Origin of the sequence: Pseudoalteromonas sp. SWXJ133 (genome assembly GCF_015864365.1) — a bacterium.
In the GTDB taxonomy this organism is placed as follows: Bacteria; Pseudomonadota; Gammaproteobacteria; order Enterobacterales; family Alteromonadaceae; genus Pseudoalteromonas; species Pseudoalteromonas arctica.
The window spans coordinates 136980-252322 of the sequence record NZ_JADYXJ010000003.1; the positions used below are offsets into that span (position 1 = coordinate 136980).

Annotated in this window: 104 protein-coding genes, 2 tRNA genes, 2 pseudogenes and 1 riboswitch (1 of these 109 only partly in view); of the genes and pseudogenes, 29 read left to right on the forward strand and 79 right to left on the reverse strand. The window is 39.0% G+C overall.

Annotation, left to right across the window (positions count from 1 at the left end; translation table 11 throughout):
- Positions 1-163: 163 nt before the first annotated feature.
- Positions 164-239 (reverse strand) — tRNA-Gly (locus tag I6F40_RS03550).
- Between the two features lie 182 nt (positions 240-421).
- Positions 422-967 (reverse strand): oligoribonuclease, encoded by a 546-nt coding sequence (gene orn / locus I6F40_RS03555; RefSeq protein WP_166377062.1) that lies wholly within the window; start codon positions 965-967, stop codon positions 422-424.
- A gap of 121 nt (positions 968-1088) precedes the next feature.
- Between orn and rsgA the strand changes: the two genes are divergently transcribed.
- Positions 1089-2147, forward strand: a complete 1059-nt coding sequence (gene rsgA / locus I6F40_RS03560; RefSeq protein WP_010554253.1) for a small ribosomal subunit biogenesis GTPase RsgA — start codon at positions 1089-1091, stop codon at positions 2145-2147.
- Positions 2148-2162: 15 nt separating this feature from the next.
- Positions 2163-3029, forward strand: a complete 867-nt coding sequence (gene asd / locus I6F40_RS03565; RefSeq protein ID WP_197192482.1) for an archaetidylserine decarboxylase — start codon at positions 2163-2165, stop codon at positions 3027-3029.
- Positions 3030-3373: 344 nt separating this feature from the next.
- Here asd and I6F40_RS03570 read toward each other — a convergent pair whose 3' ends face one another.
- The 8 genes from I6F40_RS03570 to I6F40_RS03605 form a co-directional block, all read right to left on the reverse strand.
- Positions 3374-4123, reverse strand: coding sequence for a HesA/MoeB/ThiF family protein (locus tag I6F40_RS03570; protein ID WP_197192483.1), 750 nt, complete (start codon positions 4121-4123; stop codon positions 3374-3376).
- Positions 4124-4158: 35 nt separating this feature from the next.
- Positions 4159-5694 (reverse strand): thiamine phosphate synthase, encoded by a 1536-nt coding sequence (thiE, locus tag I6F40_RS03575; protein WP_197192484.1) that lies wholly within the window; start codon positions 5692-5694, stop codon positions 4159-4161.
- A 10-nt stretch (positions 5695-5704) separates the two neighbouring features.
- Positions 5705-6496 carry a thiazole synthase gene (locus tag I6F40_RS03580; RefSeq protein WP_166377065.1) on the reverse strand — a complete coding sequence of 264 codons (792 nt, stop codon included), beginning with the start codon at positions 6494-6496 and terminating at the stop codon, positions 5705-5707.
- Between the two features lie 5 nt (positions 6497-6501).
- The gene (gene thiS / locus I6F40_RS03585) at positions 6502-6696 is read right to left on the reverse strand and encodes a sulfur carrier protein ThiS (protein ID WP_166377066.1); all 195 of its coding nucleotides are present in this window, start codon (positions 6694-6696) and stop codon (positions 6502-6504) included.
- 6 nt (positions 6697-6702) lie between these two features.
- Positions 6703-7713, reverse strand: a complete 1011-nt coding sequence (locus I6F40_RS03590) for an FAD-dependent oxidoreductase (protein ID WP_166377067.1) — start codon at positions 7711-7713, stop codon at positions 6703-6705.
- Between the two features lie 117 nt (positions 7714-7830).
- Positions 7831-9783 (reverse strand): phosphomethylpyrimidine synthase ThiC, encoded by a 1953-nt coding sequence (thiC, locus tag I6F40_RS03595; protein WP_166377068.1) that lies wholly within the window; start codon positions 9781-9783, stop codon positions 7831-7833.
- A gap of 140 nt (positions 9784-9923) precedes the next feature.
- Positions 9924-10038: riboswitch (TPP riboswitch) on the reverse strand.
- A 107-nt stretch (positions 10039-10145) separates the two neighbouring features.
- Positions 10146-10544, reverse strand: coding sequence for an META domain-containing protein (locus tag I6F40_RS03600; RefSeq protein ID WP_282569959.1), 399 nt, complete (start codon positions 10542-10544; stop codon positions 10146-10148).
- A gap of 126 nt (positions 10545-10670) precedes the next feature.
- On the reverse strand, positions 10671-11069 hold the full coding sequence (locus I6F40_RS03605) for an acyl-CoA thioesterase (RefSeq protein WP_166377069.1): 399 nt from the start codon (positions 11067-11069) through the stop codon (positions 10671-10673).
- Between the two features lie 84 nt (positions 11070-11153).
- Between I6F40_RS03605 and I6F40_RS03610 the strand changes: the two genes are divergently transcribed.
- Positions 11154-13271 (forward strand): TonB-dependent receptor, encoded by a 2118-nt coding sequence (locus I6F40_RS03610; RefSeq protein ID WP_197192485.1) that lies wholly within the window; start codon positions 11154-11156, stop codon positions 13269-13271.
- Between the two features lie 514 nt (positions 13272-13785).
- On the opposite strand, the gene epmA is transcribed toward I6F40_RS03610, so the two are convergent.
- Complete coding sequence (epmA, locus tag I6F40_RS03615; RefSeq protein WP_166377070.1) at positions 13786-14760, reverse strand: elongation factor P--(R)-beta-lysine ligase; 975 nt, start codon at positions 14758-14760, stop codon at positions 13786-13788.
- Between the two features lie 56 nt (positions 14761-14816).
- Positions 14817-15383: an elongation factor P gene (efp, locus tag I6F40_RS03620; RefSeq protein ID WP_010555265.1), complete on the reverse strand. Its 567-nt coding sequence runs from the start codon at positions 15381-15383 to the stop codon at positions 14817-14819.
- Positions 15384-15424: 41 nt separating this feature from the next.
- Here efp and epmB point away from each other — a divergent pair, with 41 nt between their 5' ends.
- Entirely contained in the window at positions 15425-16438 is a 1014-nt protein-coding gene (epmB, locus tag I6F40_RS03625) for an EF-P beta-lysylation protein EpmB (protein WP_033026995.1), read from the forward strand.
- An 8-nt stretch (positions 16439-16446) separates the two neighbouring features.
- Here the strand turns inward: epmB and I6F40_RS03630 are convergent, their stop codons facing one another.
- Positions 16447-16656: a hypothetical protein gene (locus tag I6F40_RS03630; protein WP_002960797.1), complete on the reverse strand. Its 210-nt coding sequence runs from the start codon at positions 16654-16656 to the stop codon at positions 16447-16449.
- Between the two features lie 71 nt (positions 16657-16727).
- On the opposite strand from I6F40_RS03630, the gene I6F40_RS03635 reads away from it, so the two are divergent.
- Positions 16728-17018 (forward strand): prephenate dehydrogenase, encoded by a 291-nt coding sequence (locus I6F40_RS03635; RefSeq protein WP_166377071.1) that lies wholly within the window; start codon positions 16728-16730, stop codon positions 17016-17018.
- 47 nt (positions 17019-17065) lie between these two features.
- On the opposite strand, the gene I6F40_RS03640 is transcribed toward I6F40_RS03635, so the two are convergent.
- Positions 17066-17557, reverse strand: coding sequence for a DUF3016 domain-containing protein (locus I6F40_RS03640; protein ID WP_166377072.1), 492 nt, complete (start codon positions 17555-17557; stop codon positions 17066-17068).
- A gap of 279 nt (positions 17558-17836) precedes the next feature.
- Here I6F40_RS03640 and galE point away from each other — a divergent pair, with 279 nt between their 5' ends.
- Positions 17837-18853: a UDP-glucose 4-epimerase GalE gene (gene galE, locus I6F40_RS03645; protein ID WP_007585049.1), complete on the forward strand. Its 1017-nt coding sequence runs from the start codon at positions 17837-17839 to the stop codon at positions 18851-18853.
- 450 nt (positions 18854-19303) lie between these two features.
- Here the strand turns inward: galE and I6F40_RS03650 are convergent, their stop codons facing one another.
- Together I6F40_RS03650 and I6F40_RS03655 are read right to left on the reverse strand one after the other, a co-directional pair.
- Entirely contained in the window at positions 19304-19984 is a 681-nt protein-coding gene (locus I6F40_RS03650; protein ID WP_165729231.1) for a Fe2+-dependent dioxygenase, read from the reverse strand.
- A gap of 77 nt (positions 19985-20061) precedes the next feature.
- A complete protein-coding gene (locus I6F40_RS03655; protein ID WP_197151773.1) occupies positions 20062-22242 on the reverse strand; it encodes a TonB-dependent receptor in 2181 nt (726 codons plus the stop codon).
- Positions 22243-22459: 217 nt separating this feature from the next.
- Here I6F40_RS03655 and I6F40_RS03660 point away from each other — a divergent pair, with 217 nt between their 5' ends.
- From I6F40_RS03660 to I6F40_RS03685, 6 genes are read left to right on the forward strand one after another with little or no spacing between them, the layout of a single operon-like run.
- A complete protein-coding gene (locus tag I6F40_RS03660; RefSeq protein WP_197192486.1) occupies positions 22460-23233 on the forward strand; it encodes a DUF3450 family protein in 774 nt (257 codons plus the stop codon).
- A complete protein-coding gene (locus I6F40_RS03665; RefSeq protein WP_197192487.1) occupies positions 23233-24558 on the forward strand; it encodes a MotA/TolQ/ExbB proton channel family protein in 1326 nt (441 codons plus the stop codon). The genes I6F40_RS03660 and I6F40_RS03665 overlap by 1 nt, the downstream gene beginning before the upstream one ends.
- A complete protein-coding gene (locus tag I6F40_RS03670; protein WP_197151769.1) occupies positions 24551-24931 on the forward strand; it encodes a MotA/TolQ/ExbB proton channel family protein in 381 nt (126 codons plus the stop codon). The genes I6F40_RS03665 and I6F40_RS03670 overlap by 8 nt, the downstream gene beginning before the upstream one ends.
- A gap of 4 nt (positions 24932-24935) precedes the next feature.
- Positions 24936-25340 carry an ExbD/TolR family protein gene (locus I6F40_RS03675; RefSeq protein WP_010555259.1) on the forward strand — a complete coding sequence of 135 codons (405 nt, stop codon included), beginning with the start codon at positions 24936-24938 and terminating at the stop codon, positions 25338-25340.
- A 1-nt stretch (position 25341) separates the two neighbouring features.
- Positions 25342-25998 (forward strand): energy transducer TonB, encoded by a 657-nt coding sequence (locus I6F40_RS03680; protein WP_197192488.1) that lies wholly within the window; start codon positions 25342-25344, stop codon positions 25996-25998.
- A 19-nt stretch (positions 25999-26017) separates the two neighbouring features.
- Positions 26018-27445 carry a tetratricopeptide repeat protein gene (locus tag I6F40_RS03685; protein WP_197192489.1) on the forward strand — a complete coding sequence of 476 codons (1428 nt, stop codon included), beginning with the start codon at positions 26018-26020 and terminating at the stop codon, positions 27443-27445.
- 208 nt (positions 27446-27653) lie between these two features.
- Here I6F40_RS03685 and zapE read toward each other — a convergent pair whose 3' ends face one another.
- Positions 27654-28763: a cell division protein ZapE gene (zapE, locus tag I6F40_RS03690; protein ID WP_197192490.1), complete on the reverse strand. Its 1110-nt coding sequence runs from the start codon at positions 28761-28763 to the stop codon at positions 27654-27656.
- 59 nt (positions 28764-28822) lie between these two features.
- Between zapE and rsuA the strand changes: the two genes are divergently transcribed.
- The 3 genes from rsuA to I6F40_RS03705 all read left to right on the forward strand — a co-directional run bounded on the left by rsuA (position 28823) and on the right by I6F40_RS03705 (position 31326).
- Positions 28823-29521, forward strand: coding sequence for a 16S rRNA pseudouridine(516) synthase RsuA (gene rsuA, locus I6F40_RS03695; RefSeq protein ID WP_197120183.1), 699 nt, complete (start codon positions 28823-28825; stop codon positions 29519-29521).
- Positions 29522-29641: 120 nt separating this feature from the next.
- Positions 29642-30295: a bifunctional tRNA pseudouridine(32) synthase/23S rRNA pseudouridine(746) synthase RluA gene (gene rluA / locus I6F40_RS03700; RefSeq protein WP_166377081.1), complete on the forward strand. Its 654-nt coding sequence runs from the start codon at positions 29642-29644 to the stop codon at positions 30293-30295.
- 77 nt (positions 30296-30372) lie between these two features.
- Positions 30373-31326, forward strand: coding sequence for a DUF3530 family protein (locus I6F40_RS03705; RefSeq protein WP_197192491.1), 954 nt, complete (start codon positions 30373-30375; stop codon positions 31324-31326).
- Here the strand turns inward: I6F40_RS03705 and djlA are convergent.
- Genes djlA through I6F40_RS03720 form a run of 3 tightly spaced genes read right to left on the reverse strand, consistent with a single transcriptional unit; the run spans position 31309 to position 33858 of the window.
- Complete coding sequence (gene djlA / locus I6F40_RS03710; protein ID WP_197192492.1) at positions 31309-32172, reverse strand: co-chaperone DjlA; 864 nt, start codon at positions 32170-32172, stop codon at positions 31309-31311. The two genes, I6F40_RS03705 and djlA, sit on opposite strands and share 18 nt — an antisense overlap.
- Before the next feature lie 31 nt (positions 32173-32203).
- Positions 32204-32860 (reverse strand): N-acetylmuramate alpha-1-phosphate uridylyltransferase MurU, encoded by a 657-nt coding sequence (gene murU, locus I6F40_RS03715; RefSeq protein WP_197192493.1) that lies wholly within the window; start codon positions 32858-32860, stop codon positions 32204-32206.
- Positions 32857-33858, reverse strand: a complete 1002-nt coding sequence (locus tag I6F40_RS03720; protein ID WP_197192494.1) for an aminoglycoside phosphotransferase family protein — start codon at positions 33856-33858, stop codon at positions 32857-32859. Before I6F40_RS03720 ends, murU begins: the two co-directional genes overlap by 4 nt.
- Before the next feature lie 101 nt (positions 33859-33959).
- Here I6F40_RS03720 and lptD point away from each other — a divergent pair, with 101 nt between their 5' ends.
- The 8 genes from lptD (at position 33960) to I6F40_RS03760 (ending at position 44434) form a co-directional block, all read left to right on the forward strand.
- Positions 33960-36212 (forward strand): LPS assembly protein LptD, encoded by a 2253-nt coding sequence (lptD, locus tag I6F40_RS03725; RefSeq protein ID WP_197192495.1) that lies wholly within the window; start codon positions 33960-33962, stop codon positions 36210-36212.
- A gap of 30 nt (positions 36213-36242) precedes the next feature.
- Positions 36243-37538, forward strand: coding sequence for a peptidylprolyl isomerase SurA (gene surA / locus I6F40_RS03730; protein ID WP_197192496.1), 1296 nt, complete (start codon positions 36243-36245; stop codon positions 37536-37538).
- Between the two features lie 2 nt (positions 37539-37540).
- Positions 37541-38533 carry a 4-hydroxythreonine-4-phosphate dehydrogenase PdxA gene (pdxA, locus tag I6F40_RS03735; protein WP_197192497.1) on the forward strand — a complete coding sequence of 331 codons (993 nt, stop codon included), beginning with the start codon at positions 37541-37543 and terminating at the stop codon, positions 38531-38533.
- A complete protein-coding gene (gene rsmA / locus I6F40_RS03740; RefSeq protein WP_007585090.1) occupies positions 38530-39336 on the forward strand; it encodes a 16S rRNA (adenine(1518)-N(6)/adenine(1519)-N(6))-dimethyltransferase RsmA in 807 nt (268 codons plus the stop codon). Before pdxA ends, rsmA begins: the two co-directional genes overlap by 4 nt.
- Positions 39320-39709, forward strand: a complete 390-nt coding sequence (apaG, locus tag I6F40_RS03745; RefSeq protein ID WP_007585091.1) for a Co2+/Mg2+ efflux protein ApaG — start codon at positions 39320-39322, stop codon at positions 39707-39709. The genes rsmA and apaG overlap by 17 nt, the downstream gene beginning before the upstream one ends.
- Positions 39710-39717: 8 nt before the next feature.
- Positions 39718-40536, forward strand: a complete 819-nt coding sequence (locus tag I6F40_RS03750) for a symmetrical bis(5'-nucleosyl)-tetraphosphatase (RefSeq protein ID WP_197192498.1) — start codon at positions 39718-39720, stop codon at positions 40534-40536.
- A gap of 136 nt (positions 40537-40672) precedes the next feature.
- Positions 40673-42688 carry a methyl-accepting chemotaxis protein gene (locus tag I6F40_RS03755; RefSeq protein WP_197192499.1) on the forward strand — a complete coding sequence of 672 codons (2016 nt, stop codon included), beginning with the start codon at positions 40673-40675 and terminating at the stop codon, positions 42686-42688.
- A 366-nt stretch (positions 42689-43054) separates the two neighbouring features.
- Entirely contained in the window at positions 43055-44434 is a 1380-nt protein-coding gene (locus I6F40_RS03760; protein WP_197192500.1) for an MBL fold metallo-hydrolase RNA specificity domain-containing protein, read from the forward strand.
- Positions 44435-44595: 161 nt separating this feature from the next.
- Here I6F40_RS03760 and I6F40_RS19875 read toward each other — a convergent pair.
- Together I6F40_RS19875 and I6F40_RS03765 are read right to left on the reverse strand one after the other, a co-directional pair.
- Positions 44596-44738, reverse strand: a pseudogene (locus I6F40_RS19875) (protein CapI); the annotation flags it as partial.
- Positions 44721-45164 (reverse strand): annotated as a pseudogene (locus tag I6F40_RS03765) (UDP-glucose 6-dehydrogenase); the annotation flags it as partial. The pseudogenes I6F40_RS19875 and I6F40_RS03765, both read right to left, overlap by 18 nt.
- Before the next feature lie 298 nt (positions 45165-45462).
- Between I6F40_RS03765 and I6F40_RS03770 the strand changes: the two are divergent.
- On the forward strand, positions 45463-46431 hold the full coding sequence (locus tag I6F40_RS03770) for an IS30 family transposase (protein WP_197192501.1): 969 nt from the start codon (positions 45463-45465) through the stop codon (positions 46429-46431).
- A 55-nt stretch (positions 46432-46486) separates the two neighbouring features.
- On the opposite strand, the gene I6F40_RS03775 is transcribed toward I6F40_RS03770, so the two are convergent.
- The 18 genes from I6F40_RS03775 to I6F40_RS03860 form a co-directional block, all read right to left on the reverse strand.
- Positions 46487-47308: a glycosyltransferase gene (locus I6F40_RS03775; protein WP_197192502.1), complete on the reverse strand. Its 822-nt coding sequence runs from the start codon at positions 47306-47308 to the stop codon at positions 46487-46489.
- A 13-nt stretch (positions 47309-47321) separates the two neighbouring features.
- On the reverse strand, positions 47322-48434 hold the full coding sequence (locus tag I6F40_RS03780) for a glycosyltransferase family 4 protein (RefSeq protein WP_197192503.1): 1113 nt from the start codon (positions 48432-48434) through the stop codon (positions 47322-47324).
- A gap of 8 nt (positions 48435-48442) precedes the next feature.
- Entirely contained in the window at positions 48443-49534 is a 1092-nt protein-coding gene (locus I6F40_RS03785; RefSeq protein WP_197192504.1) for an EpsG family protein, read from the reverse strand.
- A gap of 105 nt (positions 49535-49639) precedes the next feature.
- Positions 49640-51094 carry an asparagine synthase-related protein gene (locus I6F40_RS03790; RefSeq protein WP_197192505.1) on the reverse strand — a complete coding sequence of 485 codons (1455 nt, stop codon included), beginning with the start codon at positions 51092-51094 and terminating at the stop codon, positions 49640-49642.
- Complete coding sequence (locus tag I6F40_RS03795; RefSeq protein ID WP_197192506.1) at positions 51084-52238, reverse strand: CapA family protein; 1155 nt, start codon at positions 52236-52238, stop codon at positions 51084-51086. The genes I6F40_RS03790 and I6F40_RS03795 overlap by 11 nt, the downstream gene beginning before the upstream one ends.
- On the reverse strand, positions 52235-53308 hold the full coding sequence (locus I6F40_RS03800) for a hypothetical protein (protein WP_197192507.1): 1074 nt from the start codon (positions 53306-53308) through the stop codon (positions 52235-52237). The genes I6F40_RS03795 and I6F40_RS03800 overlap by 4 nt, the downstream gene beginning before the upstream one ends.
- Positions 53305-54303, reverse strand: coding sequence for a glycosyltransferase family 2 protein (locus tag I6F40_RS03805; protein WP_197192508.1), 999 nt, complete (start codon positions 54301-54303; stop codon positions 53305-53307). The genes I6F40_RS03800 and I6F40_RS03805 overlap by 4 nt, the downstream gene beginning before the upstream one ends.
- 154 nt (positions 54304-54457) lie before the next feature.
- A complete protein-coding gene (locus I6F40_RS03810; protein ID WP_197192509.1) occupies positions 54458-55696 on the reverse strand; it encodes an oligosaccharide flippase family protein in 1239 nt (412 codons plus the stop codon).
- Positions 55697-56803: a DegT/DnrJ/EryC1/StrS family aminotransferase gene (locus I6F40_RS03815; RefSeq protein WP_197192510.1), complete on the reverse strand. Its 1107-nt coding sequence runs from the start codon at positions 56801-56803 to the stop codon at positions 55697-55699.
- 9 nt (positions 56804-56812) lie between these two features.
- A complete protein-coding gene (locus I6F40_RS03820; protein WP_197192511.1) occupies positions 56813-57268 on the reverse strand; it encodes an acyltransferase in 456 nt (151 codons plus the stop codon).
- The gene (locus tag I6F40_RS03825) at positions 57268-57669 is read right to left on the reverse strand and encodes a sugar 3,4-ketoisomerase (protein ID WP_197192512.1); all 402 of its coding nucleotides are present in this window, start codon (positions 57667-57669) and stop codon (positions 57268-57270) included. The genes I6F40_RS03820 and I6F40_RS03825 overlap by 1 nt, the downstream gene beginning before the upstream one ends.
- A gap of 1 nt (position 57670) precedes the next feature.
- Positions 57671-58546 (reverse strand): glucose-1-phosphate thymidylyltransferase RfbA, encoded by an 876-nt coding sequence (gene rfbA, locus I6F40_RS03830; protein ID WP_197192513.1) that lies wholly within the window; start codon positions 58544-58546, stop codon positions 57671-57673.
- A 1-nt stretch (position 58547) separates the two neighbouring features.
- Positions 58548-59648, reverse strand: coding sequence for a dTDP-glucose 4,6-dehydratase (gene rfbB / locus I6F40_RS03835; protein WP_197192514.1), 1101 nt, complete (start codon positions 59646-59648; stop codon positions 58548-58550).
- 26 nt (positions 59649-59674) lie between these two features.
- Positions 59675-60610, reverse strand: a complete 936-nt coding sequence (locus tag I6F40_RS03840) for a sugar transferase (RefSeq protein WP_197192515.1) — start codon at positions 60608-60610, stop codon at positions 59675-59677.
- A gap of 92 nt (positions 60611-60702) precedes the next feature.
- The gene (locus tag I6F40_RS03845) at positions 60703-61665 is read right to left on the reverse strand and encodes a Wzz/FepE/Etk N-terminal domain-containing protein (RefSeq protein ID WP_197192516.1); all 963 of its coding nucleotides are present in this window, start codon (positions 61663-61665) and stop codon (positions 60703-60705) included.
- A gap of 488 nt (positions 61666-62153) precedes the next feature.
- The gene (locus I6F40_RS03850; protein ID WP_197192517.1) at positions 62154-64832 is read right to left on the reverse strand and encodes an SLBB domain-containing protein; all 2679 of its coding nucleotides are present in this window, start codon (positions 64830-64832) and stop codon (positions 62154-62156) included.
- Between the two features lie 123 nt (positions 64833-64955).
- On the reverse strand, positions 64956-65741 hold the full coding sequence (locus I6F40_RS03855) for a DUF481 domain-containing protein (RefSeq protein WP_197192518.1): 786 nt from the start codon (positions 65739-65741) through the stop codon (positions 64956-64958).
- Positions 65742-65769: 28 nt separating this feature from the next.
- The gene (locus I6F40_RS03860; protein ID WP_166378398.1) at positions 65770-66588 is read right to left on the reverse strand and encodes a mechanosensitive ion channel family protein; all 819 of its coding nucleotides are present in this window, start codon (positions 66586-66588) and stop codon (positions 65770-65772) included.
- A 263-nt stretch (positions 66589-66851) separates the two neighbouring features.
- Between I6F40_RS03860 and I6F40_RS03865 the strand changes: the two genes are divergently transcribed.
- A tRNA-His gene (locus I6F40_RS03865) sits at positions 66852-66927 on the forward strand.
- Between the two features lie 729 nt (positions 66928-67656).
- Here I6F40_RS03865 and I6F40_RS03870 read toward each other — a convergent pair.
- The 14 genes from I6F40_RS03870 to I6F40_RS03935 form a co-directional block, all read right to left on the reverse strand.
- Positions 67657-68109 carry an REP-associated tyrosine transposase gene (locus tag I6F40_RS03870; RefSeq protein WP_197192519.1) on the reverse strand — a complete coding sequence of 151 codons (453 nt, stop codon included), beginning with the start codon at positions 68107-68109 and terminating at the stop codon, positions 67657-67659.
- 682 nt (positions 68110-68791) lie between these two features.
- A complete protein-coding gene (locus I6F40_RS03875; protein ID WP_197192520.1) occupies positions 68792-70219 on the reverse strand; it encodes an NAD-dependent succinate-semialdehyde dehydrogenase in 1428 nt (475 codons plus the stop codon).
- A gap of 247 nt (positions 70220-70466) precedes the next feature.
- On the reverse strand, positions 70467-70805 hold the full coding sequence (fdx, locus tag I6F40_RS03880; protein ID WP_165735300.1) for an ISC system 2Fe-2S type ferredoxin: 339 nt from the start codon (positions 70803-70805) through the stop codon (positions 70467-70469).
- A gap of 11 nt (positions 70806-70816) precedes the next feature.
- Positions 70817-72679, reverse strand: coding sequence for a Fe-S protein assembly chaperone HscA (gene hscA, locus I6F40_RS03885; protein ID WP_197192521.1), 1863 nt, complete (start codon positions 72677-72679; stop codon positions 70817-70819).
- Between the two features lie 41 nt (positions 72680-72720).
- The gene (gene hscB / locus I6F40_RS03890) at positions 72721-73248 is read right to left on the reverse strand and encodes a co-chaperone HscB (protein WP_197192522.1); all 528 of its coding nucleotides are present in this window, start codon (positions 73246-73248) and stop codon (positions 72721-72723) included.
- Positions 73249-73343: 95 nt separating this feature from the next.
- The gene (gene iscA / locus I6F40_RS03895) at positions 73344-73667 is read right to left on the reverse strand and encodes an iron-sulfur cluster assembly protein IscA (RefSeq protein WP_007377674.1); all 324 of its coding nucleotides are present in this window, start codon (positions 73665-73667) and stop codon (positions 73344-73346) included.
- 12 nt (positions 73668-73679) lie between these two features.
- Positions 73680-74063: a Fe-S cluster assembly scaffold IscU gene (gene iscU / locus I6F40_RS03900; RefSeq protein ID WP_007377675.1), complete on the reverse strand. Its 384-nt coding sequence runs from the start codon at positions 74061-74063 to the stop codon at positions 73680-73682.
- Between the two features lie 41 nt (positions 74064-74104).
- Entirely contained in the window at positions 74105-75322 is a 1218-nt protein-coding gene (locus I6F40_RS03905) for an IscS subfamily cysteine desulfurase (RefSeq protein WP_002958425.1), read from the reverse strand.
- A gap of 24 nt (positions 75323-75346) precedes the next feature.
- Complete coding sequence (gene iscR / locus I6F40_RS03910) at positions 75347-75838, reverse strand: Fe-S cluster assembly transcriptional regulator IscR (protein ID WP_007586371.1); 492 nt, start codon at positions 75836-75838, stop codon at positions 75347-75349.
- 236 nt (positions 75839-76074) lie between these two features.
- Positions 76075-76800 carry a tRNA (cytosine(32)/uridine(32)-2'-O)-methyltransferase TrmJ gene (gene trmJ / locus I6F40_RS03915; RefSeq protein ID WP_024589846.1) on the reverse strand — a complete coding sequence of 242 codons (726 nt, stop codon included), beginning with the start codon at positions 76798-76800 and terminating at the stop codon, positions 76075-76077.
- A 176-nt stretch (positions 76801-76976) separates the two neighbouring features.
- On the reverse strand, positions 76977-77732 hold the full coding sequence (locus I6F40_RS03920; RefSeq protein WP_024589847.1) for a class I SAM-dependent methyltransferase: 756 nt from the start codon (positions 77730-77732) through the stop codon (positions 76977-76979).
- 57 nt (positions 77733-77789) lie between these two features.
- A complete protein-coding gene (locus I6F40_RS03925; protein WP_197192523.1) occupies positions 77790-78968 on the reverse strand; it encodes a response regulator in 1179 nt (392 codons plus the stop codon).
- 140 nt (positions 78969-79108) lie between these two features.
- A complete protein-coding gene (gene prlC / locus I6F40_RS03930; protein ID WP_197192524.1) occupies positions 79109-81148 on the reverse strand; it encodes an oligopeptidase A in 2040 nt (679 codons plus the stop codon).
- Positions 81149-81233: 85 nt separating this feature from the next.
- Positions 81234-81908 carry a DUF2461 domain-containing protein gene (locus tag I6F40_RS03935; protein ID WP_197192525.1) on the reverse strand — a complete coding sequence of 225 codons (675 nt, stop codon included), beginning with the start codon at positions 81906-81908 and terminating at the stop codon, positions 81234-81236.
- A 78-nt stretch (positions 81909-81986) separates the two neighbouring features.
- Here I6F40_RS03935 and gorA point away from each other — a divergent pair, with 78 nt between their 5' ends.
- The 3 genes from gorA (at position 81987) to I6F40_RS03950 (ending at position 85179) form a co-directional block, all read left to right on the forward strand.
- Positions 81987-83348 carry a glutathione-disulfide reductase gene (gene gorA / locus I6F40_RS03940; protein ID WP_024589851.1) on the forward strand — a complete coding sequence of 454 codons (1362 nt, stop codon included), beginning with the start codon at positions 81987-81989 and terminating at the stop codon, positions 83346-83348.
- Positions 83349-83602: 254 nt separating this feature from the next.
- On the forward strand, positions 83603-84235 hold the full coding sequence (locus tag I6F40_RS03945) for a hypothetical protein (protein ID WP_197192526.1): 633 nt from the start codon (positions 83603-83605) through the stop codon (positions 84233-84235).
- Positions 84236-84342: 107 nt separating this feature from the next.
- The gene (locus I6F40_RS03950) at positions 84343-85179 is read left to right on the forward strand and encodes a mechanosensitive ion channel family protein (protein ID WP_166378414.1); all 837 of its coding nucleotides are present in this window, start codon (positions 84343-84345) and stop codon (positions 85177-85179) included.
- A gap of 52 nt (positions 85180-85231) precedes the next feature.
- Here I6F40_RS03950 and tldD read toward each other — a convergent pair whose 3' ends face one another.
- From tldD to I6F40_RS04075, 25 genes are all read right to left on the reverse strand, one after another.
- Complete coding sequence (gene tldD, locus I6F40_RS03955) at positions 85232-86671, reverse strand: metalloprotease TldD (protein ID WP_165739311.1); 1440 nt, start codon at positions 86669-86671, stop codon at positions 85232-85234.
- Entirely contained in the window at positions 86668-87507 is an 840-nt protein-coding gene (locus tag I6F40_RS03960; RefSeq protein ID WP_166378416.1) for a carbon-nitrogen hydrolase family protein, read from the reverse strand. The genes tldD and I6F40_RS03960 overlap by 4 nt, the downstream gene beginning before the upstream one ends.
- Complete coding sequence (locus I6F40_RS03965; RefSeq protein WP_166378418.1) at positions 87504-91361, reverse strand: YhdP family protein; 3858 nt, start codon at positions 91359-91361, stop codon at positions 87504-87506. The genes I6F40_RS03960 and I6F40_RS03965 overlap by 4 nt, the downstream gene beginning before the upstream one ends.
- A complete protein-coding gene (gene rng / locus I6F40_RS03970) occupies positions 91361-92833 on the reverse strand; it encodes a ribonuclease G (RefSeq protein WP_166378420.1) in 1473 nt (490 codons plus the stop codon). Before rng ends, I6F40_RS03965 begins: the two co-directional genes overlap by 1 nt.
- Position 92834: 1 nt before the next feature.
- Positions 92835-93404 carry a Maf family protein gene (locus tag I6F40_RS03975; protein ID WP_166378422.1) on the reverse strand — a complete coding sequence of 190 codons (570 nt, stop codon included), beginning with the start codon at positions 93402-93404 and terminating at the stop codon, positions 92835-92837.
- A complete protein-coding gene (gene mreD / locus I6F40_RS03980) occupies positions 93404-93883 on the reverse strand; it encodes a rod shape-determining protein MreD (RefSeq protein WP_166378424.1) in 480 nt (159 codons plus the stop codon). Before mreD ends, I6F40_RS03975 begins: the two co-directional genes overlap by 1 nt.
- A complete protein-coding gene (gene mreC, locus I6F40_RS03985; protein ID WP_197192527.1) occupies positions 93876-94718 on the reverse strand; it encodes a rod shape-determining protein MreC in 843 nt (280 codons plus the stop codon). The genes mreD and mreC overlap by 8 nt, the downstream gene beginning before the upstream one ends.
- Positions 94718-95761, reverse strand: coding sequence for a rod shape-determining protein (locus I6F40_RS03990; protein WP_007586338.1), 1044 nt, complete (start codon positions 95759-95761; stop codon positions 94718-94720). Before I6F40_RS03990 ends, mreC begins: the two co-directional genes overlap by 1 nt.
- A 133-nt stretch (positions 95762-95894) precedes the next feature.
- A complete protein-coding gene (locus tag I6F40_RS03995; RefSeq protein WP_166378426.1) occupies positions 95895-97940 on the reverse strand; it encodes an SUMF1/EgtB/PvdO family nonheme iron enzyme in 2046 nt (681 codons plus the stop codon).
- A gap of 120 nt (positions 97941-98060) precedes the next feature.
- Positions 98061-101801, reverse strand: coding sequence for an H-type lectin domain-containing protein (locus I6F40_RS04000; RefSeq protein ID WP_166378428.1), 3741 nt, complete (start codon positions 101799-101801; stop codon positions 98061-98063).
- On the reverse strand, positions 101798-102289 hold the full coding sequence (locus tag I6F40_RS04005; RefSeq protein ID WP_166378430.1) for an agglutinin biogenesis protein MshP: 492 nt from the start codon (positions 102287-102289) through the stop codon (positions 101798-101800). Before I6F40_RS04005 ends, I6F40_RS04000 begins: the two co-directional genes overlap by 4 nt.
- Positions 102279-103118: a type II secretion system protein gene (locus I6F40_RS04010; protein WP_166378432.1), complete on the reverse strand. Its 840-nt coding sequence runs from the start codon at positions 103116-103118 to the stop codon at positions 102279-102281. Before I6F40_RS04010 ends, I6F40_RS04005 begins: the two co-directional genes overlap by 11 nt.
- Positions 103118-103669, reverse strand: a complete 552-nt coding sequence (locus I6F40_RS04015) for a prepilin-type N-terminal cleavage/methylation domain-containing protein (RefSeq protein ID WP_166378434.1) — start codon at positions 103667-103669, stop codon at positions 103118-103120. The genes I6F40_RS04010 and I6F40_RS04015 overlap by 1 nt, the downstream gene beginning before the upstream one ends.
- Positions 103656-104147 (reverse strand): type II secretion system protein, encoded by a 492-nt coding sequence (locus I6F40_RS04020; protein WP_166378436.1) that lies wholly within the window; start codon positions 104145-104147, stop codon positions 103656-103658. The genes I6F40_RS04015 and I6F40_RS04020 overlap by 14 nt, the downstream gene beginning before the upstream one ends.
- A gap of 8 nt (positions 104148-104155) precedes the next feature.
- Positions 104156-104716 carry a prepilin-type N-terminal cleavage/methylation domain-containing protein gene (locus I6F40_RS04025; protein WP_166378438.1) on the reverse strand — a complete coding sequence of 187 codons (561 nt, stop codon included), beginning with the start codon at positions 104714-104716 and terminating at the stop codon, positions 104156-104158.
- Between the two features lie 22 nt (positions 104717-104738).
- A complete protein-coding gene (locus I6F40_RS04030) occupies positions 104739-105323 on the reverse strand; it encodes a pilus assembly FimT family protein (RefSeq protein WP_166378440.1) in 585 nt (194 codons plus the stop codon).
- 4 nt (positions 105324-105327) lie between these two features.
- A complete protein-coding gene (locus I6F40_RS04035) occupies positions 105328-106548 on the reverse strand; it encodes a type II secretion system F family protein (protein WP_166378442.1) in 1221 nt (406 codons plus the stop codon).
- Positions 106535-108262 (reverse strand): GspE/PulE family protein, encoded by a 1728-nt coding sequence (locus I6F40_RS04040; protein ID WP_166378444.1) that lies wholly within the window; start codon positions 108260-108262, stop codon positions 106535-106537. The genes I6F40_RS04035 and I6F40_RS04040 overlap by 14 nt, the downstream gene beginning before the upstream one ends.
- The gene (locus tag I6F40_RS04045; protein WP_166378446.1) at positions 108259-109401 is read right to left on the reverse strand and encodes a tetratricopeptide repeat protein; all 1143 of its coding nucleotides are present in this window, start codon (positions 109399-109401) and stop codon (positions 108259-108261) included. The genes I6F40_RS04040 and I6F40_RS04045 overlap by 4 nt, the downstream gene beginning before the upstream one ends.
- Positions 109398-110300, reverse strand: coding sequence for an ExeA family protein (locus I6F40_RS04050; RefSeq protein ID WP_007586321.1), 903 nt, complete (start codon positions 110298-110300; stop codon positions 109398-109400). Before I6F40_RS04050 ends, I6F40_RS04045 begins: the two co-directional genes overlap by 4 nt.
- Before the next feature lie 2 nt (positions 110301-110302).
- A complete protein-coding gene (gene mshL / locus I6F40_RS04055) occupies positions 110303-111961 on the reverse strand; it encodes a pilus (MSHA type) biogenesis protein MshL (RefSeq protein ID WP_166378462.1) in 1659 nt (552 codons plus the stop codon).
- The gene (locus I6F40_RS04060; RefSeq protein WP_166378448.1) at positions 111945-112268 is read right to left on the reverse strand and encodes a DUF2867 domain-containing protein; all 324 of its coding nucleotides are present in this window, start codon (positions 112266-112268) and stop codon (positions 111945-111947) included. The genes mshL and I6F40_RS04060 overlap by 17 nt, the downstream gene beginning before the upstream one ends.
- Positions 112246-112941 carry an agglutinin biogenesis protein MshJ gene (locus I6F40_RS04065; RefSeq protein WP_166378450.1) on the reverse strand — a complete coding sequence of 232 codons (696 nt, stop codon included), beginning with the start codon at positions 112939-112941 and terminating at the stop codon, positions 112246-112248. Before I6F40_RS04065 ends, I6F40_RS04060 begins: the two co-directional genes overlap by 23 nt.
- The gene (locus I6F40_RS04070; RefSeq protein ID WP_225305713.1) at positions 112938-113537 is read right to left on the reverse strand and encodes a PilN domain-containing protein; all 600 of its coding nucleotides are present in this window, start codon (positions 113535-113537) and stop codon (positions 112938-112940) included. Before I6F40_RS04070 ends, I6F40_RS04065 begins: the two co-directional genes overlap by 4 nt.
- The gene (locus I6F40_RS04075; protein WP_166378452.1) at positions 113534-114457 is read right to left on the reverse strand and encodes an MSHA biogenesis protein MshI; all 924 of its coding nucleotides are present in this window, start codon (positions 114455-114457) and stop codon (positions 113534-113536) included. The genes I6F40_RS04070 and I6F40_RS04075 overlap by 4 nt, the downstream gene beginning before the upstream one ends.
- A gap of 78 nt (positions 114458-114535) precedes the next feature.
- Between I6F40_RS04075 and I6F40_RS04080 the strand changes: the two genes are divergently transcribed.
- Positions 114536-115343 carry the 5' portion of a 1-aminocyclopropane-1-carboxylate deaminase/D-cysteine desulfhydrase gene (locus I6F40_RS04080; RefSeq protein ID WP_166378454.1) on the forward strand. It continues 101 nt past the right edge of the window, so only the first 808 of its 909 coding nucleotides appear in the window; its start codon is at positions 114536-114538; its stop codon lies beyond the right edge, outside the window.

Genomic DNA, 115343 nt, shown 5'->3' on the forward strand with positions numbered 1-115343 from the left:
CGACGGGTCGCGTTCAACATTCTAGCAACTGAGCTAGTACCGCATTTTCACTTCTTCAGTTATTTTACGCTGGTGCGCGACAGGTCGCGTTCAACATTCTAGCAACTGAGCTAGTACCGCATTATACTTTCATTCAACACTACAATTTCTTTTGGTTAGAAATTGGAGCGGTACACGAGGCTCGAACTCGTGACCTCGACCTTGGCAAGGTCGCGCTCTACCAACTGAGCTAGTACCGCATTTTCACTTCTTCAGTTATTTTACGTTGGTGCGCGACAGATCGCGTTCAACATTCTAGCAACTGAGCTAGTACCGCATTTATTGATGGTAATTCAATCACTCAAACACACTAACCCCGCGTGGGTTATCGTCTTGAGCGGGGCAGGATTCTACAATAATACAGTCTGTTTGCAAGTGTTTTTTACAAATTAAAGAAATTTTCTCTATAGACTTTTAATTCCATAATCGAATCTTTAATGTCATCCAAAGCAAGGTGTGAGCCTTTTTTGTTCACTTTTGCAAGCACTTCTGGTTTCCAGCGACGTGCTAATTCTTTAATAGTACTCACATCAAGATTTCTGTAATGAAAGAAGTCTTCAAGCTCGCGCATATATTTATTCATAAAGCGGCGGTCTTGACCAATTGAATTACCACACATTGGCGAAGTGCCTGCTGGTACCCACTGCTTTAAAAACGCTAAAGTTTGCTCTACAGCATAGGCCTCATCAAAGGTACTTGCTTTGCAGCGTGCTGTTAAACCCGACTTACCATGTTGAGTAGTACACCACTCGTCCATGCCATTTAGTAATTTATCACTTTGATGAATAGCTATAGTTGGCCCTTCGGCTAATATATTCAGGTCTGCGTCAGTGACAACCGTCGCAATTTCGAGTATTTTATCGGTCTCTGGTTCGAGCCCTGTCATTTCAAGATCGAGCCAAATTAAATTTGATTTATTAATAGTCATAATTACCTAAGCGGTGCTTTCCTTTAGATCCAACGCATTTCGATATATCATATTAGCATCAACCGTCGAGCTAAAGCTTTTTTTAGGAAAAGCGACATTTAACTAAGGTTATAGGCCTCCAGTGGCAAAACAAAAAAAATTAAGTAAAGGCCAATCGCGTCAGATCAAGGCCAATCACCAAAAGCGCATTAATAGCGCAGACTCAAGACCGGCTAAGAAAGGGGCGCAAGAATGGCAAACCGATAACTTAGGTCAGGTCGAGAGCGCAATTGTGATCAGTCGTTTTGGCCAACACGCCGATGTCGAAACTGAAAATGGCGATGTACTTCGCTGTAATATACGCCGTACTGTGTCTAATTTAGTATGTGGTGATGAAGTATTGTTTCGCCGTGCCAAAGTAAGTGAAGGTGATTTAGCCGGTGTAATTGAAGCCACGCAAGAGCGTCGTTCGCAACTTACCCGCCCTGACTTTTACGACGGTGTTAAAGTTATTGCAGCCAACATTGACCAAATACTCATGGTATCGGCTGTATTACCCGAGTTTACCCCTAGTATTATCGACCGTTATTTAATAGCCTGTGAAGATATGGGCATTGAGCCAATTTTAGTGCTCAATAAAACCGATTTAATTGACGAAGCAGGCCTTAACGAAATACAAAAAGTTCTCGATATCTATCGTAAACTTGATTACCAAGTACTCCTTGTTAGTAATATATCAGGCGATGGTATTGATAAATTAAAAGAAGTACTTGTTGATAAAAATAATATTTTTGTTGGCCAAAGTGGTGTGGGCAAATCAACCCTCGTTAATACTGTATTGCCTAACGCTGAAATATTAACTAAAGAAGTATCTGAAAACAGCGGCTTAGGCCAGCACACAACAACTGTTTCACGCCTTCACCATTTGCCAAGTGGCGGTAACCTAATTGACTCGCCAGGTATTCGTGAGTTTGGTTTGTGGCATTTAGATGTTGAGCGTGTAACGTGGTGTTTTAAAGAATTTAGAGAATTTATAGGCGGGTGCCGCTTTAGAGACTGTAAACATTTAAACGATCCGGGTTGCATCGTTAAAGAAGCAGTAGCCGATGGAAGAATTTCTCAATTGCGCTTTGACAGCTACCACCGAATTTTAGAAACAATGGCCGATGGCCGTGCAGGCGCCCGTGCGCCTCGCGTATAATTTAGGAAAAATACTGTGAGTTTAGACAAATTTAAAATCGCAATGCAGTACGCAATGCCAAAACATTTTATTTCACGCGTAGTCGGCAAATTAGCTGCTGCAAAAGCGGGTGCTTTAACAACCACATTAATTAAACTATTTATTAAGCAATACAAAGTAGATATGAGCGAAGCCCAATACCCAGATCCGGCTCATTATAAAAGCTTTAATGAATTTTTTACTCGCCCTCTAAAAGAAGGCATGCGCCCAATGGTAGATGGTAGCGATATCATCATTCATCCAGTGGATGGCGCAATCAGCCAGCTAGGTGATATTGTTGACGGACAGCTAATACAAGCTAAAGGTCACGATTACAGCTTACAAGCGCTACTAGGCGGCTCACAAGATGATACAACACCATTTTTAGGCGGTAAGTTTGCCACTATTTATTTAGCGCCTAAAGATTACCACCGTATTCATATGCCTATAGATGGCACACTAAGCAAAATGATTTACGTGCCAGGTGATTTATTTTCAGTAAACCCACTTACAGCGCAAAACGTGCCTAACTTGTTTGCACGTAACGAACGGGTAGTAGCAATTTTTGAAACTGAGATTGGTCCGCTTGCTATGGTACTTGTTGGTGCAACAATTGTAGCCAGTATAGAAACTATTTGGGCAGGTACTGTCACGCCACCAGCAGGTAGCGATGTATTTAGTTGGAATTACCCAACCACTGGCGATAACGCTATCACGCTTAAAAAGGGTGAAGAGATGGGTCGCTTTAAATTAGGCTCTACTGTGGTACTAGCATGGGGTGCTGATAAAGCTGAAATACTGGAAGATCAACTACCAGAAGTGGTTACTCGCTTAGGTACTGCGTTTGCAAAAATTAACGATTAAAATAAATCGTTAATTAGAAATAAAAAAACCGCGTCATTTAAACGCGGTTTTTTATTTTTGTAGGCGCAAAGCCTGCTTACGCGAAAAGGGCAGCGCCCTCTTAACCTCTTTGTGAATAAATCACTTAAGATCTTATTGCACAAAGAGAAGCAAAGGAGATGTAAATGAGAAGACACCAAAACATAATAATTACGAGTTTTGCTCGTCACGCCAGCAAGCTGTGCGTATACAAGCTTGGTGTAAGAGTTTTGATGTACTGTAGGCGTGAAGCTTGCTCACGCGAAAAGCGCAGCTTTTAGTTTGTTAACGCCATATGTAATAATAGGAACAGGCTCCTTTCAAACCTATTTTCCACACTCTTTACACTCTGAATCTTTAATCACTTTAAAGTGCTGCTGCTTTAAAGTAAGCGCATCAAACGTTATAAATACACTGCCACTTAAATGACCTAGTAATAAGTTGAGCGTAAGTTGCGCCTGCATAGAGCCTATTACACCAAGTAGCGGGCTAATCACTCCTGCGTTACTGCAATTGATAACGGGTGTAGCTTCGCTTTGTGGAAAAACACAGCCATAACATGGGCTATCACTTTGCCTAAAATCAAAGCCCATTAACTGCCCTTTGGTTGCCAATGCAGCACCCGAAATTAACGGTGTTTTATTAGCAATACAATAACGATTAACGCTATAGCGAGTGCTAAAGTTATCAGAGCAATCAAGTACGATGTCAGCACCTTTTAGCATGTTAACTGCATTATTCTCATCTAACTTTTGGCAATGCGTTACTATGTCTATTTGATTATTAAGACTCGCTAATACTTTACCCGCTGCAACGACCTTGTTTTGCCCTAAGTGGTTTATTTTATAAAGCACTTGGCGCTGTAAATTTGAAAGCTCAACTTCGTCATCGTCAATTAAAATAAGCGTTCCAATGCCCGCCGCAGCTAAATACAAAAGTGCTGGGCTACCCAACCCGCCAGCACCCACAACTGCAACCGTTGAGGATTTAAGCGTTAACTGCCCTTCAAGCCCAACTTTTTCAAGCAATAAATGGCGGCTATAACGAAGGGTTTCTTTTTCGCTTAGCTCATTCACGTTTATCAGCCTTGTTAGTATTACCCTTGTTAGTATTAATTGGCACTGCTTATGGCTACTAGCAGAGCACTTATAGCCTCTACGTAATTATCAGCTTCGGTAATAGCACGCACTACAGCAACACTGCCCACGCCAGTTTTCGCTACCTGCTCAGCACAGCTTAAATCAATACCACCTATTGCTACCGTTGGGTAGCTTTGCATAAGTGGTACAAATTTAATGAGCTTTTCAAGGCCTTGTATTTGACCTGTCATGTCTTTTGTTGTGGTTGGGTAAATAGCACCAAATGCCATGTAACTAGGGCGATAATTATGCGCACGCAGCATTTCATAAAAACCATGAGTAGAAAGCCCAAGCCTTAACCCAGCGTCTTTAATTGCTGCCAAATTAGCAATCTCTAAATCCTCTTGTCCTAAATGCACGCCATATGCACCGTGCTTAATAGCTAACTGCCAGTAGTCGTTTATAAATACCTGTGCGTTGTATTGCTTGCCCAGCTCAACAGCTTGCTTAATGAGCGCATCAAGCTCGTCTTGCGTTTTATTTTTAACGCGTAACTGCGCTGTTTTAATGCCTTGTTGTAAGCACTTTTCTAACCAATCGGTGCTATCAACAACCGCATATAAGCCCAGCGATTTACTTTCACAAGCCGCAAAATCTGCCGCCATATTAAAATCAAGCGGCACATCAAAATCTAGTTCATCACCCAGCCAGCTGCCTGGCTCAATTACTTGTGGGTAGTCAGCTAAATTAGTGGGAAACGAGGTCTGAGCAACCGGTCCAATCCCCTCGCCGTATCGAATAGACTGTTTTAGCCCTTGGTTTATATATGCCTTAGCTAAAATAAAGGCATCTTTTAATGGGTAGTCTTTAGCTAAACACGCAGCAATTACCGAAGCCATGCTACACCCGGTGCCGTGGTTATGTGGTGTTTGTATTTTTTGATTTCCTAACCAGTATTCTTCACCATTTTGCGTATTACTATCAATACAATAATCAATGCAGTAGCCACTTGGGTAATCCCAATGTCCGCCTTTAATAACAACGGCTTTTGCACCCCAACTTAATAGCTTATTAGCCGCTTCTTTTATTGCAGCTGGGCCAATTAAATACACACCGGTTAATAACTGTGTTTCGTGGGTGTTTGGGGTTATTACATCCACCAGCGGCAGTAAACATTCTTTTATTGCGCTGACGGTGTCCTCTTCTGTTAGTAAGTCACCGCTTGAGGCAATAGCGACAGGGTCATATACAATAACGGGAGGCACAGGCCACTTAGCTTTATAGTGACTTATATGTTCGCTGATCAACTGAATTTGCTGCACATTGGCTAACATGCCAATTTTTATCACTTTGGCTTTCATGTCTTTTTCAAGCGCTAGTAACTGCGATTCAATAATATCGGTAGACACTGCATTAATAGCCTCTACACCTAAACTATTTTGTGCAGTAAGCGCCGTAATTGCCGTGCAGCCATGTACATCAAAACTTTGCATTGCTTTTATATCAGCTTGAATACCGGCACCGCCGCCAGAATCAGATCCGGCAATTGTCCACACTACGTTATTCATATTCTTTCCTTCACTGCTGATGCCAAAATGGCATACCCATTGTTGGGGTTGATGGGGCTGCAACGTCTTTTTCCGGCATCGCTTTTGCTTTGTATGCAAAGCGCCCTGCTTCTACTGAAGCTTTAAATGCACGGCTCATAGTAATTGGGCAACCCGCCCCTGCAATGGCTGAATTTAATAATACCGCATCATACCCCATTTCGAGTGCTTGGCATGCATGCGATGGCAAACCTAAACCGGCATCTACTATTAATGTGGTATCGGGTAAGCGCTCTCGAATAGTTTTTAAATTATAGCTATTTAACAATCCCTTACCGGTGCCTATTGGTGCCCCCCATGGCATAAGCACCTCACACCCTAGCTCATTTAAACGCTGGCAAAGTACTAAGTCATCGGTGCAATAAGGCAATACTTTAAAGCCATCATCAATCAATATTTTTGTCGCTTCAAGTAGCGCAAAAGGGTCTGGTTGTAAATTGTAATCATCGCCAATCAGTTCTAACTTTATCCAATCGGTAGAAAATACCTCTCGGCACATTTTTGCAAGCGTTATCGCTTCTTTAACACTGTGGCACCCTGCGGTATTAGGGAGTATTTTTAAACCGGTATTTTTTATTAACTGCCAAAAGCCATCACCGGCTGCTGCACTTTGTTGGCGCCTAAGCGAGACGGTTACAATTTCAGCCCCAGAGGCGACTATCGATTGGGTCATAATGTCGGGCGACGGATAAAGCGCAGAGCCTATTAATAAACGACTCTTTATTTGCTCTCCATAAATAGTTAAACAGTCTTTAGTTTGCATGAGCTTTATCCGCCTTGAATGGGTGACAGCAACTCAACACTGTCGCCTTCATTAAGTACATAGTTACCGTGCTGACTTTGCGCAATAAATTCGCCATTAACAGCCACAGCAAAAGGCGCGACTGCACCAAAATGCTGAAGTACCTCAACGAGTGCTTTGCTATTAACATTAAGTAGCTCGCCATTAATTGTAATGTTCATTTTTTCTCATTCTATTCGTGAAACTGCTTGCGCCACTAATGCCGGCGCCAACATATAACCATGGCGATACAAGCCGTTAATACTAATTACATTGCCAACTTGTGATACTTCTGGGCGATTATCGCTAAATGCGGGGCGTAATCCGGTTTGAATACTAAGTAGCCGTGCTTCGGCAAACCCGCTGTGTACGGTATAAGCTGCTGAAAGTAACTCAAGAGTTGAGCGCACTGTTGCCGCGCCGCTGTCTTGCGATTCGATTTCAGTCGCACCAATTACATATTCACTGTTAGGTTTAGGCGCTATATAAATTGGATAACGCGGGTGCATTAAACGCACGGGCCTGATTAAACTTACCTCTGGTGCGTATAACCTTGCTACTTCGCCGCGCACACCTCTAAGCGGTTTATCATCTTGAGTATTTTTAGCACCAAGCCCACGGCAATCAATAATATAATCGAATGGTCGATTGTTTATTTTGTTGTCGCCAATGGTTACGCGCTGATTAAATACAAACTTTACTTTGCGTTTGTTGAGCTGTGCAAAGCTGGCTTTATAAAATGCTTGGTTATCTATTTGCCCCTCGCAGGGTAAAAATAGACCTTGGTTAAAACGCCCTGCAAGTTCAGGTTCAAGCATTGCAATTTGTTGAGCATTTATATGCTCGGCAGTGTGATCAGCTAGCGGTTTTATACGCTGTGCAAAGCTTTGTAAATCGCCTTTGTCCTGCTGGTGCGCAATGATCAAAGTGCCTTGCTGCTGAAAGAAAACTTCACTTTCAAGCTCCGCAATAATGCCCGGCCAACGCTTCATTGAATCAAGACCCATTAAAGCTAAATCAGCCTCGCACAATACTGACTCTGCAAGCGGGGCAAGCATTGCTGCTGCCACTTTACCTGCGCTATTTTGAGTATGCTCGTCATCTGCTTCAAAAACAGTGACATGGTGCTGTTTACTCAGCGTAAGGGCAGCTAACCTGCCCGCTAAACCAAACCCAACCACCGCAATGTTATAAGACATAAAAACCTCCAAAGCAGTTATTAGTAGGTGCGAATTCACTCGCACTTCTTCAATTTTTAAAGAAGCGAGGTATAAAACCTCACCTACGTCTGCATCTAACTTTTAGCGATAATTACTTTATACCGCTTTGTGGTAAATCTCTGAGCCTGTTTGCTTAAACTCAGCTGACTTAGCTTTCATTTCGGCTTCTACATCAATCATTTTTATTTCAATAGCGTCGCCAGCGTTGTTTGGATCAATACCGCGTGATTCTAGATCTTTAGCGTAATCGCGTACCTCTTGGCTAATTTTCATCGAACAAAATTTAGGACCACACATAGAGCAAAAGTGAGCAACTTTGCCTGATTCTTGCGGAAGGGTTTCGTCGTGGTATTCGCGAGCTCGGTCTGGATCTAAACCAATATTAAATTGGTCGTACCATCTAAACTCAAAGCGCGCTTTAGACAAGGCGTTGTCACGCTCTTGCGCGCCTGGGTGCCCTTTTGCTAGATCGGCGGCATGTGCAGCTATTTTATAGGTAATTAAGCCTTCTTTAACATCTTCTTTATTTGGCAGACCTAAATGCTCTTTAGGTGTTACATAGCAAAGCATTGCACAGCCGTACCATGCTATTTGAGCGGCACCAATACCAGAAGTAATATGGTCATACCCTGGTGCAATATCGGTCGTTAACGGGCCTAAAGTATAAAATGGCGCTTCGTCGCAATGTTTTAATTGCTCGTCCATATTGGCTTTAATCATGTGCATTGGCACATGTCCAGGGCCTTCAATAAATACTTGAACGTCGTGCTTCCACGCAATTTTAGTCAGTTCACCTAATGTGCGAAGCTCACTAAACTGTGCTTCATCGTTGGCATCAGCAATAGAGCCTGGGCGAAGTCCATCACCGAGTGAAAAACACACATCGTATTGTTTTAAAATTTCGCAAATGTCTTCAAAGTGTGTGTATAAAAAGTTTTCTTTATGATGCGCTAAACACCATTTAGCCATAATTGAGCCACCACGCGACACAATACCGGTTACACGTTTAGCGGTCATTGGTACGTAACGAAGCAGTACACCGGCATGAATAGTAAAGTAATCAACACCCTGCTCGGCTTGTTCAATAAGCGTATCGCGGAAAATTTCCCACGTTAAATCCTCAGCCACACCATTTACTTTTTCAAGTGCTTGATAAATCGGTACTGTGCCAATAGGTACAGGCGAGTTACGTACAACCCATTCACGCGTTTCGTGAATGTAACGTCCCGTTGATAAGTCCATCACGGTGTCTGCGCCCCAGCGGGTAGACCACACCATTTTTTCTACTTCTTCTTCAATCGATGAGCTAACCGATGAGTTACCAATATTGGCGTTAACTTTTACTAAAAAGTTACGCCCTACAATCATAGGTTCTGTTTCTGGATGATTTATATTATTTGGTAAAATAGCGCGACCACGGGCTATTTCATCGCGTACAAATTCTGGGGTAATAAATTCAGGAATACTCGCGCCAAACGACTCGCCTTTATGCTGCGCGGCTAGTAATTCTTTACGAATTTCTGCACGTCCCATATTTTCGCGAACGGCTACGTATTCCATTTCAGGAGTAATAATCCCTTGGCGTGCGTAGTGCATTTGCGTTACGTTTTTACCTGTTTTACCACGGCGAATTTTTGGTAGGTGATCAAAGCGAATATGATCCAACCCTTCGTCTGCCATGCGTTGCTGCGAAAACTGCGACGTAACAGATTCAAGAACTTCGGTGTCACCACGACTTTCAATCCACTGCTCACGAAATTTTGGTAAACCTTTGCGTACATCTAGTTCAAAATTAGGATCGGTATACGGACCCGACGTATCGTAAACACGTAGCGGATCGTTTGACTCATAAACAGGGTTTTCATCTGTGCCACCAATAAACGTATCACTTAATGTGATTTCACGCATACCAACACGCACACCAGGTTGAGTACCTTCAACGTATACTTTATGAGAGTTTGGGAACGGTTGACCCGTTAAGTTATAAATATATTCAGACGCGGCAGCACGAGTTTCTCGGCGTGACGCTTTATTTGTAGTATTTGACATGACTTGCCTCATTGCTTAAGGGTTGTCTTGTCAGATATTCCGAGGAATAGAGAAAGATCGTAAAGTAGCGTACATGCTACTTTGCAGCCTAAAAAATAAATCACTTTATTGTGCGCATAAAAAAAGACGCACAAGCGTCCCATTTTAGGCAGCTTGTTCCCTACGCAGGTATTAACCTGATCAGGTTCACGGATCCCGCTTTCGCGATCTCAGCCAAAAACTAATTACTTAGCTTTGGCACTCCGACAAGTATTGATATATAAATTCTGTTCGTTAATTTGAAGGTGTTATCCATCAAATCTCCGCTGAGTGTACGTCAGTTAAAAACTGCCCGCAAGGGGCTGTTTTTCAAAAACTTAAAATTATTTAGGGATAAACACAAATGTTTGCTCGCCTTGCATGACTAATTGCTGGTCTTGCATTTTAAGCTCGGCACCTTGCTTTAAGGCTTGTAATAACTGCTGCTCAAACTCATCAAGGTCTTCGCCGCACGACTTGCGCGTCATTCCTAATTTACTGATGGTAAGGTTACTTTCTTCAAGCGAGCCTTCACCAAAAAATTTGTTACAGCCAGCAAAGCCGTTTACTTGCAGCGCTTCAATAAAGCTCATTGATGCGTTAAACGAAGGTGGAATTGCTAAACCATCAACACGTGATAATTGCCATTGGGTGTATTTAAGCTGCTCACTGGTAACCGTCCCTGTTGATGCGCAACCAACACATAAACCGACTATAAGCATCGGTATTGCTGCTAATTTCATACTACTACTAACTAATTGTCTAATTAATGTAATTGTAACAATATTTATGCCCTTTATCCGTTAAAAATGCATGTTTTAAATGTAAATTTTTGTTCTATGATAGTTCAAAAGTTATGCGATTAAGTACTAAGTTGTAGTTTTGAATACGTTATCTATTTGCTCTGGTAAAAACGGCCTACCTTTTTCATTAATAGACGTTCCTATAACCAGTGCATTGAGCATTACTTTTTCATCCCTTTTACGTATAACCGTTTGCTTAAACGCAAATTTTAAACGACTAATACGCTGCGGCTCCACAGCCACATAAAATTCATCACCTGGTAATAGTGAATGTTTATAGTCCATTTCGCTGCGCATCACGACTAGGTTAATTTTATCTTTCGCTAATTGAGCAAAATCAATACCGTGTGCGTACAAAAATTCATGGCGAGCATGCTCTAAATAATTAAAATAAACACTGTTATTTACGATACCTTGTAAGTCACATTCGTAATCACGTACTTTGAAGTCAACTTTAAAGGTCATATTAGTAATCCTGATTATTTAACGTATAATTGCCGCGTTTATAGCACATGTGTTTAAATAATTGCTACCATACGAGTCCCTAAAATGGAGTTAAGTAACCCAATGAACTTACGTTTGTCTTTAATTACTGCCGCACTTTTACCGCTGCTTGGTGCACCAATTGCAGCTAACGCTGATGATAGCGACCTAGAAAGAATTGTTGTAACAGGCGATTTTCAGCGCGAAAGCATTCAAACTTTAAGCGCGAGTGCGAGCTTATTCAGCGAAGATGAAATTAATCAACGTGGTGCAAGTTACTTAAACGAAATGTTAGGCAGTGCCGCCAATGTAAATTTTGCATCTGGTGCGTCGCGTGGTCGTTACATCCAAATTCGTGGCGTGGGACTTCGCTCACAATTTGTAGACCCTATTAATCCATCTGTAGGCTTAGTTATTGATGGTATTAACTATTCTGGTCTTGGTGGCAGCTCATTATTATTTGATATAGACCAAGTAGAAATTTATCGTGGCCCACAAGGTACACGCTTTGGCGCAGACGGTATGGCCGGTATGATCCAAATGGGTTCAGCTAAAGCCACAAGCGATCCAAGTTTAAAATTACAAGTAGGTGCTGGCACGTACAACACCCGCGAAGCAGGTATTGCAGCAAGCACTGGTTTAACAGATGACACTAGCGCACGCGTTAGCTACTTTCGCAGAAAGTCAGACGGTTACGTAGATAACTTGTACTTAAATGACGAAACACAAAATCAAGACGAACAAGTAGCCCGCTTTAAAATAAACAGTCAGCTTACAAAGCATTTAAATACTGAGTTAAACCTTCACTATATTGACATAAACAATGGTTACGATGCGTTCACACTCGATAACAGCCGCAATAGTGTTGCCGATGAACCAGGCCAAGATAATCAAGAAAGCTACGCAATTGGTCTCGCTAATACCTACACCGGTTTTGACGCTTTTGATTTAAATCTAAACCTATCGGCTATTGATACCGAATTACTTTACAGCTTTGACGAAGACTGGGTATGTAACGATACAAGTGAGCCAAAGTTATGTGCTGCTGGCTTACATCCTGATGGATACAGCTCAACCGATCTTTACAGCCGCGATCGCGATGACCAATCTGTAGATTTACAATTTAATTCTAAAACAGGTAACTGGGTTGCGGGTATTTATTACCAAAACCGTGACGTTGATTTAGAGCGCCAATACACATGGTTAGCAAGCCCGTTTTCTTCAACTTACGAAACGAGTAACGTTGCAGTATATGGTCAAGTAGCGACTCCAATTGGCCCTAAAACAACATTAATTACAGGTTTACGTGTAGAGCAATACCAAGGCGACTACACCGATAGCAATGGCTTTATACAAGACACCGACGACGTAATGGTTGGCGGTAAAATAGCACTTGAATATCAAGTGATTGATCGCACTATGATCTACACCAGCATTACGCGTGGCTACAAAGCTGGCGGTATTAACTCCGAAGCGCTTGCTAAAGCCAAAGATGAAGGCTTAAACCTAAGCGCTGATTTTTTCCAGCAACACACCAGTTTCGACCCTGAATATTTATGGAGTGGCGAGTTTGGTGTTAAAGGCTCATCGCTTGATGACAAATTTACGCTTCGCTTAGCTGCATTTTACATGCACCGCGACGATATTCAGTTAAAAGCATGGCAAGTAGAAGGTCAGCAATTTACCGGTTATGTTGATAACGCAAGTTCTGGTAGCAACTACGGATTAGAAGTTGAAGGTAGTTACCAACTAACTGATAATCTATTTTTAACGGGTAGTGCTGGTTACTTAAACACTGAAATAGATGACTTTGTAACGCAGTCTGGCTTAAACCAAGACGGTCGTGAGCAAGCACAGTCACCTAAATACCAGTATGCGTTTACTGCTCGCTATAACTTTACAAGTGAGCTTTACGGTATGATTGGTGTTGAAGGTAAGGACGACTACTACTTCTCAGATAGTCATAACTCACAGGCACCAAGCAGCAACTTAGTTAACTTAAGCTTTGGCTACGAAGCAGACATGTGGGCAGTTCGCGCATGGGCTCGTAACGTGTTTGACGAGACAGTCCCTACACGTGGTTTTGAGTTTGGTAACGATCCACAAGATGGTTACGCAACGCATACCTACACACAATTAGGTGAGCCTCGTGTTGCAGGTGTTACGTTTACACTTAATCTGTAAAGCACAGCCGTTGGCTTTCAAATGAAAGCTTTCTGCAAGCAAATAAAAACACCGCGTTTAAATTAAACGCGGTGTTTTTATTTGTAAGTGAGGTTTTATACCTCACTTTTTATAAAGTTAAATTACATGAGCGCGAAATAAATTCGCACCTACAGGTATTCCAGCTACGCCTACAAGCCAAGCATTACGCTCTTTGCATATCAGACATAAATAATAATAAAATGTGTTGTGGACGTAGAGCTTGCTCACGTGAGAAGCGAAGCTTCTAATTACTTTAAACTAACCAAATAAAAAGAGCTTAAAGCTTCGCTTTAACGCGTCAGCAAGCTGCACGCCTACAGGTCAAGCATCACGCTCTTTGCATATCAATGAGAGATACAAGACGTCGAGCTTGCTCACGTGAGAAGCGCTGCTTCTAATTACTTTAAACTAAGCATAACCGGCATATAATCGAACAACTTTTTTAAAGCTTCGCTTTAACGCGCCAGCAAGCTGTGCGCCTACAGGCCAAGCATCACGCTCTTTGCACATCAAACGCTATTACGTCTTTAATTTTTTCTTTATTTGTTGCGAGCATTACCAGCCTATCAATCCCCAAAGCAACCCCTGCGCATTGTGGTAATCCATGCTCCAGCGCTTTAATTAAACGCGTATCCATTGGTACTTGCTTTAAACCGTTGTTAGCGCGGTATGTGTTATCTTCATTAAAACGTTTAGCTTGCTCACTAGCATTTGTGAGTTCGTTAAAGCCGTTAGCCAATTCCATATTTTTGTAATAAAGCTCAAAGCGCCCAGCTACGCGTGCATCATGTTCACAAATTTGTGCAAGTGCCGCTTGAGAAGCTGGAAAATGATAAACAAAACACGGTTTATCTTGTCCTATTGTAGGCTCCACTTTCATACAAAATAATAATTGTAGTAAGGTATCTTTATGCGTTTCATTTTGGGCTATATCAGCAAACCCCTGCTCACAAGCAAGCTGCTTTAATTGCTCTATATTTGCTGTTAATGGGTCAAGGCCGAGTGCTTTTTCAAATGCTTGCTGATAGGTAAGTCTAGTTGCAGGCTCGACGCCTAAAACAAGCTGCATTAGCTCATCCATTTCATCCATAAGTGCAAATTCATCAAAGCCTGGGCGATACCATTCCAGCATAGTAAATTCAGGATTATGATGGCTACCCGCTTCTTCATTTCTAAATGCTTTACAAAGCTGAAAAATAGCGCCTGAGCCTGCTGCTAACAAGCGTTTCATGGCAAACTCTGGAGATGTTTGTAAAAATAGAGGAAGCCCACCAGCATGCCCTGGGCCTACAAATGTGGTATTAAAACTGGCTAAGTGCACATCAGTTACACTGGCAGCACTTAAGCTTGGCGTTTCTACTTCTAAAACGTTACGTACATAAAAAAACTCACGGATGCTACGTAATATCGCTGCGCGTTGTTTTAGTGTTTCAATGCTTGCGCTTGGGGCCCAAAGATCTGCTGACATATTTTCTCCAAAAAAAATCCCAGCGTAAGCTGGGATTTTATAAACAATGTTAAAGCTTACTTAACACGGCTTACGTATTCACCGTTACGAGTGTCTACTTTAATTACTTCGCCAATTTGTACGAATAATGGAACTCGTACCACAGCGCCTGTGCTAAGCGTTGCTGGTTTACCACCAGTACCCGCTGTATCGCCTTTAAGGCCAGGATCTGTTTCAGTGATCTCAAGCTCAACAAAGTTAGGTGGTGTAACAGCAATAGGGCTGCCGTTCCATAATGTAATTGTGCATAAATCATTTTCAACTAACCATTTTACTGAATCGCCTAGTGCTTTTTCGTCAGCAGCAATTTGCTCAAATGTTTCGTTGTTCATGAAATGCCAAAATTCGCCGTCTGTGTATAGATACGCTAAATCAGTATCCATTACATCAGCACCTTCAACTGATTCACCCGATTTAAAGGTTTTTTCAAGCACCTTACCAGAGATAAGTTTACGGATACGAACACGGTTAAACGCCTGGCCTTTACCAGGTTTTACCATTTCATTTTCTAAGATACTGCAAGGCTCGCCGTCCATCATAATTTTTAGGCCGCCCTTGAACTCGTTGGTGCTATAATTCGCCATCGTTTCCTCTATTTATATTTTTTCGAGTAATCTACATGCCAATGATACAAAGAAATGAAGCAAATTTGCATAAAAACTGGCAAAAAGAATTAGCAAATGTAGTTACCTGCCCAAAAACCTTGCTTGAAATGGTCGGTTTATCGAGCCAAGTCCATGAAAACGACCTAAAAGCCCGTAGTTTATTTCCGGTACGTGTGCCTATCCCTTTTATAAAAAAAATACGCAAAGGCGATCCAAACGATCCTCTTTTGCTACAAGTTATGCCACGCCATCAAGAATTTTTGACTAAATCGGGTTTTAATAAAGATCCCCTACTTGAGCAAGATAACGACCAACCAGGCCTTTTACATAAGTACAAATCGCGTGTTTTAGTGATGTTTAAAACCGGCTGTGCTGTAAATTGTCGTTACTGCTTTAGAAGGCATTTTCCGTATCAAGAAAACCAACTCAATAAAAAAAGTCTGCTAGAAACACTGAGCTATATAAAATCAGATAGCAATATAAACGAAGTGATTTTAAGTGGTGGCGATCCACTGATGGCCAAAGACGATGCAATAAGCTGGTTTTTGGATGAGCTTGAGCAATTACCACAAATAAAACGAATGCGAATTCATAGCCGTTTGCCAGTAGTTATACCGGCGCGAGTTACCGATGAGTTATGTGAGAGATTAGCAAAATCGCCATTAAAAATTATTTTTATTAATCACATAAACCACGCCAACGAAATAGACGCTGATTTTAAAGCAGCTATGCAAAAGCTTAAACAAGCAAACGTAACGCTTTTAAACCAAGCTGTAATTTTAAAAGATGTGAACGATACGCTCGATGCGCAAATAAATTTAAGCGAAGCGTTATTTGACGCAGACGTATTACCGTATTATTTGTATTTGCTCGATAAAGTTGAAGGGGCCAGCCACTTTGATATTAACGAAGAAGACGCTATAAAAATAATGGCAGAGCTATTAAAAGCTCTGCCTGGATTTTTAGTGCCTAAATTAGTAAGAGAAATCGGTGGTCAAAAAAGCAAAACACCTATCGATCTTAAGCTAATTTAAAACAGTATTTAAACGTATATATTTACGTTGTTACCCAATGATGCTGTTACCGATTTAGCCGGTGTTTGCGCACTTGACGATTGTGCAGCACCTTCAATAAGTGCAAGAGCCGCCGCGCCATCTGCTAACTGCTGCTTTTTAGATAAAGCAGCGCTGTAAAGCTCACTGCCTTGGCCTGAGCCAGAAACAGCGGGTAAACTTGTGCCTGATATATTCATATAACAAACCTGACTTTTAAATGTAATCCAAGTATTATGTCGGCAATGCAGTGCAAAGCTTTAGGAAAACCATGGATTCTATTATTGAACAACTCAATGCCAACTTAAAAATTGTTTACCGTCAGGCACTTGATGCTGACAAAAAACTCGACGAGCTTCAACAGCAAGGTCACGGTAAGTTTAAAGCCTTATTTACTGCCGATTCTGGCTTTAGCTTTGAAGCTAAACGTTTTAAGCCTTACGTACTTGACGTAGCCGCTGATGTTGAAAGCTTATCTAACGATGGTTTTGAAGAAGAAAAACTGAAAACAACCGTTATTAAGTTACAACAAATGCTCACGTTGTTAGCTACTTTTAAGTAAAGCTTAAAAATAAAAATGCCGCTATTTAGCGGCATTTTTATTTTCAGTTAATCTAAACTTGGTAATATTTGTTCACCAAACCACTCTGTTAATAAGCGCTTTTCGTAATAAAATGATTCGTCGCGGCCCATTTTAATTTTATCCATAAAGCCCATATCTTTAAGCTCCACATCAGTATCTTTACTTAGCACTGTACCGTCGTTATCGGTTAACGAATAATTTAACTTAATGCGTGGAAAATAAATTGGTTTTACTACACGAATTTCGTCCATACCACCATAACGCACATCACCTGCTAAATCTAAATCTGTAAACTCTACGTTTAATTTATAGTCTTTTGGCAATTGCTCGGCTAGTTTAGCCATATGCTTTTCGAAACTTGCTGCCACACTTTTGTGATATGAGCTCTTTGTTTGGTTTGACGCTCGCACATCACGATAATCATTAAAGTCATGCCATTTAACAACAGACTCACCAGCATGGGCAAGCGCAGGTAATGCGATATACATTGTTGTTGCTATTTTTTTAACTAAATTCATATCTTTCTCCAAAGAGGTAGACCAATCACAAAAGTGTAGATTGGAGTAAACCTAGCATTAGCTATTACTAGACTCATTTTAGCACTTGTTTATTAACTATAACTTAATCTTACGTATAAAGTGTTACTTGTACTGAGTAAAATGTAATCAAAAGTACTTAATTTACCGTTATTAAAAAAAGATGTTATTTAAACTATAGAAATTACAGATAAAGCATGTAAATCACCTCTATTTATGGTGAAATTAACTCAATTGATAAAAGGTACCCACGGAGCTTTCATGACTATTTTAGTAACCGGTGGCGCTGGCTATATTGGCTCGCACACTGTTTTAGAACTTTTACAGCAAGGTAACGATGTTGTTGTTATTGATAATTTAAGTAACTCATCACAAGAATCACTTGCGCGCGTAAAGAATATTACAGGCAAAGAGGCCACTTTTTACCAAGGCGATATTCTCGATAAATTCTTTTTAGATTCAGTATTTGCAAAACACACAGTTGATAGTGTTATACATTTTGCGGGCTTAAAATCAGTGGGCGAGTCGGTTGCAAAGCCCATTGAGTACTATCAAAACAATGTACAAGGTACGCTTACGCTTGTTGATGCAATGCGCGACGCTGGTGTATTTAAATTAGTATTTAGCTCGTCAGCCACGGTATACGGCGACCCTGCAAGCTTACCAATTAAAGAAGACTTCCCTGTAGGCGGTACTACCAACCCTTACGGCACATCTAAGCTTATGGTTGAGATGATGCTGCAAGATATCGCTAAATCAGATGAGCGCTTTGCGTTTGCTATTTTGCGTTACTTTAACCCAGTGGGTGCACATGAGTCGGGCTTAATTGGTGAAGATCCTAATGGTATTCCAAACAACCTTTTACCATTTATCGCACAAGTAGCGGTAGGGAAATTAAAACAACTCGCTGTATTTGGTGATGACTACGACACAGTTGATGGCACAGGTGTACGCGACTATATACACGTTGTAGATTTAGCTATTGGTCATTTAAAAGCGCTTGATAAAATTGCCAGCAGCACGGGTGCATTAGTTTATAACCTAGGTACTGGTAACGGTTACTCTGTACTACAAATGGTTAATGCATTTATTAAAGCAAGCGATCAGGCTGTGCCTTATCAGGTTTCACCTCGCCGCCCTGGTGATATCGCAGCGTGTTATGCAGCGCCAGAAAAAGCACTTAATGAACTTGGCTGGGAAGCAGTGCGCGGTATTGATGAAATGATGCAAGATACATGGCGTTGGCAGTCAAATAACCCTAACGGTTATAAGGGTTAAGTAAAAAGGGCAAGTCAGAAAACATAGAAATTACGAGCTTCGCTCGTCACGCCAGCAAGCTGCGCGTCTACAAGTAATTTAACCACAGCGTTAAGTTTTGGCTGTAGGCGTAGCGCTTGCTCACGCGAAAAGCGCAGCTTTTAATATTTAAAACTGATTGTTACTTAATTTTGGTTTCTCTAAAGCGCAGCGTCCTCCTGGCCTCGTTGTGAATAAATCACTTAAAATCTTATTGCACAAAGAGAAGAAAAAGAGGAGTAAATGAGAAGAGACCAAAACCTAGAAATTACGAGCTTCGCGCGTCACGCCAGCAAGCTGGGCGTCTACAAGTAATTTAACCACAGCGTTAAGTTTTGACTGTAGGCGTAGAGCTTGCTCACGCGAAGAGCGCAGCTTTTAATTACTTATATCTAATATCCAATATTTAATATTTAATAACGAGTATCTTCGTTATGTCTGCGCCCACTGTCTTAGCAAGTTATGATAAACCCCCGTCAATTGAATAATCTCTGGGCTATCTTCTACCTTGCTGCGCAAACTTTGAATCGACATATCTAAATCAAAGAGTAAACCACGTTTTTCGTCGCTGTTAATCATGCTCTGTAACCAAAAAAATGAGGCTAATCTACGCCCACTCGTTACTGGCATTACACGATGTAAACTCGTTGAAGGGTACAACACCATACTGCCTGCTGGCAGCTTTACGCTATGTGAGCCATAAGTGTCTTCAATAACAAGTTCACCGCCCTCATAGTCTTCGGGGTCATTAATAAATAACGTCATTGATACATCTGTACGAATTTTTACTGGCGTACCCGGCACCTGTCTAATCGCATTATCTACATGCACACCAAACGATTGACCACCTTGATAACAGTTAAAAAGCGGAGGAAAAATTTTTGCAGGAAGTGCAGCCGACATAAACAAATTACTACGCGCAAGAGCTGCCATAATAATGTCGCCGAGCTCTTGGCATTCAGGGCTATTTTCAGGTAGCTGTAAGTTATTTTTTGCTTTGGTTGATTGATGCCCTGCGGTAATACTGCCATCGGCCCACTGCGCTTTAAGCAAAACCTCATGACAATAAGCCACTTCTTCTTTCGTTAGTAGCTCTGGAATTTTAACTAGCATGTGCGCCCTCTCACATTTTCATCAAATAATTAAGGGCAGAGTTAACTCTGCCCTTTTATGCCGTACTTATTTTACTCTTAGAAAGAGTAGCTCGCTGTTAAGCTAAACTTACGACCATCACCTGGTACAAAGTGTCCACCACCTAACTGATCAACGTAATCTTTATCACCTAAGTTTTCACCATTAAACTGCAGGCTCAAATCTTTTGATATGTCATACGCAACCATCAGGTCAAAAATAGTATAACCTGGCGCACGAGAGCGTGTTGACGTAGTCCCGTTGTAACGCTCACCTACATATTGCGCACCTAAACCAAACGATAATTTATCCGACATATCGTACGTAGTCCAAACACTCGCGCTATTTTTAGGCGTACGTGCAAGCTCGTTACCAATTTGAGTTGCGTCGTCGCCTAATGCTTTAGTTACTTCGCTATCTTGGTAAGTGTATGAAGCAATTACAGTCCACTCTTTAGTAATTAGTCCAGTTGCTGAAAGCTCTAAACCTTGTACACGCTGTTCACCACCGAGTATTTCGTCACTTGAGCTATCTGCAAATGGGTCATCAGTACGGGCATTGGTTTTTTCAGTACGGAAAAGTGCAGCATTAGTTTGCAGGCGACCATCCATTAGGCTCCATTTAGTTCCTAATTCATAACTGCGGCTTTCTTCTGCGTCTAAATCAGCTGCATTTGAACGCGTAGATACCGTTAGGCTTTCCGCTGATGGATTGAATGAATTACCTGCGCCTAAATATACACTGCCGTTTTCTGTAGGTTTATAAACTACAGCTGCATTCCAGCTAAATAAGTCGTCACTTGTAGAAATTAAAGCGCTTGGGTCATTGTAATCGTTGTGATAATCCGTAGTGAAGCTATCAAAGCGAATTCCGCCTGTAACTTCCCATTGCTTGTTAAGTGTCACTGTATCAAATGCATAAATAGCTTGGTTTTTAGCTTTAGCTTCAATGCTTGTACCGTCACGGCCGTACACACCCGTAAATGCAATTGTTGCATCAGGATTGTATAAGTCGTTGCGTATTCCATCTTCAATTAGGTTATCAGGCGTAGTTGCAACAAAGTTATGGCGTGTAAACGTTTCATTTGCAAGTTCAACACCCACTACAACATCGTGAGTAAAGCCAGCAAATTCATAGTTACCAATTAAATCAACTTGAAGTGCAGCAAGTGAATTTTCTGTATCACGTGTTTTTTCATCTGCAAAGGTAATGTCAGTGTCTGTTGTAACAGAAAAGTAACGCGGTGCAGTTGTTACTGATTCACGTTTTACTTTACCTAAACGACCTTGAACACGTAACGTAGTATTTTGAGAAAAATCATACTCATAACGAGCTGTTGTTGAGTAGGCTTCAATATCTTCGTAATCACGATAAATATTACCGTAAAAGTTATCAAAATCGACAGGAGAAGGTGAGCGCGCGCTATCTGCAAGTTCAGCTACTGGCGTATCACTGTAAACCCACGGAATGCCGTAATCTGGTAAATTGTCTTGGCGTTGATACTCTAGGTTTAAATCAAAACGGCTGTTTGTACCAAGCCCTGTTGCAAATGCAAACGCAACAGCATTTGTTTCGTTTTCAACATGGTCACGACCTGCAACATCACCTTTATCAGTAAGAAGGTTTATACGTAGTGCGCTTGTGTCGTTTACTTGAATGTTAGTATCAAAACGACCACGGTAATCGTTTTCTGTGCCTAAACGTAGCGAAACGTCGTTAAAGTTGTCTAACTTCGCCTTTTTACTTTCTAAATTAACACTACCACCTGTTGCGCCACGACCAGAAACTGCTGAACCTGGGCCTTTTGCAACTTCAACGGCTTCAATGTTGTAAATATCACGTGTGTAACCTGCAACATCACGAATACCATCTACAAAAATATCATTTGTAGCACTAAAACCACGAATCGACATGCTATCACCAGTAGGTGAACCACCCTCACCTGCTGCTAAAGAAATACCAGACACATTACGCAAAGCATCACGTAAACTATCTACGTTTCTATCTTTCATTACCGCTTGGTTAATTACCGTTACAGTTTTAGCTGTATCGAGTAGCGGTTGAGTGTATTTATGCGACGTTGATTTTTCAACAACATAGCTAGACTCAGTTACCGTTTGTGCTTTTACTACAGCCAGCTCTTGAACATCTTGTGCACTTGCCCAAGTTGAAAGCGTTGCTGTAACAACCGCTGCAATTGGCTTCACGTAGGTATTTACTTTATTCGATGGCTTACTCATGGTTACTCCGTAGTTTTTATTAAGCACTTAACTATTGTTAATTTAAGGTACATATTTAATTTCGGCGAAATCCTACCACTCAAACAACGCAATGTAAACGATAACTGTTATCAATTGCATTGTTATGTGAATTCCTATATTGTATACACACTCAAAAATTAACAGTAATTACGTCCCTGTAATTGCTTGTCGTAACTTTCAGGATTGTTGTTAAGTAATGCGAAGCTTAATTAAACCAATTAGCGTAGTTATCGCGCTTTGTAGCACCATGGCAGTAAAAGCCGACACTGTTAATGAGCTAGAACAACTCGTTAATAAATGGCTACAAATAGAAAATCAAAACACAGAATTAAATACTCATTGGCTTGAACAAAAAAGCAGTATGGAGCAAACCTTAACGCTTCTTAATGCCGAGCAGCAGCAACTTAGCGAGCTTAATCAGCGTAGAAAAAAAAGCACCAGTGAGCTTGCCCAAAAACGCGAACAGCTTGTAACTCAGCAATCAGAACTTGAAAATGATCAACAGCAATTAAATGATCAACTAGCACGTATTTCTGGGCAATTACTTTCATTACAAGTGCAGCTACCTCCGCCACTATTAAACAGTTGGAAAAATGCAGGTGATTTAAGCGATTCAAAACTCAGTACAACTGACAGATTACAAACAGCGCTAAAAATGCTGACTCTACTTAATGATTTTCAACAACGTATTTCTATTCACGAAATGGCTATTAAGCATCCTGACGGGCAAGAAGTGTGGGTAAAGCAGCTTTATTTAGGTGCAGCACAAGCATGGTTTGTAAGCGAAGATTTAAGTTACGTAGGTATTGGTTTTCCAAGTGACTTAGGTTGGCAGTGGGAATTTGACCCAAGCATTAATGCTGAGCAAGTTGCACTGGGTATTGCGGTACAGCAAAAAAAGCGCGCTGCTGATTGGGTAACACTCCCAATATTAAGTTATGTAAATAAAAACCAGCAAGGGGCTAAATAATGGCTACTAACAGCATAATTAAAGTATTTAGCGCCACAGTTTTACTTTTAAGTGCAAATGTTTCTTTTGCAGCTAGCAGTGATGATGCTAAACAAAGTATTTTAAGTGATATTAAAACAGCGCAACGTACTCTAAATAAAACTCAAAATAGTATTTCAAAAGAGCAAGCTACCCTTGCAAAGCAAATTTTTACCAAGCAGCAATCGCTCAGTAAATTACGCGAACAAGCAGCCGTTAATCGCCGCCTAGCTGACGAAAACACATTAAGCCTCGATCAGTTACAAACCCGATTAGACACTTGGCAACAGCAACAGCAATACCAATTAAACTTACTTAGCCGTTTTGTACGCCAAAATACCAGCAATAGTGCGAGCAGTAACGAGTCGACTAATAACCAAAACGAGTTATTAAGCCGCGTTATATCGCAAATTAATAATCAAGAGCAGGCACTTTATCCACAGTTTAAAAAGCAATCAGTTGTGCTAAGTAATGGCGAATTAAGCCAAGCTAATACCCTTCAAGTCGGGCCTGTTGCATGGCTTAGTACGCAAACACCTAAACTTATGGGTTTATTAAATTTGGATGATGAATCTAATGCATTAAAAGTAGCGTTAGTACAATCTACAAGTGACGATAACCCACTCGATAATACTTTAAAGCAAAACGGTGTAGGCTCAACATTACTTACTTTTGATCCTAGTTTAACGCACTTAGTGACTAGCCAAGCCCAACAAGAAAGTCCGCTTGAACACCTAGAAAAAGGCGGTTTATGGGCTATCCCTATTATTTTATTTGCCTGCTTTGCACTAACCATTGCGCTATTAAAAGCCGCGCAACTACTGCGTTTAAGTAAAATTAAAATGCACTCTCAAATGCAATTACAGCAATTTTTTAAAGCTGAAAATAGCAGTGAATTTGCAGGGATGCAGCAGCAGTTATTTAACCTAACGCTGCAAAGCGAAAAAGGGCAAGTGAGAGACGATCAATTATTTAATCAGTTAATTCACGATAAGCATAAACTCGATAACTTTATTGGCGCTATTGCCGTTACGGCTGCAGTAGCCCCACTACTTGGGTTATTAGGCACTGTTAGCGGCATGATCGAAACATTTAAAATGATGACCTTGTTTGGCTCAGGCGACCCAGAAGTTGTATCGGGCGGTATTGCACAAGCACTTATAACAACTGAATTAGGTTTAGTCGTTGCCATACCCGCTCTGGTATTAAATGCATTGCTATCACGTAAAGCAAAAGCGTACTACAGCCAACTAGAAGGCTTTGCATTACAGCTTAGTCAACTAGAAAAAGGAGAAAACAATGTTTGAAAAAATCGTTAGTAACCCAATTTGCTGGTGTATTCTTTTACTCGCTTTATTTGTATACCAGTTAATTTTTCATGACTTACTGCACCTTAAACAATACCAAGCGCAGCGCAAAGGCTACTGGCAAGAGGTTAGCTCTATTTTAACTGCCGCTCTTCCGCTACTTGGTTTATTAGGCACTATTGTTGGGTTGCTCGATACATTTAAAGTAATGGCGCTGGGGCAAAACGAGTTAATGAGTGCAGCCATTGGTGATGCATTACTAACAACTCAATTGGGCCTCGTGTGCGCTATTCCTGCATGGTTAATGCAAGCTTACTTAGCGTATTCGCAGCGTAACCCTAAATTACATACGTTAAGTAAGCAGTTAGGGTAACACTATGCAATCACGATTAAAGCACAAGCTAGAGCAAGAAGCGGGGCAACATATTGATATGTCGCCGCTACTTGATGTGGTATTTATATTGCTAATATTTTTTATTGTTACAACCGTATTTGTACGCGAAAGCGGCGTTGAAGTTGATAAACCACAAGCCGTATCGGCCAGTCGCCTTGAGCAGCAAGTTATATTTTTAGCAATAACCGACTCTCAACAAGTATTTTTTGATGGCAGCCAAATTGGTGTTGCTGGCGTGCGTAGTAGTGTCGAGCAAATGTTAAAACAGCAACAACGCCCTGTGGTAATTCAAGCTGATAAAACAGTACCTACAGAGTTACTTGTTCAAGTAATTGACGAAGCAAAGCTGGCAGGCGCGGCGCAAGTTAACTTAGCTACGAAGCAATAATATGCACACGATTAACTCGCTTCAAAAAACAAAAAACAATCGCCATCCACTGTTTGCATTTGGCCTTAGCCTCATTGTACTTAGTGCTGCATTACTGCTTTTATGGCTTGGACAACTTGCAGAGCATCATATACAAGACAAAGTGGTTGTACGTGAGATTGCCATGGTGGCACTGCCACCTCCTCCTCCGCCATCAATATCGCAACAGCAAACAATTGAGCCAATGCAAAGCTTAGCGGTAGAAGGTGCAGGCGCGTCAATTCAAGCAGTAAAAATTAAGATCAACAGCAATTTAAGTATTGTAAAACCCGATACACCTAACGTAAAAGTAAGCGCGCCACAATGGCAATCAATGAGTGTAAATTGGGATGCATTTAGCCTAAGCGAGCTTGATAGCCCGCCCGTACCACTCACACCTGTAAAAGCGGTAATACCAAAAAGTTTAACTCGCCAAGGTGTCGATGTATTTATTGTAAAGCTCGATGTTTTTATAGATGAAAACGGTAAAGTTACTTTAATCGAAGTATTACAAAACCCATACCCTGAAATTAAACCCGTTGTCGACAGCATCATAAAAAAAATCCGCTTTAGTGCACCTAAAAAAGAAGGTAAAGCGGTTCGTACTCGCTTCACTTTACCAATCGAATTTAAACCTTAAGCCTATTAAAATGAAAAACATGAACGTAATTAAAACGCTAAAACCATTAACTCGCGCAGTTATCACTACTTTAATGTGCTCATTCCCTTTATTAGGTGTAACTAGCGTGCATGCTAGTGCCATGAGTACGCCACTAAAAAGTGCGCCACTAAAAGTAACGTTATCGCCTAGCGATCCAACATGGCAGTTAACTATAAATAATAAATTACTGGGCCCTACAGAAGTTCTGATTGAGCCTAACGAGCGCGGTTTTGCTCGCCAAGTACAACCACTATTGCAAGCTGGTAATTACAGTGAAGTCGCTGCGCTATTTAAAGGCCGTGATATAAGCGAAGATAGCACTGCTTTAAACTTATTACGTGCACAAGTACTGCTTTCAACAAAAGACTTTAATAACGCTGAACTAGCTTACTTAGCGTGTTTAAAAACCTCACCTGATTTAGTAAAAGCACACCAAGGTTTGAGCCTTTTATACATGCAACAAGCAAAGTATGACAAAGCACAAACACACCTAGTTCACAGTATTGAACTTGGCCAAGCTGACGCACAAAGTTATGCGCAACTTGCTTATATACACGTACAGCACAACCAACCTTGGAGCGCAGTAGCGGCCTACCGCCAAGCGCTGATGCTTGCGCCAGAAACAAGCCAATATCAACAAGGGCTATTGTTTGCGTTAATTGAATCGGGTGATTTAAGTCAGGCAAATGCATTATTAAAAGAATTACTCAATAAAACCCCTGATAATGCTGAACTTTGGTTGCAACGTGCACAAATAGCATTACAACTTGATCACAAAAAGCAAGCGCTTGCTGCTATTGAAGTAGCCTTAAAACTCAACCCTAAAGATACCAATAACCAGCTTTTAGCAGCCCAGCTGCATTTAAGTGAAGGCAGCAGTGAACGCGCTGTTAGTTTATTAAAGCAAGGTTTAAAACACGCCACTAAACAGCAGCAAGTTGAGGTTATTAATACCACGATGCAAACTTTAGGCTGGCTTGTATCTCAACAAAAATGGGATTTAGCTAAAGATCTAATAGGCAGCGCAAAAAGATTAACTAAGCAACTACCCCGTGATGAACAAGCCCAGTTTTCTGTATACAGCGCACAAATTGCTATGCAACAAGGTAATACTAAACGTGCTCTTAAAAGCTTAAATAACGCACTTAAAATAAACCCGAATTTAGGTGATGCGCTACTTAGTTTAGCGAGTATATATCGCAGTAAAAGCCAACTTACCCAAGCAAAACTTATGTACGTTCGTGCACAAGCCCTACCTGATTACCAACTATCGGCGTGGCTTGGATTATCGCAAATAGCGATTGATTCTAAAGACTACCCGAGCGCGCTAAAGCATCTTAGAAAAGCATTACAAGCTAACCCACAACGCCAAGACTTAATTACTAATATTCGCGCCCTTGAGAATATAGTGCGCCAAGAGGGGTAAGTTTAACACCGTGGTTAAACTTTCTTGTAGACACAGCTTGCTGGCGTGACGAGCAAAGCTCGTAATTTCTATGTTTTAATGTTTTCTCATTTACTCCTCTTTTGCTTCTATTTGTGCAATAAGATCTTAAGTGATTTATTCACAAAGAAGTTTAGAGGGAGCTGCGCTTCTCACGTGAGCAAGCTCGTTTACAATATATATTAAAGCGTTACCAATTTTGCATTTCGACTATCCGTGATTGCGTGCGTACATATTCAAAGCTTAACTTTTTACCTTTATACAAATGTTCAATATCGGTTTGCGCATTTATCACTAGCAATTTATGGCAATCGTAAAACTCATCTACTAAGGCAATAAAGCGCCGTGCTTCGTCGTCAAAGGTATGCTCATCAAGTGTTTGTTTTTCGCGTTGGTAACTATCTTCTATACCATGAACAATAACTTTACCCGTTGCTTTAACACCCATTTGCGGTACGTTCGATACATATAACACATCAAATTGCGTTGCTAAAAACATATAGTCGTTAGCACTACGTGGGCCTGAACATACCGCCATAAAATCAATCATCAAGGCGTTATCTGCTTTTAATAAATAAGGTAAATCGCGCCCATGCACACTAACTGTATTGCTGCATGTTACAGCTGGATACGAAGCTAAAAACTTATTTTCAAAATCGTGATTTGATAAATTAATAAAATAGTGACGACTGTTTTTACCATATCTAAAACGGTGATCGTCCTCCCCTGCCACGTTAATTATATGGCAATGGTTATTAATTAAATCGATAGTAGGTAAAAATCGCGCCCGTTGCAGGCCGTTGTAATAAAGCTGCTCTGGCTTTGCGTTCGATGTGGCCACCAGCACAACACCTTGTTCAAACAACGCATTAAACAATCTGGCCATAATCATAGCATCGCCAATGTCGCTCACGAAAAACTCGTCAAAACACAATACACGAATATTTTTAGCCCACTGTTTTGCAATTAAGATTAGTGGATTTTTTTGACCTTGTAGCTGCGAAAGCTGGGCATGCACTTGTGCTATAAAATGATGAAAATGCAGCCGCTGCTTTTGTTCAATAGGTAGGTTTTTATAAAATAAATCCATTAACATCGATTTACCACGCCCTACGGGTCCGTATAAATAAACACCTTTTATTAAAGTCGCTTTTTGCCACCATGATGTGTGAGCTTGAAGTTGCTCGCTTAGCGTATTTAAAGCTTCCACTGCATTTTGCTGCGCAGCATCAAAACACAGTTCACCTGTGTCTATTTTTGCTTGGTAAAGGCTTAAAATTTGTGTGCTGTGCACTGTCATGGTATTTCACTATCGGCTATAATCGCGCCCATTGTAGCCCACTAAAAATGTGAACCAAAATGAAATTCCCTTGCCGCTTAGATAAATTTATTAGCCACTTAGCTGAAATACCGCGTACCCAAGCTCGCGCGAGTATTAAGCGAAAAGAAGTAAGCGTTAATGGCGAAGTAATCACATCACATAATTTTCAGCTAGCCCAGCAAGATGAAGTACTGTACCAAGGTACACCTTTGGTATTTTTAGGTAAGCGTTATTACATGCTAAACAAACCTGTTGGCTATGTATGTGCTAACAGTGACGAGCTACATAAAACTGTTTTTGACTTACTTGATGAGCCAAATATGAGTGACTTTCATGTAGCAGGTCGCCTTGATATAGATACCACAGGGTTAGTTATTATTACTAATGATGGCGATTGGTCACATAAAATTACGTCGCCTAAAAGCAATAAATTTAAAACCTACCTCGTCGAAACCCAAGAGCCGATTACCGATGAAGCGCTTGAGCAATTACGTACAGGCGTCATGCTGCATAACGAAAAAGATTTAACCCGCCCAGCTATAGCAGAAAGACTTGCTAATTACGGCCTGCGTTTATCGATAAGTGAAGGTAAGTATCATCAAGTTAAGCGTATGCTTTACGCGGTAGATAACAAAGTGGTTGAGCTGCATCGTGAGCAAATTGCGGGAATTACCCTAGATGAAAACTTGGCCAGTGGTGAATATCGATTATTAACAGCGCAAGAAATTAAGTTATAAAAGCGCTCTAAAGGAGCCTTAGGTTTGGATTATTAGTTAAAACAACATAGCCAAACTTTTACTTGAGCCTGTTGGCTTGCTCTACTAAAATAGTGCCCTTCAAAATTACTAAGGTCGGCCGTGTTAGTTAACTACAATCCCCCTATGAGTCCGTATTTAACAATACTTTTTCAGGATGACGACTTACTTATAGTTAATAAGCCAAGTGAGTTATTAACTGTTCCAGGTAAAGATCCTAAACATGCCGACAGCTTAATTAATCGCGTTAATCGTGTTTTTCCAACAGCAAGAATAGTGCACCGCTTAGATATGGCGACTTCTGGCATACTGTGCCTTGCCATGAATAAAGCAGCGCACAGACATTTAAGTATGCAGTTTCAAGAGCGCGAAACAGCCAAACGTTACATAGCACGTATATACGGACAGCTTGAAGCTGAAACAGGATCAGTAGATTTACCCCTTATTTGTGATTGGCCTAATCGCCCTAAACAAATGGTTGATCACGACAGAGGTAAACCTTCGCTTACGCATTTCAAAATACTTGAGCGTGAAGAAAATGCAACCCGTGTAGAGCTAACGCCCATCACTGGTCGCTCGCATCAACTACGTGTACATATGCTAAGCCTTGGTCATCCTATTTTAGGTGATAGACTTTACGCCCATAAAGAGGCACTTGCTGCTGCTCCTCGCTTACAATTACATGCTCAAATGCTGCAATTAAAGCACCCCGTAACTGAGCAAGTACTTACTTTTGAAGCTGAATTGGAGTTTTAATCAGCTCTAATTAATTCGTCCTAAACTTTTAGCTAACGTTGCCGATACCTAATTAATAGTCATTAGTTAGGTTTATTATGGTGTTTACACGGTTTTTAAAAGGCGCTTTTTTTTACATACAACTTTGTAGCCTGTTAATTTTAGCTAACTCTGTCAGTGCAGCTGAACATATTGCTCCACCTACTTTATCAATTATTGAAAATAGCGACATTGAGCACCTACTCCCAAGCGACGAAATAAAAACAATATTAGCGGGTGAAACAGAATTTTTAAGCCTTTATAGTGAATATATGAGTAGCGACTTCAGAGGGATCGTTTTACTTATACCGGACTGGAATTCTACACCTACTAACAACTCTGGTATGAGCTTTCTGCGTAAAGAGCTTAATAACTTAGGTTATACAACTTACGCGATGACGGTACCCGACATTGATTGGCAAGCAAGTAAAATAAACGAAGTAATCCCTAGCGAAAGTGAAGTAACTCCTAGTAGCACTGAAAAACCAGCATCATCCAGCACCACAACAGACGCGCAACCGCAGCCTGAAAAAATAAAAGATGAGCCTCATTACGTTAATGCAATAGAAAAAGTGTCTGATGACGTACTTGATAACTACAAAATAAATCTAACCTCTCGCTTTAATGCGCTGTATCAAATCGCAATCAAAGACTCTAGTAATATAGTTGTTATTGCACAAGGAACTAGCGCTGGAGTGTTGTTAGAGCACTATGCAGATTTTCCTGTTCAGAGAGTAAATGCGTTTATCAGTTTAAGTAGTTACTTACCTAACACCAAGCGTAACAAGGGGTTAAACCAAACAACGTCACTTGTTGCACCTGCCCTGCTTGATATTTACTATGCTAATGACAGCACAGACATTTTAATGAACCTTAAAAACCGTCAGCGCTGGGTTAACCGAAATGCAAAGTTTGATTACCGTCAACGCCAATTGTTTGGCCTGCGCAATCAACCAGATCAACACGCACGCCTAACAAAAGAAATAGACGGCTTTTTACGCCGACTTTTTTAAGTACTCATAAGCAGCTTGAATATCTTGGCTCTTTTTAACAGCCAATTCCATCATGTGCTTTGGTAAACCTTGCGACACTAATTTATCTGGGTGGTGTTGCGACATAAGTTTACGGTACGCTACTTTTATATCACGCTGCGACGCATCGCTATTTAAACCTAATAATGCCAATGCTTGCGCCCTATCCATATTGTTATTTGGCGGCACATGATGGCCTGAGCCCTCACGGTAACTGCTACTTTGGCCTTGGCTTTGCTGCTGATTAAAACGCTGTTGTTGTTTTCTAAAGTTAAACTCTGCCTGGTAACGTTTTAATACAAATGCAAAGTGTGCTTTAGAAATACCTAGTTGTTTACTTACTTCTGCTAATAATTGCTTTTCTTGCTCGGCTAGCACTCCGTCAGAAAATGCCATTTGGATTTGTATTTCTAAAAACAACTGCATTAAGTCATTTCGTTTTGCAAAGCGCTCTTTAAAGTCATGTACGGTTTCTTTAAGTGAAAAATCGCTCTCTTTCCCCGACTGAAATGCATGCTGAGCTTCTCGGCGTTCTTCACCTTTTAAACCCATTTCGTCCATAAACAAATTAGCTGCTTTTATATGTATTTCGCTAATTCGACCGTTCGATTTAGCAATATGCCCCATTACAGCAAAGCAACTTGAAAAGAACAAAGCTTGGCGCTCATTCACGTCGTCACCACTAAATAAGCTAGAAAAGCCGCCCGCTTTATCAAAGTTATTTTTTAAGCTTTTATCAAACAAATGACCTAGGTATAAACCTAAAATAGCACCAAAAAATTTGCCAAACATAAAGCCAAAACAAAAACCGAGAATTTTTCCCCACATTTATAATACTGCCTTCTTAAAAATTTAGTTATTACGCCTCAAGACGCTTGTTTAATTGATTTAAACGCTCTGGTGTACCAATGTCATCCCACTGACCAATGTAGAGCTCAGTAGAGACTAAATGTTCACTTAGCTTTTCACGTAAAATAGGCCCAAGAGGGCGAATACCTTGCGTTAATCCTTTAAAAAAATCAGCCTGATACCGGCTAATCCCCGAAAATGTGTATTTTTGACTATCAGGCGATAAGTGGCTCAATGCAAAGTCGCCGTTCGGATTATGTGGCGGGTTTTCTATAAGCACTATGTGCGCCTCACCAGGTTGTAAGTGTAACTGCATAAGCGCACTTACATCATAGTCGGTGTATACATCGCCATTAACTACAATAAACGTGTCGCCCAACAGGGGTAACGCTTGAATAATACCACCGGCCGTTTCAAGGCCACCTTCAACTTCTTGGCTATAAAGTATATTTACACCAAATTGGCTGCCATCGTTAAAGTAGTCTTTTATTTTATCACCTTGCCACGCAAGGTTTATTACAATATCGGTAACCCCGGCAGCTTTAAGGCTATTTATATGATGCTCAATAAGTGGTTTTTCTGCCACTTTTAACATAGGCTTTGGCATATTCTGCGTGAGCGGCATCATCCTCTGTCCGCGCCCTGCAGCTAAAATCATCGCTTTCATGAGCGCTCCTTTGCTAACTTTTCAGTCACTTTTGGCACTATGGTATTTTTTGTCCACTCACTCAATGCTCTAAGCTCTGGATAATTCGCTGCTACTTCAGCAATGTAATCAAGAGTCGGTAAAATATTATCTAAATAACCTGTTTTACCATCGCGTAAATATAATCGACAAAATATACCTGCAGCCTTCAAGTGGCGCTGTAATCCTGTTAAATCAAACCAATATTTAAACTCATCAAACGAAGTATTCACCAGTAAATTTTGATCTGTAAATTCTTGATAAGCAAAATCAAGCAAGCTTGTTAACTCTTCTTGGGGCAATTTAAAATAGCAATCGCGCAGTAGCGATACTAAATCGTAACAAAGCGGCCCACGTACCGCATCTTGATAATCTATAATTGCCCACTGGCCGTTACTATTCATAATGTTACGGCTATGGTAATCGCGATGAACGGTAACGGTTGGTTGCTCAAGCATGGTCTGTATTAATAGCTCTGAACTTGTTTGCCACATTACTTTTTGCTCCGCGCTGAGTGGCTCATTAATAAAATCGCTTACTAACCACTGGCTAAATATATCAAGTTCAACTTTTATAAAATCTTCATTATACGCTTGCATAGCAGAAGCTGCCGGCGTTTTAGCCCACTGAGCACTTAAACTAATTAATGCTTGATAGTGTTCGGTGCGGTTTGCATCATCAAGCATGTCAGCTAAGTGCGTACTGCCTAAATCACTAAGAACAAAAAAGCCTTGTTTCTCATCACTTGCAATAATAGTAGGAAGTAAAAAGCCTTGCTCAACAAACACCTGGTTTAGCGAAATATAAGGCTCGTTATTCACTTTTTTTGGATCTGAGTCCATCACTATTAAATGCTTATTATCGTGACTTAAACGGTAATAACGGCGAAAGCTAGCATCACCCGTGATCGCATTTAAAGTATGCGACTTGGCATTAAGGTGTGTGTTTATAAATTGTTGTAAATTATCAAAGCGTGTCATTTTATAATGATATCTATTTTTATAGGTCAATTACTGTAATTGCCATTATTTTCCTTTATTATGTGTATATTATATTAAACACACAGTATTAAGGTCGATAAATGAGCAAAACCTGGGGCATATTGATGCTAAGCGTAGTTAGCGCACCATCGCTTGCCGAAACTGAACTGGCACACAACCTTTGTGGCATTTCAATGCAAACCAGAGCTTGGCAACCACTTGAAGGCCTTAACCTTGGTGAAGTTGATATCCGAGCTGATGATGTTGAGCTGCTTGGCACTCAAAGCGCTGAATTTACCGGCAATGTTGATATTAACACCCTTAAGATGAGTTTGTCCGCACAAACTGCGTTGATAGACAAACAGCGTGGTTTATTAAATGCAACAGGGCCAATTACTTATCAAGATTACGTGAGTAAAGTAAATAGCACCGGACTAAATGCCGATTTAAATAATTCAGAAGTTAGTTTGTTAGGCGCCGACTACAGCCTAACCGAGCAACAAGGCAAAGGCGGCGCTGAAAAACTCACTATTAATCAGTCTGGCCTATTACTCATGAATGCAAGCTTTACTACTTGCCCAAGTGACACCCCAGTATGGGAAATTGAAGCCGACAAAATAAACCTTTCACGCGAAGAAGGCTGGGGCGAAACATACAACGCGGTATTACGTATTCTCGATACACCTGTTTTATATTTACCTTATTTTACATTTCCGCTGGATGAACGCCGTAAATCGGGATTACTAACTCCGACTATTTCAAGCTCTGACAAGTACGGCCTTGAAACGATTACGCCGTACTATTTAAATATTGCACCTAATTTTGATGCCACGATTACTCCTCGTTATATGTCTAACAAAGGACTGCAGTTACAAACAGAATTTAGATACCTAACAGAGCAACACGAAGGCTTAGTGGGGATTGAATATTTAGATAGTGATGATTCTGAGCCAGATTTAAATGAACGCTACATGTTTCATTGGCAACAGCAGAGCTACCTGGGTGAAAATTGGCGTGCAAACGTTGATGTAACGAATGTGAGCGATGATAACTATATCACTGATTTAACTTCAAACTACGCGAGTAAAACAGATACTCAGCTGTATCGAACTGGTTCACTGACTCATTTGGGTGAAACATGGCGCACCGATATTAAAGTGCAAAATTTTGAAGTACTGGGCGATCACTTAGAGTCATATACTGCAATACCACAAGTTAATTTTACGCAAACCGCACCGTGGCGTTTTGATAATTTTGACTTTAGTGTGTCTGGCGAGATGAGTCATTTTACTAATGACTCATCAGAAGTAGCCATAGATAGCGCAACTCGTGTACACGTAGAGCCAAAAGCACGATACAACTATGCCACTCATGCATGGTCTTTTTTATCTGAAGTGAGCTTATTGCAAACTAATTATAAACAAAGCGGAAACTTAACCGGCACGCAATACAGCGATACCGTATCGCGTACTATTCCTAAAGTACGCTTGTACTCTCAGCTTAATTTTGAGCGTGACACGTCTTATTTTATTGAAGATGGTATACAAACTTTAGAGCCGCAAATTCAATATTTATATACACCTAATAAAGACCAGTCAGACATTGGCTTGTTTGATACAACTAAGCTACAAGACGATTATTATGGTTTATTTAGAGACGTGCGCTTTTCGGGTGTTGACCGAATAGCAGCCGCGAATCAGTTTACTATAGGTGCTACAACGCGCTTATTTGATAAAAAGCAAGAAGAAGTATTTAACTTTAGCGCGGGACAAATCTTTTATTTAAGTGATGATGCAAAGCCAACAGAGCAAGACTTAGACTCAGACACTAATTATAATGCACTATTTGCAGCTCAAACCATGTTACATTGGCATCGCCGTTGGTACCTCGCTGGAGGTATTCAATACGATACAGATGGCAAGCAAATGGTACAGTCAAATGTAACGCTAGATTATAAAGGTGATAATAATCAGCTAGTACAATTGAACCATCGCTATGCAGATGATGTCTCAGGAAATACAATCGAACAAGTAGGTGTATTTACAAGTATTCCTATTAGCGACGAATGGCAATTTATTGCGAGTTATCATCGAGATCTTGAAAACAACAGAAGTACCGAAATATTGAGCGGATTACAGTATGAATCATGCTGTTGGGCTATCCAAATTACTGGCCACCGCCAAATTGAGACTGATTTAAATCAGTCAATAGGCCAAGAACAAGCAACTTTTGATTCAGGTATTAGTTTGAATTTTGTATTAAAAGGACTTGGCAGTAAAAGCCGTTATGATGCACAAAAATTATTACAACAAGGTATTTTTGGCTATCGTAGACCGTATTTTCTTAGTAACTAGAGTACTATCAGCAAGAGTAGTAAAAAGAATATGAATTTAAAAAAATTATTAACATCAGCAGTTTTAAGTGTCAGCCTTTGTCAAAGTGCAATAGCTGCCCCAGTAGAAATAGATAAAGTGATTGGTATTGTAAATGAAGGCGTAATTTTAAAAAGCGAAGTAGACACCATTATTAATCGTGTTAAAAAGCAAGCGCAAGAACAAAGCCAAGAGCTACCAAAAGATGAAACACTTCGTGTGCAAGCTATAGAGCGTTTAGTAAGTCAAACGCTTATGATGCAAATGGCTGAGCGTATGGGATTGCAAATCTCAGACAGCCAACTAGATCAAACTCTTGCAAGCATGGCAAAAGATCAAGGCGGAACAATTGCCGATTTACGCCGTACTATTGAAGGCTCAGGTGAAAGCTTTCAAGCCTACCGTGAAGAAATTCGTAAAGAAATTACTACGCAGCAAGTAACACGTGCCAATGTTGATCGTCGTATTTATATTAGCGAGCAAGAAGTTGATAACCTTTTAAAAATTATGGAAACTCAAGGTCAAAGTGCTGAAGAGTATGATATTGGCCACGTTTTAATAGACATTCCTAATGATGCAACGGCCGAAGAAATAGCAAGTGCAAAAACACGTGCAGACAAAGTAATTGAGCTATTAAACGATGGCCAAGAATTTAAGCGTATTGCTATTTCTTCATCAAGTGGCTCTAAAGCACTTGAAGGCGGTCAACTTGGTTGGATGGGTATTAACGAAATGCCATCGCTTTTTGCCGAGGCTGTTAAAAGTAAAAAGAAAGGCGCAATAGTCGGCCCTCTTCGCTCTGGTGCTGGTTTTCATATCATTAAAGTACAAGATGTTCGTGGTCTGCAAATTGTAGAAACGACTGAAGTGCGTTCACGCCATATACTTATTAAACCTTCAATTATTTTAAGTGAAGAAAAAGCACGCTCTATGCTTGCTGGCTTTGCTAAAGACTTACGCGCAGGAACAGCTGACTTTGGGAAACTAGCTAAAGAATACTCAGAAGATCCAGGCTCTGCACTTAAAGGTGGTGAGTACGATTGGACAGACCCAACTACCTACGTACCTGCGTTTAAAGATACATTGCTTTCTCTTAAGCAAGATGAAATAAGCGAGCCGTTTAGAACACAGTTTGGTTGGCATATTGTTCAGCTACTTGGTAAACGTGTAGCTGACAAAACTGAGCTAGCTAAGCGTAACCGTGCTCACGGTATGTTGTTTAACCGTAAATTTAAGGAAGAAAGTTTTAACTGGCAGCAAGAAATGCGCGAGCAAGCTCACGTTGAAATTTTCCCTACAGACCAATAAATATGATCCTAAGAATTGCTATTACACCGGGTGAACCTGCCGGTATTGGCCCAGATTTGCTACTCACGCTTGCCCAGCAAGCGTGGGATGCTCAACTTGTAGCAATTGCCGATGGCAAACTATTAAAAGAGCGCGCAAAACATTTAGGCTTAACAATAAACTTAATTGAATTTGATGATAATGCCCCAGCTGTCGCAGCACCTGCTGGCAGCTTGTACATTCATCAGGTTGATTTAGCGGTTGATGTAGAACTTGGCGTACTAAACGACGGTAACGGACAATATGTGTTAGATACCTTGCGTATAGCAAGTGAAAAAAACATGAACGGTACGTTCGATGCGATTGTTACGGGCCCTGTTCACAAAGGCATAATTAACAAAGCAGGCATTTCATTTAGTGGGCACACTGAGTATTTTGCGCAGCAATCAAATACTGCTGATGTAGTTATGCTGCTTGCAACAGAGGGCTTACGAGTTGCACTTGTAACCACTCATATTCCACTTGCGTATGTATCGCGCGCCATTACTCCTGAGCGTTTAACTAAAGTAGCTGGTATTTTAAATCACGACTTACAAACTAAGTTTGGTATAGAAAAGCCACGTATTTTAGTGTGTGGCTTAAATCCACATGCCGGTGAAGATGGCCATTTAGGCCGTGAAGAAATTGAAACAATCACACCAACGCTTGAAATACTCAGAAGCGAAGGTATGAATTTAATTGGCCCACTACCGGCCGATACCTTATTTCAAGATAAATACCTATCTGAAGCAGATGCAGTACTTGCTATGTATCACGATCAGGGATTACCTGTGCTAAAATACAAGGGATTTGGTAAATCGGTAAATATTACCCTTGGCTTACCATTTATCCGCACATCAGTTGACCACGGTACTGCACTCGATTTAGCAGGGACTGGTACAGCTGACGTTGGCAGTTTTGAATTAGCGATCCGCGAAGCAATTAAGCTCGCCCAAGAAAAAGCACAAAATCAATGACCGATAAAGTACATTTAGGACACCGCGCTCGTAAGCGTTTTGGGCAAAACTTTTTATTTGATGAATCTATCATCGATAAAATAGTCTCTGCGATCGATCCTAAACCAGAAGACAACTTAGTAGAAATTGGCCCCGGCCTTGGCGCAATTACTGAGCCAGTAGCCGAATTAAGCGGCCACTTAACGGTTGTTGAATTAGATAAAGATTTAGCCCAACGATTAATCGAACACCCATTTTTAGGTCCTAAATTGACCGTTAACCAAGGCGATGCAATGACGTTTGACTTTGCAAGCTTGGTTCGCGATGACAAAAAATTAAAAGTGTTTGGTAACTTACCTTACAACATTTCGACACCGTTATTGTTTCATCTTTTTGAATTTTCAGATCATATTGAGCACATGCACTTTATGCTTCAAAAAGAAGTAGTAAAACGCATGGTCGCAGGCCCAGGTAGTAAAACATTTGGCCGCTTAAGCGTAATGACTCAATACTACTGTAATGCAATGCCGGTTGTTGAAGTACCACCTGAGTGCTTTAAACCAGCGCCAAAAGTTGACTCTGCGGTTATACGTTTAATACCTAAGAAGCCAGAGCAACGTACAGCAAAAAGCGTTAAAATATTAAACACTGTGTGTTTAGAAGCCTTTAATCAACGCCGTAAAACACTGCGTAACAGTTTAGGTAATTTACTAACTGCAGAAGAGCTTACTAGCATTGGCATTGATATAACGCTGCGTGCTGAGCGCTTATCTTTACAACAATTTATTGATATAGCTAACTGGATTTATGACAACAAGCAGTAATATTGGATCGCCTGTAAAGGTGTCTGTAGAAACATTTTACGTAGAAGGTCAATCTCAACCTGAGCTTGAAAAATACGTATTTGCTTACTCAGTAACGATTAAAAACCATAGTTTATGTAGTGCAAAATTACTGAGCCGCTACTGGTTAATTACCGATGCAAATGGTAAAGAAGTAGTAGTAGAAGGTGAAGGCGTTGTTGGCGAAATGCCTGACATTGGCCCAGGCGAAAGCTATAAATACACCAGCGGTGCAATTTTAGATACACCTGTAGGCACAATGCAAGGCCACTACACGTTACGCAACGAATTTGGCTCTGAGTTTCAGGCGCCTATTAATGTGTTTCGTTTGGCTTGCCCTAACATTTTGCATTAAGCACTTAAATGGCAGATTATGCGATAGGTGATTTACAAGGGTGTTTTAGTGAATTTAACACCCTTTTGCAACGAGTTGATTTTAACCCAAGCAAAGATCACCTTTATTTAGTTGGCGACATAGTTGCCCGCGGGCCAGACTCCCTAGCCTGCATAGACTATATTTACCAACATCAAAATAGCATGACCATCACTTTAGGCAATCACGACCTTCACATGGTTGCCTGCTACTTCCTTAACAAACCCACCAACCCAAAAGATAAACTAAACCCAATATTTGAAAGCCCAAAATTAGCGCGTTACATCGCTTTTTTACAAACCCAACCATTGGCTTTAGAGCTTATAAAACATAACTGTTTTATATCTCATGCAGGATTAAATCCCGATTGGTCAATTGACTATGCGCTAAAACAAGCACAATTTGCACAAAGCTGTTATCAGTCACACAATGCTAAAGCGTTTTTTGAACACATGTATCAGCCTCACCCAGCAACATGGTCAAGCACTCTTGATGATTTTGCAAAGTTTAGATATATAGTTAACTACTTTACCCGTATGCGTTTTTTAACAACTAATAATAAACTTGAACTTAATGCAAAGGGCGCAATAAAGGATAACCAAACATTAACACCATGGTTTAACCACCCTAATATAGCTAAAACTAAACACGATATTATTTTTGGCCACTGGGCTGCTCTTGAAGGGAAAACAGGCCACCCACAAGTTCACGCCCTAGATACCGGTTGCGTGTGGGGTAATAGCATGACGTTAATGGAACTTCGTAGTAAAAAAATAATTACAGAAAAATCCCACCTTTCGTCTAAATAAACTGAAAAAAGCTAATACTTCTGTTAGATTTATAAATTAATAGTTAAAATTAATTAAAGTAATTGATTTTAATTACTTAACTTATTAGTGAAGGCGCCGATAAGTTTTAACTGAAGTATCTTTGAGTGGAAATTTTATGAACCTGACAGTAAGCCAACGTATTTGGGGTGGTTTTATATTTATTACGTTATTATTACTAATAATTGGTAGTAATTCCTTAATAAAAATAGCAAACATTGATCGCTCAACTCAAAAAGTGAACCAACTATCACTTCCTGCATTAAATAAAAGCTCTGAATTACAAGCCGAATTTATTTTAATGAGTAAAGCGGCTCAAGCTAGTTTTTACACTTCATCAGCAAGTGAACTAGCACCAATTAAAAAACAAGTTATCGAACAAAAACAATTATTTAACACTCTTCATCGTGAACTTCAAGACGTAGTAAAAAACGATACTATACTTAATCAAAGTAGCAAAGATGTAGAAAAAACCTATTTAAGCTTCTTAAGTACCGTAGAAAGTTTGTTAGACGATAAAAGTAAACAACTTGCACTAAATAAAACATTAACTGCACAATTAGAAAATATAGAACTAACTGCAGAAGATGCTAACTCAATCGTACTAGATATTATCGACATTGCTGGGTTTGAGGAAAATCATCCAGAAGCCTATCAAGCAGCAAATAACCTAGAAAATAACTTTATGTCGGTTGTAAGTAACAGTACCGACATGTTAACTGTTAAAACATATAATACACTCGATATTATTAAAAACGAGCAAACGTATTATTTAGAACAAGTGGTACGTACGGTTGCACTTATTAAACCCGCTATAGAGAAAACACATAGCACTTTGTTCTCAAATCTAAAAGAATACGTTGATACTTTAGAAAGCAATATAAAAGGTAATAACAGCTTAGCTGCAAACAAAAAACAACTGATAGATTCAATCACGCTCACACAATCTGAGCTTGCACAGTCAGAGCAAGCCACCAAAATGGCACTTAACCAAATTGATGAGTTAGTTACTCAAGCAAGTAACGTTGCATTCAAATTACAACAAGGCGTGCGCAGCGATGTAGATTCAGCTAATTTATGGACTTGGGTTGGTATGATCATAGCCACTCTTTTAGCCATAGCGATTGCTATTATTACAGTTAGCCGTATAACAAAACCACTTGCTGAAGTTAACCGCATACTAGATATTGTTGCCAGCGGCGACATGACTCAACGTTTAGACGACAGCGCTAAAGACGAATTTGGTGAACTATCTAAAAGTTGTAATACGTTAATTGATAGCCTACGCAGCTTAATTAAGGGCATTATTTCACGTTCTACTCAGCTTGCAGCAGCGTCGGAGCAAACATCGGCAATTACAGCAGAATCTAGCCAAGCAATTCGTAATCAGCAAGCACAAGTTGAACAAGCAGCTACGGCTACTACCGAAATGAGCAGTACATCGCAAACGGTTAGCAACAGTGCGCAACAAGCGCTTAGCGAAATCAAAAATGCCGATAAAGAAGCTGAACGTGTTAAAGGTATTTCGAATAACAACAAAGCAACTATTGAACAGCTAGCGCGTGAAGTAGACGATGCATCACAGGTGATTAATAAGCTACACCAAGATAGTGCATCAATTGGTAGTATTTTAGATGTAATACGCGGCATTGCAGACCAAACTAACTTACTTGCACTAAATGCGGCGATTGAAGCTGCGCGTGCAGGTGAATATGGCCGAGGCTTTGCGGTTGTAGCCGATGAAGTACGCTCTCTAGCGAGTAAAACTCAAGAGTCTACGCAAGAGATTCGTTCAATGATTGAATCTCTTCAAACAGGCGCTGAGGCTGCTGTAACAGCAATGAGTAAAGGTAAACAGCGTGCGGTTTCGTGTGTTGAACAAACTGACCTAGCAAGTAGCGCTCTTGATTCAATTACATTTGCCGTTTCGCAAGCTCACGATGTAAGTGAAGAGATTTCGAACGCTGCACTGGAACAACAACAAGTAGCACAAGAAATTAGCGAACGCCTTGAGTCAATTGTTGCAATAGCCGAGCAAACCGCCGAAGGTGCAAACCAAACTAATATCTCAAGTTCAGAAGTCGCAAAACTAGCTGAAGAACTTCGTTTATCGGTAGACGCTTTTAAAGTTTAGCTCCCTTAAACGATTAAAAGCCCCGGTGATACTATGTACCATCGGGGTATTTTTTTGTCTGTATTTTAGAACTAAGATATAAAACCCAATCCAGACGGGAGTTTACCTCGCGCAGCTCTACAAATACCACCCACCCCGTAGGCAGGAGTTTACCTCGCGCAGCTCTACAAATATCACCCAACCCGTAGGCGGGAGTTTACCTCGCGCATCTCTCATTGCATTCCTCACGCATTTATAAAAAACTCAACAAGCGCGACATAAAGCCCCGCCTACAAATATAAACCCAGCCCCCACCCGTTCTTGAATCTTCAACGGTTTGCTTCTACCTTAAACTTACAGGGTAAATTAATAATATAAGGCAATGAAATGCGCATACTTCATCACGGAGCTGTTAATGGTGTGACCGGCTCCTGCCACGAGCTGGCAATTAATAAGCACACAAGCATACTAATTGATTGCGGATTATTTCAAGGTGAAGACTCTAAAGCTGATTTATCAATCGAGTTTAATGTTACTAACATCACAGCGCTTATTGTTACTCATTGCCATATTGATCACGTTGGGCGAATTCCTTACTTATTAGCAGCTGGCTTTAAAGGGCCAATTTTTACCACTCTAGCGTCAGCTAGTTTATTACCATTAGTGATTGAAGACGCGTTAAAAGTAGGCGTTACTCGCGACCCTAAAATTATAAAAGCGTGTTTAAGCTTATTAAAAAAACGTATTATTGCTGTGGATTATAAAAGCTGGTTTGAATTACCATGTAAAGGTGAACAAACAGCCAAAGCGAGGTTTCAACGTGCGGGGCATATATTAGGCTCAGCCTATGTCGAAATTGATATTATAAATAAACCAAGCTCGAGCAAAAATACACACCGAGTCGTTTTTTCAGGCGATTTAGGCGCACCTTATACTCCCCTTTTACCTGCACCAAAGCCACCTTACAAAGCAGACACTCTAGTTATAGAATCGACCTATGGCGACAAAAACCATCAAGGCCGCAAAGAACGCACGCAAACTTTAAAATCGGTCATAGAGCATGCAGTTGCCGACAATGGGGTTGTGTTGGTTCCTGCTTTTAGTATTGGCCGCACACAAGAATTACTTTACGAACTTGAGCAACTAATTTATAAGGCACCTGAAAACTCTAAGTGGCGAGACATTCACGTAATACTAGACTCCCCCATGGCAGCTAACTTTACCGAGCAATACAAAAAATTTAAACACCTATGGGATAGTGAGGCTAAACGCAAGGTTACTAAAGGCCGCCACCCACTCGACTTTAAAAACCTAACAACAATTGATACGCATCACGAGCACAAAGCTATTATTAATTACTTAGCCACGCACCAAACCCCCGCCATTATTTTAGCAGCTAGCGGTATGTGTAGCGGCGGCCGAATAGTTAATTATCTTGAGCAATTCTTGGGAGATAAAACAACAGACGTGTTATTTGTAGGTTATCAAGGCAGAGGTACATTAGGGCGAAACATACAAAAATACGGCCCAAGTGGTGGCTATGTGGTTATTAACAATACACGTATTACCATAAACGCAAAAATACACATTATAAGCAGTTACAGTGCACATGCGGATCAAAACGGATTAATTAAATTTGTAACCGGCATGCGTAAAAAACCAAACCATATAAAAATTGTGCATGGCGATGAGAATGCGAAGCGCGCACTAGCAATTAAGTATAAAGAGTTATTAGGGGGAGACATAAAAGTTGAGGTTGGTAAGTAAAAAATGGGTATGCAGCTTATGCATTAAAACATGTAAATACGCCAAATAATAAAATTTATGTAGTCGTAAGGTTTGCTCACCTACGAAATTCAAAGCGCATGTAAGCGAAACGCCCAAGGTTAGGCAAGCTTGATAATAGGCGCAGCCTTTGAGGTGATACTTTACGAGTAGAAAGTTTTATACCATTTGACTAATTCGCTTACGCCTTTTTTAACATCTACTATTGCTTGTAGTCAGTGGTAGCAAACAAGTCTTGTGTATCTGCAAAGGTTTTATAAACATCGCCCGCTTGCATTTCACGTAAAAACTCAGGTGAAAAAATAATATTTTCAGCCTTAAACTTTTCTTTTATTGATTGTGTAAAACCAACTGGCACTGTTTATTTTATAACCACAACTGCATTCGGGTTATGATCCATAGTGTCTTTAATTACAGCTTCAACAGAACTAGTATTAAAATAATTATTATCTACATCGTAGTCAGTTGGTGCTGCAATTATCACGAAATCAGCATTTTTATATGCAATTTCTTTATTTGTCGTTGCTGTGAAGTTTAAATCGTCACGAATTAAAAACTCACTAATTTCGGTATCAACAATAGGCGATTTTTTATTATTTAGAAGAGCTATTTTTTGTTGATCGATATCAAGCGCTACAACTTCATTATGTTGGGCTAATAGCATAGCATTAGACAAGCCAACGTAACCTGTACCTACTATAGCTATTTTCATGGTGCATCCTTTAAAACTGATATGCGATTTAATGCAGCAAGAGTCTTACTTAACATCCAATTGATCTGAGCTATCAGACCTTAAAAATTATTGAAATGACTATCTATACAAAAAGTCACTAGTATAAATCACAACTTAAATAGAACAACCTGATAAGTTTTTAATTTGTTGATAAATAGTTATCACAACTTTATTTTATAACCTAGATTCAAATTGTAAGTGCATAACTTGCTTTGGCTAGATTAAGTGGTCAGTTGCTCATAAGCTAACTGCTTTTTCTCCGGTAAGAGATTTTACAATGAGACATTACAAACAACTGACCTATGCGCAAAGATGCCAGATCGCCGTTCTAAAGAAAAGTGGTTTTACGCAACAAAGTATTGCTGAGCTAACTAATTTATCGCAATCTACGATTTCAAGAGAGCTTTCTAGAAATACAGGTAAGCGAGGTTACAGATACAAACAAGCTCATGAGCGGGCTTTGTTTCGCCGAAGAAGTGTAAGAAAACCGCTTAAGATGACACCTGAAATGATGGCTTTAATTACCCAGAAGCTTAATGAGAAGTGGAGTCCTGAACAAATAACGGGATGGTTGCGCAAAGAAAGTGAACGGTCTGTCAGCCATGAATGCATTTATCTGTATATCTGGGAAGATAAAAAAGCAGGTGGTGAGTTATACCTACATCTGCGCCGACACGGTAAGAAATATCACAAGCGCAGTCATGGTAAAACAAACCGAGGGCAAATAAAAAATCGCGTTAGCATTGAAGAACGTCCACAAATAGTTGATGAGAAAGGTCGTATCGGAGATTGGGAAATAGATACCGTCATAGGTAAAGGTCATCGAGGTGCCCTTGTTACCATTGTAGAGCGGGTCACCCAATTCACTGTATCAACTCAGGTGGCAGGCAAAACAGCACAAGCCGTCACTGCGGCGACGATAGAACTATTAAGGCCATATAGGTCAGCGCTTAATAGCATCACGGCTGACAATGGAAAAGAGTTCGCTTATCACGAGCAAATCACAGAGGCTTTAAGTGTTCCTGTTTATTTTGCTCACCCTTATCACTCATGGGAGCGCGGATTGAATGAAAACACGAATGGATTACTACGCCAGTATTGGCCGAAGAGCAAAGATTTCAAGGCGGTAACACCAGCGCAAGTTATACCAGTACCTGAGCAACTTAATAATCGTCCGAGGAAGACACTTGGATTTGAAACGCCTGCAAAATTGATGCAGGATCACTTGGCGGCTAAAGCCGCCTAAACGTTATGCACTTAAGATTTGAATCCGCGTAAAAATAATATCAGCATTACATAAGTTATAGCTTTCTATTGCGAATCAATTTATAAGCTAACTTAACAACTGCTTTCGGAGCCAGCCTTACACAAAATCTCACACAAACGTTACGACAATATTCTCTATAACTAATAATACCTAGAGACAGTAGTGATTTTTGTAATTTAATTTCACTCAATGCGTATTGTAATCCCCGGCGTCTTTCTAACTGTTCATAACCAGCTCGCATGTTAACCAATGGTTCTTGAATATTATAAAACAATGCACTTTTATGTTTCATTCTTGCCCAAAGGGAATAATCTTCAAACCATAACATTTTTTGATAATTTCCAGCTTTTATTACCGAGCTTTTTTTATACATGACAGATGGGTGATTAAATGGATTATTACTCTTTAGAAATAATTCTATTTCATTTCTTTCTTCAGGAACTTTACGATACGATATTATATTTTGCTCAACGTCTATAAATTCACTGACCCAAGACCCACAAACGTCTATGTTTTTATTTTCAAAAACAGCAAGCTGCTTTTCAAATCGACTTGGTAGCGCAATATCATCTGTATCCATTCTGGCTATGAGCTCATTTTTACAATGAGACAAACCTATGTTTAAAGCATTTCCTAAACCCAAGTTATGTTCAAGCGGTACAACACAAAAAACATCACCTAACTTCTCGCGCCACATGTCTATTGATTGGTATAACTCATCATAAAGCGGCCCATCTATTACTAGTGTAATTTCAGCGGGTTTAGTGGTTTGTTCATCCCAAATACTTTCCATACATCTAATAAAAAAATCAACTTTTTCATTTTTATATATGGACATTAAAACAGAGAATTTCATTCCTTTAGCTCCATTATTCTAGTTCTGTATTATTAAAAAGAGCTATGTATCTTGTCTGGTAAGATTGAGACATGCTTTTAGCATTTAAATACTCTTCAATGATTTGTCGTGAAGATACACTCATAAGTTCATAATCATGCTTAATTATGGTATTCATTTTTTCTGATAAATCATCTATATCTTGCGTTTTAAAAATAAGAGGTGGAATAGCCCCTAACTCTACAATTTCCAGATGCGGAGGAATGTCTGACAATATACAGGGTAATCTAGCGGCCATAGCTTCAAGTACTGTATTCGGTAGGCCTTCAGCTAATGAAGCAGATACAAAGTAATCACTAGCCATAAGATAATCTGTCACATTACTAACTTTCCCAACTAAAATAATTTGTTGATCCTTTATTATATTTTTACAATCATCAACCAAATCACCATCACCTAAAAATATTAATATACTATTATCTATATTGGCTCGCTGAAAAGCCTTAATTACGGCTAATGGATCTTTTCTACTACTTAGATTCCCAACAGAAATAAATACCTGAGCATTAATAGCAATATTTAATTTTTCTCTCAAGCCAACTTTATCTGAATTTGGAAACCTCTCCAAATCAACTCCATTTTGCACATAATCAATCTGATAATTTTTCATATTGAGTAGCATGTTAGAAACTGATTTAGATACTACAACTGGAGTGTTTATTTTTTTAAGGTAACTTAAGTGCATTTGGGCCATTAGCAAACCACGTACTTTTCCATAAGTCATAGGGTAATCAAAATACGGATAATTCCTTAATGTTGCTACTTTTTTAATTTTCACTTTACTCGCCAAAGCATCGGCTCTTATACCTTGAGAATGAATCAAATCAATCCCATGCAATTTAACAACCTTCTTCAAAGCAGATTTTGCAAAAAACAGACCTTTAACCCTAGATAAACCTAATGTACAAACCTCAACCCCTAATTCGTCCTCAAAATAACTTTTCATGCTATCTGTATTCGGCTCTGGAGATAAAGTTAATACCATTGTGGAGAACTTAGTTTTATCTAAATATTTAATAATATAAGACAATTGATTAGTTGGCCCACACCTTTTTAGTGTACTCACTACATATAAAACTTTAATCATCATTGTCCTTAAAAAATTGATAATGCATAGGGGTTACGCCCCTCTTTTATAAATAAATTTAAACATAAAATCAAAAATGCATATAAAATAATTAATAAGGTAACAAATACCTTATTTCTGAATATAAAAATAAAATATGGAATAAGTATAACTTCCACAATTGCAAAGAAAGTCGAAGTTCTTGCGGCTAATACACCTAAGTCCCAAAATGCGATCCGAATACCAACAGCCAATAAGTAAAAAATGACGATCGTTGTAAAGTAAGGAACAACCTTTTCAAGCCGCTTCCAAAATAACATTACAGTAAAAAGAACCACTGTGTTTTTAATGTTGGTAATATCAAACAAAGATACTGCGTTTACGTAATCACTATTATCAGTGTAATTTTGCAATTTTTTTGCTAAAACTCCACCTCCGGGTAAATTTTGAAAAATAACTTGAGAGGCTCCAACAAAGCCAAAAAACAAAAATAAAAAATATGCAGCTATAACTCTCTTTTTTGTAACTTTAAAAAAACTAAAAATATAGGCAAAAATCAAAATAAATGATGCCATATGAAACAAACTAGCTAAGCATAATGTAAACCATACTTTGATATTCTGCCGGTTATGTATTTGAGCGATTAAGAACAACCCAATAGCAGCAGCAACTCCAGAGCGAATTTGATTAATGTCACGATAAAGGTAGGTATGAACAAAAAATAGCAGTAAAGTTAGAAATATATAATGAGAATATCGGTAGTAATTTTGAACGGCCAGGCTCACTGACAAGAAAGCTACGCCGGTAAATAAGAAAACGTAATCGTCAGTAAAAAGTCGAATGAAAGCACCATATATAAGATAAAGAGGCTCCATAAAAACAGACTTATATGAATAGCTATAACTACCAGACAACCAATAACTAATATCTGGAATTTCTAAAAATTTACTAGCATAAACAAAGTCGTCTGCACCAACCCCAGCTTCCCTTAAGCCAGCAAATAAAAACAACATTAAATAACTAAACATTAAAAATGGTATTTTTAATTCTTTCCCATGTTTTGTATAAGCAGATAAAGCAAAACAAGATAATGTAAAAAAGATAATTAAATAAGGGGCCATATTAGAATATGGCCTTATTTAAAAATCGATTTAATAAATTATTGAACGTGGTAGTTAATATTATTTCTAATACTCTATAGCATAAAATTAAATTAGTCCGTTGCATTACTTCTTCAACTTAGTTGCAGTGTAATATAAAGATTCATGTACTCGTGCTTTAAGAAGTCGGGCGCTATCCAAAATTGAGTTGTCAGTTTTAACAGCTAAGCCTTTAATATCGTACTTACCAACAAATATTGATAAAGAAGCAAGCCAAGCCATCTTTTCATCTAACCTATCTGCTCTTGCCCTATTGTCATCTCTCCAGTTTTTACACCAAAACTTGAGAGCTTTTTCATTAAATATATTTAAACTGGCTAAATTGCCATTAGTAATTTGCTCTACTACAAACTCTCTATTGTCGTTTCTTAGCCAGTCGCCATAACGGTGATAAGACTTATTAAGGGTATCCAATGCTGATGAATTTGCTTTGTTATATATTTTTCCATCTCTAGCCCATGGAATATCGAGCATATTACTTGATAACTTTTTAAGCATTAATTCATAAATACCATCAGTACGGCACTTTGGTGATAATGACCAAATAAAACCAAAAACGTCAGGCGCTGTAAACATTTGGTATAAAGGTATGTTTTCATCAATTATTGACATACAAGAATTTAATTGTCTTCTCATATAGTGCATTTGCATTTCAATTTCTCTGTATGCAGTCTCACTTCTGCCAGGAAAACGATTACGAGAGTCTAAAATATCCTTATGCAAAACGTTGATATATTTATTTTCTACCGACTTTAGTAAAAAAGAATGTTCATTAAGGTGCTTACTTAATAACGACGGCAACTGCCCAACTTTACGGCCTGAATATTCGCCACGGCCAATACTATCGCCGTAACTCCCCGCCAAAACACCATCGAGCCCAGCAAAGTTTGCAATGCTAGGCATTGCATGTAAGTGAACTGGAGAGTATTCAGCACCTCTAACACCTGCAATTTTAATGTTTTCTAATAACGTTTCTGGAGTAATTATAAAGTGATTAAAGTCCCAATTGTAAGTATCAGCAATTCTTTTTGCGTATACAACATCACGACAATTATCAATCCCCCATGTTAGTGCAGTGACAGTCCCAGTATATAACCCCTCATCTTGTAATTTCTTTATAACAGCTGCAATGATTCGACTATCCATTCCCCCACTGAGGAGAATACCAACCGATGTTTTGTTAGCTAGGAAATTTAATGCCTCCAACTTCATTAATTCAATCAGTTTATCTGACACATCATCTTCAGACAAATTAACTTCACCATGAGTTGGCAGTGACGCATTTACAATCGAGCCATATTCAACTTTACTCATCCAAGGAAGCTTATTTATTCCTGACACTAAAGTTCTATCGCCGATAGAATAATTTTTCATCAAAACACTAAGCACTGCTGCCGGATCGATTTTATTTGATACCTTAGACTTTAAAGCGTGCTTTATATCTAAAAATGGAGAAAGAGGGGCGTTTTTAATTATATATTGATCAATGCCTGTTAAGTTTTCCCAATAATTATTTGTCATTAAGTTGCCCTTTTAACTCCAAAGAATCTTTTAGTAATTCATGATGTGATTGGCACCTAATACCATTAATCTTGGCAAACATATTAGTTTTATTAAAAAAGAATTTATGCAGAGGTAACTTCCTAGCTAACAAACCAATGCCTTTAAATAAAACTGGCGAATACTGCCTTGCAATAGCTACATCTGCATGCTCTTTTACGTAATTCGCCCATTCTTTTTTATATGCATTGTCGTTTTCCATAGTTTTTTTGTACGATTCAATTTTCTCTAAAAAAATTTCTTTTTCTTCATGCTCTAAAAGCTTCAAACCTCCACTTTCAACACTTTGTTTATATGGAAATAATTCTAAATTATCGATTTCACGCTTATTTTTATCTACACTGAAATTTACTAAAAAGCCAAATTCCCAATCTTTTTGATTCATAATGTTATCAAATATAATATTCCCTATAGAATAAAATATAGGTTTACCATTATGATATTCATATGCTCCAGGAACATGCGGATGATGACAAACAACAGCCTCAACACCTAAATCTATGTAATATTTACATATTTTACGTAGGTTTGGGCGAGGGTAAGGCAAGTATTCATTTCCAGCATGTAGAGTAACGATAACCATATCGGCTTCTTTCTTTGCTTGTTCAATTTGATGGTAGTTATCAATTGGATCAATAGGGGCAGAGCCCGCTTTATTATTGTCCGCTTGATTAAATTCATACTCAGCAAGTGCTATTACAGCAACTTTAAATCCATCACACTCTATAATTTGAATTTTTTGTGCTTCTTTTAAATTAATGCCGGCACCAACTGTTTTCACATCTATTGACGCGCATGCTTCAAGTGTATCTTTCAAGCCTAGTTCATTAAAATCCATTATATGGTTATTTGCGAGGCCTATTAGACTAAAGTCTTTGAGAGATTCAATGCATTTAGGATCAGACTTTAATGGAGGCCCTGATTTACTTATAGTGTTTACAGCGCTTGTTAATGGACACTCTAAATTAATAAAAGCAATATCAGATGATTTTATTAATGGTAATGCATTTCCAAAAACTGCTTCTTTTTTTTCTAAGACAATCGCTTCAAAACCTGAGCAAGGCGCGAAATCCCCCGCAAAAAGGATATTAATATTATTACTCATCCTTCACTCCAAATATCAACATATTGCTTAGCTACATTTTTATAGTCATGTAGTCTTTCAACGTAATCTCTAGACTTTTTACCTATATTTATAATTTCTGTTTTATTTTGTATTATATTCTCCAATTGAGATTCTATATCTAATACATTGTCTTGTATTGTTATTAGTGGAGAAGATTCAATATTAAATTCATGTAAAGATTCCACTTCGCCGCCGCCAACAACGACCTTGCCCATAGCCAAACTGTAAATTGCATTTACACCATTAGAACATGAGTAAACTTGGTCAATAACCACATTCGATTTAGCAAGAATTTTAAGGTATTCATTTAAAGGAATTTGCCCCTCTATAATGACTTCAATTTCTTTTGGATATTTTTTCTTCAAATTATTTAATGCTTCAACAATTAACGGGGTCCCTTTCACACCTTCCCGGTTTAAACCATGAAAAAAAATAACCTTATCTACAACAACGTTATCTCGATATTCTATTTCATCGACATTCATGGCAATTGGGATTGTAGGTAATAGCTTTTCGTAACCTATATCTCTAAACCCTTGAGCATACTCATACATTATTGGGATGACCCCATTTACGTTTTTAAGAAGCCATTGGTTATAATTACGTCCAGCTTTTGATTGACACCAAATAAAGCCGTTTAAACTATTCTTTATCTCTTTATAAAACTGAGGATATTTATAACTATTTTCAAAGAAGTCAGCTGTTGCAAAATCGTTACAGCCTGCTGTAACTAAAAAGGTTTTTGTATTATTTTTCATTATTAGCTTTATTAGAGCTTTATTAATACCAAATTTGATTGGAAAAACTACAGGAGAAACCAGTTGCACAACGTCATAACCTTTTAATTTTTTAGGTAAAATTAAAAGTTTCCATATTTTATCTGCTATTGCTAAAAGACCTCTTTTATTTGAACCTAAATTTATATCAGACTCAATTTTTTTCCATCCATCTCCGGTTGATACAATAGTCACATCATGACCTAAGCTAACTAACCCTTCTTTAATATTCTTATGCAGCGCACTAAACTCACCAACTAATAGAATTTTCACAGGCCTAACCTTCTAGCAAAAATAATGAGTTTTATAAAATCAAAGTTATAACTAAATATTTTGTATATTAATTTTTTCAATATGCTTTCTTTAGGGCTACTTAAATATTTATAATTTTTTTTCACTATCTCTTTGTATAGTGCTTTATGATCAGATTTAACTTGCGCTATTTCTTGAGCTGTAAAATATTTCGCATTTAAGCAAAAATTTAGATAAGAATTAAAAATTTTTCTCAACGAATCTGATTTAACAATAGTTAAGAATTGAGGATCATTAAGCTCGGTTAATTTTATCAATTTTTTTTCAGTTAATAAAAACCCTAACATTCTGACCGAGGGTATTTTAGTTAACGAGTCTAAGTTTGCAGTATGAAAATACTTCCCATCTGATATTACTATTTTTTGCGAATTTAAAAACACCACTCTTGTAATATATTCATCAGCATTATAGTTTGTATAATTAGCATTATCACCAATAGCAAATTGCTTCATTAACTCAGTTTTGTAACAGGCAAATCCATGTATACTCCAAGGAAATGTTAAACGAAAGGCTTGTTTACCTGTAAATGACATCCCTTTAACTAACTTATTTACTTTATTAAATGAATAGAACTCGCTGTCTTTAGTTTGACTCATAAGCTCTGGAATAATTACATCAGGATAATCACTAGTAAGCTCAATGATTTTTTCTAAATATTCTGACTCTATGTAGTCATCTGAGTCTAAAAAAACAATATAATCACCAGTAGCAACAGTAATTGCTGTTTCTCTTGCAACAGCGGGACCTGAATTCTTCTGTTTCAAGAGTTTTATTTTTAAACTGTGTTCTTTAAACAATTCAACTTTCTTTACTGTATCGTCATGACTACCATCGTCAACACAAATCAATTCCCAGCTTTGGTAACTTTGAGAAAGAACTGATTTAATAGATTTATCCATCCATTTTTCCGAATTAAACAACGGCATCACTAAAGAAAACTTAATATTATTTTGCATATATGAACCTATATATTCCTCAACTTTTATTAAAGCAATTATTAAAGCCTGTAAAAAACTCTATCCACAAAGTATTTTATATTAATTACCACTACAGTCTCTACAGCTAAATTCACTTGAAAACGCCTTAGCTATCAAGCAAAAGAGGGATAACCTAAAATCTACCATTGAACCTCTTCTTATAATAAAAAGCAAAATATACAATTAAAGCTGTAGCTATAATGATTCTATTTAAGTAAATAAACTCTAACGGAAAATAAAACAAACATAAAAGTGCAACGATAACTGAAAACAAGCTTATTAAGATATCCATAGCAAATATTTTTTTCTGTTCTTCAAATAAAGATATGATGTGGGATTCTATTTTATAATTCAAATACAGTACTGGAGTCCAAGAAGCTATTATTAAGTACGAATCTAAATATTTATAGTGTTCCAATCCTAAAACTTTAATTATATCCCCAACAAAGTAATCAAAAATCAAAACAAAAAATATAATAAAAGCTAAAAAAATATATTTTATCAAATATATTTTATTTTTATACTGAACTGATTTAGTTCTATCACTTTTATAAAAAATAAGTTTTTGTAGAGAGGCCTCAAAAAAACTTGAAATAACAGTTCTACCAATATCTTCAACTTTTTTAGCTAAATTATATACTGCGAGTATTTCCGCTGATAAAAAAATAGATACTAGTAATTGATCTATCGAAACCTTAAAATAGTTCAAGTATCCAGAGAAAATAAAATATTTATATCGTTTAAATTTCCAAAAATACTTATAACTTATATGTTTAAACGAGAAAAACTCTTTAATGAAATATACTGAGATAATAAATGTTAAAAAGGGAACAATAATCAAAGTAAGTATGAACCCATCAAACCCAAAGTGTAAAAATACAACAATAGCAATTAGTCGCCCTAGCAAAGATGAAATAGTAATAATTGAAAAGGACAATACAAACCTATTAAACGCTTTTAATATTAGTCCATTGGCATTTGAAAGTGCGCTAAAAATACCAGCTAAATTAAAGGAACAAAGAAGCATAAAGTATTCATTATTGAACTTTGTCGCAGATAGGTAAAATAGGTAAATAAATATAGGTATTTGCAAGAGTAAGCTAGTGACTATCCTCGATACAATTGCATTACTTACTAAGTTTTTTATTTTGTTAATTTGCCCATGTTTTTTCCAATGTAAAACATTCCTTATTAATACATTCTCATAGCCTAAAAAAGTAAACGTAGTAAACAAAGCTAACACTATGCTATATATCGAGAATACAGCGAATGTCTCCATGTCGACATTTCGTGCTATAAATAAAGCAACGAACAAACCAACAAATACATTGAAGAGCTGTAAAATTAAATAAAAATAACTTTGTTTAAGCAATTAACTAGCCTTAAAACTATTGATTACTTTAATTATTTTTATAGTATCTTCTTGAGTTTGCACTCCGCTTATAGGCAAACTAACAACTTCTGTATGAATTTTTTCACTAAGAGGTAAACTGATATTTTGCCACTCAGAGTAAGCACTTTGCTTATGAGGAGGTATAGGATAATGAACCAATGTTTGTATTCCGTTAGCAGTTAAATAATCGACAAACTCTTTTCGATTTTCAACTCGAATAACAAACAAATGCCATACATGAGCTTTAAAATCATTAATTGTCGGAAGTGTAATTAGCGCGTTATTAATTTGCGTCATATATTTACGAGCAACAACATCTCTCGCAACTATTTGCACGTCTAAGTGACTCAACTTCACTCTCAACATTGCCGCTTGAATTTCATCTAAGCGACTATTTACTCCTTGATACTTATTTTTATACTTCTCATGCGAACCATAATTACGTAATGCTCTCAATGTAGAAGCAAGCTCATCATCACTTGTTGTGATTGCTCCCGCATCGCCTAACGCACCTAAGTTTTTACCTGGATAAAAACTAAATCCAGCAGCATGTCCCCAAGAACCACATTTTTTATCGCCAATTTTTGCACCATGTGATTGTGCGCAATCTTCTAATACTAATAACTTATATTCATCTGCAATTGCCATTAGTTCAGGCATTGGTGAAATTAAGCCATACAAATGGACTGGTAAAATAGCTTTAGTTTTAGATGTTATAGCGGCTCTTGTTTTTACAGGACATAAATTATAAGTATTTTCATCTGGCTCAACTAATACTGGAGTTAAATTATTTTCAGTAATAGCTAAAATACTGGCTATGTAGGTATTAGCAGGTACGATAACTTCATCGCCCTCTTTCAATTTACCAAGTTCCTTCCAGGCTCTTAATGTAAGAGTAAGTGCGTCTAATCCATTTGCAACACCTATTGCATATTTTGTCCCGCAATAATTTGCAAATTCAACCTCAAAATTTTCCAGCTCTTTACCCATAATATACCAGCCAGAATCAATCACTCTTGAGCAAGCATCTTTTAATTGTTGTTGATATTGTGCATTAATTTTTTTTAGATCTAAAAATGGGATCATGCTAATTCTCTATATATATTTTATAATTTTTGCTGGATTACCAACTACGACAGCGTTATCTGGAACATTTTTTGTAACTACCGCCCCAGCACCCACCATACAATTTTCACCGAGTATAATTCCTGGCAAAATAGTGGCGTTAGCACCTATTGATGCACCCGTTTTTATTAATGTATTTGAAAAACTTTCAGGATATTGCTGTGAACGAGGTGTTTTATCATTTGTAAATGCGGCACAGGGGCCAATAAACACATTGTCTTCAATTGTTATTCCATCCCAAATATAAACACCTGATTTAACAGTTACATTTGATCCAATAACAACATCATTTTCGATTAAAGTATGAGCACAAATATTACAATTTTTTCCAATTATAGCATTAGCTAAAATAACAGAAAATTGCCACACTCGAGTGCCATCACCAATTTGTTCACTTTGAACATCGCTTAATGGGTGTATGAACATTATTTATTAGCCTGCACTATAAACTCTTGATAATGTCGAATGTAATCAGCTTCATCATACAGTTCACTTGCCAATACAAGTAAAACACAATCGTCACTAAAGTCATGCATTTCATGCCACACCATATCTTCGATCAAAACAGCTTTCGTCGCAGAGTCCAGCCATACTTCTGCTTTTTCAGTACCATTATCGAGTGTCATACGGCACTTTCCTGTAATACATACAGCTACTTGTTTTAACTGTTTATGTGCGTGAAATCCACGAGATACACCTTTTTCAGTTCCAAAAATATAGTAAACACGCTTAATATCAAAAGGAACTAGTTTATTACCTTCAAGTGCAACTAACGCACCTCGCTCGTCCCCTAAAGACGGCAAGTTAATTAACTTAATCAGGCTCATTTTAATCCTTAATTATTTCTAACAAATATTGCCCATAACTATTTTTTATAAAAGGCTGAGCTAAAGTTATAATTTGTTGTCTTGTTAGCCAGCCATTGTTAAATGCAATTTCTTCTAGGCACGCTATTTTGTAACCTTGGCGTTTTTCAATTGTTTCAACAAATTGAGCTGCTTCAAGCAAACTTTCATGAGTACCGGTATCAAGCCATGCAAAACCTCGCCCCAGCATTTCTACATTAAGCTTGCGCTGTTTTAAGTACATTTCGTTAAGGCATGTTATCTCTAACTCACCTCGACATGATGGCTCAACTTGTTTAGCAAGTTCAACAACAGAGTTGTCATAAAAGTATAAGCCTGTTACAGCAAAATGTGATTTTGGCTTTACTGGTTTTTCTTCGATTGAAATTGCTTTTTGATTTTCATCAAACTCTACAACACCAAATCTCTCAGGATCTTTTACTTGATAACCAAATACCGTAGCGCCTTGGCCATTTTTAGCATTTTCTACTGCATGCTTTAGTTTAGGCGTAAATCCTTGACCATAAAAAATATTATCACCAAGTACTAAACATACATCATCATTACCAATAAACTCTTCACCCAAAATAAAAGCCTGCGCTAGGCCGTCAGGCCTTGGCTGTGATGTATAATTGAGTTCAATACCAAATCGAGAACCATCCCCTAACAAGCGTTTAAATGAATCACTATCTTCAGGGGTCGTTATAATAAGTACTTCGCGAATACCCGCTAGCATTAACACTGAAAGCGGATAATAAACCATTGGCTTATCATAAATCGGTAATAACTGCTTTGATACACCCATTGTAATAGGGTAAAGACGAGTACCGGAGCCGCCTGCAAGGATAATTCCTTTCATATTACTCTCCTTCAGCTTGCGTATTTATTTCACCTAGGCGTTCGCGCTGGTATGATCCATCTTGCACGTTTTTACACCATTTTTGGTTATCTAAATACCATTGAATTGTTTTTTGAAGCCCTGTTTCAAAGGTTTCAAGTGGTTTCCAGTTAAGATCATCACTCATTTTTGATGCATCAATTGCATAACGGCGGTCATGCCCTGGACGATCTGCTACATAGGTAATTTGCTCAGCATATTTTATTTTTTTAGGGACTAATGTATCTAAAATACTGCAAATAGTTTGTACTACCTCAATATTTTCTTTTTCATTATGGCCGCCAATATTGTACGTTTCGCCTACAACACCTTCACTAACTACTTTGTATAACGCACGAGCATGATCTTCTACATAAAGCCAGTCACGAATTTGATCACCTTTACCATAAATTGGTAGGTCTTTACCTTCAAGGGCATTAAGTATTACCAATGGAATTAATTTTTCAGGAAAATGGTACGGACCATAATTATTAGAGCAATTGGTAATAATAGTCGGAAAGCCATAAGTTCGTAACCAAGCACGTACTAAATGGTCGCTCGATGCTTTACTGGCAGAATATGGGCTACTGGGTGCATACGCTGTTTGCTCTGTAAATAAAGGCAATTTATCCTGCGCATTATTTTTTTGCTCATCTGGGTGTGGTAAATCACCATACACTTCATCGGTAGATATATGGTGAAACCGAAATACTTTTTTAGCGGTATCGGCTAAGGTATTCCAATATTCACGAGCGGCTTCTAATAAATTATAGGTGCCTACAATATTTGTTTGAATAAATTCCGCAGGCCCTGTTATAGAACGGTCAACATGGCTTTCTGCTGCCAAATGCATTACAGCATCTGGCTTATGCGTTGCAAGCACTCGATCAAGATCAACACGGTTACATATATCAACTTGCTCAAAAGTATAACGCTTGTTATTACTGACTAAGTTAAGTGATTCTAAATTACCTGCATATGTAAGTTTATCAAGGTTAATAACTTCATCTTGGGTGTTATTTATAATATGGCGAATAACAGCAGAGCCAATGAACCCTGCACCACCAGTAACTAAAATTTTCATACAACCTGCTTTCAATACTTTAAAATTTAACGACCCATTCCAAATATTACCGTTTTAACTGTTAATAATAATATTCTAATATCTAACATAGTTGAATGATGCTTTATATAATAAACGTCATACTTATGCTTCCAAATTGCGTCTTCAACCGATGCACCATAAGGGTAGCTCACTTGTGCTAAACCAGTTACACCCGGTTTAACCGCATGCCTAAAACGGTAATACGGTATTTCCTTTTCTAAATCTTTTATAAATACTTCGCGCTCAGGTCTTGGTCCAACGATAGACATAGTTCCCTGTAACACGTTAATTAATTGCGGTATTTCATCTATGCGTGTTTTACGCATAAATTTACCGACTTTTGTTACTCGTGCATCGTTTTTTGAAGCCCATTGCGCACCGTCTTTTTCTGCATCACTACACATAGATCTAAACTTATACACTTTAAATTCTTTATTATATTGCCCGGTTCGCTTTTGCTTATATAAAATAGGTCCACGACTTTCTAATTTTATAAATAAAGCAGCTATTAGTGATAGCGGTAAGGTTGCAACTAAAAGAAAAATAGCGCTAGCTACATCCGTAACTCTCTTGACTGCTTGAGTGCGTTTATTTGACAAAATAGAAAATGCTTTTTGATGTAAAAAGTAACTACTATGCAATAATCGTATTTCGGTATATTTCAACCTGTCGTCTAAATAACTTACTAATGGCTCTACCCATGCACCACTTTCAGTGGCACTCACTAAAAAATTTCGTTGCTTTTTTGTTAGGTGCGCACTTTTATAATGGCATATTACTTTTTTTGTAAAATCCGTTATTGAGTAATCATTGATTACTAAATTAAATGAATGCCCATCAATTATTTCTGTAATATTAGTAACACATTCGTCAGGGCAAAACACATAGATTATACCTTGCTTCAATGCTTCTTTTTTCGATTTAAAATTTTCTATTAACAATGGAATTTCCAACTAATCTTTATTAATAAATTCATTTCTGAATGAAGTTATTTTAGCGAGCATTATTTATATAACTACCAACAATGCTTTATTTAATAATTATCTTTTCGAATAAAATGTTTTATCAATATAATCATAACTGACAATACCACACCTAATAAAACACCCAATATACAAATTAGAGTTCGTTTTGGCTTGAATTTTTGTTCAGGAACAATTGCTGGATCTATTATTTTAAATGCGTATTCGTCGCGTACATTAGCAAACATAATAGTTTTTGTTTGTTCTTCTACCAATTTGTATAGCACAGTACGAATATCGGCTATGTTAGTTTGCTCTAATTGCTTGGTTAAAAATTCGGTACTTTTATTGGCCTCTGCTACATCACGGGTTTTCATTACTTGATTTATGTCTTCTACTAACCAAGTAACCCATTGCTGCGCAATAGCAGGGGATTCATGTTCAACTGACAACCTTATCATTCCGCTCTCTTTATCAGTGTCAGTATCTACTAAGATTAGTTTATTAAACTCTTTAAAGGCTTCTTGCATTGAAGGTTTAGACTTTTTAGGTGGTTCAATTTTACGTACCCAAGCATTTGTTTTTTCATTATATATTTCAGGATCATACTTTACTGTATTTGTTGTTAAATCCCACGACTCAACAGCCATTAAATCAGGTAATATATTGTATTTTTGTATAAAATCATTGGTAAATTGACGTGACTTTAATACCTCTAACGCTAACTGTGTTTTGTTGGTTGCCCCCCCCCCCAAATCGACGCCAGCAAAACCAGCAAGCCCACCAAACTGGCCTGCTAATGCACCCAAGCCACCATTTTGCTGCTCTTCAGCTGGGGCTAGTAAAGCCTCCGATTTATAAATATTAGGCTCATTAATGGCGTAAAAAACTGAGGCGACAGCAAATAAAGTAGTGACCGCGATAACAATCCATCTACCTTGCCAAATAGCAGTAAATAATTCTCGTAAATCAATTTCTTCGTCAGCGACTGTTCGTTCACTTGTTTGTTTTGGGTTGTTTAAATTATTTTCCATGTAAATCTCAGTTCATTCTGCGCGGTGTAAAGCCGTGCTTACTTAATTTTTTAATGCAAGCGCGATGTAAAATCCCGCCTACGAACAAGCGCGATATGAAATCCCGCATACGAATAAGCGCGGCGTAAAGCCCCGCCTACCTTAAATATGTGCGCGATGTAAAATCCCGCCTACGAACAAGCGCAGCGTAAAGCCCCGCCTACCTTAAATATGTGCGCGATGTGAAATCCCGCCTGCGAATAAGCGCGGCGTAAAGCCCCGCCTACCTTAAATATGCACGCGATGTAAAATCCCGCCTACGAATAAGCGCGGCGTAAAGCCCCGCCTACCTTAAATATGTGCGCGATGTAAAATCCCGCCTACGAACAAGCGCGATGTAGAGCCCCGCCTACCTTAAGTACGTGCGCGATGTAAAATCCCGCCTACGAACAAGCGCGGCGTAAAGCCCCGCCTACAAATAAATGCCCGGGAAAAAACGCGCATAGTTATTAAATACCGCTTATTGCTGCTACTGCCACACCTAGTTGATAGAGTATCTGTGTAGCTGTGCTCCAAAGCGTTAACTTGTCCATATGGCCAGCGTCCATTGGTATAACTATTGTATCGCCTGGTTCTAACTGCTCAGAACTATTAGCTGCAAACCAGCCACCGGTATTTGGTATTTTTACCGAGCCATTTGCTTTTATAATGTAAATACGATCTTCGTCAGCGCGCTCTTTTAAGCCACCACTTAAGTTAATGTATTCGTCAACGCTTACACCTTGCCTATACAAATGTGAGGTAGAGTAGTTAACCTCACCTATTACGCTCACCGAATCGCGTTTACTTGGCACGTAAAGTGTATCGCCATCTTGCAGTACTAAGTTTTGTTGGTTGTTTACAATTAAAGGCAAATCAATTACTAAGCGCCCTACTGCCTCTACGCTGGCTAAGTCATTAAGTAATTTGTTCATTTCTTCATACGAGAGTGTATTACTACTTACTGAACTTTGAAAACTTTTTGAAGCTATATCACGGCGTAATTCAGTAGATAATCGCGCTAGTTGTTTTTGCTCTTGTTCTTTTATTGACGTGCGAGTAAATACGGCCGCTTTTTGCTCTGCAAAGGTTGAAAAACCACCTGCTCGCTCTAGCAACTCAGTAAGCGTTTCGCCACGGCGTATTGTGTAAATACCCGGGAATTTTAGCTCGCCTTTTAATTCTACTTTTACGTTTTCTTGCCAGTTTGGAATAGCAAATACGTTAATGCTATCTTTACTTTGCAATGTAATATTACTTTGCAGGTCGCCTTGCATTGCACTTTCAAGGTCGAGCCTTAAGTGCTCTATTTTAGAGGCATCACTTGCTACAATGCGCGTTATTTCAGCTTGCTTAACATAAGCAGACTCAAGTAATCCACCTGCCGCTGTTATTAAATCTCGTACTTCGCCACCAATCATTAATGGATAAACACCTGGAAAGGTTACATTGCCATTAATTTCTACTAGTTGCATAGCTTGCTGTACTGACGCTTGCTGCTTAAACTTAGCTATTATTGGTGCCAATAAGTTGTGGCGACTAAATAATGCATAGTCTTCAAGCTCAAGCTCTTGGTCTTCTTCTTCTTTAGCTTTGCGTTTAGAAATTTCAGCAATGGTTAGTATTTTATTGTCTTCAAGAACAAGCTCTTCGTCTTCTTGATTTATCCCGATATATTTTTCGAATTCTTTTTGCTCAAATTTGTGCCATTGCTCTGCTTTTTGCTGTTGCTCTTGCTGCTCTTGGCTCAGTGCCATATTAGCTAAAGCCGATTGCTCTGCTTCTTTTTCTTCAAATCGGCTAAATACAACGATTTTGTCATTTGCTTTAAGCTGTAAATTATTTTCAGGATTTTTAATAATAGCTTGAGCCACATCAAATTGATGCGCTTCTATATCGCCATTTATATTAATTTCGCGAATAACGAGCCCGTAGCTTAAATCTGCTTGAGGTAGTAAATCGCCACGTACTGATTTAAGTACGTCTGAAATACGCTTTCCTTGATGCCACTGATAGTTACCAGGGCGGGCTACCGCACCAATTAAACTAATCGTATTTTGATATTGAGAGCTAACTGAATTAAAACGAATACGATCGCCATCTTGCGGGATATAGTTAATTTGTGATTTTGAGAAATCTACCGACAGCACTTCTTTACGATCGAAATTAAAACGCTCTACAACTACATTTTTTGCATATGCATTAGGTTTAAGGCCACCTGCCATCATTAATAATTGTTTAGCCGACTCACCTTTTTTAAGTTCGAATATAGCAGGGCGCTTTACAGCGCCCTCAACAGTTACTTGTGCACCAACAGATGGCACAAACACCACATCGCCCGGTTTTAAAACTATGTCGTTACTGCTATCGCCTTTAATTAGTAAGTCATACAAATCAAAGTTAGCAACCACATTGCCGGCGCGTTTAACTTGAATATTACGTAACGATGCAATATCCGACACACCACCACTTACAAATAATGCATGCGATACCGTTGTTAACGAAGAAACACTATAGCTACCTGGTTTATAAGCTTCACCTAGTACTAAAATACGCATACTACGAAGCTGACCAAGCGACACAAAGGCTTTTACACCTATCACTTCTTGTTCTACTTTTACTTTTATTAATTCTTTAATTTCGGCAAAGGTTAGCCCTGCAACTTCTACTGGGCTCAAGTCTGGAATATTTAAGCGCCCTTCGCGGTCAACAATCACCTCAAAACTATCGCTTTCTTTTCCGTAGAGATTAATTTTTAATTGGTCCCCCGATCCTACTATATATGTGTCGGGCACTGCGGCATTTTCACTGGGCATAAATGAGGTTGGTTCACCTGCAAACAGCTCGTAACCATATGGTTTTAGTTCATCTGTTTTAGGTTTAAATCGCTCTTCGTCGGTTAGCTTTTTTTCTTCTTTTTCAGAGCGTTCACCAATAGTTGGTTGCTGCTGGGCACCATCTTGAGTATTAGGTTGGTTGGTACCAGTAATTGTAGATACATCTACACCGTACTGCTTTGCTAGGGCTTCTTGTTGAGCTTTTGGCAGTTTTTTAAATTGCTCAATTTGAGAGGCGGTTGGCGTAAAAGCCAAAGTGCTTAAACTACAAAGCAATACAAAAGCACTAAAAAAATATGTTAAAACTTTCACAAGTAGGTATATCCCTAGATCTACAACCAAAATCGGTCGTCATAATACATTAGTTTTGCACAAATAAAAAAGGGACTTTCGCCCCTTTTTTCATTTTAATGTCATTTAAATTCGTTAGTGTAGTTAAAAACTATAAACTAGCGTTAATGACGTTTCTGTATCTGTGCTTTCTTCATCATCTGCAACATCTGAGTTGTTAATAATATTAAAAGCAACTTTCATTTGTAACGAGCCATTTATTTTAGCAAGTAATGCAGTTTCTGAGCGCGTTTTAGTGTTTGATTCACCATATTCAACAGCAACTAATTGGGTAAAACGTGCACTTTCTGAAATTTGCCAATTGTAGTCAAGTTTACCTAAAGCAATTACTTCACTTTCTCTTTCGCCAGCAAGTAAATTACCATTGTCGTCTTCTTGAGTACTCTCGTCTGAGTATTCAAAAAACTTGTAACCAGGACCAACTTCAGCATTTAACCACATAGTTTTTTCGCTTAGTAAACGCAAACCATAACCAGCTGATATTACAGATTCAGTTCTATATGCACCAAAATAATCTGATACGTGTGAACCATAAATAAATAAATGAGAATGCTTTTCATTTAGCTTGTAGTTGCCTTGCGCAGAAGCTGAGTACTTTTCATTGGTGCGCTGCTTGTTTTTGTCGCCATCAGCATCTTCAACTTCATCTTCTTTGTAAATACCATCAATTTTATACTCGTTATTCCAGCTATCTAAGTTGTGTAATACCTTAAGACCACCTTTTAAAGTAGTTGTTTCGGTATTACCACTAGTTACAATTGCACCTAGCTCACTGGTAACTTCCCACGTTTTTTGCTCTGCATTTTCTTCAGCGAATGCGTTAGTTGCAGCAGAAGCCGCAACTAAAATTGATAAAAGCTTTAATTTCATTAAAAATAACCTATCTAAATGCTAATAATTAGTCTTGCTTGTGTAAATGAACGTCCATTTGTGGAAATGGGATTGTAATATTTGCATCATCTAATGCAATTTTAATATTTTCCATTAATGACCAGTATGTAGGCCAGTAATCAGCAGAGTTAACCCAAGGGCGAACAATAAAGTTAACACTTGAATCGCCTAACTCATTTACAGCCACTGTATACGCGGGATCTTTAAGTAAACGAGTTTCTGCATCTAACACCGATTTTAATACTTCTTTTGCTTGACGTAAATCAGCATCGTAGCCAACACCAATAACTAAATCGATACGACGAGTAGATTCTCGAGAAAAATTAGTAATAGCACCCGACATTATTTGAGAGTTTGGCACAATAATTACTTTGTTGTCTGGAGTGCGTAGTTCAGTTGAAAATATTTCGATTTTCTTAACAGTACCCATTTTATTACCAGCTTCAACAAAATCGCCAGATTTAAATGGACGAAGTAAAATAATAAGTACGCCAGATGCAAAGTTAGATAACGATCCCTGCAACGCTAAACCAACAGCTAAGCCTGCAGCACCTAAAATAGCAATAAATGACGTTGTTTCAATACCAATTTGTGAAAGTGCCATTAAAATAGTGACTGCAAATACAAGAGTAAATACAATGCTTGCGACAAAAGATCCTACTGCTTTATCTACTTTCTTTTTAGCAAAACCTTTTTCGGTTAAGTTAGAACAAAACTTAGCAACACGACTACCAATTAAAAAGATAACAAGCGCAACAACAGCTTGAATACCGTAGTGTAAAATTAGGCCTGAGTTATCATTAAGCCAATTAAGTACTGAATCCATATTTACTCCAAATGTTTTTTATTAAGCGTTTTCCGATCATTATTATACATTAATTTACAATTTATTCTCATCGAATAATGAATTAATACTACAAACAGAAGATAAATTTAGTTTTTTAGGTGTATTTATGCAATTAAATAAACTGATAAAATTTAGCTGCTTGATGTTTATTTAATTAATTTAAATTTTTTTCACTTTTGGGCTTCACAAAATTTATTATTTTATGTATTATGCGCGCCACACCAAACAAGGTGTGTGTAGTGGCGGTTGTAGCTCAGTTGGTAGAGCCCCGGATTGTGATTCCGGTTGTCGCGGGTTCAAGCCCCGTCAATCGCCCCACTTTTTCTCTTCTTGATTTTATTACCTTCTAAAAAAATTAAAACCCCTTAAATATGTTCGAAATTTTTAATACACTATTTAATCAATATTAAACAATTATTTAATATTCTTACTCTCTATTTAAGCACTCATTTTAATTACCCAGCTCACCTATCTAAACAATTAAAATACCTAAGACTATTTAAGTTTAATACATTACATTGCTAGTGTACTTTTTAAGTTAAAGCACTAAATACATTTACTATATACACCCGCCAAAAACACTCTAAACTTGAGTGCCCACAAGATAAATCCTTTATAAACATAAATACTCAATATAAGAGAGGGATTTTATACCTGCTGTTAGCTTGTGTAACTAATAAATTAAAAACACAACACAATTAAAAGCCCAATCATGGGTACCCACAAGATTAAATCTATATAATAAAATTAGAAATCACCTCCATGATAAGAGCTGCGCGAGGCAAACTCCCGCCTACAAGGCGGTGTTATAGTTGTAGGCGGGGCTTTATGCCGCGCTTTTATGTTTGAGCTTATGTTTGAGCTTATGTTTGAGCTTATGTTTGAGCTTATGTTTTATTTGCGCGAGGAAATGCGATAAGAGCTGCGCGAGGTAAACTCCCGCCTACAGGGGCGGTGTTATATTTGTAGGCGGGGCTTTATGCCGCGCTTTTATGTTTGAGATGTTTTATTTGCACGAGGTGAACTCCCGCCTATGCACCGCGCTTATTATTTAATATAAATACAATCCCAATGAGGGTATGAGCCAACGTTTTTAACTAATCCAGCTCTTAGAGGATTAGCAACTATATAACGGGCACAATTAACAAGGTCACTTTCATCTCGTATCATATGATCGTAATAATCAGGTTGCCAAAGTTTATTAATTTGGGAATGCGCCCTTGCTAATTTTGAACACCTTCCTTTAAAAGCCCTTATTACGCTACTTAGTGTTGAATGTGTTTTTAATTGAAAAAGCCAATGAATATGATCTGGCATAAAAATAAATACGATACTTTTACACGCCTCCTCTTCTTCTAACCTTCTCATTTCGTTAATTAACAAACGATTTAAACTTAAGTCATTAAAAAGGCTTCGCCTTGAATTAGCGACTAAAGTAATGCAGTAATAGTGGTTAGCGATAGAAACGCGCCCTTTTCTTAGGAAATGTGATTTTTTCATTGTATATAAGCCTTAGTTTATAAATAAACATAGCAGCTAAATAACAGTTTTCACGAGTAGATTAAATTTTCGCGAGGTAAACTCAACTATAATAACTGCGCGAGATAAACTCCACGATAAGAGCTGCGCGAGGTGGACTCCCGCCTACAAGGCGGTGTTATAGCTGTAGGCGGGGCTTTATGCCGCGCTTTTATGTTTGAGATTATGTTTTATCTGCGCGAGGTGGACTCAACGATAAAACCTGCGCGAGGTAAACTCCCGCCTACGAGGCGGAGTTATATTTGTAGGCGGGGCTTTATGCCGCGCTTTTATGTTTGAGCTGTTTTATTTGCGCGAGGTAAACTCCCGCCTACAAGGCGGTGTTAAATTTGTAGGCGGGGCTTTATGCCGCGCTTTTGTGTTTGAGATGTTTTATTTGCACGAGGTGAACTCTTGCATGTAATTTATTATAAAAAATGCCACCTTAAATAAGGTGGCATTTACACACGGGGTTATTTCTACTTATAGAAATCCTTTTACTTTTTATTTGTTTTTTTATGTTGTTTTATTAACAAAAAATATGTTCCCAAAGGTAGCATTTAGCGCTTTGGGTAGCAACAGTAAAAGGTAAAGTTCATATATCTGCCATATTAATGTCATAAAAAAGCGCGAAGTAAATTCGCGCTCATATACTTAACTGCCGTTATATTTTAATACACACGTATTTTTCTTCTAGGTACTCATCAAGTCCTTGATGCCCGCCTTCGCGGCCCAAACCAGATTGTTTAACGCCACCAAAAGGTGCTACTGGGTTTGATATAACACCTTCGTTTACACCTACCATACCAAATTCAAGCCCTTCACTAATTCGGTAAATTTGCTTAATATTTTGGCTGTAAAAGTAGGCTGCTAGACCAAATGGTACATCGTTAGCAAGTGCAAGCACTTCACTTTCTTCATCAAAAGGAATAACCGTTAATACTGGACCAAATACTTCTTCGTGGTAAATATCCATCTCTGTCGTTACGTTGTTTACTATTAATGGGTTTTGAAAGCTGCCACCTAAGTCACTATTATCGCCAATCAACGTAGCACCTTTATCGAGTGCGTCTTGTACTAACTGTTGTACTTTCTCTTTGGCTTTTGGGTAAATAAGCGGACCAATATCAACATCGTCTTCAAAACCATTTGCCACTTTTAACGCTGCAACCTTAGGCGTGATTTTTGACAGTACTTTGTCGAGAATATTACGCTGTATAAAGATACGGTTTGCAGCAACACATGCCTGCCCACTATTTCTAAATTTAGCCGCCATTAGCCCTTCAACAGCTTCATCTAAATCTGCATTATCAAAAATGATAAAAGGCGCATTGCCGCCAAGCTCCATCGAGGTACGTTTAATTGTGCCTGCACATTGCGATAGTAACTGCTTACCTACACCGGTAGAGCCGGTAAATGTAAACTTACGCACGATTTCTGAGTCAGTCAGCATTTTACCTACTGTTTTGGCATCTTGTGAAACCAGTACATTAAATGCACCTTTAACAAAACCAGCTTGATCGGCCAAATAAGCAAGTGCGATAGCACATAGTGGCGTATGTTCAGAAGGTTTAAGTATAAAGCTACAGCCCGCAGCGTAAGCTGGAGCTACTTTACGAGTAACCATAGCAACAGGGAAGTTCCACGGCGTAATACCAGCTACAACACCTACAGGCTGCTTAAAGCTAGTTAAACGATGCGAGTTGTCTGTTGGTGGAATTACATCGCCGTAACTACGTTTGGCTTCTTCTGCAAACCATTTGATAAAACCTGCACCGTAGTTAATTTCGCCAAGCGATTCTTTGAGCGGCTTGCCTTGCTCTTTGGTCATTAACTCTGCAAGTGTTTGTTTGTGTTTTATAACTAGCTCATACCAGCGCATCAACGTTTCGCTTCGCTCGGTGGCATTCGTTGATTTTAACTTAGTAAAAGCCCCTTGAGCTGCGCTTATTGCGCTATTTACACCCTGCTCGTCAATATCGCTTACTTCAACAATACTTTTTTCGGTAGCGGGATCGTTAACGCTAAAGCGCGTATCCGTTTTATAAAATTCGCCGTTAATAAATGAGTCAGAAAAAATAAGATTACTCAAAATAAACCTCCAAAATAGATTTTAGGGATTGGGTTGAACTCGTAGCAGCGGGTTTACCCCGCGTTTATATAATCTGAAAAATACGTGATCATTTTGATGTTCAAGTTTGAGATTAGAAAAAATTAACTTAAAACGTTTGAGATTTAAAAACGCGACATAAAGTCGCTGCTACGTGTTTATAAATGCTTTTTTGAAACAAAAAAGCCGCTGTATTAAACAGCGGCTTTTAAAAATACATCGTTAAAAACTAGTGCTCTTCATTAACGATATTGAGATTGTACTTAGGTATTTCAACCACTAGGTCTTCATCTCTTATAATTGCTTGGCAACCAAGGCGTGACTCTGGCTCTAAACCCCATGCTTTATCTAGCATGTCATCTTCTAGCTCATCACTCTCTTGTAGTGAATCAAATCCTTCACGAATCACTAAATGACACGTAGTACATGCACACGACTTTTCGCAGGCATGTGCAATACTAATGCCATTTTTAAGTGCAGCGTCGAGTACTGTTTGGCCTGCAGGGGCTTCAATTGCAGCGCCGTCAGGACATAATTCAGGATGTGGAAGAAAAACAATTTGTGGCATTCTAATCTCTCTTAAATGTTGTCTACTGACTGCCCTGTAAGGGCCTTTTTAATTGATGCATCCATTCTACGCGATGCAAAGTCGCTACTCGCATTATCGACTTTTTCGATAGCTGCTTTAATTTCGCCAGGCTCTTGTGCATTTTCGCGCACTTTTACCAGTTCTGCAATTTCAGTGCGTAAGTTAGCTAGTTGCATATCGTCAAGCAATGCAGCATCGGCTGCAAGTGATGCATTAAGCGCTTCTATTACACGCAGTGCTTCTACTTGTTGCTCTTTAAGCATACGTGCTTGCATGTCGCCTTTCGCGTTGCTCATTGACTCTTTTAGCATGTTAGCTACTTGGTCATCAGATAAACCAAACGAAGGCTTCACTTGAATCTCAGCTTGTACACCTGTAGATTTTTCCATGGCTGAAACACTTAATAGGCCATCAGCATCAACTTTAAAGGTTACACGAATATGCGCAGCACCTGCCGCCATTGGTGGAATACCTTTTAAGCTAAACTTAGCAAGCGATCGACAATCATCAACAAGCTCACGCTCACCTTGCAGCACATGTAATGACATAGCTGTTTGGCCGTCTTTAAACGTCGTAAATTCTTGCGCGCGTGCTACCGGAATTGTTGTATTACGCGGAATGATTTTTTCAACCAAACCACCCATAGTTTCAAGGCCTAGCGATAACGGTAATACATCAAGCAATAGCATGTCAGAATCGGGCTTATTGCCAATTAACACGTCGGCTTGAAGCGCAGCACCTAGGGCTACAACACGATCAGGGTCGATTGAAGTTAGCGGCTCTTTATCAAAAAAGCTTTGTACTTGGCTACGTACCAGTGGCATACGGGTTGAACCGCCTACCATAATAACTTGCAGTACTTCGTCGTTTTCTATGCCAGCATCTTTTACAGCACGACGACACGAACGCAGTGTTTTTTTAACGAGAGGCATAGCCATTTCATCAAACGTTTCGCGTGTTACTTCTACTGTGTATTTTTGATCGTCAAACTCAAGACCCACGTTTACTTTAGCGTATTGGCTTAATGCTTCTTTACACGCTTTTGCTTTATTGATGAATAAACGTAAAACTGAAGGTGACAACGCTGACACACCAGTTTGCTGCTTAAAGTAATCAACAAGTAGTGAGTCAAAGTCATCACCACCGAGACTTGAGTCGCCGCCAGTTGCCATAACTTCAAACACACCTTGGTGTAATCTAAGTACTGATATATCAAATGTACCACCGCCTAAATCGTAAACAGCGATAATACCTTCTTGGCCAGAATCTAAACCATAAGCAACGGCTGCTGCTGTTGGCTCATTTAATAAACGTAGTACGTTAATACCAGCAAGCTCTGCGGCATCTTTAGTACTTTGGCGCTGTGCGTCATCAAAGTACGCAGGTACTGTAATTACAGCCCCTAAAATTTCTTGGTTGCCAAAACTTTGCTCAGCTCGTGCTTTTAATGCAGCTAAAATATGGCTTGATGCTTTAATTGGACTGATTTTACCTGCCGCAGTTTCTATTGCTAGCGCACCATTGTGCTCACAAAATTCATACGGTAGTTGGCCATAACTTTGCTCTATTTCAGCCTGAGTTTTACCTAAAAAACGCTTAACCGAAATAAGTGTATTAGCAGGGTCTTGCGTTGCGGCTTGTGCAGCCTCTGCGCCAACAGTAATACCGCCTGCTTGATAACGAACAACCGACGGTAACATAGCCGCGCCAAGATCATCAGTTAACGTGCGGGCTTCGCCACTTTGTACTGTTGCAACTAATGAGTTAGTTGTACCAAGATCAATACCAATAGCTAGTTTATGTTCGTGTGGTGCCGCGCTCTGCCCCGGCTCAGCAATTTGCAATAATGCCATAATGCTCTTTAAACTCGTGTTGCTCGCTTTGCAGCAAGTAATTAATCGTCAAATAAACTGTCTTCAATACGCTCTAGTTCGTCACGTAACTTATAAACAAACTTCAGTTTACGAATATTATCTGCGGCAAGTTGATATTGCTGCTCATCGTTACTTGCTAGTTGTTCGGCAAGTTGTGCACTGTACTGCGTGTTTAGTTGCTTAATTTGTTTTTCAAAATTTGCAATGGCGGTATCAGGATCGCGCGACGATGTTAGCTCTTCAAGCTCTTCGCGAAGTTCCATTTGCTGCATTAAAAACATTGGATCTTGCAAGGTTTGCTGCTCTGCACGAATATCAACGCCTAGCTCGCTCAGCATATATTCAGCACGTTTTACTGGGTGCTTTAATATTTGTAGCGCATCGTTAATTTCGGCGGCGCTTTGCACAGCCATTAACTTATCGCGACTGCTCGCATTGGCGTGGCGATCGGGATGCACAGTACGTTGTAATTCCAAGTAGTGCTTATTAACTGTTACTAAATCAATATTGTAGTCAACTGGTATTGCAAATAACTCAAAATAGCGCATAACTTCAACCAATAAAATTCAGAAATTAATTTCAAAAATAACAAAGCCCTACATTAACTGGCAGGGCTTATTTATACTACAAAGATATTTTAAGCTTAAACGGTAAAGCTTTCGCCACAACCACACTCATCAGCTTGATTAGGGTTTCTAAATTTAAACCCTTCATTTAAGCCTTCTTTAGTGTAGTCGAGCTCTGTGCCATCGATGTAAACTAAGCTTTTAGCGTCAACAATTAATGTTACACCTTTAGCCGCAAAAGTTTCATCGTCTTCGTTTAAATCGTCAACAAACTCAAGTACATAAGCAAGACCTGAACAGCCCGTCGTTTTAATGCCAACGCGCAGGCCTAAACCTTTACCGCGGTTTGCTAAAAATGATTGTACGCGGTTTGCTGCCGCATCTGTCAATGTCACTGCCATGAGTTTCTCTTCTTACTTCGCTTGTTTGCTTTTGTAGTCTGCAATTGCTGCTTGAATTGCGTCTTCGGCTAAAATTGAACAGTGAATTTTCACTGGTGGTAATTCAAGCTCTGCACTGATATCAGTGTTTTTAATTGTCGCTGCTTCGTCTAGCGTTTTGCCTTTAACCCACTCTGTTACAAGTGAAGATGAAGCAATTGCGCTACCACAACCGTAGGTTTTGAATTTTGCATCTTCAATAACGCCTTCGGCAGATACTTTAATTTGCAATTTCATTACGTCACCACATGCTGGTGCGCCTACCATACCCGTTGCCACTGACGGATCATTCTTATCTAGAGTACCTACGTTACGTGGGTTTTCTACGTGGTCGATTACTTTATCACTATAAGCCATTATTCTATCCTCATTACCTGCTAGGGTATGTGCTCACACTATTAGTGGTGAGCCCATTCAACTGAATCTAAATCAATACCTTCTTGATGCATCTCCCAAAGTGGAGACATCTCACGTAGGCGACCGATAGAGTTTTTCATTAATTCGACGGTGTAATCAATCTCTTCTTCGGTAGTAAAGCGACCAATACTAAAACGAATTGAGCTATGTGCTAATTCGTCGTTACGGCCAAGTGCACGTAATACATAAGAAGGCTCTAAGCTTGCAGATGTACAGGCTGAACCTGACGATACTGCAATGTCTTTTACTGCCATAAGTAACGACTCACCTTCAACAAAGTTAAAGCTGATGTTTACAATGCCAGGTACTGATTGGTCTTGCGTGCCGTTAAAGTATACTTCGTCCATATCAGCCATAATGCCGTCGATTAAACGATTACGTAAGGCGCTGATGTGTGCGTGATCTTTTTCGAAATCTTGCTTAGCAATTTTAAACGCTGTACCCATACCCACTAATTGGTGAGTAGCTAGCGTACCAGAGCGCATACCGCGTTCATGTCCGCCACCGTGCATTTGCGCTTCAAGGCGAGCACGTGGTTTACGACGAACGTAAAGTGCACCAACACCTTTAGGGCCATACACTTTATGTGCAGAGAACGACATAAAATCAACTTTAAGCTGTTGCACGTCGATTAGTACTTTACCCGCGCTTTGCGCTGCATCTACGTGGAACATAATTTTACGTTCGCGACACATTTCGCCAATAGTCGCGATATCTTGAATTACACCTAGCTCGTTATTAACGTGCATAATGCTTACAAGTACTGTGTCGTCACGCATTGTGTCGGCAAGTTTTTGTAAATCAAGTAGGCCGTTTTCTTCAACGTCCATGTAAGTTACTTCAAAACCTTGGCGCTCAAGTTCACGACATGTGTCGATTACAGCTTTGTGCTCAGTTTTAGCGGTAATAACGTGCTTACCTTTTTTCTTGTAAAACTGTGCTGCACCTTTGATAGCAAGGTTATTTGATTCTGTTGCACCCGATGTGAAAACAATTTCACGTGGGTCTGCATTAATTAAATCAGCAATATCTGTACGTGCTTGGTCAACAGCTTCTTCTGCTTGCCAACCAAAACGGTGTGAGCGTGACGCAGGATTACCAAACTTACCGTCCATTGTCAGGCATTGCATCATTTCTTTAGCAACACGTTCGTCAACAGGCGTGGTCGCTGCGTAATCTAAATAAATCGGTAACTTCATTTCTCTCTCCGCTGCAGGTCAACCTTAAAGTTGACAGCTTACTTGAATGTTTTCCAACTGCTTAATTGCATTATTAATACTGTTATCTTGGCGCGATGCTATTTCTTTCACATCTGATTTTTCCACCAATTCAGCAAGGGTAATATTATTCAAAAATTCTTCTATGCGTGCGCTTAAGTCTGACCACAAATTATGTGTTAAACAACGCATACCACTCTGACAGCCGGTATCGGCACCTTGGCAACGTGTTGCATCAACCGATTCGTCTACGGCGCTAATAATATCGCCAACAGAGATAACGCTCGCTTCACGCCCTAGTAAATAACCACCACCAGGTCCACGAACAGAACTTACTAGGCCATTTTTACGTAAACGAGCAAATAATTGTTCAAGGTAAGACAAAGAAATTTCTTGTCTTTGTGAAATATCAGCAAGGGCTACAGGACCTACACCTGTGTGTAGTGCAACATCCAGCATAGCTGTAACGGCATATCTGCCTTTTGATGTTAACTTCATAACGCCCCCTGCACAAAAGAGTGCAAATTTTAATTACCAGAGTAAATTAGTCAAGTATTATCACTTGATAAAAATTTGATTTAGAAACTCTTACTTTTAAATTGTAGAGTTAACAAATTTTCAATACTTGACCTCTTTGGTCAAGTATTACAGCCATTGTAATTACCTGAGTAATTTAGTCAAGTATTAGCGCGTTAATTAGTCTAGGTCTTTTATAACTAATAGCTATACCTAAGTTACTTAGGGATAGCCTTATTAATTGAGGTGAGAATACCGCGTAAAATATTCATTTCAGCATCTTCAGGGTGAGCTCGGTTGAACAAACGGCGCAATTTAGTCATAACTAAACCAGGGTGTTGCTTGATGATAAAGCCTGTTTTAAACAACGTGTCTTCAAGGTGATCATAAAACAGCTCTGTTTGCTTTGAGCTCGGGTAAACTGCATCGTCTTCTTCAACCTTTTTAGGTTGTTGATTTAAAAATGCCATGCGAGTTTCGTAGCTAAGTGTTTGTACGGCCATAGCTAAATTAAGCGAGCTGTACTCTGGATTAGCAGGAATACATACATGGTAATTACAAAGCTGTAATTCTTCATTAGTTAAACCACTGTTTTCACGACCAAATACTAGCGCTACAGGACCATTTACGGCTTCAGCAACGAGCTTTTCACCACATTCACGTGGTTCAACCATTGGCCACGAAAGCGTACGAGAACGCGCACTTGTGCCAATCGTTAATGTACAGTCAGCGATAGCTTCTTCAACGGTACCTACAATAACTGCGTTACCTAAAACATCAGTTGCGCCGGCAGCAAGTGCACTGGCTTGGCTATCGATTTCGCAAGCAGGATCAACTAAATAAAGTTTTGATAAACCCATGGTTTTCATGGCGCGAGCCGCCGAACCAATATTGCCGGAATGTGATGTGTTAACTAAAACAATGCGAATATCATCTAAGATCATTACTGTGCTACTTTGCTATGCCAAAAAATTGCGCAAATTCTAACATGAAAATGTAATAAGATCCTAGATTCTAGATCCTAATAAAAGCGCGGCATAAAGCCCCGCCTACAAATACCACATAGCCCGTAGGCGGAGTTTACCTCGCGCAGCTCTTGAGAGTTTATTCTGTAACGCTGTTAAACCATTGCCGCCTTTACATAGACATCAAAACGGTTCTTTTTGGTTTTGATCTGCATACTTGGGGTTTTTTCGTTTAAGAATGGAGCGTAATCGGGGCGCTTTACAACGACACGCTTACTGGCAAGTGGATAGGCAAAATTAAGTAGGTCGTCAGCGTCGTTGTCTGCACCAACAAGCTCTTGAAACACGCGCATTTCTTTTTTGACTAATGCTGATTTTTCGCGATGCGGGAACATAGGATCTAAATAAACAACATCAGGCATGCTTTCGCATTGAGAGAGCAAAGTATGGCTTGAGCCAAATATTAGGCTCATGTTTTCTTTCATCCACAAACCAATTTCAATATCGCTATAGGCTCGCTTTAAACCATCGTATAAAAGTGCAGCTACAACCGGGTGACGTTCATGTAATATAACTTTGCACCCTAGCGAGGCAAGTACAAAACCATCTCGCCCTAAACCAGCGGTAGCATCAAGTACAACAGGCGTTGCGCCTTTATTTAAACCCACCGCTTTGGCAATTGCTTGCCCTTTACCACCGCCAAACTTACGCCTATGGGCGGCAGCACCGGTTACAAAATCAACGTTAATTGCACCTAGTTTAGGCTCGTCGGTTTTAAATAGACTTAACCCTTTATCATCGTAATGTAAGCTAAAGCCACTGCAATTTTGCGCCCATTGGGCTAAACCAAAGCGTGTTTCTAATTCATTTAAATAAGGGCGTAACTCTTTAAAAGCACACTGAATAACCACAATAAACTCCGACGATAAAATACGCCTGTAGTATATCAACCGCTTTACTTTAAAGCACTAAAATAGCTCTATATCACTATGATGATTAGTATTAACCTTAGTTGCTTCTGCTTTACTACGTAAATTAGATATAAGCTCATTGCGGCTTTCGGCAACTTGTTTAAGCTGATATTTGATAAAGGCTAAATCACTATTAGCCGATACAAATAACTGCATTGTTTGATCCAATTGAGATATATATAAAGTGAGATCCGCAGGATTTGCTTGTGTTTGTTGTAGCTTAATAGCGCAGTCAAGTTTATGTAGCTGCTCTATAAACTCTTTAGTACTTTTGTTTTGCTCTACATTTTGAGTAGTTAACTGCTTAACAATATCTTGAAGGGCTGTACTTATTTGAGCTGCCTGCTCATAACTGCTTTCGCTTCTTTCCATGGTAACAACCTTCTCGTTGGTTACTTCTAATATATGCGGGAACAGATCTTTGTAGCGCCCATACAAAGCATCGTTATCAACTGGCATATTTTTTATCAAAAGGGACACTTTGGGATAATTAATGATAGTGCTGCTACCAATATCAACAAATCGTTGAGCATTTCGATGTTGCTCAAGCAGCTCTTGTTCTAACGGGCAAACACCACTTTGCTGGCTGTAAAAAATACCTTTTCCTTGATACCAAAACACAACCACAACATCTAAATTTAAAGGAGCAAAAAAGGTAAAAAAGTATTCACTTAACGATTGAAAGTTATTAGCGTGATAACTTTGCCCAACGTAGCGCATTATACGCCCCATATCGCCCGACTCTGTCATTGCCATTTCTGCAGTTTTATTCGCTTTTGCTATATCCAGTTTTAGTTTCGTGCATTTTTGCTTATATTCGTAAAGTACCTTTATTCGCGCTATTAACTCTTCTGCATTAAAAGGTTTTGTAATGTAATCGGATGCGCCAACACTGTAACCTTTTACACGATCACTAAGCTCTATTTTAGATGAGAGAAACATAACGGGAATATCTTGGGTGTTTTCATTCTGTTTTATTGTTTTACATACCTCATAGCCTGACATACCTGGCATTTCAATATCGAGTAAAATAATATCTGGGTTATATTTATTGGTTAGCCTTAATCCCTCATCGCCATCTTTTGCATGAATAATTTTACAAAACCCTGCTAAAGACTCTTCAATTATATGATGAACATATTTGTCGTCATCAATTGCCAATACCAACTTTGCCATGCCTTAGTCCATTTTAATAGGTGTGTTAAAAGCATAGTACGGCAGGATAAAATTACTAAAAATTATTAGCTAATAATTTTAAAATAATAAAAAAGCGCCATTGAGGCGCTTTAATTTGGTTTGTGCTGAACATTTTGTTTTTAAACAGCAATACCACTGTGACGCAGTAATGCATCAACATTAGGCTCACGGCCACGGAATTTTTTAAATAACTCCATTGGCTCTTCGCTACCGCCTTTTTCTAAAATGTTTTGCATAAAGGCTTGCCCTGTTTCGGCGTTAAAAATACCTTCTTCTTCAAATTTAGAAAATGCATCAGCAGAGAGTACTTCAGCCCATTTATACGAGTAGTAACCTGCGCTATAGCCGCCTGCAAAAATATGGCTAAAACCATTTTGAAAACGGTTAAACTCTGGCGGTTTAACGATTGATGTACGGCTACGTACGTCATCAAGTACTGCTTGAATTTGACAAGGTTCATTTGCTACATAGTCGTTATGTATTTTAAAGTCGAATAGCGAAAACTCAATTTGACGCAGCATTTGTACGCCTGAATTGTAATTTTTAGCGGCAAGTAACTTATCAAGTAACTCTTTAGGTAATGGCTCACCCGTTTCATAATGGCCCGAAATAAAGCTTAGGGCTTCTTCGTCATAACACCAGTTTTCTAAAAACTGACTAGGAAGCTCTACCGCATCCCACGCTACACCATTAATGCCAGCCACTGGCGCGGCATCAACTTGTGTAAGCATGTGGTGAATACCATGACCAAACTCATGAAATAAAGTAGTTACTTCGTCATGAGTAAACAGTGCCGGTTTATCGCCAACCGCCTTATTAAAGTTACACACTAAATAAGCCACTGGAGTTTGTAGTTCGCCGTTAGCGCGTACTTTACGACCCATACAGTCATCCATCCACGCGCCGCCACGTTTGTGGTCGCGTGCGTACAAATCGAGATAAAAACGTCCGCGTAGAGTATTGCTACTATCTACAATTTCAAAAAAGCGTACATCTTTGTGATAAGTATCAAAGTCAGTAACTTCTTTTACGCTAATACCAAATAAGCGATTAACGGTTTCGAATAAGCCGCTAAGCACTTTATTTGCTGGGAAGTAAGGACGTAGTACTTCGTCTGAAATTGCATACTTTTCTTGCTTAAGCTTTTCGCTGTAGTAACCAAAATCCCATGCTTGTAATTCAGAAATGCCGTGTTTTTGCTCAGCATACGCTTTTAGCTCGGCCACTTCTTGCTCTGCTTGTGGTTTTGATTTAGCCGCTAGGTCTTCTAAAAATGAGAATACTTGTTCTGGTGTTTCGGCCATTTTAGTCGCGAGTGACTTTTCAGCGTAGCTGTTAAACCCTAGTAACTGTGCAAGTTCATGACGAAGCGCAAGCTCCTCACTCATAATGTCAGAGTTATCAAACTCACCGGCGTTAGGGCCTTGATCTGATGCGCGCGTAGAAAACGCGGTGTAAGTTTCTTTGCGTAATTCGCGGTTATCTGCGTAAGCCATTATTGGTAAATATGATGGAAAATCGAGTGTAAATAACCAACCCTCTAATTCTTTACTTTTTGCTGTATCAGCTGCAAGTGCTAAAGCAGATTCTGGCAAGCCTGCTAAATCACTCTCATCAGTAATATGCTTGTGCCAAGCAAGTGTGGCATCCATTACGTTGTTACCAAATTTTGAGGCAAGCTCTGATAAACGCGCGCTAATTTCGCCGTAGCGTGTTTGCTGCTTCGGCGCTAATGCAATACCCGATAATTTAAAATCACGTAGCGCATTAGTAATTGTTTTTTGTTGTGCTGTAGTCAGCGTTTTAAATTCGTCACTGTTATAAAGCGTATTATACGCGTTGTATAAACCTTGATGCTGACCTACAAATGTTGAATATTCAGATATTAACGGTAAGCACTGCTCGTAAGCTTCACGTAATTCGTCGTTATTCATTACTGAATTTAAATGCGATACAGGGGAGAACATGCGCGATAATTTATCGTCGGCTTCTTCAAGGGGTAATACTAAGTCATCCCACGTGTACGAACCTTTTGCTAGCACGTCATCAATGGCTTTACGACAAAGCTCAATACCGTCTTTTAGTGCTGGTACTACGTACTCAGGCTTTATTTTTGAAAATGGTGGTAAGCCTTCAAGGCCAATTAGTGGGTTGCTCATAAATACTCTCTTTGCGTTAATGCATTACGTTTAAGTTGGGTCTAAAAGTAAAAAAACAACTCAGCCGCTTTTAAGTTATGTGATTTTAATAGGGTTGATCCAGAGCAAAACACAAATAACCCATTAATGAGTCAGCCGCTTTATAACGCTCTAACACCGTATCAACTAAGTTATTGCTGCATACTTGTTTTTGAATAAGTGGGCTCATGGCTATAAAGTCTTTTCGCTTGAGCTCATTTATTAATGGGTGCTCTTTTTCAAACCCTCTTGGCGGTCGTTTTAGCGACTCTCCTGACATTTCGAATATAGATTTAAATTGCTCATCATAAATTGCTTTTTTATAGCTATTTGGGTTTTCATCTATGCAGGTTCTAATTGCGTTAAGCGCCTTTGATTCTGGTCGCCAAATACCTGCACCTATAAAACATTCGTCATTTGCTAAGTGAAAGTAAAACCCCGGGGCGTGTACGTCTTTTCCCATAAAGTGGCGAAATTGAATCCCTACATTAGTTTTATATGGGGTTTTATCTTTACTAAAACGCGCGTCTTTATGGATTCTCATTAAGCTACCGCCAACTTTTTTATCTGATGCGACAAAATGGCTAGAAACCTCAGCAAGTGGTGCTTGCATTTGCCTAATGAAATCTAAAGCGGGCTCTCTTACGTATTCCTCATACTGTGATTTATGGTCGTTAAACCAGTCTCTATTATTGTTTTGATCAAGCTGAGCAAGAAATTTGAATGTTTTTTTACTAAACATAGGTCACCTAAACACTCTTTATTTTTAAAACTTAATGTTATGCTAATGCGCATAAAACTCAACGCCTAAGGACATAAAATGACACAACACTTTGATTATATTGCAATCGGTGGTGGCAGTGGTGGTATTGCCTCTGCAAATAGAGCGGCAATGCGTGGCGCTAAAGTAGCACTTATAGAAGCAAAACACATGGGTGGCACATGTGTAAACGTAGGCTGCGTACCTAAAAAAGTAATGTGGCACGGTGCTCAGGTTGCCGAAGCAATTAATTTATATGCCCCAGATTACGGCTTTAATGTTGAAGTTAAAGGCTTTGACTGGAGCAAATTAGTAGAAAGCCGTGAAGCCTATATAGGCCGAATTCATAAAGGTTACGACAGTGGCCTGGCTAGCAATGGCGTTACTGTAATTAAAGGCTTTGCTAAATTTGTAGATAACAAAACAGTTGAAGTAAACGGCGAGCACTACACAGCCGACCATATATTAATTGCAGTAGGTGGGCGCCCAAGTATTCCGCATATTGAAGGTGCTGAACACGGTATCGATTCAAATGGCTTTTTTGAATTAAAAGAGCAACCTAAACGCGTTGCAGTAATCGGCGCAGGCTACATTGCAGTTGAACTTGCGGGTGTATTACATGGTTTAGGTACTGAGACACATTTATTTGTACGTAAGCATGCCCCACTTCGTAGTTTTGACCCATATATAGTAGATACGCTTGTTGAAGTAATGGCTGCCGAAGGCCCTACTTTACATACTCACTCTGTACCAAATAAATTGGTTAAAGAAGATGATGGCTCTGTAACACTACATTTAGATAACGGCAAAACTCATAACGTTGACCAAGTAATTTGGGCCATTGGCCGCGAACCAACAACTAATGCTATTAACGTTGCAGCAGCAGGCGTAGAAGTAAACAGCAGTGGTTTTGTAAAAGTTGATGAGTATCAAAATACTACAGCTAAAAACGTTTATGCGGTTGGCGATATCATCGAAAATGGTATTGAACTTACACCGGTAGCAGTAAAAGCAGGCCGTACTTTATCTGAGCGTCTATTTAATAAAGAGCTACCAGATGATTTAAAAATGGATTACAGCCTAGTTCCTACTGTTGTATTTAGTCATCCACCAATTGGGACTATTGGCTTAACTGAGCAAGAAGCTATTTCTCAGTACGGCGAAGAAAACGTTAAAATTTACCAATCTGGTTTTACGGCTATGTACACAGCGGTAACTAAACATCGCCAACCTTGTAAAATGAAACTTGTATGTGCCGGCCCAGATGAAAAAGTAGTTGGCCTACATGGTATTGGTTTTGCGGTTGATGAAATGATTCAAGGCTTTGCAGTTGCCATGAAAATGGGCGCTACTAAAGCTGATTTTGATGCCGTTGTTGCGATTCACCCAACAGGCTCGGAAGAATTTGTAACGATGCGCTAGGCTTTAAACTCTAAGTGCTCAATTATAAAAAGCCCTTGCTAAGTAAATAGTAAGGGCTTTTTAATGCTTATTATATTGTTCACAGCCAACGTTACATCTAAAACCTTTATTAAACATTAAATAAATATCTAAGCCATTATTTTAACAGCAAAAATCTTAGACCGATAAAAATATTAAAAGTTTAAATTTTGTTTTGGCTTTAAGGCATTTTTACAATTAGAATCTCGCGCATTTATAGTTTCTCTTGGTTATTTATGTTTTTACTACGATCATTTATTTACTTACTGTGTCTAGCGGGTGTTGCCTCATTGATTCAACTTGAAGGATTTGAGTTGCAGCAAAACGCACTTTACAGTGAAGAAACGCTCACTGAACATATGCAAGATGCTTTAACTTTTTTAAGCTGTATTTTGTTTTTCTATGCTTCACGAATTAACTTTCAACTCAAAATACCGGCGGTATTGCTTTCTGCATTAACGGCCATGATGTTTGTGAGAGAGTTTGATACTTCTCTAGACTTATACCTATTTGATGGTGCTTGGCAAAGTATCGTCTATTCTATTTTGGCTGGCGTGTTTGTTTATTTAATAACAAAGAGAGGGAGTATTTTTAACTCTTTAAAAGCCTATAGCCTCACCCCTAGTTATGGGGTTTGTTTATCCGGTATGGTTACTTTACTCGCGTTTTCACGAATTATGGGCAAAGGTGCATTTTGGCATTCAGTAATGGGCGATGACTATGTACGCGTAGTCAAAAACATTGTTGAAGAAGGAGTAGAAACACTTGGCTATACTCTAATTTTTATTTCAGCCATTGAGCTTGTACTCATATGCCGAAAAAGAATGGCTAAAAATCACAAACATTGTACTGATGAAGCAACTCAATAACATAGCTCCATTTTTATTAGTTACTTTTTTTGCGCTAAGTTTGCTAATTGGTTTAATAAATCAATATACTGAGTCTGTTTTTATCAACTCGCGTTTAATTGGATATTATGACTAAAGATATATTGCTGCATCCGTTTCTTCTTTCAATTGTAATGATCACAATTGCATTTGTACTAAAAGTGCTTGTTGATAAGCTCGCTAAAAATCGCGCAGAAAAAAAAGAAAAAGATATTCGTTACATCGCACACAATATTAAGCATTTTATTAATTTTGTAATGATGATATCGCTGCTGTTTGTGTGGTCTACCGAAATTCAAAACTTTGCACTTTCAATTGCTGCTTTTGCAGTAGCTATTGTGCTTGCAACGCGCGAGTTTATTCAGTGTGTGATAGGCTTTTTTTATCTAGTAACAACTCGCCCATTTAGAGTCGGTGACTGGATACAAGTCGGTGATTACTTTGGTGAGGTTGCTGAAACCGATTGGATAAAAACAACCATGCATGAAATTGATATACATACTTATCAATTTTCAAGAAAAACTATATATATACCTAATAATAAGCTGATTACCAGTTCTATTAAAAACTTAAACTTTGTAAAACGCTTTGTTACACATCATTTTATTATTGTCCGAAGAGAGAGCTTTAACCCGTATCCTATTCACGACACATTGACTGAAAAAGCTAAACTGTACTGCGAAGAGTTTCAAGAAGTAGCCAGTCGTTATAATTCGATGATTGAGCGTAAACTTGATGCAAAAATATCAGGTCCAGAGCCGGTAATTCACTTTGGTACAACTGATTTAGGTGAATTTAAAGCAAGTTTCACCTTGTTTTGTCCTACAGAAAAAGCGCTTGAGATAGAACACAAATTAACAGAATGCTTTTTTGCGTTATGGTATAAAGAGGCTGAAAAAAATAAGGAGGATGAAGACGAGGCATAAACCCCACCTTCATTAAAACAAAAAGCGCGAACTTACTTCGCGCTCATATTGTTTATGCTGTACCGCCCACTGTTAGCTTATCTATTTTTAAGCTTGGTTGGCCTACGCCTACGGGTACACTTTGACCATCTTTACCACAAACACCAACACCTTTATCAAGCGCTAAGTCGTTACCAACCATAGATATTTGCTGCATTACTTCTGGGCCATTACCAATAAGCGTTGCGCCTTTAATTGGTTGAGTAATTTTACCATTTTCAATTAAGTACGCTTCTGATGCGCTAAATACAAACTTACCTGAGGTAATATCAACTTGTCCGCCGCCAAAGTTAGGCGCGAATACACCTTTTTTAACTGAGCTTATAATATCGGCTTGGCTGTGCTCTCCGCCTAACATGTAAGTATTAGTCATGCGAGGCATTGGTAAATGTGCATACGACTCACGGCGTGCGTTACCGGTAGGGCTTACCCCCATTAAACGCGCATTTAGCTTATCTTGCATATAGCCTTTTAAAATACCGTTTTCGATAAGTACGTTGTAAGCGGCTGGCGTGCCTTCGTCATCTACATTTAGTGAACCACGGCGATCGGCCATTGTGCCATCATCAACAACTGTACACAGCTCAGATGCTACTTTTTGGCCAACCTTACCGCTAAACGCAGACGCGCCTTTACGGTTAAAGTCGCCTTCAAGTCCGTGCCCTACCGCTTCGTGTAAAAGCACACCTGGCCAACCATTACCAAGTACAACTTCCATAGTACCTGCAGGGGCATCAATAGCCTCAAGATTTACTTTAGCTTGACGTACAGCTTCTTCGGCAAATTCCATCCAACGCGGTTTACCATCAACAAGCTCTTTAAAGTAACCATAATCTAAACGTGCACCACCACCTGCGCCACCGCGTTCACGGCGACCATTTTTTTCAAGCAGTACTGAGCAGTTTAAACGAATAAGCGGGCGAATATCGGTGGCAAACGTACCATCACTTGCTGCGATTAATACTTCTTCGTATACCGCTGACATTGAACTAATTACTTGCTCTGCATCGGGTGCTAGCTCACGAATATAGTTTTCGAGTTCGCGTAATAAGCTCACCTTGTCGGTATCGCTCATACTCGAAATTGGCTGATGAGGTGCAAACTGCTCTTTAGCTTTAACATCACTAAATACTTTAATCGCTCTATCTTCGCCAGCATCTGCAATGCTACGTGCTGCTGTTGCCGCTTTATTTAGCGCTTCGAGGTTTATTGCATCAGAGTAAGAAAAACCCGTTTTTTCGCCGCTTACAGCACGTACACCAACGCCACGTTCAACGTTATAAGAGCCTTCTTTAACTAAGCCGTCTTCAAGCACCCATGATTCGTGGTGGCTTGATTGAAAATATAAATCGGCGTAATCCACTTTATGCTGATGTATGTAAGCGAGCGTTTTTTCGAGCTCTTCTCTATTTAGCTGGCTGTCGTGTAGTAAATGCTGTTCAACCGAATTCATAATAAATGCTCTCTAAATCGTTGATGAGACTGCACGGGCATATCTCGTCTAATTTTTTGTAACTGGTCTAAAGCTGCGTTGCAGCTTATAAAACCGGTGCCTGTTGGCAATTCACTCAGGATATTCCCCCAAGGTGAAATAATAATACTGTGCCCATATGTTTGTCGGCCATTTTCATGTGTACCGTACTGAGCTGCTGCAACTACATAACATTGTGTTTCTATTGCGCGAGCTGCTAATAATGGCTGCCAATGCGCTTGCCCTGTGACGACTGTAAATGCACTTGGTACTAAAATAATATCGGCGCCTTGGCGTACTAGTTCGTTGAATAAGCCACTAAAGCGCAGATCATAACATACTGTTAAGCCTATTTTACCAAAGGGAGAATCAACAACAACCACATCGCTACCTGCTTGGGTAAAATCTGACTCTCGATAGCTACCTGTTTGATCATCTACGTTTACATCAAATAAATGTATTTTGTTATACGTTGTAACCAGCTCGCCTTGATTATTATATAAGTGCGATGCTGCATAATATTTATGTTTGTTAAATGGCTCAGGCATTGTCCCTGCATTTAACCAAATATTATGGTGTTGGCACAATTCACTAAGTTGTAGTTTGTATCGCTCAACTTGCTTAGCAACACGTAACGTATCGTTACCACTTTTACTAAACACTAAAAAAGCCTCAGGCAAACAAACAAGTAATGGTCTTGTTGCGGGGAGTGTTTTAAGTGCACGCTTTAAGCTTGCTATGTTGTCATCAGGGTTTAGCCCTGAACACATTTGCAGGGCAACTATTGTGGGAGTGCTTAGTATTTCAGTTTTGTTCATTGCGTTACTGTTACTTGTGCATCTTTAAGTTTTAAATCGACTGATGCTTGTGGCTGATTTTGCGCAGCTTGAGGAAGCGTAACTTCACGACTTTTTCTGTCGAGTTCTTGAACAATAGGATCGTTCATTTTACCCGTTACTTTAAAGTTGATCTCTGAGATGACGCGCGCAGAATGAATAACTTTATCAATTGCTAAGGCAGCAAGCCCTGTTACTGGGTTTACCATCCATGCAACTATAACCGGAATACTCGAGGTTACTTGTGGCGCTACAGCAAGGTCATAATCTATATCAAGCGTGTTTAAATTTGCATAACCTTTAATGGTTAAATCAGCGGGTACACCGTCCATTTTGGTATCTTTAGTGTAAGCAATACCGTTTTTTAACTGCATAGAGCCTTGCATGCTGTTGTAAAAAAAGCCCTTTGAAAATACATCTCTAAAATCAAGCTTCAGTTTGCGCACGAGTGAATCAAGGCTCAACAGCGAAAATACGCGTGCACCGCCATCGCTTACTTCAGTTAAATGACCTTCTCCTAAATCCCAGTCCACCTCACCGCTTAAAGTTTTCACATCAAAATCATAAGGCGCTGCTTGCCAAGTAAGATCATAATTTAGATCGGCTTTTGAATCCTTAATAGCGGAGGTTATATCAAACTCGCCAAACAGTGCGCCTATGTCATCACTTTTAAGCTCGCCATTTAGCGTTGTTAAGCCATTTTGCCACTGCCCTTTAGTGCGCAGCACATGATTTCCTTTATCGACCACAAGCTCTGATATTGATAAGCGCTCACCATCACCCAATAATGACGCACTTACTTTATCAAGTTGATAGCGGTCAATTTTGCAATCACTACATTCAAACTCAATGGCAGGTATTTTAGTAAGCCAGCTCAAGTCTTCCTCAGGAAGCACATCTGTTATTTCAAGTACTTGCTCATTGTGCGGTGCAAAATTAAGCCTTAAGTAATCGGCATTAATTCGTATGGACTGGCTAGGCTGTGATATAGGGATAAAAACCCCAGCTCTAAGTTCTTTAGCATTTAGCTTTAGGTATAAATCGTCTTTTGATGGTGCTAAACGCATTTCAAAACCATTAAAAATGATGTTACTCGCATCAAGTAAACCTATATTTGCGACCACCTCATTAAGCGGTGGCATAATCCCTTTTGATTCTTGATCTGGGTTTGCTTTACCAGCTTTAATTATTTGATCAATCAGATCAAACCAAGGCACTAGTTCACTCTGTTCAAGATTTATATTTACGCTTAAGTCTTTTTGGTTTAATCCTAAATCTTGTTTTCCGAGCACAAAATGGACATTACTAAACTGTGATTTTCCATTTTCTAAAATAGCATTAAAGTAAAACTGTTGATTAGCGTTTGCTGTAATGAGATTAGAAATGTCATCACCTTGTACTATGGCATCAAGCGCCCAAACCTGTTCGCTATTTTTATTATAAGGTGTAGGTAAGTTGCTCGTTAAGCCAAGTAGTTCTGAGTTTACCTGTGCACGGTAATTAAAGCCTTGCTCGGTAAAGTTAAGTACTAAGCCAATATCAACATCACTTTGCCCGCTTAAATAATTTTTTAATATACCTTGTCCACTATCTATTAGTGTATCGGCGTCAATTTTGGCGTTTATATCTATGTTTGCTTGGTAATTTTTTGCATCACTTTTACTGCTGTAATTAATAGTTAGCGGCATGCCCAACCATTTCGCAGTCGCATTTTTAAGTGTGATATTGTCGTTTTTAAAATTAAGCTCGCCAGTTAGATTTTTAAACTCAATTCCTGGCGTTGCTATAAATACTGGCAAGTCATTTAAATTAACTTTGCCGCTAACACTGGCTCCACCTTTAAATTTTGAGCCTACTAAAAGCTCAATACTGGCATCGGCTTCGCCTTTGCCCTGTACAACTTTAAAAATTTCAGCAAGAGGTTTAGCAATAGGTGTCGCTGCAAAAAAGTCATGTAACTTTTCCATTTGTGCTTTTTTATCAATTTGCACAATAAGTTCATCAGCATGCATTAAATCTGCAATGCTTACCTGTACACTATTACCAATATCTAAATTAACCAACTTACCTTGCTGGCTATATATGTCCATACGCTCATTATCAAAATGTAGCTGTACGTCGGTATTGGTGACCAAAGGCCAATCAGGATCAAACTCATAGGTTGCGTTGTCTATTTGCGCTAGTACACCAAACTGGCCACTGCCATCGGTGAATGGAAAACCAGATAAAGGTCCTGCAAATAAGACTTGTGCTTTAGATATTTCTCCGCCTTTAATTGCGCCATTTAAATAGCTAACGAGCTCAGCGCTCATTGCTTTTAATGGGAAATAATGACCTGCAATTTTAGCATCTGGGGCGAACGCTTCAGCGTAAAGATCTAATCGAGGATCATCTGTTAGACTAATTTGTAATTCTGCAGCAAGAGTAACTTCATCATTATCAAACCATATATTGTCACTACTTATATGCCAGCCATCATCTCGCTCAGCTAAATCTAGCTCTACATTTAGCTGATTATAATTTATGTCGTTACTAAAGCTTTCGCCTGTAACTAATGTGCCATTTTCACCAAATAAATTTATTCGACCACTACTTTGATTAAGTAAACCATTTACTCTAAGTCCTTGTGCTGCAGGTACCGACCTTAATTCTTGCCAACCAATATTGTCGGCTTCAAACCATAGTTGCCATTGCTGTGCATTAGAGAAATTTAAATAAGCTTGATCTATTTGCCCGCTAGGTCGGCGCTCTAAAAATGGTTCAAGTGCATCAAAATTACTTAGCCCTGCTAGGTTACCCAGTAATTCAAAATCAACTTGATGGAGCCACACTTCATTTGTCGCACCTAGTTGAGCTTCAAACTCTAAACTTGGCCATGCTTTATCGTTACTATTAAATGTTAAACCGGTGCTTTTTAAGTGCCAGCTATTTTGCTCGGGATATAGATGGAATCCACCTTCACTCAGGCTGACTTGTTGGCTTTGCTCTTCTCGCTGCCAACGCACAAAGCTTGGTAGCCACTGCATTTTTATATCGCTTACAAAACCTTTATCTAGTTTTAGCCACGCTTGTAAATTAATATCGCTATGCAGTTGTTGCTTTTGCGTATTTATATATTGCGCTAACCAGTTAGATACATCGACTTTGTTAGCCTGCACATAAATGTCGCCCGCAACTTGCTCTAGGGTATCGCCAGTGAGTGCTATGCGCGCATCAAAATCACCGACCGAAATACCCGGCAGTGCTAAGCTCCCACTACCAAGATGCTGCTCATCTTCATTTTGCCAAACAATATTTTTGAGGAGTAACTTACGCTCTTTACCGTCTTCTAGAACAAAGTTAATACTGGAATTTTCTATTGCAAAATGACCCGTTTTACCCAAAAACAGTTCTTCAATTAGCTCTTTTTGCTCAAAAGAGACTCCGTCGTTGTTACCGGTTTTAAATAAGTTGGTGATATTTACACTGGTATGAAAACCATTAATAACAAAATAATTAGATCTAAGTTGCAGCGCTTTTAAGCTTTCCCATAAGTTTAGCTCTAAGCTGGTTTTAGCAATGGTGAGTGATATTGGTGCAGTTTCGTTATCTTTAAACGATAAATTCTCTAATACTAATGCAGGACCACTGCCCTGCCAACTAGCTGATATTTCACCTATAGATAAGCTTATTTCAAACTTTTCGTGTAAATAGCTTTCTATATTCCCTTTGTATTCGTTTGCATACGGAAGGGTATATTTTAAAATTGAAACAATAACGGCCAGTAATACCAAAATTATGGCGCAGGTCTGCCATAACTTTCTAAAACAAAAAAAACAGACCGCTTTTGCTTTCATTACATCATTACCACATCAAACTGTTCTTGGCTGTATAAGCTCTCTGTTTGAATATTGACTTGCTTACCAATAAATAGCTCAAGCTCGGCAAGGTTATGGTACTCATCGTTTAGTAGGGCTTCACTTACAGCAGGCGCTGCGTACACCATAAACTTATCGGCAGCGTATGCTCGGTTAACACGCACTATTTCACGTAGTATTTCGTAGCAAACCGTTTCAACTGTTTTTTGCGAACCACGACCAGAACACGCAGGGCATACATCACATAAAATATGTTCTAAGCTTTCGCGTGTACGTTTACGCGTCATTTCAACAAGCCCAAGTGCTGAAAGCCCATTGATATTTGTTTTAGTGCGATCTTTTGCGAGTGCTGATTCAAGTGAGTGTAATACTCGGCGCTTATGATCCTCACTTACCATATCGATAAAGTCGATAATGATAATACCGCCTAAATTACGCAGCCTAAGCTGGCGAGCAATTGCAGAGGTTGCTTCTACGTTGGTATTAAAAATCGTTTCTTCTAAATTACGATGTCCTACAAATGCACCCGTATTAACATCAACAGTCGTCATCGCTTCTGTTTGATCAATAATTATATAACCACCGGATTTTAGCGTAACTTTACGATGTAGTGCTTTTTGAATTTCGTTTTCAACGTCAAACAAATCAAATATAGGTCGCTCACCTGGGTAGTATTCAAGTACTTGAGAAAGCTGTGGAACAAACTCTTCAGTAAATAACTTTAGTTCTTCATGAGTAAGTTTAGAGTCAACGCGAATGCGTTCCATATCTTCGCCCACGTAATCACGTAGGGTTCTAAAGGCAAGCGTTAAGTCTTCATGTAGGATACTGGCTTTACTGGTTTTTCTACGACGAGCCGTAATTTTTTCCCACAGTTTTCTTAAAAAACCGGCATCGTGTCGTAATTCAGCTTCGCTAGCACCTTCAGCAGCTGTACGTACAATAAAGCTGCCATTTTCATCGCCATATTCTGCGACTATTTTTTTAAGGCGTGAGCGCTCTTCTTCAGTTTCAATACGCTGACTAACCCCTACATGGGTCGCATCTGGCATAAACACTAAATAGCGAGAAGGAATGGTAATATCAGTGGTGAGTCTTGCACCTTTAGTGCCTAGCGGATCTTTTACCACTTGCACCATAATGTATTGGCCTTGACGAACTAACTCTCTAATGTCTTGTACTTTTTTTATTGGTACGTCGTCTACGCCTTCAACAATAGAGGCACTATTTACAATATCGGATGCATGCAAAAATGCCGCTTTTTCAAGGCCGATATCAACAAAAGCAGCCTGCATACCTGGAAGCACACGGCTTATTTTTCCTAAGTAAATATTGCCTACAATACCTAGGTTACCAATTCGCTCTAGCTGTATTTCTTGCAGTACACCGTTTTCTATTAGGGCAACACGGCTTTCGCTCGGTGTGACATTGATCAGTAATTCTGTACTCATGTTACCTTCTTAAGAATGTTTTTAATAATTGTTCGGTTTCATATAAAGGTAAGCCTACAACAGAAAAATAGCTACCCGCAATGTGAGTTACAAAGCGACCACCTAAACCTTGGATACCGTAGCCACCGGCTTTATCTTGTGGCTCACCTGACTCCCAATAAGCATTAATTTCTTCATCAGTTAAAGTTTTAAAGGTGACATCTGTGCTTACAACACAGCTAAGCACATCATTTTGCGTCGCAAATGCAACTGCGGTAAGTACTTGATGTGTGTTACCTGATAGGCGTTTTAATGTGTGTATAAAATCATTTTTATCGCGAGGTTTACCCAATGACTCGTTATCGATGACAACCACGGTATCACTACCAAGTACAGGGCGATCAGTATACCCAAGCTCTACACCGCTTTGGGCTTTCAAGCGCGCTAAACGATCTACAAGTGCTCTAGGTTGCTCGTTTGGAAGTGGGCTTTCATCTGCATCAACACTAAATTGTGTAAATTCGACACCTAGTTGGCTTAATAACTCTTTACGACGGGGAGAGGCTGATGCCAAATATACTGCGGTAGTCATTACCTGATCCTAAAATGTCTGCGATATTTGCGAAGTAGTAAAAATACCCAAAACCAACTAATCATTCCGGTTGCTACTGGCCATAAATACTGTGGATTAAAGTAAACCCCTAACAAAAAGTGATTTAGCCAAAACTGCATTAAATGATATAGCGTTAAAAACAAACCAATTAATAAGCTTTGTTGCCAAAGTGAAAAGTTACGAATTTTTTGAAAGTTGCTCGCAGTGACAAATATACATACAGAAAATGTAAGTGAATTCACACCCAGCGGCGAGCCAGATGCTAAATCTATTAATAAACCAACAACCCAAGCAGTACCAATATTTAAACGATGCGGTACTGCCAACGACCAATACATAAGTACAAGTAAAACCCAGTCAGGTCTAAATGGTTCAAACGAAAAAGGGAGCGGCATTAATGCCATTATTAACGCAAAAAAAATGCTTAGCGCAATTAACAATGAATAACGGTTAATCATCGCTGATTTGCTCCTGCTGATTACGCCATAAAATAACAAGTAAACGTATGCGATCTAATTGCGCAATAGGTTCTGCAAAAACTTGTGCGAACGGGCGACCTTCATCACGGTTTATTTCAGTTACTACTGCTACCGGATATCCCTCAGGGAATGTGCCACCTAATCCTGATGTAACGAGTACATCACCAATTCGTACATCTAAGCTATGTGGGACGTGCGAGAGCTTAACTACGTTAATTTTACCAATGCCTTCTACAACTGTTCGCACATCGTTACGAAGTATACGAACAGGTGTGGCATGCGTAGTGTCGGTCATTAGTAATACACGTGAAGTCATTGAACCAACTTTTGTAAGCTGTCCTACTACACCCATTTCATCAATTACAGCTTGGCCTTCACTAAGCCCGTCTGTAGTACCACGATTTATAACAACTTGATGGCTATACGGGTTTGAATGCACAGAAAGTACTTGAGCAATAATTTTACGATTTGATTGCTTTGCAGATGAGCCTAATAAGGCGCGTAGTTTTTGGTTTTCTCTGGCTAGAAATTGATACTGCTGAAGTTGCTCGCTTTGTAGCATTTGCTTTTTTTTCAGCGCTTCGTTTTCAGTAAGAAGTTGCTCCCGCGTATGCAGGCTTTTAGCACTTAAGCTAAATAATTCGTAGGGTAAATTAGCAACATAAATTAGTGGGCTAACTAAAGTATTAAGGCTGGTACGAACAACGGTACCACCTTGCGTATATCTGTCTCCAACAATGAGTACGATACTCAAAAGCACTGCGACAAAAAGTCGCAGTTGCAAAGAGACTGTGCGTCCAAACATTAATTTCATTAGTCGTAACTAAAAACGTCACCACCATGAACATCGATCATTTCAAGTGCCTTACCACCACCACGTGCAACACATGTAAGTGGATCATCAGCAACAACAACCGGAATACCCGTTTCTTCCATTAATAAACGGTCTAAATCTTTTAACAATGCGCCACCGCCAGTAAGTACCATGCCGTGCGCAGAAATATCTGATGCCAGCTCTGGTGGTGATTGCTCAAGAGCAACCATTACTGCACTCACAATACCCATCAATGGCTCTTGTAGAGCTTCTAGGATTTCGTGAGAATTAAGGGTGAACGAACGCGGGACACCTTCTGCAAGGTTACGGCCACGTACTTCAATTTCGATTGGCTCATCAGTTTTAAACGCAGAACCAATTTGATGCTTAATATTTTCAGCTGTCGCTTCACCGATTAAACTACCAAAGTTACGACGCACATAATTAATAATAGCTTCGTCAAACTTATCGCCACCAATACGGACAGATGATGAGTAAACAACACCGTTAAGTGAAATAATAGCAACTTCAGTTGTACCACCACCAATATCAACAACCATAGAACCGGTTGCTTCTGACACTGGTAAGCCTGCCCCAATGGCTGCTGCCATTGGTTCTTCAATTAAGTAAACTTCACGAGCACCTGCACCCATTGCAGATTCACGTATTGCACGTTTTTCTACTTGAGTAGCACCACACGGTACACAAATTAGTACACGTGGACTTGGGCGCATAAAGTTATTGTTGTGCACTTGTTTGATGAAGTGTTGTAACATTTTTTCTGTTACAAAAAAGTCAGCAATAACACCGTCTTTCATTGGACGAATCGCTTTTATATTACCCGGTGTACGACCTAACATAAGCTTTGCTTCTGTACCTACAGATGCAACACTTTTAGGTCCACCAGCACGCTCTTGGCGGATAGCAACAACAGAAGGTTCATTTAATACAATGCCTTCGTCTTTTACATAAATTAGGGTATTGGCTGTACCCAAGTCGATCGATAGATCGTTAGAAAAAATACCACGGAGTTTTTTAAACATGAGGCTGGATGACCTTTGAAATACGTTCTTATATTAGCTGCCTCACTTTAACATGCTCAACTATATGAGCAATATAAAGCGCAGCGCCTTTGTGAATTTATGAAAAAGGAAGCTAAGCTTCCTTAATTGAGTTTTATCGTTCGCGAACTAAGCGAAAACCAATGTAGTTAGATCTAAAATCAGGCGCTAATATTAAACGCGTAGATGCACGAGCAAGGCTTGGTGCAAAGTTCCACGCTCCGCCTCTTACAGCTACATCTGACTCACCTGATTCTTTATCTGTCCATTCCCATACATTACCTACGGTATCGTATAATCCAAATGCATTTGGAGAAAAAGAACCCACTGGTGAGGCGCGTCTGTTTGACCATTCACTACCACACCAACCACAGTTAGCTAGGTTTTTACCTATTTCGTTACCCCAAGGGTATTCTGTTTCGGTTCCTGCGCGAGCTGCGTATTCCCACTCAACTTCATTAGGTAAACGAAATTGCTGCCCCGTTTGACCCGATAACCACTCAGCGTAAGCTTTTGCGTCATTGTGAGTTAAACACACAGCCGGAAAATCACTACTTTGCTCAAAACCAGGATTACGCCAATTTAAATCTGCTTCCCATACTGGTTCGCCATTTAAATAATACGCACACCCTTTATTTTTCTCTGCTTGCGTTTTATAACCTGTATTTGCTACAAACTTTTCGTAAGCACCTACAGTTACTTCCTTGCTTTGCATAGCAAAAGAGTTTGCTATTACTTTTTCAATTACTGGGCGTTCATTAGCTAGACCATTGCCGTTAATATCGCCCATTTTAAACTTTCCTGCAGGAATAACCACGACAGGTGTTTCAACGTTTGCATTTAAAACATTGACGTTTTCACTAACCTGACGTGTTGTTACTTCTGGTTGCTCTCGGGTGTAGGTCGGTACAGCAATCGACTCAGGCTTTTTTACTAAGTTTGCATGAATAGTTTGCGCTTTATTCAAATCAACACGAACTTGGTAAGATTTATAGCCTAATTTACGTACTTCAACGTTGTGAACACCACGCGGTAAACTCGTTACTAAGCGTGTAGAACCAAAGCTAACACCATCAATAAATACTTCATCATCGTAAACATTAGAGCGTAATGTTAACTCTACAGCTTGATCTTGTGTGTTGTTGTTCGTATCAGAGTAATCTCTTTTTACCGGTGTTGTATTAATCGAATAACTACCTGGCTGGTCGTTTAAACGCGAAACTGATACGGTATTAGCATTATCCTTGGTATTACTGAATGTTAACTGACTATCAGTAAATGTATTATTATACGCTGGTTGATAAGCAGCCGTAAGTGGCGTGCCGTACTCAGAACAATAACGATTGTCTATATTTAATAAGCTACATAAACGGCTACTATTAACTTCGCCGCGCATAGTTACGCTTAAATTAACGTTGTAATTACCTTGTCCGCTAAATGCACTGTTAACTACATGGCTACTTAATATTTGTACTTGAGCGCCCGCCAAATTACGTTTTGGCTCAACAATTCGCTCTTCTGTTAGATTTGCAAAAATTTGATCAACAAAGCGTTTAGTTGCTTTTTGTAGACCCATTTGCTGACCGCGTTGCTCACACGCTGCTAGCGTTTCTGTTCGCTTACAGTTAATAGTGTGGTTAACCTCAAGCGTACCTTCACGTGTAAACTCGTTACGTAAACGCTCTACGCGGGCTGTCGTTAACTGCTCTTTTAAACTTTCTAAAGTATTTAAAAGCGCATGTTTAGCAACACGAATTTGTTCTATGTCTTTACGGTGGGATGCAATTGCCGCCAACTGCATAGAGATATCATCTTTATTTTGCTTATGATCAATCACCGCTTTTTGATAACGTGATTGAGCGGCACTAATATTAATAGTGGGATCATCAATTAAACGACGGTACATTTCGTTCATGGCATCGAGCGCTTGGTTTTTTTCTTTATCTAGCTCTGTAGAACGAGAACGAAGTAAGTCTAATTGATTTTGTAACTGACTTTCTTCTTTAAGATGTTTTTCAAGTATTTTTGTCGAGTTATCGTATTCTGTTTGTTTAACACTAATCTCTGAGTCAATTCCAGTCACTGTAGCTGTGTCTTGTGCAAATGCACTACTAGCTAACAAACTAGCTGAAATTAACAGAGATAAAGGAGTAATTCGCATATATTCCAGTCCCAAAAGCGGCAATTATTTGGTCGTTATTATTTTTTATAATTAAAGCCTTATGCTATGTACTTGCAGCACAAAACACAAGCTTTGTTCAATTATTATCTTAGTTTACAACTATTCACGTGTTTCACGCCAGTAAATAACCCGATCATTTCCTCTAAAGCGGCCAAATCGTAATATAGTACGAGGATCAAGCTGTGTTCCATCGCCTTGCCAATCCCACTTTAACCAACCATAAGTATTATATTCTAAGGTAAATTCACCCAAACCATTTGGCTGTGCATAAATACCGTTATCTGCCGGATACACTCCCGCTTCTAGCTGGCCAGATACACCAGTCCCATATTTATAGGTTAATTGTGGGCTGCTAGGTGATATTTGAGTGATTTGGATATAATCAAACACACTACAGTTATCTTCAGCGTTATTTACAAATCCACTGCCGTTGTAATACTGAGCCTGCATAGGAATAAGTAAAGGGTCGAGATCGGAGCCTGCGTTATTACCAAGTACTAAACGTCCAAACCTAAACTCTATTGGTAAGTCATTTAGTCTTACGCTATTACAACCACCCGAACATGCTGCTTGTGTGTTTGGTTTATCGTTTGCATCAACAAATGTTGCCCCTTCTATATCAGAAAGCGTTGCCATCAAACTGACCATGGAAAATGGCCCGTCAGGTTGCCCTACACCTAATCTTTCGAGTGTCGTGTTGAGTTGGCTCATTTGCCACTGGCCGTCACTTATATCTCCCCAGTTATTATTTCCTAGGTTGACCAAGCGACTAGCAAAGTTAGTTGAGGGTACATAATTGCTTGCTTCGTTGTTTTCGGCATTAACCTCTACACTTGATTTATCAAAGCCCTCTTTATAATTAGCCATTAGATCACCATTTTGATTTTGTGCTTGTACTGTAAAGCCAAGTTCAAAAGGTTGACCAAGATAAGTTAAATTACTGCCATAGCGTGTGCATTGCGCCGCGGCTTGCACACCTAATATTTGAAACTGCGAAGGTGCAAAACGGCCAACGTTGTATAGCTCACCTTTTACATCTCCCGCCCCAAAGTAATCGGCATCTTGAAGGCCTGCTGTTAAGTCAATTATGCCAACTTGGTCGTAATTATATTGCGATATAGATTCACTCAAACTACCTGTATCACTAAAAGGTGATGTACTCATAGCTTCAAGCGTACCTTGAATGCCTAGCGTAGGCGCTTTTAGCAATGGCTCTACAAGCGGTTGCTCTGTAATAAAATGCTTAGCAATGGTGTTATTCGTAATATTGCTGTAGTTGTCTGGGAAACCATCGTTGTTAGTGTCTTGCCCTGTTAGCCACTGCACCGCATTCATCTTTAAATCGAATGCTTCGCCTGTTAATCTAAATAAACTTCCATCAGCGTCTGCTGCATAACCATCACTTGCCACTGCCATTGCTAATCCAAATGGCTTTACAACATATTCATTTGAACTACCTGTTAGATTTACTGACAGGTTAGTAATTGGATCTAAAATTAAGTTGGTTTTTACATTTAAACTCAACTTTCCTGCATCGGGATAATTTATAACAATCGGGGCTTTAGACTCACTATCAAAGTTTAGCGTGAACGATTTAGCTGCTTGCTCGACCGCAAAGGTATTATTGTTGTTACTAAGTGAAACCGTATCAGAGCAACTTGCACCAGCACTGCATGTATACGATAAATCTAAGCTTACATCGCCACCAGCGGGAAATGCAGCTTCGCATACGCCCGTAGTGGTATTGGTTTTTACCGCTTGAATAGATAGCGCTTTTGCATTAAAGCCGGTATTTGAGGGTTTTGCTGATAGCTGCGTAGGAATTGTAGTATTTCCATCTGTATCATTATTAAAAATAAATCCAGCATCAGAAAACGTAACTTTACAGCCACTCAAACCAACATTATTACCACCGATATAACAACGAAGAGGTGCAGAAGGATCAGCAGTGTTATATCCAAATGTAACACTGCCTGTGGTGCGTTTAGCAAATTCGACAACCGCTGATCCTGTAAAATTAATATTCTCCCCCGTAACCCAACTTTGCTGACCACTATTATCTGGAGAAAGGTTTAAACTAGACGGCTCAGCAAATAATAAATCGCAGGCATCATTAGCGCAGGCTGTTAGTGTCATTTCTTTAGCTTCACACGTTAGACCTTTGTTATCGCTTATTGTTAAACGATAATGATCCAGTGTTTCTGGTGTATAAATACCACAAAAACCAGGGATACTTTCGGGTACTGGTAGAGCGTCAAACGTTGAGCTCCCTTCGGTAATTATTTGTGTACCCGATGTAATTGAGCCCTGATACGTTACATTTTGAGCGATTCTTACCTCGCCAGTGGCAACAATATAGCCCGCAATATTTGCATCGGCTGCAATAGCAACCGCACCATCGACATAAATAGCTAAGTACGCACCAGTTTCTACTACTATATTTGTTTTACCTATATTCAAAAATGAAGTTGATAAAAGTGAGGTTGTGTCTTTTAAAAAAATACGTGTAGGTGCTGTTACTCTGTACTCTGTTTCCAGCATACTTAACTGCAACTCATCGTAATAATAGTCGCCAGCTAAAGACGTAGGTACGGGCCCTGTTGAGCTACCATCATTTGTAACCGTTGGCACCTGCGCCGCTTGATTAGGTTCTAAAGAGTTATAACCACCAGCAACACACGCCTGACCATTACACAAAGGAGGGCTTGTCAGCGCTGTAGAAATTAAACTTGTGGTGGTGACAAACTGCGCATTACCATCGGTTATTTCTACTCCCTGCACCAGCTGCACTTCACCATTGTTATAAGTAGAAATAGCGCCCGGGAATAACGTATCACAATCTAAAATATCACCATTAAATACAAAGGTACTGGTCATGGCGAGTATTGATGCTTCCTCGTTTACGTGACGGCGCTCGTTATCGCCATCACGATCTTCGTCAACAACAAGCCCTAACCTGTCGGTCCTTAGGTTACAGCTGCGTAGCCACCCGCCATCATCTTCTTGGCGTGAGTTTTTACTTGCTACAACTAACGGAGCCACACTAAAGTTATTAGTAAAACTAAAGTAATTACAGCCATTGCTCCAGCCGTCAACTTCAAAGCCTGTGAAAAAAGTTTCCCATGATACCTCAACGCCATTATCGTCAGAAAATGTGCGGTTACTTCCGGGCTCCACAGCCATATAGGCAACAGTTTCGGTTTTTATAAGCCCAAGTGCTGTTTCAGATGCTTCTAAAGCAATATTAACGCCGCTGGCAGATAGAGAATTACTTTCTACTGCAACTGTTAAAAACGGAATTAATGCCTCAGAAGGTGGGTTGCTGTCTATGCTATTGAGTGTTTGTAACGAATGGAAAAAGTTTGGCCTTTGAGTAAACGGTTCAGCAAATGTTAAAGACTTATAGCCTTTAGGTGTCAGTGGAGCAAAGCCAGACTTAGAGCCATACTGTAATTCGAGTAATAAGTCTGTACTGCCTACCTCCATAATTGTGCCGTCAGGAAATTGATGCACACCATACTCAACAGCTAAATAGTGCGCCCCCATACTAATATGTCCACCATCTTCTCCTGAGGGTTCAAGTGGTAAGGCCTCAAAGCTAGTTGTAGTTATATTACGTATTCTTATTATTGCAGGGTTTCCGCCTTGGTTTGTTGAGAGCATAAAGACAGCAGGAGGCGTTATATATTGCTGTTGAAAATTTACTTTTGTCCAAACAGGCGATGTATATGTATCTTGCAGTTCTATATAACGGCCCTCGATTTTTGGAGGCACTGCATTTGCGTAATTACAAAGTAGCACGCAGCTAAAAAATATAATGACCAATGCATTTTTCATCATGGTAAAGTTTTAGCCTCCACACTGAGTGTTCTTTGTGTTTCCCAATAGTCTTTTCTGCAATCATTTCCTGCTGGGCAATCAATTGCGGCGCACGTTGCACTGCTTTGTAAGTAATAAATATTCACGAGCCCATTGGCTGTACTGCTATCGGGTAAGCCTATATATTGACCACAACTTATCTTTACATTACAAGAGTCTAAATAAGATGCTTGAAATGTAATATTTTTAGTCACCTCAGTACAACTTTGCACCGCACTGCTTAGCGGAAACAACTCAGTTAAGCCGCTTTCTAATCCACTTTGTGCTGCCATAAAAGCGCGAGCCCCATAATACTCAATCGTATTTTGTTGTGATGCGCCAGAAAGCACTTTAACTAATGCTAATCCCAATGCTAATAAAGCAACAATAATAACCAAAGAAATAATTATTAAGTTCCCTTTTTGCTTGCTGGGTAAGGCTTTTCCGTGAGGATTTTTTTTAAGGTACATTAGGAATATGTACCTCATGGTTAAAGTTCATTACTTCAGTATCGTTAAATTGCATTTGCGCATTCACATTAAGCACAGCGTTTCTTTGTAGAGAAAGTGAATCAAGAGTAAAAAATAAATCGCTCGCTAAATTGTTAGCAATGTAAATACCTAATAAATCACGTTTAACACCACTGCTTATTTGTAAGCTCACAGCATCTAATTGATTAATAGTAAAACCGTAATTGGTATATCTATATAAATACTGCCCTTCAACGCAAAAACTTACAGGCTCTGAAAGTAAATAAAGGCGTTTACTTGGCGACTCTTGGGTAAATGCTTTACTAAATTGCCACTCATCAATTTCGCTCGCTGAGCTATTAAATGCAGACACTTTTAAGCGCTTATTATTATTTTCATCATATATATCAGCACTGCTTAATGGGTAAATAGTTGCCCAATCTCCAGCTTGCGGCTCAATTAAATTATTAAGTTCAAAATCAACAGCGCTAACATTAAAAGGCGCTGCGGTAGGTAGGTAATTTGTATAGTGCGTGGCCGATAAAAATGGCGTAAATTCTAAGCACTGCTGCGCACTACACGCTCCGCTAGTACTGTTATCGCAAGAGAGCCTTAATGAATTTGGCGTAGCGTGGCGAAGCTCTTTACTAAGTCGCGTTATTAAAAAGCGGGCCTGGGCTACGGCTTCTTGACGTTCAACCCCTTGCGAATAAATACTGACCCCAGCACCAATAAATGAAAATGCACTTACAGCTAAAATACCAATAATAACCATTACAAGTAATAGTTCTATAAGGGTAAATGCATTTTGGTATTTAGCTCTTTGCATTAGTAATTCCCTTTATATGCACTAAATCCGTAAACTTCGCCTAAGGGTGATATTACTTCAATAGTAATACGCTTAAAGGTTGTGCCATCGTTGATGGTCAATTCGTTAAAGTCGCTATCGTACTCAACGGTAATAACTAAATTAAAGTCACTGTATTGGCCTAATACCTCACCTAAACTATTTGTAATAGGCTGGTTAGACAATGCAATATAGTCATCTACATCGTTATAACTGGTTCGGGTTTCTAGGCCGGCAGCTAAGTCATCGGCGCCTAAATCGCCTTCTGCGGTACAAGGTTCTGCACCTAAGCTTATTTCGCCGCAACGTCTAAAAGGAGCGCTTCTATCGCTATGCTCATCAAACGATTTACTCTGAATTTCGTTCATTAATGATTGACCAAATTCAGAGGCTCTTAAAGCAATAATTGGCTCTGCACTTTTTTTTGCTTGCGGGGCAATGAGCGCGGTAATAATGCTCAATGCAATCGCAAACATGACTATGCCAATAATAAGCTCAATTAAGGTAAAACCTTTTACTTTAAGGGCATGCATAGATAAGCCCTTCACCACTTATGCATACGCCAGCTAACCCAACATCTATTCGACATTGCGTAGTACAGGTTTGATTTGATTTACCTAAAGGATCAAAACTAATTTGGGTAAATATATTCGCGTTACTATCTAAAGCGCTAAATGTTATATCACTTCTTTGCGTGTCTATTTGCACCACTAAATGCTCGGTGTTATTTGCATCAGCTCCACCGATACATGTATCGGGTGTGGGGGGGGCAATAAGTGTGGAGGTTATATAAAGGGTATGGCAACTTGTAATTGCTGTATTTTGCATTGCACGTAACTGCACTGTTCTCAGTACAGTTAAAGTACGATCTCGATATGAGTATGCATCTTCTGTTGAGCTGCCCAGAAACTTGGGAGCTGCCGTTACCGACAGTATTCCCAATATCACTAGAGTAATAATTAACTCAATGAGTGTGAAGCCACGCAATCGTTGCTTACTACTGCTGATCATTTATGTAATTAACAACCCGTAGTAACAAGTGTTATTACTGGTGGCACTACAACAACAGAGCTTGTAGCATCACCCGAATTTGTAGCTGCCGTATATTCAATACGGCAATCGTCCCCTACAAGATAACTATTAGGAAAAATAATAGCTTTATTTGCTGTAGCAGTATCTATATTAAAGTCTTTTGAATCCACTGTATCAGGAGTACCATCTACATCAGCAGTACCATCAGCAAAGTCGACATCTAAAAAGGCTTCAAAGGCAGCCTCTGTTGCTGCTGGATAACCATATACCGTAGGAACTGGTGCACCAGTATCTACTGTTACAGATTCAGATACTTTTTTGTGATTGCTAGCAATAATAGATTTGCCATTCACAATATTCATACCGCTGCGAATAGAGCCTTGTAAGCCTTCAAGTGTTGAAGCATTTGCATCACCTTGCAGGTTTAAAAAACGAGGTGCTGCGGTAACAGCTAAAATGCCTAAAATAACAATTACGATGATCAATTCAACAAGCGTAAAACCTGCTTGTTTATTCATTGGTAAACTTTTTAACGATTGCGTTTTCATAAGTAAGCCTCTTTTTAATTACTTAATTTTTAAATATTTTTACTTTGCCTGTTTTAGCAAAGTATGAAAAACCTGTTAAACCTGATATTTTACCCGTATTGGTAGGTATACTTTTAATATCAATGGTATGAGTTAAATAGTAGACGCATTGCGTACTTTCTGCATTGTACCTAACTAAAAAACTTACACTTTTTATTATCGATATTTCACTACTTAAGGTACTTCTTGGTGCATCTTGCAAAATTACATTTAATACTTGGCGGCATTTATTAGCATTTATAGCTTCTACACGAGTATCTTTTTTTTCTGTTTCGTCACTCGTTGGTGTACCTAACGATCCATCAACACCAACTATTACTCCTCCATAATTAACAAATGTTTTATTTGACCTACTATTCGGTCTTCCTTCTAATTCCCATTGACCTCTAACCATGCCAACAGCTGATGAGAAACTACCTGCAATCGCATCAACGCTCGCATTATGCGCTTGATTTTTAATACCTATATATTGAGGTATAGCAAAGCTCAAAATTACTGCCAGTAAAATCACAACAATAACTAACTCAAATAATGAGAAACCTTTTGAGTAAGCCTTTGATGCAATCACTTGGTTAATTACCTTTAATCGCTGACATCATGTTCCACATCGGCATAAAAATACCCAACGCTAAAATCAGCACCATAATGGCAACAAACACAGTTAAAATAGGTTCTATTTTTGCAGTTAAGCTTCGTAAGTCGTAATCAACTTCACGCTCATAATAATCAGCAGCCTCTTGTAATAGCTCATCAACCCGACCTGTTTCCTCTCCCACCGCTACCATTTGCAATACAAGCTGAGAAAACAGCTCAGAACTTTTCGACGCTCTGAGTAAACTATCGCCTTTTTCTATATCTTGGCGCATAGTAATAATCGCTTTTTCCATATAGCTATTATCTACGGCATGCGCTGTTAGCGATAATCCAGTGGTCATAGGCACACCAGAGCGTAATACCATAGCCAAACTTTGGCTGTAACGTGCAAGCAATGTCCGTTTTAAAATATCGCCAATAAATGGAATTTTTAATTTATATTGATCCCACTTAAAGCGCCCAGCATCTGTATTTAAATAGCGCTTCCAAGCGAATACAGAACCTATACCCATAACCAACAATAACCACCAGTAGTTAACAAAAAAACTGCTAGTGCCAATTAATATTTGTGTCATTAACGGCAATTCGGCATCAAACTTGGCAAACATGCTCGCAAAGGTAGGTATTACAAAAATATTCAAAATAACCATTGCTGCTACAAGAGCCAAAATAACAAAAGTGGGGTAGCGCATTGCTGCTTTTATTCGTTTGCGGGTTTCTTGCTCTTTTTCAAAATAAATAGCGAGTTGGTAAAATGCATCCTCTAATCGACCAGAACCTTCACCGACCATAACCATTGACACGGTTAAACGGCTAAATACTTCGTTATGTATCGCCATTGCACTGGATAAGTCACGGCCTTGTTCAAGCTGCCTAGTTACTTCCATCAACACATTTTTAAATTCTTTATTTTGTGTTGTATCTGCCAATCCAATCATTGCTCTTATAATTGGAATACCTGCTTTTAATAGCGAATACATTTGCCTAGAAAACATAATCATGTCGTCTAGCGTTATTTTTTCGACAAATAAATTATCGAAAATTTTAATATTATTTTTTGTTTCAACTAAAGAAATTGATATTGGTATAAATTGACGCTTCATTAAACTATCAGCTACGCCAGCTTGGTTACTCGCTTCTAATTGGCCTTTTACCAATACACCTTTGCTGTCTTTCGCTTTATAGTTATATAGTTGCATCAATATCCCCTACTATTTCTGGGATATATTCAGCCACTTTAAATACTTCATCTAAAGAGGTAATACCTTTCTTAGCGTAATTTAATGCCATAGCCGAGAGTGGTGAAAAGTTAGCACTATTTTTAGCAGCCTTTGCAAAGCCTTGTGTATCGTTAGCGCGCAATGCATCCATCATCGCATCATCCATTTCGAGCAACTCAAAAATACCTACACGCCCTTTATAACCAGTGTGATTACATGCTGTGCAACCTTGCCCCTTAGAAAATTGAGCATCTGTAATCTCTTCGCCTAAATATTTTAACCAACTTATTTCTTGGCGATCTGGCAAGTACGGTACTCTACAGTCATTACATACTCGCCTTACTAATCGCTGAGCAATAATCGCTCGCAGTGAACTTGCGACTAAGTAAGCCGGTGCACCCATGTCGATTAAGCGCATAGCGCTGGTAATTGCATCATTGGTATGTAACGTTGATAGTACTAGGTGGCCTGTTAAAGCGGCCCTTAATCCAATATCTACGGTTTCTTGGTCACGCATTTCGCCAACCATTATAATGTCAGGATCTTGCCTTAGAGCGGTCCGTAAAATACTGGCAAAACTTAGCCCTATTTTATTATTTATTTGTACCTGGTTAATACGACCAATACGATACTCAACGGGATCCTCTACTGTAATAATTTTACTTTCTTGTTGGTTTAACTCACTTAATGCACCATAAAGTGTGGTTGTTTTACCCGAGCCTGTTGGACCAGTAACTAAAACCATGCCATGTGGACGTTTTATAATGCTGCGTACACGTTTTAATATGTGTGCCGGCATGCCTGTTTCATCTAACGATAATAATCCTGCAGATTGATCAAGCAAACGCATTACAACTGATTCACCATGCTGAACCGGCATGGTAGATAGGCGCACATCAATACTATGGCTGCGCACTTTTATATTAAAGCGACCATCTTGAGGAAGGCGTTTTTCAGATATATCTAATCCTGACATAAGCTTTAAACGTAGCACTAGTGCCGATGCTATTTTTACTTGGTTAAGAGTGTGCTCTTGTAATATTCCATCTACACGTTGACGAATGCGAAGCAAACCTTCATCTGGCTCAATGTGAATATCAGATGCGCGAACTTGCACAGCATCCTCAAATATTGATTGCAGTAACTTTACAACGGTTGCATCGGATGTCTCATCACCTAAAGAGTTTAAATCAAACTCTTCTACGTCTTGATATTCTTCATGCAGTTGTGCTGCAAAGTTGGTAATTTCATCTGTACGACGATATACGTTGTCAAATGCAGCCATGATTTGGCTTTCTTGAACAACAGCTAAATCGATTCTTTTAGGTGCAAGCATAGTCGCAAGTTGATCAAGGCTCCTTAAATCAGCAGGATCGCTCATCCCGAGCAAAACAGAGTCACCATTGTCTTCGATTACTAATGCTCTGTAACGACGCGCATATACCTCAGATAAAAGCTTAGATACATCGTGTGAGATTTTTCGCTGTGATATATCTAAAAAAGGTACCTGTAATTGCTGCGCTAAAAAGCGTAATAATTGTGGTTCACTAATAAACTCAAGGGTAATAAGTGTCGAACCTAATTTACGACCAGTCGCCGCTTGAACATTTAATGCTTCACTTAGTTGCGCTTCGGTGATCATGTGTTCATGAACAAGTAAATCTCCCAAGCGCATTTTTAAACTAGGTCTCATACGGCCTCCTTTAGTGCAACTAAACGCTGTAATGCATGTTGGGTCATAGCTGTATTTAATCCACCTAAATCTAGAGCCACTTTATAAAGCTGTTTAGCATCGAGGTACTCTCCCAGTGCATCTTTTGAGGTTGCAAGTGCAAGCCACCACTTAGCTTGGCTAGGCTGGAGCTGTGTAAGATGTTTAAAGCTTTCAAGTGCTTTATGGTGCTTACTCGCACTTTGCGCAGCAGTACCTTGCAGCACCCAAAAATCAAGATTTGCTTGGGATTCAAATTCATCACTTAAAAGCAGTAATACTCCTTCATACTGTTGTTGCATAATGAGTATTTTGCTTAGCATTACACGCCATTCAAGTACGGTAGGATTTTGGCGAATACCCGCTTGCAAAACCTGTTGCGCCGAATTTATATCTTGTTGTTTAAAGTAAGTTGCAGCCAGTAAGTTTCGAGCTTCAACATGTAAAGGCGATTGCGCTAAAATAATGTTTAAATCACTAATGGCTTCGTTGTATAAGCCAAACTGTATTGCCTGTTTAGCTGCTGCTAATTGCTCGACTAATAAAGCCTGTGGTGACTTAGTTTCTGCTGCACTTTTGATCATAGTATTTTGTGGCTTAGTTTTAGTCACTGAAGTAATTTTTGGCTTGCTGACAATAACTTCGCTAGCCACCAACACATTATCTTTAGCTAGTGCAGGCCTTTGTTTAACCTCAGCAATTACAACTGGCTCAGCCGTTGGTTGAGAAACCAGTAATGTTGCTTCACTCAACTTGGATTCAGCTAAATCATTCACTTCTGGCTTTATTTGCTCAACTTGCACAACCTTCTTCACAACTTCTTGCTCAACTAAAGGCTCTACAGTGCTTTTTTCATCTTGAGAATCAGATAAATTAGAGCTCAAAACCGCGATCATTTTTTGCTGTGGTAAAACAGACTCACGTTGAGTTTCTTTTTCGTCGGCGGTCGGTAAATACAGGTATGCTAAAAAAATAACACCTAGCATAATAAGTAAAATTGCGGCTTTAAATACAATGTTTTTTACATCATATATTGGCTTTACGCTTATACCTTCTTGAATATTCACTTGTTTAGCTTCACGTTGCTCAATATTTTTAAGCATATTATTTATAACGCTCATAACCACTGCCTCCATACCCATATGGCAGCAATAGCTAAAACACTAAACATTAACGCGCTGTAGCTCCAATATTGACCGGTTCGATATTTTGCGCAGTCTTCGGTATCTTTTATGGCAAGCTGAATATGGCGATTTGTTATTGTATTTAACCCTTCACCGTAAGCTTGTAATAGTGCTTTGTGGCATAAAATATTAACTAATCTAGGAATTCCACGGCTTGCTCTGGCAATCTTAAGCCCCATACTATTATTAAATAAAGGAGGCCTATTAAATCCTGCAACTTGTAAACGGTGATTAATATAATAAACAACCTCAGCGCCAGTCATCGCCCGTAACTTATACGAAAAACTGATACGTTGGCGTAACTGCCTTACTTTATTATTTGCCAGTTTTTCATCAAGTTCAGGTTGCCCAAATAACACAACTTGAATTAGTTTTTCGCTTTCTGTTTCTAAGTTTGTAAATAATCTCAACGCTTCTAGAGTCTCCCAACTCAAGCATTGCGCCTCATCTATCAAAAGCACTACACGCTCATTATCTTCTTGTAAGTCGAGTAGGTGATGATTTATAAGCTGCCCTAATGCTTGTTGGTCCAATGCTTTATCTACATCCATACCCAGTTCAATTGCAATCGCCCATCTAAGCTCTTCTGGGCTTAAATAGGAATTAGGCAAATAAGCCACAATGTAATCTGGCTCAAGTTGGTTTAATAGCTTTCTACAAAGCAACGTTTTACCTGTGCCAACTTCACCGGTAACTTTAATAAACCCCTCACCCATTTCAATGGCTGTTGTTAGCACTTGCATCGCTTCGTGGTGCGGTTCAAGTGCACAAAAAAATTGTGTGTTAGGGGTTAACGTGAAAGGCATTTCACTTAAATTGAAAAAGCTTAAATACATGGTTAGTTTTCATACCATGTTTTTAAAAGCTGACGGCTTTCACCTTGTTGTTTTTTCCAAGTATCTGGCATAACAACAGTTGGTTTGATTAAAATAATCAGTTCTTTTTTCTCTTGGCGTTTACGAATACTTTTGAATAAGTTGCCAAATATGGGGATATCACCCAGCACGGGTGTTTTTGATTCTTCATCCTGTGTTGACGTTTGCATCAAACCACCAATAACCACTATTTCGCCACTTTGAGCGCGAATAACGGTATCTGATTCTCGAATGTTGCTTTGCGCTAGAGGTAACTCAAAACGTTGGTCATCTAAAGTAATTACTTTTAGCTGCTCTTCTGTTTCAGTTACTGAAGGGTGAACATGCAAAATGACTGAGCCGTACTTGTCAATTTGCGGCGTTACATCAAGCGCAATACCAGAAAAGAACGGCGTTAAATCAATCTCAGGCGAGGTAGTTGTAGCAGTACCCGTTACCGTCGTACTTGATACATTAGTAACAAAATATTCGTCTTGTCCTACTTTTATAACTGCTTTTTGGTTGTTTGTAGCCGTAACACGAGGGTTAGATAACATTTGCACATCACCTTGGGTTTCTAGCAAATTAATAACCCCGTTAAAGTCACCTTTTTGAATTGTCAGCGATGACGCTCCGCCAATGGCAGCCGAAATGCTATTACTAATTGTAGAACCCGCTGTTGTAGCAAACGAAATACCGCCTTCTAAACCACTGGCTATGCGCTCCCAGTTGACCCCTTGTTGGTACTCATCTTTTAAGGTTACTTCTATTATTTTTGCTTCTAGAATAACTTGGCGTTGCAGGTTTTCTTGGCTTTGACGTAAAAACTCTTTTAGCTGACTAATTTCGCTTGGTAATGCATTTACGGTTACCAAACTAGCTTGTGGGCTTGCAACAACATAGCGCCCATCGTTTGCGCCAATTAAAGACTTAAGGGCAACTTCTAATTCCTTCCAAAAATCGTTTTTATTAATTGTTTGGATTCGAGAACCGTTTAAATCTAAGCTTTGATTATCGCCGCCAAACTCACTATTTTGCTGGTTACTACTACCTGAACTTGAACCACTCGAACCACTGCCACTTTGTGCAAATTGACTCACCCCACCAGCAACAACACTCACTGTAGACTGACCATGGCGTTGCATCATTAAATAATTTACAGGTATTGTTTCTGTGCGCATTTTGGCTGGTAGTACTTGTACAATTCGTCCTTCATTAACAATATCTAAAGGATACATACGCTTAATAACATTAATGACTTCATTAAACGTAACGCTTTTAAGATTTAAATTAATTGTGCCATTTACCTCAGGATGCACAGCAACACTAAAAGGGGTATCGTCTGTTAAGCCTGCAAAAAAAGCGCCTATTTCAACATCATTTGCAGCGACATCAAAACGCTTGATAGATAAATCATCACTTATAGTTTGCTCATTATTTATAGATGACAATAAGCTTTGTGTAAGTTCGCTTGGCATTTGTAAAGGTGCAATTACTTTAGGCTCTGTAGGTCTTTCAGATAACTCTTGCTCTATATGAGTTTTAACCTCTTTACCTGGTTTAAAGCTATGGCACGCGGTTAAAAATGTAGGTAACAATAGAAGAACAAGCCACGGATGAGATAAATTATTTTTTAATTTCATAGTCATATAATTCTAATTTTATTTGTTTATCATCATTTGCTAACACAACCTGTTTTGCGTTAATGCTTAGCACCCGAAAATCATCTACAGCATCACCAACTCGATAAATATGGCCTGAAATAATAGCCTTAAATGCTGTACTGTTTTTAATAATAGATTGCAATTTAAATTTTGTACTTTGCTTAACTGGATTATTGTTACCCACGAACATATTTGGCTGAGTCGGATCGCGAAGTTGCGCAAGCGCACTCGGCGCAATAATGTAAAAAGCCAAAGTACAAATACTATAACGCGATAAATTTTTCATTAGCGCTCACTGTAGCAATTTGTAAAGTTAATTCAGCCTGAGGGTACTCTAGTACCTGATAACTAAACTCTTGTATTAATAACTTATCTTGATTATTCTTTAATGCGGCTAAATATTTTTGTAAGCTAAAGTAGCTACCTTGCAAAGTAACTACCATCTGATGCTCAAAAAATAATGTTTTCGTATCATGTTTACCTAGTTTTTCTACATCGATAGCCCGTGCTGGTTTTACATTAAAGCTACTCACTTTTACGTCGCTACTATCTACGAGCAAATCTTTTAAAACGGCAGGTACATTTTTAGCAGCTACAAAGCCTTGGCTAAAACTATTAAGTTGATTATTTATTTCGGCTAATTCATCTCTGGTTTGTGCAATTTGACCGCGTAAAACCTTAGTGTAGTCGTAGTTTAGTGCTTGGTTTAACATGGAGAGTTGCGCATTTATCTGCTGTAACTCTTGCAGCGTTGTATTGTGCTTTGAACGTATGTTGGCAACTTCATCTTGCTGTGGAAAAATAACAAACCACAGGCCAAGGTAAATCACCATGAATAAACCAACAAATAAGGTGGAATACTTCTCACGTTTTTGCAGCGATGCAAACTGAGCTTGGTATTTGACCCATAATGGCCAACCTTTATTTTTATTATTCTGGCTACTTGTTGTTTGGCTCATGGTTTATCGCCTTCATCACTAAGGTCTGTCGCTACATTAAATTCACTCACACCTGCTTGCGTAGATAACTCTAAAACTGAAAACTCTTTATCAATAAAAAATGGCGACTGTTTTAAATTATCAAACCAAATTGGTAAGAATTTTGATTGCGATGTTTGACCTTGAAGTGTCACACTTTGCCCTACAAACTTAATGTGGGTCAGCCAAATATTAGGTTCATGATACTTAGCTAAATCGTGCATTACCTGTGCGTAATCGGTTGCAGACTGATCTGAACTTTGCTCTAAATAGCTAAATATTTGCTGCTTGTGCAAAACCTCTTGCTGAAGTGTTTTTAGCTCATTAATAAAGAGTGTTTTATTTTGCTTCTCTGCTAACTGCTGTTTTACAACTTCTAACTGAGCTTTTCCTTGTTTGAGGTATTGCCTATTTTGTTCTAGATCAAGCTCACTAGAATATGTTTTATAACTGTAAAAAGCCCACGTGATTGCAATAATTAATAGCGCACCTAACCACAACGTAATCATTCCAGACAAAGGAACTGGGTCTCGCCGTACGCGTAAGGTTTTTTGATAAAAGTTAATCCGGGTTTTCATAGCACAGACTCAGGATCTGTTAATTGATAGGCTGCCCCAAGCGCATAATAAAAATTTGGCTCTAATTGCTGCGCTAATTCTAAGTTAGGCTCAAAATCTACAACTTTTACTTGTAAAAACTCTGCAAGCCCGGCTCTAAGAGTTAATGAAGATAAATCATCGCACTGTAACTGAATGCTGCGAATTGGTGGTTGCTTGAGCTGGCTTTCAAAAAAGTCCATAGAACGCTGAATTTCTAATCCTAACGCTTCTACCAATTCTTGGTTTTGATCTTTATCAGAAATACCTAAAAAACCATTTAATCGCCTAGCTAATACTAATTGCCCATCACGAATAATTAAGATTCGAGGTTCATGATTAGCATGTTGCACAATCAGCATATGCGCCTCTTTGTATGAGCCAAACAAGGTAACTAAAACCATTTCTTCAGAGGTCATTGCACGCAAAACAGGTTTAGTTTGTTCAAAACTGTCTATAAACGGAAGTAGTTGCAGCTTATTAGTAATAAACACATTCATTTTGCTGCTTTGCATCGGTAGCGTTATTGGATAATCGATAAAATCAGCAACAATATTTTCAGGGGCTATATCAACTAAATCTTTTGTAGTCCAAGGGAGTGATTGGATGATTTCTTCATCACTAAGGTTTGGTTTATCCATTTGCACTATTTGATAAAAGTAATGCGGTATAACTAAATTAACCGCACAAATGTCTGTAGAAACTTGATTTGTGCAAGCAACAATAGCAGCGGTATAATCGGCTTGTTCAGATACGTTGACACTATGTGAGCTGTGAACTATCCATTGGTCTCGTTGTTTTTTTAAACATACTGCGTTGACAGTATCTGCATAAGCAGCAACACCAATAGCTGTATTAGGATCCAAACTACGATTCAACCAAGAAAACAGCTTTTCTTTCATATAGCTACTATTGTTAATGATGTATTAACCAAGTGTCGTACATTTTACTTACTTTGCCAAGTTGAAAACTAATAAAAAATGCATAGAACATTCAAAATAAATGAAAATAAACATATACAACAAATAGATACGACGTTTCTAAAAAAGAGAAATATTTATTTAGGTGTAAAACGTGATGATTTACTTCATCCACTAATAAGTGGTAACAAATGGCGTAAATTAAAATACAATTTAGCACATATGCAAAAGATAAATAAAACAGAATTACTTACTTTTGGTGGTGCGTTTTCAAACCATATTCACGCCTGCGCAGCAGCAGGAAAAGAATTTAGCATTAAAACACATGCAATTATTCGCGGACCAGAACTTGATAACAACAACCCAACTATTCAATTTGCTAAGCAATGCGGTATGCACCTACATGTTGTTAACCGTATAGAATATCGAAAACGCCACGACATCGATTACCTTAATGCTCTGCAAGAGCGCTTTCCAAATGCTTATATTATTCCTGAAGGTGGTACAAATGAACATGCTTTATTAGGGTGTAAAGAGTTAGTACAAAGCTTACCTGAGCATAACTACTTAGTGTGCCCTACCGGTAGTGGTGGCACGCTTGCTGGATTAATAGAAGGCAGTGCTTCAACAACACAAGTGATTGGTGTAGCAGTATTAAAACAAGCTAATTATTTAAATGAAGAAATAAAAAAGCTGAGCGCTAAAGCTAATAATCAAAACAACTGGCAGTTACTCACAGAGTTTCATGGTGGTGGCTATGGTAAGTTTTCACCTGAGTTATGGCAGTTTTGCCAAGATATGAGTCGCACACATAATCTACCGCTTGAACCTATTTACAGCGGAAAAATGATGTATGCATTGTGGCAAC

What these genes read in the sequence shown, in the direction of transcription:
- orn (WP_166377062.1), bottom strand. Translation starts at nt 967, where the DNA reads ATGACTATTAATAAATCAAATTTAATTTGGCTCGATCTTGAAATGACA.
- thiE (WP_197192484.1), bottom strand. Translation starts at nt 5,694, where the DNA reads ATGAATAACGTAGTGTGGACAATTGCCGGATCTGATTCTGGCGGCGGT.
- I6F40_RS03580 (WP_166377065.1), bottom strand. Translation starts at nt 6,496, where the DNA reads ATGCAAACTAAAGACTGTTTAACTATTTATGGAGAGCAAATAAAGAGT.
- thiS (WP_166377066.1), bottom strand. Translation starts at nt 6,696, where the DNA reads ATGAACATTACAATTAATGGCGAGCTACTTAATGTTAATAGCAAAGCA.
- I6F40_RS03590 (WP_166377067.1), bottom strand. Translation starts at nt 7,713, where the DNA reads ATGTCTTATAACATTGCGGTGGTTGGGTTTGGTTTAGCGGGCAGGTTA.
- thiC (WP_166377068.1), bottom strand. Translation starts at nt 9,783, where the DNA reads ATGTCAAATACTACAAATAAAGCGTCACGCCGAGAAACTCGTGCTGCC.
- I6F40_RS03600 (WP_282569959.1), bottom strand. Translation starts at nt 10,544, where the DNA reads ATGAAATTAGCAGCAATACCGATGCTTATAGTCGGTTTATGTGTTGGT.
- I6F40_RS03605 (WP_166377069.1), bottom strand. Translation starts at nt 11,069, where the DNA reads ATGACCTTTAAAGTTGACTTCAAAGTACGTGATTACGAATGTGACTTA.
- I6F40_RS03610 (WP_197192485.1), top strand. Translation starts at nt 11,154, where the DNA reads ATGGAGTTAAGTAACCCAATGAACTTACGTTTGTCTTTAATTACTGCC.
- epmA (WP_166377070.1), bottom strand. Translation starts at nt 14,760, where the DNA reads ATGTCAGCAGATCTTTGGGCCCCAAGCGCAAGCATTGAAACACTAAAA.
- efp (WP_010555265.1), bottom strand. Translation starts at nt 15,383, where the DNA reads ATGGCGAATTATAGCACCAACGAGTTCAAGGGCGGCCTAAAAATTATG.
- epmB (WP_033026995.1), top strand. Translation starts at nt 15,425, where the DNA reads ATGATACAAAGAAATGAAGCAAATTTGCATAAAAACTGGCAAAAAGAA.
- I6F40_RS03630 (WP_002960797.1), bottom strand. Translation starts at nt 16,656, where the DNA reads ATGAATATATCAGGCACAAGTTTACCCGCTGTTTCTGGCTCAGGCCAA.
- I6F40_RS03635 (WP_166377071.1), top strand. Translation starts at nt 16,728, where the DNA reads ATGGATTCTATTATTGAACAACTCAATGCCAACTTAAAAATTGTTTAC.
- I6F40_RS03640 (WP_166377072.1), bottom strand. Translation starts at nt 17,557, where the DNA reads ATGAATTTAGTTAAAAAAATAGCAACAACAATGTATATCGCATTACCT.
- galE (WP_007585049.1), top strand. Translation starts at nt 17,837, where the DNA reads ATGACTATTTTAGTAACCGGTGGCGCTGGCTATATTGGCTCGCACACT.
- I6F40_RS03650 (WP_165729231.1), bottom strand. Translation starts at nt 19,984, where the DNA reads ATGCTAGTTAAAATTCCAGAGCTACTAACGAAAGAAGAAGTGGCTTAT.
- I6F40_RS03655 (WP_197151773.1), bottom strand. Translation starts at nt 22,242, where the DNA reads ATGAGTAAGCCATCGAATAAAGTAAATACCTACGTGAAGCCAATTGCA.
- I6F40_RS03660 (WP_197192486.1), top strand. Translation starts at nt 22,460, where the DNA reads ATGCGAAGCTTAATTAAACCAATTAGCGTAGTTATCGCGCTTTGTAGC.
- I6F40_RS03665 (WP_197192487.1), top strand. Translation starts at nt 23,233, where the DNA reads ATGGCTACTAACAGCATAATTAAAGTATTTAGCGCCACAGTTTTACTT.
- I6F40_RS03670 (WP_197151769.1), top strand. Translation starts at nt 24,551, where the DNA reads ATGTTTGAAAAAATCGTTAGTAACCCAATTTGCTGGTGTATTCTTTTA.
- I6F40_RS03675 (WP_010555259.1), top strand. Translation starts at nt 24,936, where the DNA reads ATGCAATCACGATTAAAGCACAAGCTAGAGCAAGAAGCGGGGCAACAT.
- I6F40_RS03680 (WP_197192488.1), top strand. Translation starts at nt 25,342, where the DNA reads ATGCACACGATTAACTCGCTTCAAAAAACAAAAAACAATCGCCATCCA.
- I6F40_RS03685 (WP_197192489.1), top strand. Translation starts at nt 26,018, where the DNA reads ATGAACGTAATTAAAACGCTAAAACCATTAACTCGCGCAGTTATCACT.
- zapE (WP_197192490.1), bottom strand. Translation starts at nt 28,763, where the DNA reads ATGACAGTGCACAGCACACAAATTTTAAGCCTTTACCAAGCAAAAATA.
- rsuA (WP_197120183.1), top strand. Translation starts at nt 28,823, where the DNA reads ATGAAATTCCCTTGCCGCTTAGATAAATTTATTAGCCACTTAGCTGAA.
- I6F40_RS03705 (WP_197192491.1), top strand. Translation starts at nt 30,373, where the DNA reads ATGGTGTTTACACGGTTTTTAAAAGGCGCTTTTTTTTACATACAACTT.
- djlA (WP_197192492.1), bottom strand. Translation starts at nt 32,172, where the DNA reads ATGTGGGGAAAAATTCTCGGTTTTTGTTTTGGCTTTATGTTTGGCAAA.
- murU (WP_197192493.1), bottom strand. Translation starts at nt 32,860, where the DNA reads ATGAAAGCGATGATTTTAGCTGCAGGGCGCGGACAGAGGATGATGCCG.
- I6F40_RS03720 (WP_197192494.1), bottom strand. Translation starts at nt 33,858, where the DNA reads ATGACACGCTTTGATAATTTACAACAATTTATAAACACACACCTTAAT.
- lptD (WP_197192495.1), top strand. Translation starts at nt 33,960, where the DNA reads ATGAGCAAAACCTGGGGCATATTGATGCTAAGCGTAGTTAGCGCACCA.
- surA (WP_197192496.1), top strand. Translation starts at nt 36,243, where the DNA reads ATGAATTTAAAAAAATTATTAACATCAGCAGTTTTAAGTGTCAGCCTT.
- pdxA (WP_197192497.1), top strand. Translation starts at nt 37,541, where the DNA reads ATGATCCTAAGAATTGCTATTACACCGGGTGAACCTGCCGGTATTGGC.
- rsmA (WP_007585090.1), top strand. Translation starts at nt 38,530, where the DNA reads ATGACCGATAAAGTACATTTAGGACACCGCGCTCGTAAGCGTTTTGGG.
- apaG (WP_007585091.1), top strand. Translation starts at nt 39,320, where the DNA reads ATGACAACAAGCAGTAATATTGGATCGCCTGTAAAGGTGTCTGTAGAA.
- I6F40_RS03750 (WP_197192498.1), top strand. Translation starts at nt 39,718, where the DNA reads ATGGCAGATTATGCGATAGGTGATTTACAAGGGTGTTTTAGTGAATTT.
- I6F40_RS03755 (WP_197192499.1), top strand. Translation starts at nt 40,673, where the DNA reads ATGAACCTGACAGTAAGCCAACGTATTTGGGGTGGTTTTATATTTATT.
- I6F40_RS03760 (WP_197192500.1), top strand. Translation starts at nt 43,055, where the DNA reads ATGCGCATACTTCATCACGGAGCTGTTAATGGTGTGACCGGCTCCTGC.
- I6F40_RS03770 (WP_197192501.1), top strand. Translation starts at nt 45,463, where the DNA reads ATGAGACATTACAAACAACTGACCTATGCGCAAAGATGCCAGATCGCC.
- I6F40_RS03775 (WP_197192502.1), bottom strand. Translation starts at nt 47,308, where the DNA reads ATGAAATTCTCTGTTTTAATGTCCATATATAAAAATGAAAAAGTTGAT.
- I6F40_RS03780 (WP_197192503.1), bottom strand. Translation starts at nt 48,434, where the DNA reads ATGATTAAAGTTTTATATGTAGTGAGTACACTAAAAAGGTGTGGGCCA.
- I6F40_RS03785 (WP_197192504.1), bottom strand. Translation starts at nt 49,534, where the DNA reads ATGGCCCCTTATTTAATTATCTTTTTTACATTATCTTGTTTTGCTTTA.
- I6F40_RS03790 (WP_197192505.1), bottom strand. Translation starts at nt 51,094, where the DNA reads ATGACAAATAATTATTGGGAAAACTTAACAGGCATTGATCAATATATA.
- I6F40_RS03795 (WP_197192506.1), bottom strand. Translation starts at nt 52,238, where the DNA reads ATGAGTAATAATATTAATATCCTTTTTGCGGGGGATTTCGCGCCTTGC.
- I6F40_RS03805 (WP_197192508.1), bottom strand. Translation starts at nt 54,303, where the DNA reads ATGCAAAATAATATTAAGTTTTCTTTAGTGATGCCGTTGTTTAATTCG.
- I6F40_RS03815 (WP_197192510.1), bottom strand. Translation starts at nt 56,803, where the DNA reads ATGATCCCATTTTTAGATCTAAAAAAAATTAATGCACAATATCAACAA.
- I6F40_RS03820 (WP_197192511.1), bottom strand. Translation starts at nt 57,268, where the DNA reads ATGTTCATACACCCATTAAGCGATGTTCAAAGTGAACAAATTGGTGAT.
- I6F40_RS03825 (WP_197192512.1), bottom strand. Translation starts at nt 57,669, where the DNA reads ATGAGCCTGATTAAGTTAATTAACTTGCCGTCTTTAGGGGACGAGCGA.
- rfbA (WP_197192513.1), bottom strand. Translation starts at nt 58,546, where the DNA reads ATGAAAGGAATTATCCTTGCAGGCGGCTCCGGTACTCGTCTTTACCCT.
- rfbB (WP_197192514.1), bottom strand. Translation starts at nt 59,648, where the DNA reads ATGAAAATTTTAGTTACTGGTGGTGCAGGGTTCATTGGCTCTGCTGTT.
- I6F40_RS03845 (WP_197192516.1), bottom strand. Translation starts at nt 61,665, where the DNA reads ATGGAAAATAATTTAAACAACCCAAAACAAACAAGTGAACGAACAGTC.
- I6F40_RS03855 (WP_197192518.1), bottom strand. Translation starts at nt 65,741, where the DNA reads ATGAAATTAAAGCTTTTATCAATTTTAGTTGCGGCTTCTGCTGCAACT.
- I6F40_RS03860 (WP_166378398.1), bottom strand. Translation starts at nt 66,588, where the DNA reads ATGGATTCAGTACTTAATTGGCTTAATGATAACTCAGGCCTAATTTTA.
- I6F40_RS03870 (WP_197192519.1), bottom strand. Translation starts at nt 68,109, where the DNA reads ATGAAAAAATCACATTTCCTAAGAAAAGGGCGCGTTTCTATCGCTAAC.
- fdx (WP_165735300.1), bottom strand. Translation starts at nt 70,805, where the DNA reads ATGCCACAAATTGTTTTTCTTCCACATCCTGAATTATGTCCTGACGGC.
- hscA (WP_197192521.1), bottom strand. Translation starts at nt 72,679, where the DNA reads ATGGCATTATTGCAAATTGCTGAGCCGGGGCAGAGCGCGGCACCACAC.
- hscB (WP_197192522.1), bottom strand. Translation starts at nt 73,248, where the DNA reads ATGCGCTATTTTGAGTTATTTGCAATACCAGTTGACTACAATATTGAT.
- iscA (WP_007377674.1), bottom strand. Translation starts at nt 73,667, where the DNA reads ATGGCAGTGACATTGACAGATGCGGCAGCAAACCGCGTACAATCATTT.
- iscU (WP_007377675.1), bottom strand. Translation starts at nt 74,063, where the DNA reads ATGGCTTATAGTGATAAAGTAATCGACCACGTAGAAAACCCACGTAAC.
- I6F40_RS03905 (WP_002958425.1), bottom strand. Translation starts at nt 75,322, where the DNA reads ATGAAGTTACCGATTTATTTAGATTACGCAGCGACCACGCCTGTTGAC.
- iscR (WP_007586371.1), bottom strand. Translation starts at nt 75,838, where the DNA reads ATGAAGTTAACATCAAAAGGCAGATATGCCGTTACAGCTATGCTGGAT.
- trmJ (WP_024589846.1), bottom strand. Translation starts at nt 76,800, where the DNA reads ATGATCTTAGATGATATTCGCATTGTTTTAGTTAACACATCACATTCC.
- I6F40_RS03925 (WP_197192523.1), bottom strand. Translation starts at nt 78,968, where the DNA reads ATGGCAAAGTTGGTATTGGCAATTGATGACGACAAATATGTTCATCAT.
- prlC (WP_197192524.1), bottom strand. Translation starts at nt 81,148, where the DNA reads ATGAGCAACCCACTAATTGGCCTTGAAGGCTTACCACCATTTTCAAAA.
- I6F40_RS03935 (WP_197192525.1), bottom strand. Translation starts at nt 81,908, where the DNA reads ATGTTTAGTAAAAAAACATTCAAATTTCTTGCTCAGCTTGATCAAAAC.
- gorA (WP_024589851.1), top strand. Translation starts at nt 81,987, where the DNA reads ATGACACAACACTTTGATTATATTGCAATCGGTGGTGGCAGTGGTGGT.
- I6F40_RS03945 (WP_197192526.1), top strand. Translation starts at nt 83,603, where the DNA reads ATGTTTTTACTACGATCATTTATTTACTTACTGTGTCTAGCGGGTGTT.
- I6F40_RS03950 (WP_166378414.1), top strand. Translation starts at nt 84,343, where the DNA reads ATGACTAAAGATATATTGCTGCATCCGTTTCTTCTTTCAATTGTAATG.
- tldD (WP_165739311.1), bottom strand. Translation starts at nt 86,671, where the DNA reads ATGAATTCGGTTGAACAGCATTTACTACACGACAGCCAGCTAAATAGA.
- I6F40_RS03960 (WP_166378416.1), bottom strand. Translation starts at nt 87,507, where the DNA reads ATGAACAAAACTGAAATACTAAGCACTCCCACAATAGTTGCCCTGCAA.
- I6F40_RS03965 (WP_166378418.1), bottom strand. Translation starts at nt 91,361, where the DNA reads ATGAAAGCAAAAGCGGTCTGTTTTTTTTGTTTTAGAAAGTTATGGCAG.
- rng (WP_166378420.1), bottom strand. Translation starts at nt 92,833, where the DNA reads ATGAGTACAGAATTACTGATCAATGTCACACCGAGCGAAAGCCGTGTT.
- I6F40_RS03975 (WP_166378422.1), bottom strand. Translation starts at nt 93,404, where the DNA reads ATGACTACCGCAGTATATTTGGCATCAGCCTCTCCCCGTCGTAAAGAG.
- mreD (WP_166378424.1), bottom strand. Translation starts at nt 93,883, where the DNA reads ATGATTAACCGTTATTCATTGTTAATTGCGCTAAGCATTTTTTTTGCG.
- mreC (WP_197192527.1), bottom strand. Translation starts at nt 94,718, where the DNA reads ATGAAATTAATGTTTGGACGCACAGTCTCTTTGCAACTGCGACTTTTT.
- I6F40_RS03990 (WP_007586338.1), bottom strand. Translation starts at nt 95,761, where the DNA reads ATGTTTAAAAAACTCCGTGGTATTTTTTCTAACGATCTATCGATCGAC.
- I6F40_RS03995 (WP_166378426.1), bottom strand. Translation starts at nt 97,940, where the DNA reads ATGCGAATTACTCCTTTATCTCTGTTAATTTCAGCTAGTTTGTTAGCT.
- I6F40_RS04000 (WP_166378428.1), bottom strand. Translation starts at nt 101,801, where the DNA reads ATGATGAAAAATGCATTGGTCATTATATTTTTTAGCTGCGTGCTACTT.
- I6F40_RS04005 (WP_166378430.1), bottom strand. Translation starts at nt 102,289, where the DNA reads ATGTACCTTAAAAAAAATCCTCACGGAAAAGCCTTACCCAGCAAGCAA.
- I6F40_RS04010 (WP_166378432.1), bottom strand. Translation starts at nt 103,118, where the DNA reads ATGCAAAGAGCTAAATACCAAAATGCATTTACCCTTATAGAACTATTA.
- I6F40_RS04015 (WP_166378434.1), bottom strand. Translation starts at nt 103,669, where the DNA reads ATGCATGCCCTTAAAGTAAAAGGTTTTACCTTAATTGAGCTTATTATT.
- I6F40_RS04020 (WP_166378436.1), bottom strand. Translation starts at nt 104,147, where the DNA reads ATGATCAGCAGTAGTAAGCAACGATTGCGTGGCTTCACACTCATTGAG.
- I6F40_RS04025 (WP_166378438.1), bottom strand. Translation starts at nt 104,716, where the DNA reads ATGAAAACGCAATCGTTAAAAAGTTTACCAATGAATAAACAAGCAGGT.
- I6F40_RS04035 (WP_166378442.1), bottom strand. Translation starts at nt 106,548, where the DNA reads ATGCAACTATATAACTATAAAGCGAAAGACAGCAAAGGTGTATTGGTA.
- I6F40_RS04040 (WP_166378444.1), bottom strand. Translation starts at nt 108,262, where the DNA reads ATGAGACCTAGTTTAAAAATGCGCTTGGGAGATTTACTTGTTCATGAA.
- I6F40_RS04045 (WP_166378446.1), bottom strand. Translation starts at nt 109,401, where the DNA reads ATGAGCGTTATAAATAATATGCTTAAAAATATTGAGCAACGTGAAGCT.
- I6F40_RS04050 (WP_007586321.1), bottom strand. Translation starts at nt 110,300, where the DNA reads ATGTATTTAAGCTTTTTCAATTTAAGTGAAATGCCTTTCACGTTAACC.
- mshL (WP_166378462.1), bottom strand. Translation starts at nt 111,961, where the DNA reads ATGAAATTAAAAAATAATTTATCTCATCCGTGGCTTGTTCTTCTATTG.
- I6F40_RS04060 (WP_166378448.1), bottom strand. Translation starts at nt 112,268, where the DNA reads ATGAAAAATTTATCGCGTTATAGTATTTGTACTTTGGCTTTTTACATT.
- I6F40_RS04065 (WP_166378450.1), bottom strand. Translation starts at nt 112,941, where the DNA reads ATGAGCCAAACAACAAGTAGCCAGAATAATAAAAATAAAGGTTGGCCA.
- I6F40_RS04070 (WP_225305713.1), bottom strand. Translation starts at nt 113,537, where the DNA reads ATGAAAACCCGGATTAACTTTTATCAAAAAACCTTACGCGTACGGCGA.
- I6F40_RS04075 (WP_166378452.1), bottom strand. Translation starts at nt 114,457, where the DNA reads ATGAAAGAAAAGCTGTTTTCTTGGTTGAATCGTAGTTTGGATCCTAAT.